The sequence below is a fragment of the Rhodococcus sp. JS3073 genome, from assembly GCF_026810085.1.
GTDB lineage: Bacteria > Actinomycetota > Actinomycetes > Mycobacteriales > Mycobacteriaceae > Rhodococcus_F > Rhodococcus_F wratislaviensis.
Genome location: NZ_CP113951.1, coordinates 343331 through 458673, shown reverse-complemented (window position 1 = coordinate 458673; position 115343 = coordinate 343331). Strand labels below are relative to the sequence as shown.

At 64.9% G+C, this 115343-nt stretch carries 104 protein-coding genes and 4 pseudogenes (2 of these 108 running past the window's edge); 41 read left to right on the top strand and 67 right to left on the bottom strand.

Going from position 1 to position 115343, the window contains the following annotated elements:
• The 4 genes in view from OYT95_RS02165 to OYT95_RS02150 are tightly spaced (at most 55 nt apart) and all read left to right on the top strand, a layout consistent with a single transcriptional unit that may run on beyond the window.
• Positions 1-635: the 3' portion of an aldehyde dehydrogenase family protein gene (locus OYT95_RS02165; protein WP_268790778.1), read on the top strand. 850 nt of this gene lie to the left of the window's left edge; the window shows 635 of its 1485 coding nt (coding positions 851-1485); the start codon falls outside the window, past its left edge; the stop codon is at positions 633-635.
• Positions 632-1117, top strand: a complete 486-nt coding sequence (locus tag OYT95_RS02160; protein ID WP_268790777.1) for a nuclear transport factor 2 family protein — start codon at positions 632-634, stop codon at positions 1115-1117. Before OYT95_RS02165 ends, OYT95_RS02160 begins: the two co-directional genes overlap by 4 nt.
• Before the next feature lie 55 nt (positions 1118-1172).
• Positions 1173-1649 (top strand): nuclear transport factor 2 family protein, encoded by a 477-nt coding sequence (locus tag OYT95_RS02155; protein ID WP_268790776.1) that lies wholly within the window; start codon positions 1173-1175, stop codon positions 1647-1649.
• A gap of 41 nt (positions 1650-1690) precedes the next feature.
• Positions 1691-2131: a nuclear transport factor 2 family protein gene (locus tag OYT95_RS02150; protein ID WP_160118528.1), complete on the top strand. Its 441-nt coding sequence runs from the start codon at positions 1691-1693 to the stop codon at positions 2129-2131.
• Between the two features lie 1170 nt (positions 2132-3301).
• On the opposite strand, the gene OYT95_RS02145 is transcribed toward OYT95_RS02150, so the two are convergent.
• The 5 genes from OYT95_RS02145 to OYT95_RS02125 all read right to left on the bottom strand — a co-directional run bounded on the left by OYT95_RS02145 (position 3302) and on the right by OYT95_RS02125 (position 9052).
• A complete protein-coding gene (locus tag OYT95_RS02145) occupies positions 3302-4147 on the bottom strand; it encodes an SDR family NAD(P)-dependent oxidoreductase (protein ID WP_268790775.1) in 846 nt (281 codons plus the stop codon).
• 911 nt (positions 4148-5058) lie between these two features.
• Positions 5059-5895: a mycofactocin-coupled SDR family oxidoreductase gene (locus tag OYT95_RS02140; RefSeq protein WP_268790774.1), complete on the bottom strand. Its 837-nt coding sequence runs from the start codon at positions 5893-5895 to the stop codon at positions 5059-5061.
• Between the two features lie 290 nt (positions 5896-6185).
• Positions 6186-7244 (bottom strand): 3,4-dihydroxy-2-butanone-4-phosphate synthase, encoded by a 1059-nt coding sequence (locus OYT95_RS02135; protein WP_268790773.1) that lies wholly within the window; start codon positions 7242-7244, stop codon positions 6186-6188.
• 92 nt (positions 7245-7336) lie between these two features.
• Positions 7337-8506 carry an LLM class flavin-dependent oxidoreductase gene (locus OYT95_RS02130; RefSeq protein WP_112300664.1) on the bottom strand — a complete coding sequence of 390 codons (1170 nt, stop codon included), beginning with the start codon at positions 8504-8506 and terminating at the stop codon, positions 7337-7339.
• Between the two features lie 72 nt (positions 8507-8578).
• Positions 8579-9052, bottom strand: a complete 474-nt coding sequence (locus OYT95_RS02125; RefSeq protein ID WP_112300663.1) for a nuclear transport factor 2 family protein — start codon at positions 9050-9052, stop codon at positions 8579-8581.
• A gap of 171 nt (positions 9053-9223) precedes the next feature.
• Here OYT95_RS02125 and OYT95_RS02120 point away from each other — a divergent pair, with 171 nt between their 5' ends.
• The 3 genes from OYT95_RS02120 (at position 9224) to OYT95_RS02110 (ending at position 10553) form a co-directional block, all read left to right on the top strand.
• Positions 9224-9769: a flavin reductase family protein gene (locus tag OYT95_RS02120; RefSeq protein WP_268790772.1), complete on the top strand. Its 546-nt coding sequence runs from the start codon at positions 9224-9226 to the stop codon at positions 9767-9769.
• Positions 9770-9781: 12 nt separating this feature from the next.
• Positions 9782-10069 carry a hypothetical protein gene (locus OYT95_RS02115; RefSeq protein ID WP_268790771.1) on the top strand — a complete coding sequence of 96 codons (288 nt, stop codon included), beginning with the start codon at positions 9782-9784 and terminating at the stop codon, positions 10067-10069.
• 319 nt (positions 10070-10388) lie between these two features.
• Positions 10389-10553 (top strand): hypothetical protein, encoded by a 165-nt coding sequence (locus OYT95_RS02110; RefSeq protein ID WP_158461226.1) that lies wholly within the window; start codon positions 10389-10391, stop codon positions 10551-10553.
• Between the two features lie 208 nt (positions 10554-10761).
• Here the strand turns inward: OYT95_RS02110 and OYT95_RS02105 are convergent, their stop codons facing one another.
• From OYT95_RS02105 to OYT95_RS02070, 8 genes are all read right to left on the bottom strand, one after another.
• Entirely contained in the window at positions 10762-11052 is a 291-nt protein-coding gene (locus OYT95_RS02105; protein ID WP_268790770.1) for an MFS transporter, read from the bottom strand.
• Positions 10943-11218, bottom strand: coding sequence for a hypothetical protein (locus OYT95_RS02100; protein WP_268792347.1), 276 nt, complete (start codon positions 11216-11218; stop codon positions 10943-10945). The genes OYT95_RS02105 and OYT95_RS02100 overlap by 110 nt, the downstream gene beginning before the upstream one ends.
• A gap of 217 nt (positions 11219-11435) precedes the next feature.
• Positions 11436-12671 carry a fatty acid desaturase family protein gene (locus OYT95_RS02095; protein WP_112300660.1) on the bottom strand — a complete coding sequence of 412 codons (1236 nt, stop codon included), beginning with the start codon at positions 12669-12671 and terminating at the stop codon, positions 11436-11438.
• A 267-nt stretch (positions 12672-12938) separates the two neighbouring features.
• The gene (mhpA, locus tag OYT95_RS02090; RefSeq protein WP_268790769.1) at positions 12939-14489 is read right to left on the bottom strand and encodes a bifunctional 3-(3-hydroxy-phenyl)propionate/3-hydroxycinnamic acid hydroxylase MhpA; all 1551 of its coding nucleotides are present in this window, start codon (positions 14487-14489) and stop codon (positions 12939-12941) included.
• On the bottom strand, positions 14486-14842 hold the full coding sequence (locus tag OYT95_RS02085; protein WP_268790768.1) for a DoxX family protein: 357 nt from the start codon (positions 14840-14842) through the stop codon (positions 14486-14488). Before OYT95_RS02085 ends, mhpA begins: the two co-directional genes overlap by 4 nt.
• Positions 14839-16728 carry an acyl-CoA synthetase gene (locus tag OYT95_RS02080; protein WP_268790767.1) on the bottom strand — a complete coding sequence of 630 codons (1890 nt, stop codon included), beginning with the start codon at positions 16726-16728 and terminating at the stop codon, positions 14839-14841. Before OYT95_RS02080 ends, OYT95_RS02085 begins: the two co-directional genes overlap by 4 nt.
• A complete protein-coding gene (locus tag OYT95_RS02075; RefSeq protein WP_112300657.1) occupies positions 16725-17663 on the bottom strand; it encodes a fumarylacetoacetate hydrolase family protein in 939 nt (312 codons plus the stop codon). Before OYT95_RS02075 ends, OYT95_RS02080 begins: the two co-directional genes overlap by 4 nt.
• Positions 17660-18793 carry a VOC family protein gene (locus OYT95_RS02070; RefSeq protein WP_268790765.1) on the bottom strand — a complete coding sequence of 378 codons (1134 nt, stop codon included), beginning with the start codon at positions 18791-18793 and terminating at the stop codon, positions 17660-17662. Before OYT95_RS02070 ends, OYT95_RS02075 begins: the two co-directional genes overlap by 4 nt.
• 140 nt (positions 18794-18933) lie before the next feature.
• Between OYT95_RS02070 and OYT95_RS02065 the strand changes: the two are divergent.
• The 6 genes and pseudogenes from OYT95_RS02065 to OYT95_RS02040 all read left to right on the top strand — a co-directional run.
• Positions 18934-19260, top strand: a pseudogene (locus tag OYT95_RS02065) (TetR/AcrR family transcriptional regulator); the annotation flags it as partial.
• A 62-nt stretch (positions 19261-19322) separates the two neighbouring features.
• The gene (locus OYT95_RS02060) at positions 19323-19907 is read left to right on the top strand and encodes a hypothetical protein (RefSeq protein ID WP_268792331.1); all 585 of its coding nucleotides are present in this window, start codon (positions 19323-19325) and stop codon (positions 19905-19907) included.
• A 123-nt stretch (positions 19908-20030) separates the two neighbouring features.
• The gene (locus OYT95_RS02055) at positions 20031-20693 is read left to right on the top strand and encodes a TetR/AcrR family transcriptional regulator (RefSeq protein WP_268790764.1); all 663 of its coding nucleotides are present in this window, start codon (positions 20031-20033) and stop codon (positions 20691-20693) included.
• Between the two features lie 85 nt (positions 20694-20778).
• Positions 20779-21231, top strand: coding sequence for a hypothetical protein (locus OYT95_RS02050; protein ID WP_268790763.1), 453 nt, complete (start codon positions 20779-20781; stop codon positions 21229-21231).
• 496 nt (positions 21232-21727) lie between these two features.
• Positions 21728-21913, top strand: coding sequence for a hypothetical protein (locus OYT95_RS02045; protein WP_268790762.1), 186 nt, complete (start codon positions 21728-21730; stop codon positions 21911-21913).
• A 312-nt stretch (positions 21914-22225) separates the two neighbouring features.
• Positions 22226-22693, top strand: coding sequence for a hypothetical protein (locus OYT95_RS02040; protein WP_037227829.1), 468 nt, complete (start codon positions 22226-22228; stop codon positions 22691-22693).
• Between the two features lie 112 nt (positions 22694-22805).
• On the opposite strand, the gene OYT95_RS02035 is transcribed toward OYT95_RS02040, so the two are convergent.
• Positions 22806-23273, bottom strand: coding sequence for a hypothetical protein (locus tag OYT95_RS02035; protein ID WP_268790761.1), 468 nt, complete (start codon positions 23271-23273; stop codon positions 22806-22808).
• Between the two features lie 310 nt (positions 23274-23583).
• Positions 23584-23898, bottom strand: a complete 315-nt coding sequence (locus OYT95_RS02030) for a hypothetical protein (RefSeq protein ID WP_268790760.1) — start codon at positions 23896-23898, stop codon at positions 23584-23586.
• A 1382-nt stretch (positions 23899-25280) separates the two neighbouring features.
• On the opposite strand from OYT95_RS02030, the gene OYT95_RS02025 reads away from it, so the two are divergent.
• From OYT95_RS02025 to OYT95_RS01990, 8 genes are all read left to right on the top strand, one after another.
• Positions 25281-26825, top strand: coding sequence for a flavin-containing monooxygenase (locus tag OYT95_RS02025; RefSeq protein ID WP_268792330.1), 1545 nt, complete (start codon positions 25281-25283; stop codon positions 26823-26825).
• A complete protein-coding gene (locus OYT95_RS02020; RefSeq protein WP_268790759.1) occupies positions 26822-27739 on the top strand; it encodes a metal-dependent hydrolase in 918 nt (305 codons plus the stop codon). Before OYT95_RS02025 ends, OYT95_RS02020 begins: the two co-directional genes overlap by 4 nt.
• 11 nt (positions 27740-27750) lie before the next feature.
• Entirely contained in the window at positions 27751-28854 is a 1104-nt protein-coding gene (locus OYT95_RS02015; RefSeq protein WP_268790758.1) for a PDR/VanB family oxidoreductase, read from the top strand.
• Positions 28851-29363, top strand: coding sequence for an SRPBCC family protein (locus OYT95_RS02010; protein WP_128638818.1), 513 nt, complete (start codon positions 28851-28853; stop codon positions 29361-29363). The genes OYT95_RS02015 and OYT95_RS02010 overlap by 4 nt, the downstream gene beginning before the upstream one ends.
• The gene (locus OYT95_RS02005) at positions 29360-30844 is read left to right on the top strand and encodes an aldehyde dehydrogenase family protein (RefSeq protein ID WP_268790757.1); all 1485 of its coding nucleotides are present in this window, start codon (positions 29360-29362) and stop codon (positions 30842-30844) included. The genes OYT95_RS02010 and OYT95_RS02005 overlap by 4 nt, the downstream gene beginning before the upstream one ends.
• Positions 30844-31815: an SDR family oxidoreductase gene (locus OYT95_RS02000; protein ID WP_268790756.1), complete on the top strand. Its 972-nt coding sequence runs from the start codon at positions 30844-30846 to the stop codon at positions 31813-31815. The genes OYT95_RS02005 and OYT95_RS02000 overlap by 1 nt, the downstream gene beginning before the upstream one ends.
• Entirely contained in the window at positions 31812-33650 is a 1839-nt protein-coding gene (fadD11, locus tag OYT95_RS01995) for a fatty acid--CoA ligase FadD11 (RefSeq protein ID WP_268790755.1), read from the top strand. The genes OYT95_RS02000 and fadD11 overlap by 4 nt, the downstream gene beginning before the upstream one ends.
• Positions 33651-33741: 91 nt before the next feature.
• The gene (locus OYT95_RS01990; RefSeq protein WP_268792329.1) at positions 33742-34869 is read left to right on the top strand and encodes an acyl-CoA dehydrogenase family protein; all 1128 of its coding nucleotides are present in this window, start codon (positions 33742-33744) and stop codon (positions 34867-34869) included.
• Between the two features lie 452 nt (positions 34870-35321).
• On the opposite strand, the gene OYT95_RS01985 is transcribed toward OYT95_RS01990, so the two are convergent.
• The 5 genes from OYT95_RS01985 to OYT95_RS01965 form a co-directional block, all read right to left on the bottom strand.
• Entirely contained in the window at positions 35322-36419 is a 1098-nt protein-coding gene (locus tag OYT95_RS01985; RefSeq protein ID WP_268790754.1) for a C45 family autoproteolytic acyltransferase/hydolase, read from the bottom strand.
• Positions 36420-36588: 169 nt separating this feature from the next.
• Positions 36589-36876 (bottom strand): 3-hydroxyacyl-CoA dehydrogenase NAD-binding domain-containing protein, encoded by a 288-nt coding sequence (locus OYT95_RS01980; RefSeq protein WP_268790753.1) that lies wholly within the window; start codon positions 36874-36876, stop codon positions 36589-36591.
• Positions 36873-37673 (bottom strand): crotonase/enoyl-CoA hydratase family protein, encoded by an 801-nt coding sequence (locus OYT95_RS01975; protein ID WP_268790752.1) that lies wholly within the window; start codon positions 37671-37673, stop codon positions 36873-36875. Before OYT95_RS01975 ends, OYT95_RS01980 begins: the two co-directional genes overlap by 4 nt.
• Positions 37670-39856 carry an acetate--CoA ligase family protein gene (locus tag OYT95_RS01970; protein WP_268790751.1) on the bottom strand — a complete coding sequence of 729 codons (2187 nt, stop codon included), beginning with the start codon at positions 39854-39856 and terminating at the stop codon, positions 37670-37672. Before OYT95_RS01970 ends, OYT95_RS01975 begins: the two co-directional genes overlap by 4 nt.
• A gap of 2 nt (positions 39857-39858) precedes the next feature.
• Positions 39859-40632, bottom strand: coding sequence for an enoyl-CoA hydratase/isomerase family protein (locus OYT95_RS01965; protein WP_268790750.1), 774 nt, complete (start codon positions 40630-40632; stop codon positions 39859-39861).
• Positions 40633-41199: 567 nt separating this feature from the next.
• Here OYT95_RS01965 and OYT95_RS01960 point away from each other — a divergent pair.
• A complete protein-coding gene (locus OYT95_RS01960) occupies positions 41200-42561 on the top strand; it encodes an amino acid permease (RefSeq protein ID WP_442972579.1) in 1362 nt (453 codons plus the stop codon).
• A 203-nt stretch (positions 42562-42764) separates the two neighbouring features.
• On the opposite strand, the gene OYT95_RS01955 is transcribed toward OYT95_RS01960, so the two are convergent.
• Entirely contained in the window at positions 42765-43673 is a 909-nt protein-coding gene (locus tag OYT95_RS01955) for a MurR/RpiR family transcriptional regulator (protein ID WP_128638808.1), read from the bottom strand.
• A gap of 375 nt (positions 43674-44048) precedes the next feature.
• A complete protein-coding gene (locus tag OYT95_RS01950) occupies positions 44049-44594 on the bottom strand; it encodes a dihydrofolate reductase family protein (protein ID WP_268790748.1) in 546 nt (181 codons plus the stop codon).
• 914 nt (positions 44595-45508) lie between these two features.
• Between OYT95_RS01950 and OYT95_RS01935 the strand changes: the two genes are divergently transcribed.
• The gene (locus OYT95_RS01935; protein WP_268790746.1) at positions 45509-47575 is read left to right on the top strand and encodes an FUSC family protein; all 2067 of its coding nucleotides are present in this window, start codon (positions 45509-45511) and stop codon (positions 47573-47575) included.
• A gap of 215 nt (positions 47576-47790) precedes the next feature.
• Positions 47791-47994, top strand: a complete 204-nt coding sequence (locus tag OYT95_RS01930) for a cold-shock protein (protein ID WP_037227806.1) — start codon at positions 47791-47793, stop codon at positions 47992-47994.
• A 394-nt stretch (positions 47995-48388) separates the two neighbouring features.
• On the opposite strand, the gene OYT95_RS01925 is transcribed toward OYT95_RS01930, so the two are convergent.
• From OYT95_RS01925 to OYT95_RS01840, 18 genes are all read right to left on the bottom strand, one after another.
• Complete coding sequence (locus tag OYT95_RS01925) at positions 48389-49552, bottom strand: hypothetical protein (RefSeq protein ID WP_268790745.1); 1164 nt, start codon at positions 49550-49552, stop codon at positions 48389-48391.
• Positions 49546-50178 carry a hypothetical protein gene (locus OYT95_RS01920; protein ID WP_268790744.1) on the bottom strand — a complete coding sequence of 211 codons (633 nt, stop codon included), beginning with the start codon at positions 50176-50178 and terminating at the stop codon, positions 49546-49548. The genes OYT95_RS01925 and OYT95_RS01920 overlap by 7 nt, the downstream gene beginning before the upstream one ends.
• 912 nt (positions 50179-51090) lie before the next feature.
• Positions 51091-52236, bottom strand: coding sequence for an MFS transporter (locus OYT95_RS01915; RefSeq protein WP_268790743.1), 1146 nt, complete (start codon positions 52234-52236; stop codon positions 51091-51093).
• 113 nt (positions 52237-52349) lie between these two features.
• On the bottom strand, positions 52350-54437 hold the full coding sequence (locus tag OYT95_RS01910; RefSeq protein ID WP_268790742.1) for an acetate--CoA ligase family protein: 2088 nt from the start codon (positions 54435-54437) through the stop codon (positions 52350-52352).
• Positions 54434-55246, bottom strand: a complete 813-nt coding sequence (locus OYT95_RS01905) for an enoyl-CoA hydratase/isomerase family protein (protein ID WP_268790741.1) — start codon at positions 55244-55246, stop codon at positions 54434-54436. The genes OYT95_RS01910 and OYT95_RS01905 overlap by 4 nt, the downstream gene beginning before the upstream one ends.
• Before the next feature lie 21 nt (positions 55247-55267).
• Positions 55268-56881, bottom strand: coding sequence for a monocarboxylate uptake permease MctP (mctP, locus tag OYT95_RS01900; protein ID WP_268790740.1), 1614 nt, complete (start codon positions 56879-56881; stop codon positions 55268-55270).
• A complete protein-coding gene (locus OYT95_RS01895) occupies positions 56878-57147 on the bottom strand; it encodes a DUF3311 domain-containing protein (protein ID WP_015890864.1) in 270 nt (89 codons plus the stop codon). Before OYT95_RS01895 ends, mctP begins: the two co-directional genes overlap by 4 nt.
• Positions 57148-57311: 164 nt before the next feature.
• Positions 57312-57551 (bottom strand): hypothetical protein, encoded by a 240-nt coding sequence (locus OYT95_RS01890; RefSeq protein WP_128970005.1) that lies wholly within the window; start codon positions 57549-57551, stop codon positions 57312-57314.
• Between the two features lie 43 nt (positions 57552-57594).
• Positions 57595-58701, bottom strand: coding sequence for an enoyl-CoA hydratase/isomerase family protein (locus tag OYT95_RS01885; RefSeq protein WP_200887700.1), 1107 nt, complete (start codon positions 58699-58701; stop codon positions 57595-57597).
• Positions 58694-60238, bottom strand: a complete 1545-nt coding sequence (locus tag OYT95_RS01880; protein WP_268790739.1) for a CoA-acylating methylmalonate-semialdehyde dehydrogenase — start codon at positions 60236-60238, stop codon at positions 58694-58696. Before OYT95_RS01880 ends, OYT95_RS01885 begins: the two co-directional genes overlap by 8 nt.
• Positions 60239-60263: 25 nt before the next feature.
• Positions 60264-61424: an iron-containing alcohol dehydrogenase gene (locus OYT95_RS01875; protein ID WP_268790738.1), complete on the bottom strand. Its 1161-nt coding sequence runs from the start codon at positions 61422-61424 to the stop codon at positions 60264-60266.
• A 17-nt stretch (positions 61425-61441) separates the two neighbouring features.
• Positions 61442-62263: an enoyl-CoA hydratase gene (locus OYT95_RS01870; protein ID WP_268790737.1), complete on the bottom strand. Its 822-nt coding sequence runs from the start codon at positions 62261-62263 to the stop codon at positions 61442-61444.
• A gap of 43 nt (positions 62264-62306) precedes the next feature.
• The gene (locus OYT95_RS01865) at positions 62307-63290 is read right to left on the bottom strand and encodes an NADPH:quinone oxidoreductase family protein (RefSeq protein ID WP_268790736.1); all 984 of its coding nucleotides are present in this window, start codon (positions 63288-63290) and stop codon (positions 62307-62309) included.
• Positions 63291-63334: 44 nt separating this feature from the next.
• Entirely contained in the window at positions 63335-64621 is a 1287-nt protein-coding gene (ccrA, locus tag OYT95_RS01860; protein WP_268790735.1) for a crotonyl-CoA carboxylase/reductase, read from the bottom strand.
• Between the two features lie 155 nt (positions 64622-64776).
• Positions 64777-65604, bottom strand: coding sequence for an enoyl-CoA hydratase/isomerase family protein (locus OYT95_RS01855; protein WP_268790734.1), 828 nt, complete (start codon positions 65602-65604; stop codon positions 64777-64779).
• Positions 65601-67193 (bottom strand): AMP-binding protein, encoded by a 1593-nt coding sequence (locus OYT95_RS01850; protein WP_268790733.1) that lies wholly within the window; start codon positions 67191-67193, stop codon positions 65601-65603. The genes OYT95_RS01855 and OYT95_RS01850 overlap by 4 nt, the downstream gene beginning before the upstream one ends.
• A 2-nt stretch (positions 67194-67195) precedes the next feature.
• Positions 67196-67768 (bottom strand): OsmC family protein, encoded by a 573-nt coding sequence (locus tag OYT95_RS01845; protein ID WP_268790732.1) that lies wholly within the window; start codon positions 67766-67768, stop codon positions 67196-67198.
• Between the two features lie 55 nt (positions 67769-67823).
• A complete protein-coding gene (locus OYT95_RS01840; RefSeq protein ID WP_200887811.1) occupies positions 67824-69152 on the bottom strand; it encodes an MFS transporter in 1329 nt (442 codons plus the stop codon).
• A gap of 401 nt (positions 69153-69553) precedes the next feature.
• Between OYT95_RS01840 and OYT95_RS01835 the strand changes: the two genes are divergently transcribed.
• Positions 69554-69841 carry an ArsR/SmtB family transcription factor gene (locus OYT95_RS01835; protein ID WP_128642125.1) on the top strand — a complete coding sequence of 96 codons (288 nt, stop codon included), beginning with the start codon at positions 69554-69556 and terminating at the stop codon, positions 69839-69841.
• A gap of 52 nt (positions 69842-69893) precedes the next feature.
• Positions 69894-70286 carry an OsmC family protein gene (locus tag OYT95_RS01830; RefSeq protein ID WP_268790731.1) on the top strand — a complete coding sequence of 131 codons (393 nt, stop codon included), beginning with the start codon at positions 69894-69896 and terminating at the stop codon, positions 70284-70286.
• A gap of 17 nt (positions 70287-70303) precedes the next feature.
• On the opposite strand, the gene OYT95_RS01825 is transcribed toward OYT95_RS01830, so the two are convergent.
• From OYT95_RS01825 to OYT95_RS01815, 3 genes are all read right to left on the bottom strand, one after another.
• Positions 70304-71197, bottom strand: a complete 894-nt coding sequence (locus tag OYT95_RS01825; protein WP_128638787.1) for a LysR family transcriptional regulator — start codon at positions 71195-71197, stop codon at positions 70304-70306.
• A gap of 1262 nt (positions 71198-72459) precedes the next feature.
• Positions 72460-73605: a citrate synthase 2 gene (locus OYT95_RS01820; RefSeq protein WP_268790730.1), complete on the bottom strand. Its 1146-nt coding sequence runs from the start codon at positions 73603-73605 to the stop codon at positions 72460-72462.
• A gap of 973 nt (positions 73606-74578) precedes the next feature.
• Positions 74579-74947, bottom strand: coding sequence for a histone-like nucleoid-structuring protein Lsr2 (locus OYT95_RS01815; RefSeq protein ID WP_268792328.1), 369 nt, complete (start codon positions 74945-74947; stop codon positions 74579-74581).
• 685 nt (positions 74948-75632) lie between these two features.
• On the opposite strand from OYT95_RS01815, the gene OYT95_RS01810 reads away from it, so the two are divergent.
• Positions 75633-75758: a hypothetical protein gene (locus tag OYT95_RS01810; protein WP_257237409.1), complete on the top strand. Its 126-nt coding sequence runs from the start codon at positions 75633-75635 to the stop codon at positions 75756-75758.
• Positions 75759-75898: 140 nt separating this feature from the next.
• Here the strand turns inward: OYT95_RS01810 and OYT95_RS01805 are convergent, their stop codons facing one another.
• The 4 genes from OYT95_RS01805 to OYT95_RS01790 form a co-directional block, all read right to left on the bottom strand.
• Positions 75899-76021, bottom strand: coding sequence for a hypothetical protein (locus OYT95_RS01805; protein WP_268790729.1), 123 nt, complete (start codon positions 76019-76021; stop codon positions 75899-75901).
• A gap of 88 nt (positions 76022-76109) precedes the next feature.
• On the bottom strand, positions 76110-77531 hold the full coding sequence (locus OYT95_RS01800) for a WS/DGAT/MGAT family O-acyltransferase (RefSeq protein WP_268790728.1): 1422 nt from the start codon (positions 77529-77531) through the stop codon (positions 76110-76112).
• A 550-nt stretch (positions 77532-78081) separates the two neighbouring features.
• Positions 78082-78711: a hypothetical protein gene (locus OYT95_RS01795; RefSeq protein WP_268790727.1), complete on the bottom strand. Its 630-nt coding sequence runs from the start codon at positions 78709-78711 to the stop codon at positions 78082-78084.
• Between the two features lie 588 nt (positions 78712-79299).
• Positions 79300-80157: an amidohydrolase family protein gene (locus OYT95_RS01790; RefSeq protein ID WP_268790726.1), complete on the bottom strand. Its 858-nt coding sequence runs from the start codon at positions 80155-80157 to the stop codon at positions 79300-79302.
• A 765-nt stretch (positions 80158-80922) separates the two neighbouring features.
• Between OYT95_RS01790 and OYT95_RS01785 the strand changes: the two genes are divergently transcribed.
• A complete protein-coding gene (locus OYT95_RS01785; protein ID WP_128638783.1) occupies positions 80923-81810 on the top strand; it encodes an AurF N-oxygenase family protein in 888 nt (295 codons plus the stop codon).
• Between the two features lie 16 nt (positions 81811-81826).
• Positions 81827-83230 (top strand): FAD-dependent oxidoreductase, encoded by a 1404-nt coding sequence (locus OYT95_RS01780; RefSeq protein WP_268790725.1) that lies wholly within the window; start codon positions 81827-81829, stop codon positions 83228-83230.
• 121 nt (positions 83231-83351) lie between these two features.
• On the opposite strand, the gene OYT95_RS01775 is transcribed toward OYT95_RS01780, so the two are convergent.
• The 3 genes from OYT95_RS01775 to OYT95_RS01765 all read right to left on the bottom strand — a co-directional run bounded on the left by OYT95_RS01775 (position 83352) and on the right by OYT95_RS01765 (position 85253).
• Complete coding sequence (locus tag OYT95_RS01775; protein WP_037227792.1) at positions 83352-83984, bottom strand: DUF2267 domain-containing protein; 633 nt, start codon at positions 83982-83984, stop codon at positions 83352-83354.
• 155 nt (positions 83985-84139) lie between these two features.
• A complete protein-coding gene (locus OYT95_RS01770) occupies positions 84140-84373 on the bottom strand; it encodes a hypothetical protein (RefSeq protein WP_268790724.1) in 234 nt (77 codons plus the stop codon).
• A 499-nt stretch (positions 84374-84872) separates the two neighbouring features.
• The gene (locus OYT95_RS01765; RefSeq protein ID WP_235214446.1) at positions 84873-85253 is read right to left on the bottom strand and encodes a hypothetical protein; all 381 of its coding nucleotides are present in this window, start codon (positions 85251-85253) and stop codon (positions 84873-84875) included.
• Between the two features lie 319 nt (positions 85254-85572).
• Here OYT95_RS01765 and OYT95_RS01760 point away from each other — a divergent pair, with 319 nt between their 5' ends.
• The gene (locus OYT95_RS01760) at positions 85573-87066 is read left to right on the top strand and encodes an MDR family MFS transporter (protein ID WP_037227789.1); all 1494 of its coding nucleotides are present in this window, start codon (positions 85573-85575) and stop codon (positions 87064-87066) included.
• A 530-nt stretch (positions 87067-87596) separates the two neighbouring features.
• Positions 87597-88298, top strand: a complete 702-nt coding sequence (locus tag OYT95_RS01755) for an MspA family porin (RefSeq protein ID WP_268790723.1) — start codon at positions 87597-87599, stop codon at positions 88296-88298.
• 1513 nt (positions 88299-89811) lie between these two features.
• On the opposite strand, the pseudogene OYT95_RS01750 reads toward OYT95_RS01755, so the two are convergent.
• Positions 89812-90087 (bottom strand): annotated as a pseudogene (locus OYT95_RS01750) (helix-turn-helix domain-containing protein); the annotation flags it as partial.
• Between the two features lie 2 nt (positions 90088-90089).
• Between OYT95_RS01750 and OYT95_RS01745 the strand changes: the two are divergent.
• Positions 90090-90434 (top strand): annotated as a pseudogene (locus tag OYT95_RS01745) (PHA/PHB synthase family protein); the annotation flags it as partial.
• Positions 90434-90909, top strand: a pseudogene (locus tag OYT95_RS01740) (alpha/beta fold hydrolase); the annotation flags it as partial. The pseudogenes OYT95_RS01745 and OYT95_RS01740, both read left to right, overlap by 1 nt.
• Before the next feature lie 76 nt (positions 90910-90985).
• Here the strand turns inward: OYT95_RS01740 and OYT95_RS01735 are convergent.
• The 6 genes from OYT95_RS01735 to OYT95_RS01710 all read right to left on the bottom strand — a co-directional run bounded on the left by OYT95_RS01735 (position 90986) and on the right by OYT95_RS01710 (position 97738).
• A complete protein-coding gene (locus OYT95_RS01735) occupies positions 90986-91630 on the bottom strand; it encodes an LUD domain-containing protein (RefSeq protein ID WP_128638779.1) in 645 nt (214 codons plus the stop codon).
• Positions 91631-91794: 164 nt separating this feature from the next.
• The gene (locus OYT95_RS01730) at positions 91795-93042 is read right to left on the bottom strand and encodes an NAD(P)/FAD-dependent oxidoreductase (RefSeq protein ID WP_268790722.1); all 1248 of its coding nucleotides are present in this window, start codon (positions 93040-93042) and stop codon (positions 91795-91797) included.
• 35 nt (positions 93043-93077) lie between these two features.
• On the bottom strand, positions 93078-94508 hold the full coding sequence (locus OYT95_RS01725) for an aromatic amino acid lyase (RefSeq protein WP_128638777.1): 1431 nt from the start codon (positions 94506-94508) through the stop codon (positions 93078-93080).
• A gap of 70 nt (positions 94509-94578) precedes the next feature.
• A complete protein-coding gene (locus tag OYT95_RS01720; protein ID WP_268790721.1) occupies positions 94579-95964 on the bottom strand; it encodes an MFS transporter in 1386 nt (461 codons plus the stop codon).
• A gap of 302 nt (positions 95965-96266) precedes the next feature.
• On the bottom strand, positions 96267-97445 hold the full coding sequence (locus tag OYT95_RS01715) for a PucR family transcriptional regulator (protein ID WP_268790720.1): 1179 nt from the start codon (positions 97443-97445) through the stop codon (positions 96267-96269).
• Between the two features lie 143 nt (positions 97446-97588).
• The gene (locus OYT95_RS01710; protein ID WP_009473232.1) at positions 97589-97738 is read right to left on the bottom strand and encodes a hypothetical protein; all 150 of its coding nucleotides are present in this window, start codon (positions 97736-97738) and stop codon (positions 97589-97591) included.
• A gap of 339 nt (positions 97739-98077) precedes the next feature.
• On the opposite strand from OYT95_RS01710, the gene OYT95_RS01705 reads away from it, so the two are divergent.
• Positions 98078-98962: a class I SAM-dependent methyltransferase gene (locus OYT95_RS01705; RefSeq protein WP_268790719.1), complete on the top strand. Its 885-nt coding sequence runs from the start codon at positions 98078-98080 to the stop codon at positions 98960-98962.
• Between the two features lie 275 nt (positions 98963-99237).
• Here OYT95_RS01705 and OYT95_RS01700 read toward each other — a convergent pair whose 3' ends face one another.
• From OYT95_RS01700 to OYT95_RS01690, 3 genes are read right to left on the bottom strand one after another with little or no spacing between them, the layout of a single operon-like run.
• Positions 99238-99861: a cytochrome b gene (locus OYT95_RS01700; protein ID WP_268790718.1), complete on the bottom strand. Its 624-nt coding sequence runs from the start codon at positions 99859-99861 to the stop codon at positions 99238-99240.
• On the bottom strand, positions 99851-100948 hold the full coding sequence (locus tag OYT95_RS01695) for a catalase family peroxidase (RefSeq protein WP_268790717.1): 1098 nt from the start codon (positions 100946-100948) through the stop codon (positions 99851-99853). The genes OYT95_RS01700 and OYT95_RS01695 overlap by 11 nt, the downstream gene beginning before the upstream one ends.
• Positions 100941-101432: a COG4315 family predicted lipoprotein gene (locus OYT95_RS01690; RefSeq protein ID WP_268790716.1), complete on the bottom strand. Its 492-nt coding sequence runs from the start codon at positions 101430-101432 to the stop codon at positions 100941-100943. The genes OYT95_RS01695 and OYT95_RS01690 overlap by 8 nt, the downstream gene beginning before the upstream one ends.
• 207 nt (positions 101433-101639) lie before the next feature.
• Here OYT95_RS01690 and OYT95_RS01685 point away from each other — a divergent pair, with 207 nt between their 5' ends.
• Both OYT95_RS01685 and OYT95_RS01680 read left to right on the top strand, forming a co-directional pair.
• Positions 101640-102197 carry a sigma-70 family RNA polymerase sigma factor gene (locus OYT95_RS01685; protein WP_174233900.1) on the top strand — a complete coding sequence of 186 codons (558 nt, stop codon included), beginning with the start codon at positions 101640-101642 and terminating at the stop codon, positions 102195-102197.
• Positions 102184-102852 (top strand): anti-sigma factor family protein, encoded by a 669-nt coding sequence (locus OYT95_RS01680; protein WP_112302295.1) that lies wholly within the window; start codon positions 102184-102186, stop codon positions 102850-102852. The genes OYT95_RS01685 and OYT95_RS01680 overlap by 14 nt, the downstream gene beginning before the upstream one ends.
• A gap of 19 nt (positions 102853-102871) precedes the next feature.
• Here the strand turns inward: OYT95_RS01680 and OYT95_RS01675 are convergent, their stop codons facing one another.
• The 3 genes from OYT95_RS01675 to OYT95_RS01665 are packed head-to-tail and all read right to left on the bottom strand — an operon-like array spanning position 102872 to position 106840.
• Positions 102872-104083, bottom strand: coding sequence for an amidohydrolase family protein (locus tag OYT95_RS01675; RefSeq protein ID WP_268790715.1), 1212 nt, complete (start codon positions 104081-104083; stop codon positions 102872-102874).
• Complete coding sequence (locus OYT95_RS01670) at positions 104080-105579, bottom strand: APC family permease (RefSeq protein WP_128638771.1); 1500 nt, start codon at positions 105577-105579, stop codon at positions 104080-104082. Before OYT95_RS01670 ends, OYT95_RS01675 begins: the two co-directional genes overlap by 4 nt.
• Positions 105569-106840 (bottom strand): amidohydrolase family protein, encoded by a 1272-nt coding sequence (locus OYT95_RS01665; protein WP_128638770.1) that lies wholly within the window; start codon positions 106838-106840, stop codon positions 105569-105571. The genes OYT95_RS01670 and OYT95_RS01665 overlap by 11 nt, the downstream gene beginning before the upstream one ends.
• A gap of 194 nt (positions 106841-107034) precedes the next feature.
• Between OYT95_RS01665 and OYT95_RS01660 the strand changes: the two genes are divergently transcribed.
• Positions 107035-107730 carry a GntR family transcriptional regulator gene (locus OYT95_RS01660; protein ID WP_037227759.1) on the top strand — a complete coding sequence of 232 codons (696 nt, stop codon included), beginning with the start codon at positions 107035-107037 and terminating at the stop codon, positions 107728-107730.
• Between the two features lie 224 nt (positions 107731-107954).
• Here the strand turns inward: OYT95_RS01660 and OYT95_RS01655 are convergent, their stop codons facing one another.
• Positions 107955-108218 (bottom strand): WhiB family transcriptional regulator, encoded by a 264-nt coding sequence (locus OYT95_RS01655; protein ID WP_304363923.1) that lies wholly within the window; start codon positions 108216-108218, stop codon positions 107955-107957.
• Positions 108219-108448: 230 nt separating this feature from the next.
• Here OYT95_RS01655 and OYT95_RS01650 point away from each other — a divergent pair, with 230 nt between their 5' ends.
• Positions 108449-109885 (top strand): PLP-dependent cysteine synthase family protein, encoded by a 1437-nt coding sequence (locus OYT95_RS01650; RefSeq protein ID WP_128638768.1) that lies wholly within the window; start codon positions 108449-108451, stop codon positions 109883-109885.
• Here the strand turns inward: OYT95_RS01650 and OYT95_RS01645 are convergent.
• Complete coding sequence (locus tag OYT95_RS01645; protein ID WP_128638767.1) at positions 109876-110385, bottom strand: GNAT family N-acetyltransferase; 510 nt, start codon at positions 110383-110385, stop codon at positions 109876-109878. The genes OYT95_RS01650 and OYT95_RS01645 overlap by 10 nt on opposite strands.
• Before the next feature lie 483 nt (positions 110386-110868).
• On the opposite strand from OYT95_RS01645, the gene OYT95_RS01640 reads away from it, so the two are divergent.
• Positions 110869-111933, top strand: a complete 1065-nt coding sequence (locus OYT95_RS01640) for an LLM class flavin-dependent oxidoreductase (RefSeq protein WP_268790714.1) — start codon at positions 110869-110871, stop codon at positions 111931-111933.
• 162 nt (positions 111934-112095) lie between these two features.
• Here the strand turns inward: OYT95_RS01640 and OYT95_RS01635 are convergent, their stop codons facing one another.
• Positions 112096-113127: an aldo/keto reductase gene (locus tag OYT95_RS01635; protein ID WP_128638765.1), complete on the bottom strand. Its 1032-nt coding sequence runs from the start codon at positions 113125-113127 to the stop codon at positions 112096-112098.
• A 312-nt stretch (positions 113128-113439) separates the two neighbouring features.
• Between OYT95_RS01635 and OYT95_RS01630 the strand changes: the two genes are divergently transcribed.
• Positions 113440-114234, top strand: a complete 795-nt coding sequence (locus OYT95_RS01630) for a class I SAM-dependent methyltransferase (RefSeq protein ID WP_037227963.1) — start codon at positions 113440-113442, stop codon at positions 114232-114234.
• Positions 114235-114306: 72 nt separating this feature from the next.
• Here the strand turns inward: OYT95_RS01630 and OYT95_RS01625 are convergent, their stop codons facing one another.
• Entirely contained in the window at positions 114307-114678 is a 372-nt protein-coding gene (locus OYT95_RS01625; RefSeq protein ID WP_037227960.1) for a thioesterase family protein, read from the bottom strand.
• Positions 114679-114950: 272 nt separating this feature from the next.
• On the opposite strand from OYT95_RS01625, the gene OYT95_RS01620 reads away from it, so the two are divergent.
• Positions 114951-115343, top strand: the beginning of a protein-coding gene (locus OYT95_RS01620) for a bifunctional allantoicase/(S)-ureidoglycine aminohydrolase (protein ID WP_128638764.1). Its footprint extends 423 nt past the window's final position; the window shows 393 of its 816 coding nt (coding positions 1-393); it begins with the start codon at positions 114951-114953; the stop codon falls past the right edge of the window.

Here is a 115343-nt window from a genome sequence, read left to right as displayed (position 1 = left end):
CTGCCCAGGCGGCCGTCTGGGGGGCATCCGGCCAGGTCTGTACTGCCGGATCGCGAGTATTGGTACATAGCTCGATCCAGGACGAGTTCACCGCGGCGGTTCTCGCAGGCACGCAGGGGATGAAGGTCGGTTCTGGCTTCGACCCAGCGACGCAACTCGGTCCCCTGGTCTCCGCCGAGCAACTCGACAGGGTGAGCTCATACGTCGACATCGGCAAGAACGAAGGTGCCACCCTTGCCAGCGGAGGGTCTCGCCTCGACATGCCCGGATACTTCCATGAGCCAACCGTTTTCACCGGAGTAACCAACGAGATGCGCATCGCGCAGGAGGAGATCTTCGGCCCAGTGATGGCGGTGTTGTCCTTCGATGACGAGGCAGAGGCGATCAGGATCGCCAACGACACGAACTACGGTCTCGCCGCGGGAGTGTGGACCAGCGACCTCGATACCTCCCAGCGGGTGTCGGCGGCGCTCAACGCGGGCACGGTGTGGATCAACAGCTATCAGATGGTCTACCCCGGCGTGTCCTTTGGCGGCGTCAAGCTCTCCGGGCACGGACGCAATCTCGGCGAAGCCTCGATCGGCGAGCTAACCCAGGTCAAGAGCGTGTGGACGAAAGTCGGTGAGACACGATGACCACCATAGGGAAACGGACCGTCGGTGACGACCGGATCGCGATCGAAGAAGTCTTGTACCGCTACGCGTCGAGTGTCGATTCGGCGCAGATGCATCAGCTGCACGATGTCCTGCATCCTGATCTTCAGGCACAGTACGGCAATGGGGAGCCCGTCGAAGGCGCGGACGCCGTCATCACTTGGATGACCGACTTTACGAAGACATGTGAATGGCAGCACCACATGCTGAACGTCTATCACATCGACATCGAGGGCGATAAGGCGACGGCGCTCGTTTACCACAATTCCTTCGAGAAGTTCGCCGGCGACGACGATGTCTGCTTCTTGGTCGCTCGCTACCACAACGAGCTGGTGTGCCACGAGGGCACCTGGAAGATTGCCAAGCTTGTATTCGAAATAGTTTGGGGTGAAAAGCGCCCGGCCAATAATGCATACATTGCCGCCGTCGGTGGCCGTGGTCCGAAGATCCCCGGCTGGCCGTGAAGATTCGGCGAGCGCACTTCCTCCCTTCACGAGATACCTTTTGGGGGTAGAGTTCATGACAATCGAAGAACTGCTCGACATCGAATCCATCAAACATCTCCGAACTCTGGGATCGGCCTACCTCGACGGGGGCCGTTTGGATGAGCTGGTGGAGCTGTATCACCCCGACGCGGTCTGTGATTTCGGTCCATACGGGAGTTGGACGGACCGGACTGAGTTCAAACAGAATTTCGCCGCGGCCGAAAGGCCCTTCTACGCCAGTGGGTACTTCTCCAACCTGCACGTCGTAGTCAATCACGTCGTCGAGCTCACCGGGACGGACACTGCGACGGGGCTTGTCTATCTTCTCGACTTCGTCACCGGTGATCAGATCCGCGAAGGGGGTAGCCCACTCTACTGGCTTGGCGTCTACGAGGAGTCCTACAGCCGCACCGATGACGGTTGGAAGATCTTGCGCCAGAGTCTCAACTTCTTTTGGCCCGAGCGCATGCTTGGTGAGGGCTTCCTGGCCCGTCAAGCCGCCGCCGAGTGATTTGTCGCCCGGAAACTCACAGACCTATCGAGGAGAAGTGCATGACCATTCCCACCGTCAGCCCGCAGCAAACCGCGGACATCGAAGAAATTCGTATGCTCTCTGCGCGTTACGCACGGGGGCTCGACCAGTTCAACATGGAGGCGCTGATGGAGCCATATGCCGATGACGCCGTGTTCGACGCCGGACCGATGGGACTAAAGAGCTACTCGGGTCGCGCGGCGATCCAGGAGTTCTTCGCCCATAACCAGGAAGTCATGGCGGACCAGATGCACCTGTTCAGCAACTTCGTCATCGAGTTCAGTGGTTCCGACGAGGCTTACGGGAGCAACTACCTCCTCCAGGACGGACACAACAAAGATGGTGCGACCGTTCGGTGCTTTTGCCTCAACGACGATACTTACAGGCGCACTGCGGACGGTTGGCGTATCGCCTCGCGACGCATTAGTCCACTGATGCCACCACAGCTCGATTCGTACTGAACACACTGAGGTTCATAGAAACACTCGACGTTCTACCGGGTAGAGGCTCCGGACAGACCGATCGTGTCATGAGGTTGGTCGGCGGGGGGTCGAGGCGGACGCGTGTCCACCGAAATTAGGTACGGCGTAGGTGCGAAGTTCCGAGCTGTGAGTGCCTTGTGCCTGATCCTGCCGCTGGAACAAGCGGCCGAGGGCGCTACAAGGCAATGCATGAGTGCCGCGCCATCAAGGTCATGCTGACGCTCTGAACGAAGCTCAGGAAGCGAGCCTATCTTCTCGAACTCCAGCACACGATGGGAATGGTGACTCGCTTCGAGGCAGGGGTTGTTGGTCGGGAGACGTGGTGCCAACGAGGTGCCGGGAAGAGGTGGTAACGCCGGTTATGTTGTGGCGCAGTCAAGCGCCGCCGCCTCCGATGGGTAGCTGGCAGGGGCGCTACACCGTCAGCCTGCACGTAGTGGCGTGCGCCGCATCGATGCTGGCGGCAGGGGCAGGTGGGTCCGAGTGACCCGTTCCCGGTGTCGCGCTCTCGGTTCCGACAGCGTGGGTGTGCCACTGTGTTCACGCCGTCTGCTTGTTATCAACTGGGGTGCTCGATCGCTCCCACCGAGACCGCGCTCCCACCGAGACCGCGCTCCCACCGAGACCGCGCTCACGGTGGGAGCGTGACTCCGCAGAGACGGGTAATCGGAACCAATTCCTCGAGATTGTGTCTCTTGGGCGCGCTGGATCTGGGCTGCGGCATGAGGACGAGACGTCCCGATCGGGAACCGCGAACGCCATTGCCGCTTGCTCAGGTGAGCAATCCACGTGCGCGCAGGCCCGACCGGAGCCGATTCGCGATGCTTTCGCGATCACGTCTATTGGTGCACGCTACTCCCTTTCGGCCGCAATCGCTGGGGCGGGACCGTGCCTGACCGTCACGTGGATCGGGGAGCCCCCAACTCTCCGATCCGCGAGGGCGAACCTGACATTTCGCGAAACATGCGTGTTTCGGGGTGACGTCACCACGCCCATTCGGAAATTCTCAACAGAGAAGTCGCCAAACCCGCCGACGACGATGTGAACCCCATTGCTCGGTGGGGCGCTTTCACCGATCAGGTCAGAGTGCGGGGTGTCCGGATGTCCTGTCGCCTCGCGTTTTCGGCGGGTGTCGCAAGGCGCTGATCCTCACGTGGTTCCGGCGACGAGGCCGGATGCACGACCCTCGGTGACCATCGGGGAGTGCTCGGTGAAGCCCCCGTCGACTCTGATGACCTGCCCTGTGATGTATCGCGCGGCATCGGAGTGCAGGAACGCGACGACCCGGGCGATGTCCTCGGGCTGACCGACGTGAGGGGTGTCGCAGTGGCGCGTGTACTGGGTAATCAGCTCGTCCCCGAGTTGGAGACCGGGGGAGCTCAGTATGAGTCCGGGCGCCACGGCGTTGCACCGGATTCCCTGTTTGCCATGCTGTGCGGAGACAGCGCGCACGAGCTGGTTGACGCCCGCCTTTGCGACGCTATAGGTGGTCAAGTTGAGCTCGCCCATTTCGCCGGATATCGACGACGTGCAGGTGATGCTGCCGCCGCCGGTGTTCACCATTGCCGGGATCGCGTGCTTGCAGCCGAGCATCGGGCCCAGGAGCAGTGTTGCGATCTGGGCACGGAAGGTGTCCACCACGAATTCCGTGATGGGGGGGTCGCCGGGCTCCCATGGGATCCTCAGGTCGGCGGCGTTGTTGTGCAGAATGTCGAGGCGTCCGAACTCGTCCACCGCGGTCGTAACCATCCGCTGGACCTGTTCCTCGACGCGGACGTCGGTCTCGACGGCGATCGCGTCGCCACCGTCGGCCCTGATCTGCTTCGCCCGTTGCTCCGCAACCTCGCCGTGGATGTCCGCGAGTACGACCTTGGCGCCGAGTTGCGCAAGCAGACACGCAGTCGATGCGCCTTGGCCGACGCGGTAAGGATCGTCGTCGCCATGGAAGGACGCTGCGCCGGTGACAATAGCGACCTTGCCGGTGAGATCGATCATGCCGGCTGTCCCTCGACAGGTGCGGGCCTAGGACTGGGACGATCCGACGGCATCGCCGCGATGGACGCGAGGGTTAGATCCTTCCAAGGGGCCATTATCGGCTCGATTCGGATATTCGGCTTGCTGGTCATTCTCGCTCCTTTTCCTCATGCGCCACGGGAGGCGGCTGCCTCGCGAAGTAGGGTTCCGTTTGCGACTGCTGCGTAAACTGAACTCAGTTAAGTGAACTCTATTTCTGTCGGATGTGCAACCGAAATCAATTGAAAGGGAATGACTTCGGCGTCACTACGTGAGTGGCAGGGACAGCGCTGTGCCTGCCCCGGGGCATCGGTCGGCGATGATCGTGTCGTGAACACCGAGCAAGGCGTGGCCTCCGGCAGTGGCGGTCGCCGAGTGCTGGGATTCAGGCGGAGTTGGTGCCGACAACGCACCCAGGGCAGGTGGAGCAGGTCCGTCGATCCGGTCCGAGTGCACGATATCGATGAAGGCGGGTGTGCGGTGGGGCATGCCGGAGTCGAGGGAATGGGTGCGGTGGGGTTGGTGAAGCACGGGTGATGGCGCCGTACCGGTGGCGGTCGGGAGGAAATCTCGGGTTTCGCAGGCTGCCGCCGCTACCGTCCGAATGGGGATAGTGGCACCTCCGAGATGCCCGGCGTTGTGGGACAGTCCGGAACGGAGGTAATCCGAATTAGTCAGCCGTGCCGAATATCTCAAGGACACGCCCCGTCGGTCACCGCGCACCGAGGGTGGATCTGGGGTTCGCGCCGATGTGTTGCTCATTCCGGTCACGCCCACGATCTGTTCAGCATGTTCGGCCGGGTGGTCGCCGCGACCGCACCTCCAATCCCGCCCGTCCTTCCTGTGAATCCGCACCCTGATGGACGCCGCGAACGATATCGGTGATGGACTGGTTATGCCGCACCGTTGGCGTTTTGGCCTGCCGCAACTGAGAGGGTCTCTCCGGTCATGTGTTTCGCACCGTCGGAGACCAGAAACATCAGTGCATCCGTGATTGCCTGAGGGGGAATCCATGGAACTCCCTGGGGCTGATACCGGCGGAATTCCTCGGCGACATCGTCGATTGTCGGGGAGTCGAGGTCGGGTCGGAATAGCCCGTACATGACGCTGTTGTGGATGATCGGTGTGTCGACGCAGCAGGGACAGATGACGTTCACGGTGGTCCCGGTGGTGGCCACCTCGAGGGCGACGGTCTTTGCCAGCCCGATGACCGCCCACTTGGAGGCCGAGTAGTGACTGAAGTGCGGGTACCCGCCTTTGCCCGCCATCGACGACGTGATGATCACCCGTCCCCAGGTCTGATTCAGCAGATGCGGAAGTCCCGCGTGCAGCACGTTGAAGACGCCGTTGAGGTTGATGTCGATGACCACGTCCCAGTCGGCAGGATCCATGTGGCGAAATTCGCTGATCGCCATGACGCCGTGATTGATCGCAAGAATATCTAGCGATCCAAACGTGTCGACGATCCGTTCGACTGCATCGCTGATTGCCTCCCGGTCGCGCACGTCTGCCTTGAGTGCAAGAGCTTTTCCGGCAGCCTCGTTGATGAGCCGCATGGTTTCGTCCATCTCCGCCTGCGAGGAAAGCGGGTACGAGACATTCTTGATGTCTTCGCAGACGTCGAGGATGGCGACTGAAGCGCCGGCTTTGGCAAGGGCGAGGGCGTGCGAACGGCCCTGTCCTCGCGCTCCACCTGTTACGAGGGCAGTTTTCCCTGTTAGATCGGCCATTTCCGTTCCTCTTTCTCGTGGGTAGGTTGGGGACGATTCGGCGGCAGAGATCAGGGCGTGCGGCGAGCTATGACCGCGACTTACTGCGCCTGATCTGAGCTATGGACACTGCGGCCAAGAGCACGGCACCGTTGAACAGGCTGCTCGTCCAGATCGGCACGCCGAGCAGTTGAAGCCCCTTGGCTCCGGTTGCCAGCAGAGCGATTGCTATCAGCGTCCCAGCCACATTCGCTCGGCAGGGATGAACCTGGGTCGATCCCAGGAAGATCGCGGCAAATGCGGGAAGTAGGTTATCCTCTTGCGTCGGAACTGCAGACGCCGTGAATGGTCCTTCCGTTGCCGGTGATCTGAGGCTTGTCGAGGTCGAAGTGTGCTACCACTGATAGGCAACCGAGACGGCGGAGGATGGTGCGGATCACGCTGTGCGGCTGATGAAGCCTGTCGATCACACGGCAATATTCATCCCCCGGCGTCTGGGGAAGTCCGATCAGAATGCGCGGCTCGGCCCGTGAAGATCCTGCGTCAATCACCACTCGATCTGCTGGAATCAGGTGCAAGGGAACGTCCTCTCGACCGGACAGCTCACCAATTACCACATAGAGGTAGTTGTGACCCAGGTCGGTGAATGACTCGAGATGCGTTCTTCCGCTCGGAGTATCCACTGACACGTGGAGGCCGGGCAATGGTGTCTTCCCGGAGACGAGGTCACGGAGCCCGACGATAGGAAGTTGGTGGGTGCGGGCGAACTCATGCAGGTCGTCACCTGAGGCGACGTCTGTTGGGTGGGTAGTGCCGACGATTGTGGTGAGCACCGCGGCGGGTGGGAACCCGGCTGCCGCTACCAGATGGACTGCCGCTTCGGGATGCCCGAATTCCGACATTGGCAGGGCCGCGTCCGTGCGTAGGGGCACCACATGGCCTGGACGGCTGAATGAAGCGGGTGACGCATCCGAGGACGCCAAAAGCCGGATCGTGCGTGCCCGGTCCGCGGCAGAGATGCCGGTGGTGATACCCGTGGCCGCGTCGACCGTGATGCACTGTTCGGCGCCTGGAGCGGCACCCTGTTGAGCCGGAAGCAATAGGGCGTCGCAACGATCCGACGGTAGGGCGACTTGCAGGAATCCTGATGAGTGACGGATAGCGAAAGCGGCATCAGTCGTGCTGATCCGAACTGCAGGAATGACGATCTCACCGCTGGTCGGCGAGTCGACCCCATCGGTGAGGATGATGGCCTCCCCGCGGGACAGCTGATTGATCGCGGCCATCACTCGTTCTTCCGCGCGGATCTCAGCGAGCGTCGGTGCGAGGCTGATGCTCTGCGCGAGCGGATTCTCGTCGGTGATAGTCATGGTGAGATCGTCTTCCTGGTGGTCAGGCCGGGAACTGCCCTGTCTCTCGGGCTGCTGTACACGGCTGTGTCACAGCTCGAGAGAATGAAGTGTTAGTTGACCGCTACCGGCTGGTGCTGTGCCGCGTACTTCTCGGTGGCAGCGTTGATGGCCGCCATGGTCTCGGCCTTCCACTCGTTACCCCGCACCCACGCGTTGTGCTCGCGGATCGGCTTCAGCTGGCCCCGGAACTCGGGAATTACGTGCTCGGCCCAGAGCTTGACGGCATTTCGTTGGCGCTCGTAGTCGGTGAAATCGGTGAGGGTCATGATAAAGCTTCCGAAGCCGCCCGTCTGGTCGGCAAGTTGCCGGATCTTCTCGATTGCAGTGTCGGGGGTTCCGATCAGCACCGACCCAGACTCGATGGCCTCGTCGATCATTCCCTCGACGTCTGGCTTCTCGGAGGCCGGCAGCGGCGAGATATGCGCCAGATAGTTCCAGATCTCCTCGAACCCGTGGGTGCAGTCCTGGCGCGCCTGCTCTTCCGTCTCGGCGATGTGGGTGATCGCCGAGAGCCGCCAGTTCCGACGAGACACCGTCCGCCCGGCCTTCGCCGCCTCGTCCTCGGCGATCTTCCAATGACCGCGAAGGGCGCCGAATGCGGCAGGGCTTGTGGCAGCAAGATTGATCATCCCCACGCCCAGCCTTCCGGCAGTGACAGGCCCGGACGGTGAGGTGACAGCTGCGACAACTACATCCAGCTCTGGCACACTATAGGGGCGTACCTGCAGTTTGGCCTCGCGCAGATCGAACCAATCCGTCTTCTCGGTCACCGTCTCACCCCGGAGCAACCGAACGATGACCTCCGCGGCCTCGAGCATCATGTCGCGCTGCTTCGTCGGGTCGATACCCAGCATGTAAGCGTCGGAAAGCAGCTGTCCGGGACCGAAGCCCATGATCGCGCGACCGCGAGATAGGTGATCGAGGGTGACCAGGCGTTCCGCAAGGAGGAAGGGATTGTGGTAGGGCAGCGAGTTGACGGCCGTCCCCAGCTTGATGGTCTTGGTTCGTTGCGCAGCCGCTGCCAGCAGCATTTCGGGCGCGCCGATCGGTTCGTGACCACCGGAGTGGTGCTCGCCGAGCCACGCCTCCTGGAACCCGAGGCTGTCGGCGAGCTCGATGATCTGCAGGTCCCGCTCATAGAGAACGGTGGGGCTCACTCCGATCTTGTGGAAGGGGGCCATGAAGACACCGAACGCGGTCGGGTAATTGGATTCGGACATGCAACACCTCGGTTTCTCGGTCTAGCGTGACTTTTGTCGTAGCCCAACGAGCACATATGGTGCTGATGGGCGTTAGGCGCCTGCGGCATGGGCCGATCTGGCGCTTTCGATGGTCGCTGGCTCCACCCGGCCGCCGAGAGCGACAACCAGGGGAATCGGGTCGAAGAACTCGCAGAAATGGGTGATCTTCCCATCCCGGATGGTGAAACGCGTGACGTACTCGTTCCTCAGCTCGACCGGAATGACCATCTTCATGTCGCTCTTGTACTCGGCGATGACCTCCCCGGGATCGGAGTGATACGTCTCGAGCCTGAAGTCGTACAGCCCCTCGGTCTCGATGAGGGAGGGAATGGTCTCCAGGAAGGCCATCACTTCCTCGATACCCTCCATTCGACGATTGAATCCCGGTGGTGCGTAACGCATTTCGAAGACTATGTGCTCCGAGAGGAGCTCGCGTTTGACAGCGAAGTCCCAGGTGTTGATTGCGTCGAGATACCTGCGGGCGATGTCGATATTCGACGCTCGCAACTCCTCGTCAGTAGGCACGCGCTCTCCTTTGATAAACTGAACTCACTTCATGCGAAGATTAGGCTGTGACCCACGTCTCGTCAATAGGTCTCTGCGCTGGAAGTCGAGCACCCGAAACGCTTCTGGTGCGCGGGCGTCTGCGATAGAATGAAATGAACCCAGTTCAGTTCGTTCAGAGTGGCGGTGTCAATGTCAGAAATTCAGGCTGCAGGGTTCGATGACAGATTCTGCGGCGGCGACGATCTGTCGCCGCATGTACTTCGTGGCGCGTACGGCCGGTTTCCATCAGGCGTTGCGGCAGTGTGCGCGGTGATCGACGGCGAGCCGGCCGGTATCGCGGCCAGTTCGTTCGTGTCAGTGTCGCTCGAACCAGCACTGGTATCCGTGTGCGTCGCCCTCACGTCAACCACATGGCCGCTGCTCCGTCGAGCCCAATCTCTGGGTGTCAGTGTGCTGGCCGACGCGCACGCGTCGACCGCACGGGCACTCGCGTCGCGAGTGCCCGATAGATTCGCAGGAATAGATTGGGTTCGCGACAGTTCTGGGGCGGTCTTCATTGCCGGCGCAGCCCTTTGGCTGAACTGTTCAATCTACGAGCAGGTTCGGGCGGGTGATCACGAAATCGCAGTGCTCACCGTCAACCGCATCAAGATGCACAGTTCCGTATCACCCATCGTGTTCCACGACAGCCAGTTCCATCGGATGGCGCGCTCCGGTCCTAACCTGTCGAGCTAGGGAAGGAAGACAATGTACATCGAGGTCACTTCTGATGGTTTTTGGACTCGTCACCTATTGGATCTCAAGGCGTTTCACGTACGCATTCGCTGCGATCGCGAGAAAGCCCACCAGTCGCTGGTGCGCGCAAAAATCGGTTACATCGACAACGACGTGGTCTTCATTAGATCAGCTTGGCTCCGCAACCAAGGACCACGCACCCGTGAGTGGCGTGAGGACTTCGGAGCCATGCTGTCTTACGCAGGGGACCGCGGTTGGTATGACGGGGAATTCATTGAAGGACACATAGAGCCCAACTAATAGACTGGATCTTGCTTCGAGCGCTCGGTACCACGCCCGCCGCCTGGCCGGCATAGATTAGTCGACTCCAACGCGCACGCTGGGCTCGTCCACCGCGATGCCGACCTCAACCGTCGCACCCCGGGAGGCGCGGGAGGCGAAGCGCAACCACTTCACATATGCCGGCCGGTGACTGGTCGCCCAGGACGCGGCCACGGGTCGGTGATGTCGAGGAAAGCGATGTCGGGCATCGTCAGCATGAGGACCGCTTCGACGAGTTCACGAGCGAATTGTCGTCGAACGCCGGCACGACCGCAGCCGGGGCCGCCACGAAGCTTCCGTGGACCCGACACCGACGGCGATTCTCGAGTCTCGACTCGTTCAACAGATGATCGCGATCTGCGAGGCCTTCGCACACCTCGACGTCTCGGTGGACCGCGGGCGCGCCAAGCGCGCCACTGCCTACGGTGGCGATTACTTCTCGCTGGCTGACGGCCACGATTGAGTTGTTCGACTGAGCGGCACGAGATTCGCCCCGATCGTCTTTGACACCACCCTTGATGGCTGGGCCCCCTGCTGGGCGCAATTCGTCGATTCCGGTACGGACTTCGCGACCGCTACCCACGTGAAGGGCATCGACCCGGTAGTCCAGTTCCCGATTGCGCGTTATGGCGCGAGTGGAACTTTCACCAGCCGAGGTGGGGCGAACAACCTCATGTGGGGGAATCTGTCTGGCTCGAGGACAGGCCCAACCGCTCGTGCGCGATCACGGGTAGGAGCGCCCACAGGCAACTCGAGGGCCCACCGAAGACCGAGAGGCGGTACAACAGCCTCCGGGTCCATGCGGAATTCCGGACGAACCGCGTCGACACCTCCAGCGCGGGCAGCATCCGTTCAGATGAGCGCGGCATCGCCGTGCCAGCGCGGCGTCGCGACCACAGCGGTATGACCAGCACGGCGAAGACGACTCCCAGCGCCGGAAAATGGGTCTGGGACGTCGTCACGGTCAACTGTGCACCACCGATGATCGGGCGGATCGCGCGGGCGCCGCTCGACGACGCTGAGGACCTTCTCGCGCATGTCCTCCAGTTCCAGGTAGTAGGCCACGTCGTCGAGGAATCGTTCGATGATCAACGCCGGCGTTCCCGTCTTGCGGCTCAGGAGCTGCAACGCACAACGCACGAGTGGCAGCTCGAGGGCATCTCCGAAGCCGATCTCCTGTTCTACATCGCGCGGGGTGAGCGCGACCCCGGGATCGGTGTAGCTGAGTTCCTCGACGGGGTCGTAGCCGATGGAATCCGGCGTCGAGCAGCGCCGCGACCTTCGTTCGGACCAGTTTGGCGTCCTCTGATGTCGGAGACCGTATCGACGGGGAAATGGTTGCTGGTCAGCGCATTCCGAGGATTCGACGGACGGGACCGCGTTTGCGCTTCTTCTCGATCGTCGTGGCGAGTCCGATACGGCGACCGGTGAGTGGATCGGTCGCGGGGGCACCGCCGAACCCGGCTTCGGACGCGGTTTCGGGTGCTGCGTCGCGGGTGTCGGTGAGGTACTTGTCGGGGAGTGAGAGCTTCGCGATGGTGCGCCACGACTTCCAGTACTGCACCGCGAGTGGGCCGGTCGTGTACGGCAGGTCGTACTTGTCGCACAGCTGCTTCACGCGGATCGAGATCTCGTGGTAGCGGTTGGAGGGCAGGTCCGGGAAGAGGTGGTGCTCGATCTGATAGCTCAGGTTGCCGGTCATGAAGTCCATGACGGGGCCGCCGGAGATGTTCGCGGAGCCGAGCATCTGCCGCAGGTACCACTGGGCGTGCGTCTCGTTGTCGACGTCGGTCTTGGTGAACTTCTCGGCGCCGTCCGGGAAGTGCCCGCAGAAGATTACGGCGTTGGTCCACAGGTTGCGGACGAGGTTGGCGGTCGCGTTCGCCTTTACCGTGGACTTCCATGCCTTGCCGGTCAGCGCCGGGTACACGGCATAGTCCTTGAGGGTCTGCCTGCCGAGCTTGGCGAGCACTTCCTTGCCGCGCATCTTGGTGAGTTCACGGTCGTCCCGGCCCCGGGTCACTTTGCCCAGCTCGAGCAATTGGATGGCGAGGCCGTACTGGAACAGCGCCGCGAGAATCGCGTTGTAGGCGAGGTTGCCGAGGTAGAAAGGCTTCCAGCGCTGGTCACGGGTGACGCGGAGCAGGCCGAAGCCCACATCGTCGTCCATGCCGAGGACGTTGGTGTATTTGTGGTGCGCGTAGTTGTGGGTGAGCTTCCAGTGCGCCGACGGATCGGCGTTGTCCCATTCCCAGTTCACGGAGTGCACCTCGGGATCGTTCATCCAGTCCCATTGCCCGTGCATCACGTTGTGCCCGAGCTCCATGTTCTCGATGATCTTCGACAACGAGAGCATCCCGGTGCCCAGCACCCACAGCGAGCGCCTGCGGGAGCCGAAGAGCACGGCGCGGCCGCCGAGTTCCAGGCCGCGTTGCAGCCGGATGGTGTTGCGGAGGTACCGGGCGTCGCGTGCACCACGCGATTCCTCGATGTCCCGCCGGATCGCATCCAGGTCGCGGCCGATGGCCTCGACGTCGGCATCCGTGAGGTGCGCGTATTCCTTGATGTCCGATATCGCCATGCGCCTACGGTACCGTAAGTTACGGAACCGTAGGTTACGGGCCAGTATTTTATGATGATAATCACTTTGACTGGTACGCACCGTTTTTCGCTGTCGAAAGGCGGACAGGGCGAGCAATTACCGCGCTCTGGGGCCGCGGCGACGACCGACCGCACCGTCCAGCAGGACAGTGCGGACGGTGTATCGCCGCGGGCCCGGTCGAACGCGAGGGTCACATCTCGGGCCGGTACGTCAGAGCATCGTCATGCGTGCGCAGTGGAGACTCCGTTAGGGGTGGGTCACTGGATGAGGACGTTGGCGCATGGTCGGTGTGAAGCGGGGGAGGATTGTGCAGAGGGCGGGCAGGTCGTTGCCGCTACGAAGGACGATGCCGTCGGGCCGGATGATGGCGGCGCGGGCGCGGCCGCGGCGTAGCCAGTGGTGTAGATCGGTGCCGGGTCGAGCTAGCAGGACTGTGCCGCCGCGTTGTTCGATGTCGGTGCGTTGTGTCGGGGTCGGGGGGATGGAGGTGACGACCGCGAATCGGCCGGCTACGACCTCGGCGAATCGGCGACCTTGGTCGAGGTCCGGATTAGGGATCAGGCGGCCCGCTCGGCTTCTGCGTAGTCGAGGTCGTTCTATCAGAGTGGAGCGGTGGAGGGCCGGGGTTTCGCCGTCCATGATCTTGTCGCTCAGGCCCGGCATACGGTGCAGCAGTGGTACGACGATGCGACGGATGAGGTTGCCGAGTTCGCCTCCTTCGGTCATGGCCATTCCGACGAGCTTGGCGCGCCGGATCAGTGCGTGCGCGTGGGGTTTGCGTTCGATCTCGTAGGTGTCGAGTGCGCTGTCGGGCAGATCCCCGGTGAGGACGCCGGCAAGTTTCCAGGCGAGGTTCATCGCGTCGCGGATCCCTGCCCCCATCCCTTGTCCGATGAACGGTGGTGTGAGATGGGCGGCGTCGCCGAGTAGGAACACGCGCCGGTCGCGCCATCGGTCCGCGATTTGGGCTTTGAAGGTGTACTCGGCCACGCGGACGAGCTTCAGGTCGTCGACCGGTGTGTTCCGCGTCCACGGCGAGATGAGGGGTTGCAGTCGAGCAATGTCGCGATAGTCGTCGGCGGTCTCGCCGGGTTTGAGCCGGAACTCCCAGCGGTAGCGAGTGTGTCCGATCCGCATGTATGTTGCCGCGCGCACGGGGTCGCACACCTGGTGGGCGCCCTCCCACGCGCTGAGGTCGGTGGTGGTCGCGACGTCGACAACCAGCCAGCGTTGGTCGAACTTCAGGTCCCGCATCGTTGCCTGAATTTGGTTTCTGACCAGGCTGTTGGCGCCGTCGCAGCCGAGGACGTACCTGGCCCGCACCGATTCCTGCATACCGGTGTTTCGGTCGGTGAAGTCGACGCGAACGCTGCCGGTCGTGTCGTCGGCCAGTCCGGTGACCTCGACGTTGCCGCGGAGGGAGGCCTTCGGGTGCCGTGTCAGGTTGGCGCGCAGGATCTCCTCGAACTGCGGCTGGTCGAACATGTTGGCCTCGGGGTAGCCGTGGACGCCCGGACCGGGGTCTCGGTGGAACTCGGTGAGAACGCGCATGTTCCGGTCGACAAGCCGCAACCCGAGGCAGGGCCGGGAGATCACCGCGAATTCCTCGGCGATCCCGAGGTGCGCCACGATCCGGTGGATCTCACCGTCGAGATGGACCGCCCGTGGCTGCGCGTAGACGCCCTCCCAGCGCTCGAGTAGCAGGCACTCGATACCGTACTTAGCCAGCAGCGTGGCGGCGGTCAGTCCGGTGGGTCCGGCACCGACGATGACGACTGGGACGACCCGTTCATTCATCGGATCGATCCGAACAGGACTACGAGGTAGGCCCCGATGGCTACGCCGACGACGATGGCAGGCGCCATCTCACGCAGTCCGTCACCGTTGCGTAGGTGTGTGACGACGGCACCCACCATCAGGAGTAGCAGCCCGATGGCGGCTGCGGCGCCGAGCGCCGGCACGAGTCCTCCGATCAGGAGACCGACGGCACCGGCGACCTCGAGCGCACCGATGCCCCGATACGTGCTGACGGGCATACCGGCGTGGGCTGCTCGTTCCCGCATCGGCGTGGTTGCCGCTATTTTGCCGACGCCGAGCAGGAGGTAGAAGACTGCGAGGCAGAGTGCCAGAACTAGTGATGCGATGGTCATGTGCGCACCGTGACCTTCCAATTGATCGCATATCGGTCCAGGATCGCCTTGACCGTCGGTTCGCCGGCAGGTCCGTCGATCTCGACGGTGGCAAGGATCGAACCGTCCTCGACGGACGCCTGGATGCTGTGGATGCCTGCGACGGTGGCGAGGGCATGCTCGAGCTCGGCCCGTGTCGCGTCGGCGCGCAGAGCGAGCTTGTAGAGCTTGCCTACCGCGGTGACGGGCAACGCGGGGAGGATGGTGACCGCCTTGGGTGCCGCGGCCCGTTCGGGGACGCGCTCGCTAGCCCAGGCTTGCAGCTCGCGCGCGGTGATGTCGGCGTCTGCGACAACGGTGACGTAGGCAACGGGCACTTCGCCGGCGTGGGCATCGGGGCGTCCCACCGCGCTGACCGCGGTGACCTGCGGATGGTCCAGCAGGGCGTCTTCGACGACCGCTGGATCGATGTTGTGCCCGCCCCGGATGATGACGTCCTTCGCGCGTCCGACCAGGTAGATGAAGCCGTCGCGGTCGATGCGCGCCAGGTCGCCGGTATCGAGCCAGCCGTCGACGAGTTTGCCCATGCCGTCGAGAACGGGTCCGTGTTCGTCGTGGCCGGCGACATAGCCGGCGAACACCGTCGGACCGCTGATCGCCAGCACTCCGGTCGCTCCGGTGGGCAGGTCGTCCCAGGCGCCGTCGTCACGGACGCGTACCACTTTGACCTGCTGATAGGGCATCCGTACCCCGACCGAGCCAGGTCGTGGCGCGTCGGTGAAGCTGCGTGCACTCGCGCAGGTTGCCTCCGTCAGTCCGTAACCTTCGAGAAGGGGCACCCCCGTGGGGTCCTGGAACTTCTCGATGAGCGCGGTCGGTAGAGGCGACGCCCCCACCATGGCGAATCGCAGACTACTGATGTCGGCGTCGACCGGGCGCTGCGCGAGGGCCGCGTACACGGTGGGCACCGCGCTCATCGACGCGATGCGGTAGTGCGCGACGATCTTCCAGAATTCGCTGGACAGTATCGGGTCGCGATAGCCGAGCGGGCCGGCCCACACCACGCCCTGGCCCTTGAACAGCGGCGCCAGCAGCGTGACCATCAAGGCGTTGACATGAAACAGCGGCAGGGCGGCGAGAACGACGGAGTCCGAGTCCCACGACGAGTTCGCGGCCAGCATCCAGGCATCGGCGACCTCGTTGTCGTGGGTGTGGGCGGCCAGCTTCGGAACACCGGTGGTACCACCGGTGTGAAACAGTGCGGCCACGTCGAACCCGCGGGGTGGATCACCGATGAAGTCGGAGGAATCGATGTCGGCCGACATCGCACTGAGGTAGCCGATCCGCACTCCGTCGACCTCGGGCAGGTCTGCGGGCGCGCCGGCGGCGCCGGTGGGCCGCAAGACCAGCACGGCGTCCACTTTCCCGCTCACGGCAATCTGGTGCGCGGCCTCCCATGTCTCGGGCGCGAGTTCGGGTCCGGCCGCGACGAGTACCCGGGCACCTGAGCGGCGCAACAATTCAGCGATGTGCTGCGGCGACTGCGCGGCGTTGATGGGAGCGGCGATGCCGGCAAGCTGTGCGGCGAGGGTAGCGGGGATCAAGTCGGCGCAGTTCGGCGCCATCAGGGCGACGGCGTCGTGGCGCCGCACGCCCAGATGATGGAGCAGGTTCGCGTAACGGTGAACATCGTCGAGTAGTTCGGAGAAACTGCGCTGCAATGGCTGCCGCCACCGTGCACCGTCCGGGAGGATGGTGAGCGCGACGCGATCCGGCCACATGCGGGCCGCTCGGGTGAGTAACGCATAGGTGGATTCCGGAAGCCCCCGATCGCGCAGCGGCACGGCCTCGATCGTCGTCAGATCGGTGGGAACCGCGTAACGCGGCCACAGCAGGTCGGTGGTCATCGCGCGTACCTCACCACCGTGCGCTGGCGCCCCAAGTCGATGGTCCCGTCGTCGGTGGCGACAGTGGCTTCGATGAGGTCGCCGTCCTGCAGGTAGTTCGAATTCTTGGCCTGGCCCGCGAAGAAGAGCTTCCATTTGACTGCGGGCGGTAGCAGGGAGGAGAGGATTGCGATCGGCTTCGGTGGGGCGCTCAGTGCCGTCCCGACCGGCGTTCCGGTCAGCAGCAAGTCCCCGGCATCGAGGCGTTGAAACCGGGTCAGCGCCTGCAGAGTCTCGGTCGGCTGGTAGATCATGTCGGCAACGGTCATGTTCTGGCGCGGTTCACCGTTGACCCAGAGCCGCAGGCGCAGGTCGGTGAACCGCTTCAGCTCGTCGCCGTCGAGCAGTACGAGGGCGGGGCCGACCGGGGTGAATGTCGGGTATGACTTGGCCTCGTAGAACTGCGTTTTGGGAAGCTGGATGTCGCGCGCGGAGATGTCGTTGGTGACAACCAGGCCGGCAACGTGATCGGCGAGAGTGTCTGCGGTGATCGCTGTCCCGACCGGGATGTCGCGGGCGAGGACGAGCCCGATCTCCACCTCGTAGTCCAGTAGTTGGACGTGGGCAGGACGGATCACGTCGTCGTTGGGGCCGCTGATCGAACCGGATGCCTTTCGAAAGAAGGTCAACGGAATGGTGGCGGGGTTCATCCCGGCGTCCTCGACGTGCGAGGCGAAGTTCGTCATCTGTGCGACCACCCGGCAGGGGGCGGTGACCGGGGAGAGCAACGAGAGAGTCTCGACGTTCACGGTGCCCTTGTTGAACGCGGCTGCCTCGACGGCCGGTCGGTCGGCCAGCAGTTGGGCGGTGGTGGTGGCCGCGGTGTCTACCCGTGCGGCACCCGTGGGTGTGACGACCCACCAGGCATCGGCGGTGCGGAGGACGGAGATGGTCATGAGCTGGCAACTTTCAGAAGGCCGCGGAGGCGGTGGAGGTCGAATTCGTTGTCGGCGCGCAGCGCGTGGACGATGGCGCGCAATTCCTGGAGTGATTCCCGACCGGGGTTCAATCCGAGGAAGTCTTTGGTGGCGGGCGGCCCCCACTGGGACAGTCCGGACGCGGTCATCGGTGCCCAGCCTGCTTCGAGCGTGCTGTCGAAAAGATCGCCGTCGCTGAAGTGCTCGACCATGAATCCGTCAGGGTCGCGCCAGTAGTCGAAGATTTGGCTGCCCTGGATGTGCCGGCCGATGCCCCAGGACCGGCGGTAGCCCCGGTCGAGCAGGTATTCGCCTCCTGCAGCGAGGCAGTCGAGGTCGGCGACCTGATATGCCGAATGCACATAGCGGTTGGCCGGGCCGAGGACCATCGCGAGCGTGTGATGGTCGGTGGGCGTGGCGCCACGGTCGCAGCGGATGAAGCTCATGATCGGGCCCCGGGCCCGTTGACCGGGGTAGTAGAGGAAGTCGCTGACGATCAGTCCGAGGTGCTCGAGGTACCAGTTGAGTGTTTCGAGGTACGTCGTCGTCTGGAGCACGACGTGACCGAGCCGTTGCACGGTGGCCGGCGCGCGGGGCGGCCGCTGAGGGGCGTTCACCCGCCCGCGGTCGTGGCCGAAATTCAGTGGGAGCGGGGTCTGGTCGGACAGCGCCGGCAACTCGAACGTGTCGGACACGACGCGGACTCCCAATGCGCTGGGATCCAGAAGATCGACCGTGATCCCGCCCAGACTCTCGGGGAGGGGCACGACCGCACCGCCGACCGCGTCCGCCAGTCGCAGCACGTCGGTCGAGTCGGCAGCCCTGAAGGCGGGACCGACGAACCGCGACCGCGGGCCTCGGCGGATGAGCACGCACGGCGAGCCGGGGTCTGTACCACGCAACTGCAGTTCGTGTGCGGTGCGGAGCGCCGTCGTGAAACCGAAGGCATGGGCGAACGCCTCCGCCCGCTCGAGGTCGGGCTTCTCGAACTCCAGCCACGCGAGGTCATGCACCTTGATGATCGGCTCGGCGGCCCGCCCCCGGTGTTCGCCCGCCAGGGCGCCCGGCTCACTGTGCAGACCGGTATGCGGGTCATGGTGGACACTCATTGACCACTCCCTTCAGGTAATGACGATATCGTCACTTACGACCATATCGTCAGTCAAGAGCAGTTGAGGAATTCGTCAATATTGATGACGAGCGGTAGGGTAGGGCCAGCTCAGACGAGTAGGAGATGGGCACGCACGCCATGACCGAGCAGATCACCGATGTACCGAACAGCCTGAGCTGGCGTAAGGCCCGTACCCGAGCCGCGCTCGTACGCGCAGCCCAGTCATCCATGGCGGCAGGGAAACCGACCGCCCCGATACTCGAGATCACCCAGGCTGCAGATGTCGGAATGGGGTCGTTCTACAACCACTTTCAGACCACGGAGGAGCTCTCCCTCGCGGCCGTGGAGGAGGCCCTCGCCCGCCACGGCGCGACGCTCGACGAACTGCCCATCGGCAGGGAGCACGCCGCCGAGGTCTTCGCGCAGAGTTTGCATCTGACCGGACGCCCGTATCGTAGGAGCCCCGGGCCCAGCAACGCTGTTCACCCACGGGCTGACACGTCGTCGGCGGGATGCTGATGGCTGAAATGGGTTTGGTGCAGCGGTTGCTCGGGCAAGACGGATTCGAACCGATTCGCTTGGTGGCCGAAGTGAGCGGGGCCGACGAGGCGAATCGGGAAGAAATTCCCGTGGAGCAGGTCGTAGCGCTCCTGCGGGAGCGTGTGTACGGCGCGATGACGTGTTTGGCGACGCTTGCCGTCCTCGTCCGCTACACGGCTCCCGACACGAGCCCATGGTCTCGGGTCCTGGATGTCGCGGTGGCCACCGGCGGGCTCTGGGCCGCGAGCCTGCTGGCCGACTGGGTAGCGCACCTCGGCGCGCACCACAGTGCTCCGCGCGGACGGGCAGTGCTGCGGATGCTGCAGGCCTCCGGCCAGATTGTAGAGGCCGCGGTCTTGCCCCTGCTTGTATTGATCGCAGCTGCCGTCGGACTATTGAGTCTATCCAACGCGATGTGGATCGCGATGTGGATCCTCGTCGTCGAACTTGGGGTAATTGCTCTGTTGGCCGTACGGATGGCCCAATTACGTTGGTGGCAAAAGCTGTTCACCATCACAGGTTTGGTCGGAGTGGGCGTACTCGTGGTCTGCATCAAGATCCTCGCGCATTAGGTTGGACCGTGTGTGGCGACTGCTTGCGGACTGGAGTCGCCGCCAAGGTTGAGGAATTCGTCAATATTGATGACACGCGGGTACTGTAGGGCAAGGTCGGACGGATCAGGAGAAGGGCACGGCATGACAGAGCAGATCACCGATGCGCCGAACCGCCTGGAACGGCGCAAGGCGCGTACCCGCGCCGCACTCGTACGCGCAGCCCAGTCCTTCATGGCGGCAGGGAAACTGACCGCCCCGATACTCGAGATCACCCAGGCCGCAGATGTCGGAATGGGGTCGTTCTACAACCACTTTCAGACCAAGGAGGAGCTCTTCCACGCGGCCGTGGAGGAGGCCCTCGACCGCCACGGCGCGGTACTCGACGAACTGACCGCAGATCTGGACGACCCTGCCCTGATCTTTGCGCAGAGCTTCCGTCTGACCGGACGCCTGCATCGCAGAAATCCCGAACTGAGCCAAGTTCTGCTCCGCGACGGGCCGAGTCTGGTCAGCTCGGACAAAGGCCTGGCGCCGAGAGCTCGCCGAGACATCGAGGCAGCCGCCCGTGCGGGCCGGTTCAACGTGCGCGATCCCGAACTGGCCCTGACGATCACAGCGGGGGCCGCGCTCTGTCTGGGTCAACTGCTGCACGACCACCCCGAACGTGACGACGCGGAGGACACCGACCAAGTCACCGAGGACCTGTTGCGCATGTTCGGTCTCTCGGCCGACGAGGCCCACGAAATCTGCCGACGCCCCTTACCCGACGCCGACGATCAAACCCACGGCGCAACCGCTACATAGTGTCCGAATGTGCGGACCGGACACGACACTGACCGAGATGAGCGCCGGCGCCGGTCGCTCGGGGTGATAGCTGCAGAGATGAAGGATGCAGTATTACCTCACCACCACAGAAAGCGGGCACGCGAACGGCGATCATGTGCTGGCGCCGCAGGAGTACGAGCAGTTCCTTGAGCACCAGCGCGATTTCACCGTGCGTCGTTCGTTTGTCCAAACGGCTCGGAAAACGAAGGCCCCCATCTTCCGCGAAGCCGTTGTGCAGGTGTCCGAATGGCTCGCCACCTACCCTCCGGTGCACGACACCGACGGACTAACCCGGGGGCTTGTGTACGGCGGCAAGTGGTTCTACAACCTCGGTTCGGCCACTGTGCACGGTTACAAGTGGATGCATGAATCACCGAGTGTGCGGTGGCGCTGTTCGAGGCGCACGCTCTTGACCCGGCAGACCTGCGCAACGAGAAGTGCACTATCCGAGGCATCTGTCCGCCGCCGCTTCCACCTGGGCGGCCCTGTCTCGATAGGTCCGCGGTCCGCTAGCTGAGCTGACGTAATCGGGGAGGTTGTCGGCGAGTTGCTCGAACAGGGTCGGCACTCCGCGGCGAAGCCAGGTCAGCTGGCCGCGGTCGAGATGACCGCCGTCGAGAAGATGGGAGAGACGATGCTGCTGCGCGGGGACGCCGAGCTGACGGAGTTTGGCCGAGGAACTGGTACCGCTGGATCGGATGTGCGCACCGCGTCGATGTGCTGTTCTTCAGTGACGTCCATGACAGAAATTGTGGTCCCGTCGACGGTGCTCGGGAAGGGTTTCACCAAGCACCACAAATCTTTCGTACCGCGGTAGGGGAGCGGTGGCGGGTTGACGTCGGTCGCCGGGCTGGCAACGATGCTCGGTGGATTGCAGCGGCGCAGTCACCCCTCACGCACCGCGGCACCATCATTTGGAGTGCCGCCGCACCGAGCAGGAGAGCACCGGATGACACCGACCGAGCACGACCTCGACCCCCGATATCGCCCAGGCGCGGGTGTTCCGTGACCTGATGGACGCCGAGATCGCGGCGCTCACGGCCCAGATCGAGAGCACCCGAGGGCACGCAGGCCACACCCAAGACGGGGAGCTGGGTGCAGGTCTGCGCGGCCAACTCGCCGAGGCGCATCAGCTGGTGGCCGGGCTGATCGCCCGGTACCCGGATCTGCGAGGCACCGAGCGACCGTCCAGGGACTGATCAGCGTCCTGGATCAGCGGCGGCGGTGCATCGGTGGGCGGTCGCGGTCGATGACGGATGCCTGATCTTCGCCGACTCCGAGGACCTCACCATCGATCCCAGCACCGGCCGCCATGCGGAACCGGAGTTGGCGCCAAGCCGGTCACATCCCCGGGGGAGTGATAGGGGGACGGACAACGCAAGCCACCCACGGCTGCGTTCACCGGGCGGGTCCCTCGACCTGTTCAGGCGGAGGGTCGGTGGGGTACTCCCGGTCGGACAGGATCGGCGTCGTCGTCGATCTCGGGCACTGATGGAGCGGGGCGACAGGTGATGGATCTGGTGAGTGGGACGGCACGGGCGGTGACCGGAGTGGGTGCGGCTGCGACGGCTGGCCTCGGCGCGGTCGGTGGAGCCGCGGTCGGCGGCCTGGTCGGCAGTTTGAAGGGTGCGGCAGTCGGGGCCCAGGAGGGTGCCCGGCGTGGAAGTCATTCGACGCCGGCGGCTGTGTTGACCTTGGGTGTGGTCGCGTTGACCGGTGTGGTGCGGTGGCCGATCGTGGCCGCGGTCGGGGGGACGGCGCTGGTCCTCGAGCAACTCGAACTCGGCACGAGGCCGGACGAGCCGGGGATCGGTGAGCAGTCGACCGGTGCCGGAGCGAAGGCCGCGGCCGCGTCGGCGGTCCCGGCCGCACCCGCGGCCGAAGCGAACACTCCCACTCCTGCCGGGAAGGCGGTGCGGGGGCGCCGGACGCCGGCGAAGACACCGCCCTCAAAGGCAGCCCCTTCGTCGACACCGTGACGGTGGGCCCGACGCGGACGTAGCGGGCTCGCGTTCGTTTCCACGGACTTTTCGGACACGGTGGCGCCGTCGAGCACCGTGGTTGCGGTGCTCGACGGCGCGATTGTGGGGTTTAGGTGTTGTTCGCTGTTCGGGGGGTGGGGTTTCGGGCTTCGATGGCCGCGACGGTCTTGTCGAACGCCTTTCCCAGGACGCGGGTGCCGAAGACGCCGAGCACGGCCCCGAGCGCTCGTCCTTTGAGGTTCTTGCCGTCGCGGACCACGACGGCGTCGACGTCGGTCGTTCCGTCGGGCCGCGGGGTGAGGGTGTAGGTGTGGCCGGAGTTGCCGCCCCACAGGTTGGAGTCGGTGGTCGTCATGACGACGCGGTGGGGGTCGGTCCAGTCGTAGTGCAGGCGTTCCCAGGCCCCGCCCGATCCCTCGGTGACGTCGGCGTGGGTGGTGCCGAGTTCGTGCACGTGGAGGTAGTCGTCGGCGCTGTTGCCGAACAGTGCCTGCCGGCCGGGCCCGAAGTCGGTGAGTGCGTCGAGAAACTGTTCGGGTGTCGCGGTGGTGGTCTGGTGCAGGTGGATCGTGGACATGGTCTTCTCCAGGGTGGGTGGGTGGTGAACGGTGAGGGGGTGACCGGTGGGTGGTGTCGGGGACGGTTAGAGGGGCGGCTCCGTCCCGGCCTGTTCGGCGACCATGTAGGCGGCGTACCAGTCGGGCCAGTTCGGATCCGCTGCGCCGGTGCGCTTCTCGTGTTCGCCGTGAGCGATTGCCGCGCGAATCAGCGCACTGGTCAGGTCGGTGGTGCTACTGAATGTTGTTGCCGTGGTGGTGACGTTCTGGGGGGGAGCGGGTGTCGGTGGTGCTCATGGTTGCCTTCTCGCGGGGTCTCGCCGGGCTGCTCTACAGGTGGGTGTTGCTGTTCCAGCCGGCCAGGATCTGGTCGAGGACGATGGTTTCGGCGCGCCGGTCTTGCCGCTGGTCACGCTGGCGGTCGTGCTGGCGTTGCTGCATGTCGTTGTCGCGGTCGAGCGGATTGTCGTGGGTGACGGCGGCGGCGACGGGCTGCGCGGGGTTCGACGGTGCGGTGGTGGCGTTGGCGGCGCCGACCGGGATGAGGCCGAGTGCGGCGGTCGCGGCGGCGACGGCGGCGAGTCGCTTCCAGGAGGAGGTGCTGGTGGCGGGGTGGGTGATCGGGTGGAGCTGTGTGGTGCTCATGGTGGGTGTTCCTCATTCGAGTGCCGCGGGCCCAGCGTCTGCGGCTACTCGAACGGTGTGTGTGGAGGCCGGAAGCGTTACACCAACCAACCCCGGAGCTAGTGTGATGTGCGTCACTTACCGGAGGGGCTGTTGCGGCGGATCGGTGTCGATGGGTCGAGGCGGCATGACATCACCGGCTGTGCGGTATCACGTCGGTGCGGTGATGTGCGGGCGATGGGGCGAACGTCGCTATCGCCCGCGAGTTGGCCGGCTGTGTTGGTCGCTGGCGGTGATGGACTGTTGAGGTAAGTAAAATGAAATGGATTTAGTGAGGAGGGGGGGAGGAGTGTGGAATGAGGGGAGGGTGGTTGAGTAAAGAGTATATAAGTGTGATGTAAGAATTATGGGGTGAGTTGAAGTAGAGGTAGATAGGGGAGTTAGTGAATGAAGTTTTAAATTAATGAGGGGTGAATGAAAGGGGTGTGATGTGGGAAGTATGTATGAGGGGTAGGGGGGGTAGCGAGGTATGTTGATTGGGGGAATAGGGAAGGGAGAGAGGTAGTAGAGGGGTAGGAGGGTGTGAATGTGGGGAATGGGTATGGGTTAGGATAAGGGGGGGGGGGGTGAAGAGGGGGGAGGGGGGTATGGATAAGAGAGAGTGATAATTAGTTTGGAGAGTGGTGTAGGGTTGGAGTGGAGAGAAGGGTAATGGAGATGGGTATGGTAGGGAGGTTGGAGAAGGGGTGTGAGAGTGAGTGGTGTAGGTAAGGGAGGAGGGGGAGGGGGAAGAGATGGAAGGGATGTGGAAGAGTGAGGGAGGAAGGGTTGGAGGATAGGGAGAGAGAAGAGAGGAGTAGAGGAAGAGAGGAGTAGAGTAGTATTATGGTGAGGAAAGAGGAGGTCGTGACAGGAGCGCGTGCGGTTTGAGTCCTAGAAGGCGCGTTGATCGAGCGAAGATGTCGCTCCGAACGGAGAATAGTGAGCAGCGGCGGTGGTATATCAGAATCGCGTCGTAGGACGACACGTGCAAAGACCGGCAGGAGGAGTTGATCCCTGCAGAGCGATGCTCTGGTAGAAGACCGCGAGAGGGCGGCTGGACGGCAGGTGGCCCGCATGAAAAATGAGCGAGCGGCGCGCGACGCGAAGGATGGGTGCAGGCCCTGCAGCGATGATGTCGCGCGTGCGGCTCGTCGGTCTTCGGGCTCCTGTCCGCGCCATCGGCGGGGGGCGCTGCGGCCGGTCTCGATTTCGGTCATGTCTTCATCCTCTCACTGCGGCGAGATGTGAGTCGGACGCGTGTGTGGCAGCCCGTTGTATGTTGACATCGACTGCTGTTGACAGCGAGTGATGTCAGTTCTAACGTTCTCGACATGCGCGGCATCAACGAGGAGGGCGTCCGAATGGTCAGGTCTGCAATACCGGTGGAACTTCCGGTCGATAGCGTCGGTCGCGCACCCGAAAGGGTCGAGGTACTCATCGTCGGCGCGGGATTCGGTGGGCTGGGAACTGCGATCAGGCTGAAACAGGACGGCATCGAGGACTTTGTCGTGCTCGACCGCGCGGACGACATCGGTGGAACGTGGCGGGTCAATACCTACCCGGGAGCGCAATGCGACATCCCCTCGATCCTCTACTCATTCTCGTTTGCTCCCAACCCGAACTGGACCAGGCTTTACCCGCTGCAGCGCGAGATCCACGACTATCTACGCGCCTGCGCTGAGAGGTTCGGCATCGTCTCGCACCTGCGGATGGGTCATGACGTGCAGGACGCAACCTGGGACGACGACTCGCAGGTCTGGCACGTGACCACCAGTCATGGAAACTGGGAGGCGCGGGTTCTGGTCGGGGCGATGGGCCCGTTCAGCGAACCTGCGGTTCCGAACCTTCCCGGACTGGCGGATTTCCAAGGTGCCGTCTTTCACTCGGCCGCCTGGGACCACGAGCACGATCTCGCAGGGGAAAAGGTCGCAGTGATCGGAACCGGCGCTTCTTCGGTGCAGATCATCCCCCGAATCCAGCCGATCGTCGGTTCGCTGACGGTGTTCCAGCGCACCCCGACGTGGATACTTCCGCACCCCGACCAGCCGATGACCGGATGGCCCCAGAGGTTGTTCGCGCGGGTACCTATTGCCCAGCGGCTGGCACGGACCGGCCTCGATCTCGTCCAAGAGGCGATGGTTCCGGGGTTCGTGTACAGGCCGGCGCTGCTGACGGGGCTGGCGGCGCTCGGCCGCGCCCACCTGCGCCGCCAGGTCCGCAACCCCGAACTGCGGACAAAGCTCACGCCCACCTATGCGTTCGGCTGCAAACGGCCAACGTTTTCCAACTCTTTCTATCCAGCGCTCGCGCGGCCGAACGTGGAAGTAGTCACCGACGGAATTCGTGAAGTGCGATCGAATGGGATCGTCACCGACGACGGCGTTCTGCACGAGGTCGACACGATCGTGATGGGAACGGGCTTCAGGTTGACCGACAATCCCGCGTTCGACGTGGTGCGAGGTCGAGACGGTCGCACGTTGGCGGAGGCGTGGAACGGCAACGCCCGAGCCTATCTCGGCACCACTATCAGTGGATTCCCCAACTTCTTCATGTTGCTCGGCCCCAATTCCGTGGTCTACACCTCGCAGGTTGTGACCATCGAAGCTCAGGTTGCGTACATCCTCAGTTGCCTGAGGGAAATGAACTCGCAGGGGGCGACGAGTATCGACGTCCGCCCCGGGGTCCAGCAGGCGTTCGTCGACGAGGTCGACAAGAGGCTACAGACCTCGGTCTGGAACACCGGCGGGTGCAACAGCTATTACCTCAGCGGAGAGGGACGCAACTTCACCTTCTATCCGGGATTCAACCGCCGCTTCCGCGCGCGGACGCGGCGGGTGGACCTCAACCAATACATCGTCAGCAGGGCCGGAGCCTCGGCGAAGTCGACAGTGAGGACAGCAGGATGATTCCGTTTCCCCGAATCGGCCGAAACCCTGTGGTCGATCCTGTAGGTGCGCGACGGTACACGGACGAAGCGCACGCGATCAATGCTCGTGACGTCGAGTTCTCTTGGGATGGAGTGCCGTTGCACTATGTTCCCGACGAGCCGATGGCCACGCATGTCATCAACTTCATGCACCTGGTACTTCCGGAAGGCGAGCGCGCGATGTCCGCGACGTTGGCCGAGGCACTGCCACTGATCGAGGACGAAAGGCTCCACGAGGAAGTGGTCGGGTTCGTCGGTCAGGAGGCGACCCACGCCGTTTCGCACAAGGGGGCCCGTGAACACCTCGCGGAACTGGGCATGGACATCGAACCGATGGCGAAGAAGATGGACTGGCTCGTAGACCGGATTCTGGGAGACCGAGGGTTGTCCGGCCGTGCGAAACGGGCGTGGCTGTGTGAGCGGCTGGGCTTGTTTGCCGCCATGGAGCACTACACCGCCGTGGTGGGAGAGTGGTTGCTGACGGACCCCGCGCTGGAGAAGGCGGGCATGCATCCGGTCATGCTCGACATGGTCCGGTGGCACGGCGCCGAGGAGGTCGAGCACCGCAACGTCGCCTTCGACGCCTACATGTACGTCGACGGCAGCTATGCCCGGCGGGTACGAACGGCACTGATCGCCAGCCTCACGCTCATCCTGCTGTTCCTGACATCGATGAACTATCTCTTCCGCACCGACCCGTCGACGGTCAAGGGTCGCTTCTGGCCCCTGCAATTGATCCGTGCAACCAGGCGGGGGCTGGTGCCCAACATCAAATTCCTGATCACGGAGATCCCGCCGTATCTCCGTCCCAGCTTCCATCCCTCGCAGATCGGTGACATGGATGTGGCGATGCGCTACCTCGCACGGTCGCCTGCCGCCAACCGCTCCCACTGAGAAGGCCACTCATGACAATGACGACGTCGGATAGTTCCGCAGGCTCGGACTCCGATACGCCCGACTTCGAACCGTCCAGGGTTCTCCGGCTGGCCGCGCGGGCGACGGTCGCGTACCGGCACGTGTTCGCCGCCAGTCGTGCAGCTCCATGGCTGTCCAGGCCAAAGCCGGTGCGCAACTGGGGGTTCGATATGAATCTGATTGTTGCGGAAGTACGGACCGAGGCGGCTGATGTTGTGAGCGTGAAAGTGGCGTCGCCGGACGGAGGCGATCTTCCGTCCTGGATCCCAGGCGCTCACCTCGACCTGATCCTGCCGTCGGGAAAACAGCGGCAGTACTCTCTGTGTGGCGACCCCGATGATCTCTCGTCCTACCGCATTGCGGTGCGCCGGATCGACACCGGCCTGGGTGGTTCGCGGGAGGTTCACGACTCCCTGCGAACCGGGACCCCGATCACTGTGCGCGGGCCACGCAACGCCTTCCCGCTGGTGGCGGCGGCATCGTATCTGTTCGTCGCGGGCGGAATCGGAATCACTCCGATCCTGCCGATGGTGAAGAGATGCCACGACAGAGAGCTGCCCTGGCGGCTGGTCTATCTCGGACGCTCCCGAGCGACCATGCCATTCCTCGACGAACTCGCCCGGTACTCGCGTGGCCAGGTCGAGATCCGGCCAGACGACGAATTCGGGCCCCCCGGCATCGCCGGAATCGTCGCCACCGCTTCGCCTGGTGCGGCCGTCTACATGTGTGGCCCGACACCACTGATGACGACCGCACGTCTGGTGATGCGCGAGATCGACCCGACCGGATCGTTGCACACCGAACGCTTCTCACCACTGCCTGTGGTCGACGGCCGCGAGTTCGAGATACGCCTCGCCCGCCGAGGGACAACCGTGTCAGTCGGGCCGGACGAGACGGCGCTGGCCGCGATCCGCCGGGAGGTCCCCGGCGTCGCCTACTCATGCCGGCAAGGCTTTTGCGGCACCTGTCGCGTGCGCGTCCTGGCCGGCGAGGTAGATCACCGCGACAGGATCCTGACGCACAACGAGCGGGAGAATTCGATGCTGATCTGTCTGTCCCGCTCGGCCGGTGGATCGCTGGTGATCGACCTGTGACGCGCTGGTACCCACTCGCCGCCACCGACGACGAGTTCCTCCAGACCGCCCGATTCCGGCTCGTGCACGTCGTGTATTCGTCGACGGACACCGACCACGTGTGGAGTGTGTTGACCGCCCACGACGCACTGGTGTCGTGGGCGCGACTCATCACGGCAAGCGAGTGGACATCGCCACGCCCCTTCGGCGTCGGTACCACCAGAACCGTGACGATCGGACAGGGGGCCGCAGCTCTGAGGGAATGCTTCTACCGCTGGGACGAGGGCAGGAGGATGACCTTCACCGCCGAGTCCGCCAGCAGACCGGGATTCCGCCGGTTCGCCGAGGACATCACCCTGGAACCGACGCCGGACGGAACCCGGCTCACCTGGACCTTTGCCATAGACACCACGCCCGGGTTCGCCCCATTCCTCGTACTGTCCCTGCCAATCCTCCGTCGGGTGACACGTGGATGGGCGAACGCGCTCGCCGACAAGGCGCTCGACGAACCGAAGGGCACTACCCGATGAGCACCACCTCGGCTGCGGCCGACATGTTCGATGTGATCAGTCCGGCGACCGGACGGGTGGTCGGCACCCACCCACGCGGGTCGGCCGACGACATCGACGACGCAGTTCGCCGCGCGCACGAGGTCGCCGGGTGGTGGGGGGCACTGGGATTCGATGCACGGGCCCGGCGACTCGATGCGTGGCGGGGCATCATCGCCCGTCGCGCACCGGAACTCGCTGAGCTCACCCATATCGAAATGGGTAAGCCGCGCGCGGACGCAATGCTCGAGATTGCGATGGCCTTGGAACACCTCGCGTGGTCGGCGAAGAACGCCGCCCGCGTACTGGGTCGGCGCACGGTCCGCTCCAGCCTCCTCACCGCCAACCAGTCGGCCAGCGTCGAATATCTTCCCCTCGGAGTCCTGGGGGTGATCGGACCGTGGAACTACCCCATCTTCACTCCGCTCGGTTCTCTCTCCTTCGCGCTCGCAGCCGGGAACACCGTGGTCTACAAGCCCAGCGAGTACACCCCGGGCGTCGGTGTGTGGTTGGCCCAGACATTGTCCGAGGTCGTGCCGGAACACCCGGTTCTGCAGGTGGTCACAAGTGACGGCTCAACAGGAGCTGCACTGTGCCGATCGGCCGTGAACAAGATCGGGTTCACCGGTTCCACCGCCACGGGAAAGAAGGTGATGACCGCGTGCGCGGAGACACTCACCCCGGTCCTGATGGAGTGCGGCGGAAAGGACGCCTTGATCGTGGACGCTGACGGCGACCTCGAAGCGGCTGCCGATGCGGCCGTGTGGGGTGGGCTCTCCAACGCCGGTCAGACCTGCCTCGGGGTGGAGCGGGTGTACGTGCACGAAGAAGTATTCGACGCGTTCGTCGATCGGGTGGTCACTCGTGCACGCACGATCCGGGCCGGGTCCGGTGGGAACGCCCAGATCGGCCCGATCACCATGCCCACGCAAATCGACGTCATCCGCCGCCACATCGACGACGCGATCGGAAAGGGCGGCCGCGCCGTACTCGGAGGGCCGGACGCCATCGAGGGCAACCTCGTGCAGCCGACCATTCTGGTGGACGTGCCGGAGGACAGTGTTGCGGTCACCGAGGAGACATTCGGGCCGACACTGACCGTAACCAGGGTGCGGGATATGGACGACGCGGTCGAACGGGCCAATGCGAGCCGATACGGGTTGGGGCTCAGCGTCTTTTCCCGCCGACGCGGCGACGAGATCGCGACAAGAATCCGCACCGGCGCAGTGTCGGTCAATTCGTACGTCATGTACGCCGCCGTCCCGAGCCTGCCGCTGGGTGGTGTCGGTGATTCCGGATTCGGCCGGGTCCACGGCGCTGACGGGTTGAGGGAGTTCTCCTTTCCCCGTGCGATGACGAGGCAGCGATTCCCGTCGATTCTGCCGCTCAACACGTCTCGGCGCACACCACGGATCGACGCCCTGGTCCGCGTTCTCGTCAGACTGCTCCATGGAAGGCATTGATGATGGCCACGTACAGAACCCGATCGACTGTCGCTCGCACCCTGAGAGACCTGGGACTCCCACTTCCCGGTCGAGGCGCCGAGTACAACGTTGCGGGCAAGGTGGTCCTGATTACCGGCGGAGGCGACGGTATCGGACTGGCATCGGCGCGAGCGCTGCATGCCCGCGGCGCGGCCGTCGCGCTGATCGATGTCAATCAATCCGCGCTGACGGCAGCCGAATTCGCGCTCGGCCGACGGCGGGTTCTCACCCTGGTCGCCGATGTCCGCGACCGTCTCGGCATGGTTGCGGCCGTGCACGGGGTGATCGAGCGGTATGGGCGGATCGATGTGGTGATCGCGAACGCCGGAGTGACCCCGCCCCCCTCCACCCTCCGCCAGATCGATCCGGCGGGCTTCGACCGCGTGATCGACATCAACCTCACCGGTGTCTTCAACACCGTCCATCCTGCGATCGACGAGGTGATTACGCGACGCGGTCACATCGTGGTGGTGTCGTCCGCGGCGGCCTTCGCACCCGGTCTCGGTGGTGCGTCCTACATGATCAGCAAGGCCGCCGTCGAACAACTCGGCCGGGCACTCCGTCTCGAACTCGCCGGCTACGGCGCCTCCGCCGGTGTGGCGTACTTCGGGATGGTCGACACCCAACTGGCTCGGGCGACGCTCGACGACGACGAGATCGGCAGACGGCTCGATGCGCGTCTTCCTCGTTCGCTGCGTCGCCGTATCAGTCCGGAGGAGGCCGCGACTGTGATCGCCGATGCTGTTGCTCGTCGCGCCGGTCGCACCCTCGCTCCAGCGGCATGGCAACCGTGGGCACTGGGGCGCGGACTGGTGAACGTGCTCGCCGACGGCTACCTGGCGGCCGACGCCGAATGCCATCAACTGATCCGGGAACTCGAAGAACGCTCCATCACAACACATCCGAGTGGATCTGCAGCTGCAAGTTCTGAACCGAGGAGTACGCCATGACCATCGAGGAAGCGCCCCACACGCTGTGCGCAGCATTTCAACGCACCGCCGCCGTCGACCCGGACGCAATCGCGCTGCGAACGGTCGGCGATTCACAAACGCTGACCTGGCGGCAATACTCGAGCCAGGTCCGCGAGGTGGCGGCCGGATTCGCCGCACTCGGGGTCCGCCGCGGGGACACCGTCGCCTTGATGATGGCCAATCGTGTGGACTTCTATCCCATCGATGTCGGAGCGCAGCATGTTGGGGCGACGTCGTTCTCGATCTACAACACGCTTCCCCCATCTGCCATCGCATACGTTCTCGGCAACGCCAAAGCCAAGGTCGTGGTGTGCGAGGCCCAGTATGTGGGGCGAATCAGGGAATCCGGCGCACTGCTGGAGCAGATCGTCGTCATCGATGCGGGAATGGCGCCGGCCGGGACGCTCACCTTGGACCAGATGAAGGCTCTCGGCTCACCGGACTTCGACTTCGACGCAGCGTGGCGCTCTGTGCGGCCTGACGATGTTGCAACCCTGATCTACACCTCGGGCACTACCGGCAACCCGAAAGGGGTGGAGTCGACTCATGCTGCATTGTTGTTCGAGGCCAGCGCGGTGTGCTGGATCCTCCCGATCGAGTTCGGAGATCGCATCACCTCCTTCATGCCGTCGGCACACATCGCCGATCGGATGACGGCACTGTACTTCCACATGGTGTTCGGAACGCAAGTCACCGTGGTCGCGGACGTGCGGCAGATCGCTGCCGCACTGCCCGACTGCCGGCCGACCATCTGGGGCGCGGTGCCGCGTGTCTGGGAGAAGCTGAAAATCGCGGTCGAACGGGCGGTGTCGAACGAACCGGACGACGCACGACGGAACGCCTTGGAGTGGGGCCTCGATGTCGGCGCACGCCGGATCGAGATGCTCCGGGCAGGTCTCGCCGTACCGGAAGAACTGGAACACGACTTCGTCAAGGCAGAATCCACGGTGTTGGCGCCTATGCGCGCCGAACTCGGATTCGACAAGCTCAGATGGGCCGTATCGGGGGCGGCACCGATACCCGCCGACACGTTGGCGTTCTTCGCAGGACTCGGGCTGCAGATCTCCGAGATCTGGGGGATGTCGGAACTGACCTGCATCGCCAGCGCGGCCCCGGCCGATCCCGCCAAACTCGGAACGGTCGGCAAGATCGTGCCCGGCATGGACATGCGGGTCGCGAACGACGGTGAGCTTTTCGTTCGTGGGCCCCTCGTCATGAAGGGTTACCGGGGAGAGCCTGCCAAGACCGCCGACGCCGTCGACGCCGACGGATGGCTGGCCACCGGTGACGTGGTGTCCGTCGACCCGGACGGGTACCTCACCGTCATCGACCGGAAGAAGGAACTGATCATCAACTCCTCGGGGAAGAATATGTCCCCCGCTACGATCGAGAACGCGATCAAAGCCGCCTCCTCGCTCATCGGCGGCGTGGCCACCATCGGAGATGCGCGCCCCTACAACACCGCCCTCATCTCACTCGACCCCGAGGCCGCAGCGAGTTTCGCTGCAACGAAGGAGATCCGGGTCGATTCCGCGTCACTCGCGACGGACCGCGACATGATCGCGACGATCGCCGCCGCGATCGCGACGGCCAACGCAGACCTGTCTCGCGTGGAGCAGATCAAACGCTTCCTGATCCTCCCAACCTTCTGGGAGCCGGGCGGCGACGAACTCACCTTGACGATGAAGCTGCGCCGCAAACCGATCGCCGAGAAGTATGCATCCGAGATCGGGCTGCTCTACCGCGACCCCCTCGCCCAGGGTGTGTATGAGCCCACCGCCGACCGGACGTGGGAGGTTCCGGTGGGGAGCTGAGACCGCTAACCCATCGTGACCAATTCGCAACAACTTTGGAGACGAACCCTTGACTGCTCACACTGTCACCACGGAAAGCGCATCCCCATGGATGGACGACGAACTCGGCGCAGTTGCCGAACTCGCACGTAACTTCTTCGCCAAGGAGGTCACCCCCCATCAACGCCGGTTCGCCGAACAGGGCTTTCCGGACAAAGAGGTCTACGGCACTCTGGGCGAGTTGGGCTTGTCGGGAATGTCGATTCCCACGGAATTCGGCGGAGGGGGAGGAACTTTCGCCCACGATGCCGTGCTGTTTCACGAACAGGTGATGGCGGGTGACCACTCACTCCAGCTCGGCGTGCACTCGGGAATCGTTCCGCACTACCTGAACGCATACGGAAGTCACGAGCAGAAATCGCGATGGCTTCCCAAACTCACAAGCGGTGAATGGGTCGGTGCCATCGCCATGACCGAGCCAGGAACCGGCTCAGATCTGCAAAACATCACTACCAAGGCCGTGCGCGACGGGGGCGACTATGTCATCACCGGCGCCAAGACTTTCATCTCCAACGGTCGCAACTGTGACCTCGTCATCATCGCCGCCAAGACCGATCCCACGCTCGGCGGGAAGGGAGTGTCTCTCGTTGTCGCCGAGGTGACCGACGACACTCCCGGATTCTCGCGCGGACAGATCTTCGACAAGCTGGGCCAGAAGGGACAGGACACCACTGAACTGTTCTTCGACCGTCTCCGCGTCCCGGTGGACAACCTCCTCGGAGAACGCGAGGGTGCCGGATTCGTCCAGCTGATGCAGCAACTACCACAGGAAAGACTGATCTGCGGCGTCGCCGCCGTCGCCGCGATCGAACGCGCAGTAGCTCTCACAATCGAGTACACCAAATCGCGGACAATGTTCGGGAAGACACTGTTCGACCTCCAGAACACACGCTTCGAACTTGCCGAATGCGCAACCCTCGCGCGGGTATCACGCACCTTCCTCGACGACTGCATCGACAAGCACCTGCGCGGCGAACTCGATGTCACCACCGCCGCAATGGCGAAGTACTGGTTGACCGACCAACAGTGCGCCGTGATCGACCGCTGTCTACAACTGTTCGGAGGGTACGGCTACATCCTCGAATATCCCATCGCCCAGATGTACGCCGACGCCCGTATCCAGCGCATCTACGCCGGATCCAACGAGGTCATGAAGGAACTGATCTCCAGAGCGCTTTAGCCATATTGGTAGCCGAATCATGGCTCAGCACTGCGTGACTACTCGAATGGCGCATCGTCTCGCAGCGACCGTGTGAGACGGCCTCCTGCTGCCAATCGTTGCTGCAGGCAACGCAGGCACCTTTCGCGGCGCACTCCTTACCGCGGCTATCCCAGATCTGGTGGCCGAGGCAGCGGAGCAGCGGCGTGCTGAATCTGTTGGTCGAGCAGGGAACTTGTCGCTTCGTCTTTCGCCCGCCCTACCCCCGTCGTGAAGGCAGGATTGAGAAGTCCCACCGCAGTCCTCCGTTCGGTGACGGGTTACCGCGGATACCCCACTTGGCCCACCGCCCGTCCCCGGCAGTCGGCGACCAGGATGCCCCGGCCCTGCGACCCAATTTCTGCGTAGCGATCCGCCGGTTGTCCCGACGAGCCGTAATCGATCGCTCTGGACACTCGAGAAGTGATTGGTGCTCAGTGCGGTTCGGCTGTGAGTTCGGTCAAAGTGAGCGTCGCGGTCGTTCCGTGGTGGTTGCGGATGAGGATGGTCCGGTCGGTCAGGTTGGTGACGGTGGTGCACAGCGTGGTGAGGGGGTCTGTGCCGGCGGCGGTGCGGTGCACTCCGGTCGGGACGGGTGATCCTGTCAGCACCTGGGTGAACCAGTCGACGTCGGGTTCGAGGACGGGAACAAGGCTGTCGAGGACTTGGCCGCGGGCGAGGCTTTCCTCGCGTTGGCCGAGGTTCGCTGTCGCGGTGCCTGCGGCTGCCTGGTCGGGCGGGTTCGGCATGAAGCGGATGTGGTTGGTGTGCCACTCGAATACGTTATCGGGCGGGAGTTCTCGGACCGCGACCTGTCCGGCAGCGGCTTCCACCACGGCGACCCGGCCGCTTCTGGTGTCGCCGAGGGTGTAGGCGAAGCCGCCGGCGCTGGGGTTGCTGCGGAGGTAGTCGATGGCGTCGGTGAGGGTGGTGCACTGTTGCAGGCCGCGGGCGACGAAGTGTCGGCCTGGTGCGGCGATAGGGGTGGTGACCTGGATGTGGTTGATGCCCCACACCAGTCCGGCACCGTTGACGGTCAGGGTGTTGGCGGGCAGAAATCCCGGGTACCACTGCACGGTGACCGGGAGGTCGCCCTCGATGCGCAGGGTGAGCAGCATGAAGTGGCCGTCGAGGGCGGGGGCGCCGTCCTCGTTGTGGGCGACGAAGGACTGCGTTCCGCGCCAGGCGAGGTCGGTGCATCCGGTGCCGTCGTCGATGCCGATGTCGCCGCGGAGATTGGCCAACAACAGATCCTCGTAGGGCACGGTCGCGCCGGTCGCGAGCGCGCGCAGCTCCTCGGTGTATCGCGGATAGGCGTGAGTGGTGGCCGCTACCACGTCGGCCAGGATGCGGCGGCCGCGATCGCTGCGGGTGAAGGATTGCAGGCCTTCACGTTCGGGCATCTTGCTCTGCACGGCGGTGATGGACTCTCGCGCGTGCTCACCGAGGAGTGTGAAGGCGGCGTTGCGCTCACCGGTTACCACCAGCCAGCGCAGGCCGGTGATCGTGGTCTCGTCGATGTGGGCGTTCATGGTGGGTCTCCTCGGCGGAAAATGGTAGCGGTCTCGGTGGCGGCCGGGATGGTGCCGGTGATCGGTGGGCAACGACGGTGCCTGGCCCGGGGCGGCAGGCCAGGCATCTGGTCCGTGCGTCTCGAGCCGGTCCGATCGGGGTGGATCGAGACTGCTCGTGTCAAATCGGTCAGGGTCGGGGGACGTGCAGAAGTAGGGTCTTGGCCATCGGAATCGAGGACGTGTTGGTCGCCAGTAGTGCATCAGGGCGAGCGATCTCGTCGACAGGGGCGAACAGGTCGAGCTCGAGCTCCTCGATCTCCGGGACGGCCTCGATGATGACCGATTGCTCACCCAACACCGACAGTTCGGGTGCGGCGCTGATCCGAGAGAACGCGGCGCGGGCGGCGGCCTCGGCGATGCCCGCGCCCATGATGCCGCCATCGATGATCCCGACGCCGGGCTGAACGGCGCTCATCGGCCGCTGAACTGCGGGGTGCGCCGCTCGAGCATGGCCCCGACCGCCTCGAGGTGGTCTTCGGTGTGGTGGGCGATGGACTGCATCGCCGCGGACAACTCGAGGATGCTCTCGAGGCTCTGGTGCTGGGCTTCACGCAGCAGCCGCTTGGTCATCCGCAGCACGTGCGGCGGATTGGCCGCCACCCGTGCGGCCAGCTGGTGCGCGGCCGGGAGGAGCTGGTCGGGTTCGACGACCTGTGACACCAATCCCCAGTTCAGGGCGGTTGCGGCGTCGATCGCCTCCCCGGTGAACGCCATCTCGCTGGCCCGGGCCATTCCGACGGCTCGTGGCAGCAGCCACGCCCCTCCGTCGCCGGGAATGATCCCGACCTTGACGAAGCTTTCCGCGAACTTTGCTGTGCTGGAGGCGATCCGCAGGTCACACATCGCCGCCAGGTCGCAGCCGGCGCCGATGGCCGGGCCGTTGACTGCGGCGATGGTGGGAACCTCGCAGTGATGCAGCGCCCGGGGGATGCGCTGGATGCCGTGCCGGTAGCCCTGGCGCAGTTCGGCGGGTGTCCCACCGAACATGCCCGCTTTGTCGAGCATGTGCTTGACGTTGCCGCCGGAGGAGAACGCGGACCCGGCGCCGGTGAGGATGGCTACCCGCACGCTCGGGTCACGGTTGACCGCGGTGACGGCGTCCTCGAGCGCGGCGATGGTGCCGGCGTCGGAGATGGGGTTGCGGGCTTCTGGGTTGTTGAGGGTCCAGACGATGGTGTCGCCGGCGCGGTCGATCAACAGGGGGTCTCTCATGTGTGGTCTCCAGGGTGGTTCTCGGACAGGATGATTCGCACGTCCACGGGCACGATGCCGGTGTCCGATGCGATCACGGGGTTGAGGTCGAGTTCGCTGATCTCGGGGTGGGCGGCGACGATGTCGCCGACCCGGACGAGGAAGCGGGCCAGCGCTTCCCGGTCGACGATCGGGAGGTGCCGGTAGCCGTCGAGCATGCGGGAGGCGATGGTCTCGTCGATCATCTCGTGGGCCTCGAGGTCGGTGAACGGGGCGGCGCGGAAGGTGACGTCCTCGAGGGCTTCGACCATGACGCCACCGGAACCGAAGGCCACCACCGGCCCGAAGATCGGGTCGCGGGTGGCACCGACGAGCAATTCGACACCGGTGTCGGCCATCGGGGTGACCACGATGCCGTCGATCACCGCGCCGGGCACGTTGCCGGTGACCGAATCGATGATCGCCTGGGCGCTGTCCGCGGCGGTGGCGGCGACCACGTTCAATCGGACTCCGCCGACATCGGACTTGTGGATGACCTGCGGGGACACAATCTTCAGTGCACACGGACGCGCGTGTCCGGTCACTGCGGTGACGACGTCGTCGACGGTACGGGCGAGTGTCCAACCACCGATCTCGACGCCGGCGTCCTCGATGAGAGCGCGGGCGGTGGGCTCGTCGAGGATGCCCGCTCCGCTGGCCGCCCGCGGGGCAGGTTCCGGCAGGGCGAGTGCGGAGCGCTCGGCTGCGGTGGACAGCCGGTGCCCGCGCCGGTCGAGAGCGGCAACGACGCGGACGGCGTGGTCGATGGAATTGATCACCGCGACCCCACCGGCGCGCAGACGGTCGTGGTTGGCGACGGCGTCACCGGCGTAGCAACTCTGGACCAGGAGCGGCACACCATGGGAGGCGGTCAGCGCGAGCAGCGAGTCCGCGGTGGCGTCCTCCGCCTCGCGCAGGCTCGCGTCGAAGCGCAGGTGATAGCCGCCGAAGAGACCGACGATGAGCACCAGGCCGACCGCCGGGTCGCTCATCAACGCGTCGACGGCGGCGGCGAAGACCGTGGGATCGGCGTCGGTGGCTCCGGCCACGTCGACGGGGTTGACCACCGACGCCGGTCCACCGAGCAGCTCCCGCAGGATCTGCTGGGTCTGATCGCCGATCTGCGCGAGTTCGATTCCGCGCGCGGTCAGCGCATCGGCGGCGAGTGTGGCGTGCCCGCCGCCGTCGGAAAGAATGGCGACCTTACGGCCGGGAGCAATGGGCGCTGTCGTCGCCATGGCACCGGCCACGATGGCGAGTTCGTCGGAGCGGTCGACCAATTCGACACCGGCCTGGCGGAGCACCGCGGTGGCGACGGCATCGGATCCGGCGATAGACCCGGTATGCGAGAGCGCGGTGCGTTGCCCGATCTCCGAGCGGCCGCCTCGCAGCACCACCACTGGCTTGTCCTGCACTGCGCTCGCGGCGGCCTGTAGGAATGACCGGCCGTCCGCGAAGCCCTCCGAATGGATGGCGACGGCACCGGTGCCCTCGTGACGGGACAGTTCGGTGACGCATTCGTCGTAGCGGACATCCGCCTGGTTGCCGAGTCCGACATAGGCATGGAAACCCGGTCCCTTCAGCGCGCGGTTGTCGTTGACCAGGGACAGCAGCATGTTGCCGCTCTGGGTGATCACGCTGATCGGCCCCACGGGTACGTCCTGTAGCCCAACTAGATTGGCGCCGGTGGACACGTTGAGCATCCCGGAGGTGTTCGGGCCGATCACCCGAATACCCGTTTCGGCGATGGCCTCGGCGAGGGCCGCATCGAGGTCGGCGCCCTCATCCCCGGTTTCCTTGAACCCATTGGCCAGCACGACCGCCCCGGCGATGCCGACGGCGGCACACCGGCGCAGTGCGTCCGGGATTGCCGCGCCGGGTAGCGCGATCAGGGCGACGTCGATTCCATTCGGCAGCGCATCGATCGAGGGGACGACCTCGAGCCCGAGGATCGCGGTGGCCTTCGGGTTGACCGGGTACACCGGGTGCTGAAACCCGGACTGCTGCAGGGCCCGCACGGCCTGGAAGCCCCGCTTGGTCGGGCTCGTCGAGGCGCCGACGATCGCGATCGAGCGGGGGTCGAAGAGCCGTTCGAGCGCCGTGCGGGTCACCGGGGACGGGGGAGTGGCGACCGCGACGGCGGAGGGCTGTGCCATGGTGGGCATCTCTACTTTCCCTGGAAGATCGGGGTGCGGCGTTCGGCGAAGGCGGCCACACCTTCGGCCCAGTCCTGCGTGCCCATCAGCGCGAGCAGTTCCTGCGGTTCGGTGTCGAGCACCACCTCGAGCGGGTCGTTGCGGCGCAGCGCCGCCTTCATCCGAGCCAGGGACAGTGGCGCTTTCGCAGCCAGGGTGCTGGCGAGGGCGTGCGCTGCCTCGAACACCGTGTCGGCGGGAACCGCGGAGTGCGCGAGCCCCCACTCGAGGGCCTGGCTGCCGGTGAAGCGTTCGCCGAGGATCAGCATGTCGGTGGCCCGGCGCAATCCGACCAGGCGGGGCAGGCGGTTGGTGACGCCGCCGCCGACGAAGGTGCCGATGCTGACTTCGGGGAAGCCCATTTGGGCGTCCTCGGCGATGATGAGGAAGTCGGCGCTGACCGCCATTTCTGCGCCGGCGCCGAGTGCGTAGCCGTTGACCGCGGCAACGACCGGAATGTCCATCCGCTGGATCTGTTCGCATACCCGCTGGGCGAGGTCGAGGTAGTGCGCCTGCTCCTCGCGGCTGCGGGTACCGGAGTTGTGGGCCTTGAGGTCGGCGCCGACGCAGAAAGCGCGGCCCGTGCCGGTGAGGACGACCGCGCGCACGTCCGGGTCCGTGTCCGAGGCGGCCAATTCGTCGATCAGCGTCTGGTACAGCTCCTCGCTCACCGCGTTGAGGCGGTGGGGTCGGTTCAGGGCCAGGGTCGCGGTCGAACCCGATCGGGTTGCCAGGACGGTCGTCATCGTCTCACGTCTCCTTCTTGTCGATCATCTTGTAAAGCTCTGTCCGACTGACGGTTTGACTGCAGGGTTCACGTCTGCTTCCGGGAGCCGTCAGCAGTCCCACTCGGTGCTCGCGCTCGGACGCTGTTCGTCCCGACGCGAGGAGCGGGGCCTCATGTGATCCATACAACAGCATCGCAATCCAGAATGCAAGCAAACTTGCACAAAATCAATTCAATGCAAACCGACTCGCACGGTGTCTGTGGCGCGTGTGCCGATATGTCCCGCCGGGTTCGCCGAGGGGCGGGGTCGAGATGTCCTCGCCGCCGCCCCGGCTTGCGTCCTTTCGTCCGTCACTCCGCGCGGGGTGTCATTTGTGCAGGTCCACCCGCTTTCACGATTGTCATGTGAAGTTTGCACAATGAAGAATGTATGCAAATGCACTTGCATGACGCGGCTGGGGCGTGTTTCATGGCTCCTGGCAGTTACCTGGGTCACACCCCGAGTTCTATGGAAGAAGGCGTCGTGCCAACATCGCTCTCCAGCTCAGAGAATCTGAAGCACTCCATCAATACCCGCCAACTGACGATGATCGGCATCGGCGGTGTCATCGGTGCCGGCCTGTTCGTCGGCAGCGGCAAGGCGATCTCCTCGGCCGGACCCGGCATCGTCCTGGTCTACCTGTTCACCGGTCTGGTCATCATTCTGGTGATGCGGATGCTCGCCGAACTGGCGACCGCGAGTCCGGAGACGGGATCGTTCTCAACCTACGCATCCCGTGAATTAGGTTCGTGGGCAGGATTTTCCGTCGGATGGCTCTACGCATATCATTGGTGTGTGACGGTCGCGTTCGAGGCGATCGCCGGTGCCGCGATCGCGAACCAGCTGATACCTGTGGTGCCCACCTGGCTCTACGCGCTGATCTTCATGACAGTGCTCACCGGGGTGAACCTCGCTGCCGTGACATCGTTTGCGCGATTCGAGTTCTGGTTCGCGATGATCAAGGTCACCGCGATCGTGTTGTTCATCGGCGTCGGCATCGCCGCGATCTTCGGCCTGCTCCCGCACTTCGACTCGCCCGGAACCTCGAATCTGCTCGGCCACGGCGGACTGTTTCCCAACGGCGTCACTCCTCTACTGATCGCCGTCCTGACGGTCTTCTTCTCCTACTTCGGCACCGAGCTGGTCACCATCGCAGCCGGCGAGGCCAAGGACCCGGTCGCAGGGGTCCGCAAGAGCATGCGCAGCGTCGCCTGGCGCATTCTGCTCTTCTACGTCGGCTCCATCCTGGTGGTCGTCACGCTGCTGCCGTGGGACACCGCCGAAGTCACCAAGAGTCCCTATACCGCCGTGCTCAACCTGCTCGGCCTGCCCGGCGCACAGACCATCATGAATCTGGTCGTACTCACCGCCGTGCTGTCGTGCCTGAACTCCGGCATCTACTCCTCGTCCCGAATGCTGTTCTCCCTCTCACGCCGCGGCGAAGCCCCCGGTGCACTCGGGAGCACCGGCAAGTCCGGGGTACCCGTCAAGGCCGTCCTCGCCGCATCGAGTGCCGGGTTCCTGGCGGTGATCGCGAACTACTTCCTGCCCACCGGTGCAGTGTTCACCTTCCTGCTCAGCTCCTCCGGGGCCGTCGCCGTGGTGGTCTACCTGTGCATCTGCGGAACACAGATCGCCGGACGTCGCAAGAAGACCGCCGAGGAGAAGGCGGCGCTGCCAGTCAAGATGTGGGGCTTTCCGTACCTGTCCTACCTCGTCGGCCTCATCCTGCTCGCCATCGTCGGCGGCATGGTCTTCACACCTGCCACCCGTACCCCCCTCGCGCTGACCATGATCGTCACCACCCTCGCGGTGGCGGCCGGACTCGTCCACCAGCGTCGCAAGACGGCCTCCGCAGCCGAGCAGGCCGGCGACGTCGACGCAACCCTGTCGAAGTCCCCGCAGTAGCAACAGTTCTTCGCCGCACAAGTGGGGTGCACCCGAAGTCGGGGTGCACCCCACCACTGCATCGAACCGTGTGAGCCGCGGTGCCTCCGCAGACGATCAGCCCACGAGTACACGGCAACAGCGAGCTGTACGAATCTCCGCACGGCACGAAGTGGTCCGCTTCCCGCCGCGAATTCCCCGCGATGCATGCGGGGCCATCTCCGTCAGATGTCGGATCGTTCGGTGGCGTAGACGCGAAAGCTGCTGAGGAGTTTCTCCTCCTCGAGGAGGGTTTCGCGGACCTGGTGTCCGAGCAGGTGGGCGACTCCGCCGGACATCGCCTGGGCAAGGGAAGTGAAGGCTGTCATGGACCTGAGCACCGACGCGCTCGAAGCATCGATGTAGAAGGTGTCGTGTGCCGGGCCGGCGAGGGGTGAGCTGGCGTTGTCGGTGAACGCGATGACGTGCGCACCGCTCTGCCGCGCCCACTCCGCCGCACGGATGGTGTCGGCGCTGTAGCGGTGGATCGACATCGCCACGAAGCTGTCGCCCTCCCGGATGCGACGCAGATCATCGGTCAACGAACCGACACTCGCTGTGACCGTCTCAACGTCCTCGCGCAGCATCCGCAACAGATACCCGAGCAGGTATGCCGGTGCGTGGCATTTGCGCAGTCCCATGACGTGTACCCGAGGTGCCTGCGCCAGGTGCTCGACCGCGGACTTCCACGTCGCCTCCTCGATCCGCGCAAAGGTGCGGGCGATGTTGGCCTGATCGAGCGCCACCGTCTGCTCGAGCAGGCCGGCTCCCTCGGAGGCGACATGCTCGAGATTGTCGAACCGGCGCAACAGCTGCGCCTGCTCCTGAAGTCGCTCACGGCACAGTCTGGTCAGTCCGGGATAGCCCTTCAGGCCGAGGCCGGTCGCGAACCGCACCACGGTCGCCTCGTTGACACCGACAGCGGCCGCGAGCTCCGAGATGGTCATGAACGCCACCGCCTCCGGGTCGGACATCACCCGCTCGGCGATCTTGCGATGCGAGGGAGACAGCGACCCCGAACGTGCACGGATTTCGACGAGAAGCTCGTCGAAGGACTGGGGCCCCGTGGTGGTGTTTTCAGCCTTCGTGCCCATGCGGCCTCCTCGTCCGTGACGATCCATATGTCGAGTCCAAGCCAACCCGATCGCAGGATGGTGAATTGCTTCCGAAAGAGCATCTGCAAGCATAGTTGCACTACGTGACCCGTCCACCGTCATCCGAGGTCTCGAAGGCGGGTATCCGGCAATGCAGTGAGACGGTAATCCCCGCGACGCGGCAACGACGCCCAATAGGGCCCGCAACGATGCCGCCCCGTCGTCGCCCACCGCGGACCGCGATGTGGCGACGGCCCCGCAGACCACCGCGGCCACTGGCAGACTCCCGGAGCAACGGTCGACAACAGTCGCACTTCGATCACAGCGGCAACCACATTCCCGAATATGAACAGCAGGTGGTCCTGGGTGGTGTCCTCAGTTGGTGTAGCGCAGTAGACAGACGCCGTTCTGGAAGCCTCGTGCCTCCACCAGATGCAGCCTCGGCATCTCGTATCCGTCGGGGAACAGCCGTCGTCCCCGACCCTGGACGGCGGGGTACACGAACAGCCGGTACTCGTCGACCAGGCCAGAGACGATCAGGGCGTGGGTCAGCGTGATACTGCCGGTGACCACGATGTCGCGGCCCTCCTGTCCCTTCAGGGCCCGCACCTGGGCGATCCAGTCGCCCGTGAGCAGGGTCGAGTTCCGCCACTGCGGGTCGGTCATGGTCGAGGAGACGACGTACTTCTGAATTTGGTTCAGCTCGTCGGTGATGCCCGTCTGGTCGTCGGTCTGTCGGGGCCAGTAGCCGCGGAAGTCCTCGAACGTCTGCCGACCCAGCAGCATCGCGTCCGCGCGCTCGGACTGCCGGCGGGTCGCCTCCAGTAGCTGCGGATCCTGGTCCGTGGGGTCGAACCAGTCGCCGAGCATCTCGATGGAGCCGTCGAGGGTGATGTTCTGGGTGATCGCGAGTTTCCTCATATCAGATACTGACCACGCCACGGTCGTAAAATCATCGCCGGCAGGCACAGCCCCATCTGTGGCGCTGCGATCGAACACTGGATCGACGGGCAGTCGGTGAGAGTAGTCGGCAAGATCACGGACTGGGCGGGGCATTCACCTGAACAGGTTCACACCATGCGGGACGGATTGGCGGACCTCGAGCGCCGGGGACTTGCCGTGCTGTACGACTAGTCCCGAACGCGCCGAAGAAATCGTGGGATCCCGTCACGTAGCTGGCCAAGCGGGGCGCATCCATCGGCGGACTCGACGGTGGCCCCGGATGGTTGCACCTACCTCTGTCTCGGGGGCCGAGTCCCCAGATGTATCGAAGTTCTCAGACGCAGGCCCGGCAGATCCGCTGTTCATTGACGGCGAGGCGGCTGTGGTGATGGACCAGGACGCGACTGGTGCAGGTGAATTCGCCCAATCTGGACAGTACGGTGAACTTCGAGTCAACACCGCCGACAACCGGCTGCACTCCTCGGCGTGGTTCTCATGGCGATCGCCCTCGTGATCGGCATCATGAACGGACGCAGTGGTTTGAGCTCGGAACCTACGCTGCGCTACTGGCGTTGGTCATCGGCCTGAAGGGCTGGCTCGCGTGGAGGAGGCGACATGGCGCAGTGTAGGACGGTTCATTACTCGTCCAAGCGTCGTTCGCTGGCCGGTTTTGCTCCTCCTCGAAGGCGCGGTTGATCTCGAAGACATCGGTAGCGACGTCGTCCGAGACTGACGGCGATAGGCAGGACGCGAATACGTCCCGAATCAACTTACGGTGCAGAGGATTAACGATCGACGAGAAGAGTTTCGGGATTGGGAGATAACGCAGAGCACCACGCTGCGTCGAGGTGTCAATGACGCACGCGCGGGTTCCGAAGGCGCACAATCGGTGAATGGCTTTTCTGTTCATGCAGGAGACAGCCCGTTTTCTCGCGGTCTCCGATCCCGGCCGGCTGCGGCTTCGTGCCGCTACCGCCACGACGATCACCGTCGTGCTCGCGATGGTGGTGTTGTTACCGGGTTCCAACGCGATCGGCCAGCCACTCACCGTAGCGCTGCTCGGGACGGTCGTCGCGATGCAGTCCTCGGCGGCGGTCAAGGACAGGGATCAGCACAGCAGGGTGGTCACGACACTGCTGCTCGTGTTCCCTGCAATCGCAGCGGTGTCGATGTCCGCGGTGCTGTCCCAGTTCGGGAAGGTCGCCGATGTGGGCTTCATCGCGGTGCTCTTCGCGGCCGTCTGGGTGCGGCGCTACGGCCCGCGAGGTACGGCTCTCGGGATGGTCGCGTTCATCTGCTACTTCTTCGCGCTCTTCCTTCGGGCCCAGCTTGGGCAGATTCCCATCCTCACCGTGTCCATCGCCGTCGGCGTCGGTATCTCGCTCCTCGTCCGTACGGTGATCCTGCCGGACCGGCCCGGGCTCGAACTCAAACGGTTGGTTCGGGCGCTGCGGGCCGCGTCGATCGACGTGCTGGAGGTGGCGTCGAACAGGGGTGATCGGAACCTCGATCTACTCCGCAAGAAACTCGACCGGCTCGGAAGCACCGCGCTGATGATCGACGACTGGCTCGACCGCAACGATGCAGCTCAGCTCCTGAGCGTCACGAACGATGATCTGTCCGTTCGTATCTTCGACGCGCAAATCGCTACCGAACAACTCGTCAGCGCGCTGTGGGCGCTCGACCCGAACAAGTTGTGGCCGAATTCGCTGGGGCAGGCGACCACTGCACTGGGATCGTGCCTGCAGAACAATCCGTCGGACGACCAACTCCGCGCTGCCCGACGCCTCGCCGCCGCGGCTGCAGACAAATCCGATCCATCGACTCCAGCGGGTATCGCGACCGCCGTCGCGATGCGGGCAGTGCAGGCACACATCGCGATCCATCACATCACCAGCAATGCCCTGCGAACAGAATCCGAACCGAGGAAGAAGCCGGACGAGGGCGAAGAAACGGATACCGGATGGAATCCGAGCACCAAAGCCGCGATCCAGGTAGCCGTCGCGACCAGCGCTGCAACGATTCTCGGTGAGCTCATCTCGCCCGACCGCTGGTATTGGGCGGTCCTGACGGCCTTCCTCGTCTTCACCGGAGCGTCTACCCGCGGTGAGATTCTCTCTCGCGCAGGGCACCGCGTCGTCGGCACCATCGCGGGAGTTCTTGCAGGAGTGGTGCTGTCCGCGTTGGTCGGAAACAACCAGCCGTTGCAGCTGCTCCTGCTCGTCGTCTGCGTATTCTTCGCGTTCTACCTCGTCACGGTTGCCTACGCATTGCTCTCCTTCTTCGTCACCGTCATGCTTGCGATGCTGTACGGACTACTCGGCACATTCAGCATCGAGGTACTTGAACTGCGCATCTACGAAACGGCGGCAGGCGGAATCGTCGGAATAGCGGCGGCGTATTTCATCTTCTCCACCGGAACGAGATCGACGCTGATCTCGAAGATCGACGACTACCTCGATCAGATGACTGCCATCATCGACACCGGTATCGGAGCCGTCGTCCAACCAGGCCACGAGACTGACCTCGTCGCCGACATCCGGAAGCTGGACAACACGCTGAAGGAACTTGTCACGGCGGGCAAACCCTTGGAAATGGGACCGACGACGCGGACTCGTCGGGGAGCGAAACGGTTGTTGCGGATCATGACGGTCAGCAATCGGTCGTCTCATGCACTCGCCCGAGCAGGAGTGAGCGCCTCTCGCGGCGAACCGGACAGCGGACCGTCGCAGGAGACCGCGAAGGCATTGGGCCAAGCAGCGGACGTCACCAAGGCAACCATCGCCGACGTCAAACGCGCACTCGCCGGCGAGCACGTAGAGCCTCCGGAGAAACTCACCGAAACCTCGGCACCCGACGTCATGCTGCAGTCGACCACCACGCCCGGGCCGGTTCGCAGTGCCGTCCGCTCGCTCAGCACCCTCAACCGCACGATGGGGGAGGCATTGACGCGTGTCTGATGGGGTCGTACATACTGCTGAGCGAAGCACAAAGCACGCCAGGCGCATGACACCATCACTCCCACCACAAGGTCACCGATAGTGCATCGATGACCGGCAATAGGTCGACGCGGACACAGTGCGCGTCTTCGCGACTACATCGAGGATGGCAGGATCAAGTCATCGAGATCGGAACCTCGATGTGAGGTCCGGATCGAGATCTAGGGAGTATCGGCATGGCTCAGGGCATTGTGAAGTGGTTCAACGGTGAGAAGGGCTTCGGTTTCATCGCACCCGACGACGGAACTCCGGACGTTTTCGTGCATTACTCGGAAATCTCGGGCAGCGGTTTCAAGTCGCTCGACGAGAACCAGCGTGTGGAGTTCGAGGTCGGCCAGGGCCAGAAGGGCCCGCAGGCCACGAACGTACGCACTGTCTGACCAGTGCAACTTGGGGACCGCATCCGGTGGGTGCGGTCCCCATTTCTTATCGCCGGATCGGTCCCCGCGCGGGTAGAGCCTTAACAAGGGGGATCCGCGACCCGCCCCTGCGTGGGCAGACTGACGGTATGGGCCAGGATCACCAGGGGCGACGCATCGGTGGAGAGTTGAGCCATCGGTGCTTCTGCCACGCCGATGAGAGATGAACAGGGCAGTGTCCCGCCCGACGGTTCGTTCGTCGGCGGCCACGGTGTCGTCAGTACGGACTATTGGCGCCGTGTCCGCATCGGTCAGTGGATTGGTTGCGGCTCGGCCCGCGATGCTACGTATGAGAGGACGTCGTCGAGGATTCCACGAGCCTGTTTGCATTGGCCGGGCAATTATGCGGTTTCGCTTACGCCAAGTCGATGGCACGCTCCTTGGGCGATTGGTTGTGGAAATCCTGGAACTCGGCTGGGAGCTCAGCAACGAGCCGGTCGATCAATGATGCGATCGCGCTGGTGTCGTCGGAGGCATTGCTAGGGGGATGCTCGAGTGCCTTCATCACGCCGACAGGACTCTGAGAGAAGAGTCTTAGCAGGTCGGGTAAGACTGCCGGCAGAGGATCGTTACCGCGCAGTCGCAGTGTGTCCATCTCGATTCGCAACAGCTGCCGCGACTTCTTGACAACCATCTGCTGTTGGCGCAGCGCGTCGGTCAATACTTGATCGTTCAGCTCGCGTAGGTCGTTGCGCAGGCGGTGCATATCGGTCATCGCTGCTTGCCCGCACAGACCGTTGGCTGCCCCAAGCAGGCCAAATTCCCGCTGAATGGTTGGGGGGTGTGTGAGTTCGATTTCCCACTGCCGTTCGTCAACCAGTTCTGCCAGCAACATAAGTCTGCTGTTGCGTAGTGCCTCCGCCGCGAAGGCGTAGACCGCGCCTGCCAGGCCTTTGACGGTTTCGGACCGTGTGGGTATTGACCGGACCTGCAGGGTCAGTGCCATTCTGTCTGTCTCGAGCTCTTGGTCTTGTTGCTGGTGCAGCGGGGTGATGTTGTCCGGAACGGATCCGGCTTCGATGGGAGAGTGGCCAAGTGCAGCATGGGCGAGTTCGTGGCATAGCAGAAACCGGTATGTGTAGAGAGCAAGGCTGAGCGCTGATTTGTCCTGGGATCGACTTATCGTGAACGCGGGCCGGTGCGGCATCTCGGTGGGTGTCGAGAGCCAGTCCAGGGTCGTCGCGAGCGAGGAGCGCCCGGCGTGCCAGTTCGAGGCTGGAGTACCGCCCTGGTTGCAGGTTAGAAAGTAGGATGACGCCGCACGAAGATACTGGCAGAGAAAGGGATACAGCCCTCCACCCATGAGTATTGTCCGATGGCCGAACAGTATCTCGGTTCGCGCGTCTAGATCCGCCGCTGACGAGGTTCTCTCGATTCGGAGGTTAGGGGAGCGGAGTCTCGATTCTACATCCGTCGACGAAAAATCAACCTGCTCAACGATATCAGCGACCATTGTGTCCAGGTCGGGGTCCGGGATCTGATCGAGGTAGGGGCGATCAACACGAGACACCGTCAGCACTCACTCACCGCGTTGATGGAGAGAATGTCCTTGTTCGCGATGCGGGTGGCTTCGGCGGATGACAGCTCAATATCGATATATCCATCAGCCGAGGCAACAAGCTTCCCGCAAACGTGAGGGCTACCAGTTCTTTCCACGTCGATGATCGCTTGAGCCGGACGAGGCCCGTACCACGTCACGCTGATGGCGGCGATAATGCAGACGAGTGAAGTCAGCGTCGTCCACCTCGCCCACCGCAGGTCGGAAACCGCTTGGCATGCGAGCTCATACCTGTATCCGGGCAGGCCGCCGGTCGATAACAGCTCTCCCCGAGACACCGCACGCGGTGTGCCATATGCCGCTCGGAGCGACGCGAGAGCCCCTATGACGGCGACACAGACTCCCATCAGCAGCAGGACGCCGGTTGCCACCGCGTAGCGAAATTCGAGACCGCTGATGGCGGCTTCGCCCTTCACCGCGGAGAACACGGTTACGAGACCCAGCAGTGCGGCGAGACCAGTCCGCCAGTTCTCCGCAATTTTGCGTGTATCCGCGAGCTGCGTGCCGAGCAAGGCTTGCCAGTCGCCGTCTTCCGCTAGGGATGCTGGGGTGGGAAAGCCTTCGGGCTCGCCTAGTCGTACAGGCATGTCAGGGCCACTGGACTCGGACGCGGAATCTGGCACCACAGCCGACCTTCTCAGGTGGGCGATTGGTGTGGGCGGCCGTACAGGAACAGGTGAGGTCGAAGGTGTGGTCACCTTCCGAGAGATCACCTCGCCTCTTCAAGTCGGCGAGGTGACGTCGCCTCTTTCTGGCGTTCATCCTGCCAGCCCCGAGGATCCCGACGAGTACTTTGCGGTCGCTGATCGCGTGATCGCAGCGCGGACAGGTACCGCCAAAATCGATGGCAAACGGCTGGTCCTCGGATGGGTAGAGTCGAGCCTGAACGGTTTCTTTCGCCGCTCTGGTGTCGTCCTCCCGGACTTCTTCGGAGTATGGACGCATCGCACACGACCTCCGTGGTGTCCCGCGGGAACAGGGTCGAGACCCGTTGGTTTCTTGGTTCGATCTTCCACCCGCATTAGACATATGTCACCGCTGGTTCGCTCGTCTAACCACCCGACTGCTTCGGCAACGTCACGTTCTTCGTCGTTTCGTGGAGCTGGCGCGGACTGGGTGGGGCGGCGTCCGCCATCCCCTGCGTGATGTCCACGCCGGATCGCAGCGCACCGCGTGAGTGGTCGGAGGAATAGCGTCCGGGAGCCCGGGGACCGAGAGCTTGGCGCGGAAGCGCGGAGTTGATCGCCTTGTTTAGTTTCGCTGCTCGAGTCCGAGCCGAGTATTGCTATCGAGCAACTGAATTGGAGTGAGCAGCGGCAGAGGATGTGGGTGGATGCTCCGACGTCTGCTTGGTCTAGCAGGTGCGTACACGAGATTTCCCGCGCTCGGGCGATAAGTGTCAGCAGGTGTAGTCGCATCGGATCGGCGAGGATGCGCGCGATGCGGGCGACCTTATCGGGGCAAGGGGGCTCGGAGTTCACTGGTCGTTCCCTGTCTGCTCAGTGGATCGGCGGCGTGGTGATGTCGCGGTCCGCACGAATCAGGAGAGCCATCGCGGCTACCCCGATCACAGGGCCCAGCGCAAGGGCCAGCAGAGCTGCAGACCAGGACAGGTGCTCGACCAGGACCGGAACCAGCCACAGGGTGAGAGTGGTCGTGAGGTAGCCGAGTGCGAGTTGGATGGACACCGCGCCGCCGACGTAGACCGGATCGGCGTGTTCGGTCACCAGCGCCGAGAATTGCGCCGAGTCGGCGATGACCCAGAATCCCCAGAACACACAGAGCGCGAGCACGATCGGCAGCGGCGCCGTGTCGAGGACACTGAGGCCGATTGCCGCGGTTCCCGAGCAGATCAGGCAGATCAGTGCCGATTGTGCCCGACCGTACCGGTCGCTGAGGCGGCCTCCGACGAAGCACCCGATTGCGCCGGCACCGATGCAGGCGAATGAGAGCGCGGACGCGGTCGCGTCGGGGTGGGGGCGGGTGGCTATGGCAGGAAGGGTGGCGAGGAATGCTCCGACCCAAGCCCACATGGCGTAGAGCTCCCACATGTGGCCCATGTAGCCGATGTTTGCGAGAGCGACGTGTTTGTTCCGGAGGCTGGTGATGGCAGCGGTGATGCTGAACGGCTGCCGGGGAAACGGGTACGGGCCGGAGGTGCGCAGTAGCAGGATCAGGCCGCCACCCGCCGCAGTCATGATGGTGGTGGCGGTGATGACGTGCTGCCACTGCACGTCTCCGAACGAGTTGAACAGATGCGGCAGTGCCGACCCGAGTGTGAGCGCACCGATCATGACTCCGAGTGCGGTGCCGCGCCCGGTTCGGAACCAGGTGGATACTTCTTTCAATGCCGGCGGATATACCGCGGCGAGGAAGATGCCGGTGAGTAGCCGCAGAGGTATGGCGGCGGCGAGGCCATCGGCGAAGAGTAGGCCGAGGTTGGCGAGGGCGGCGCCGACGGCGCCGCCGAAGATCAGGATGCGGCCGGGTACGGCGTCGGCCAGGCCGGTGGCGGCGGCGGTGACCGCGCCGATGACGAAGCCGAACTGGACGGCGATGGTCAGCAATGACGATCCTGCGGTGGACAAGTTCCAGACCGCCACGAGTTGTGGGACCACGAACGACGCCGAGAACCACACGCTCATCGACAGGAATGTGCTGATGGCGATCAGTGTGAGCGCGGTTGCGGGGCGTTGCGCTGGCGCAGCGGCCGATGTGTGCTCGGGCGCTGGTTGGAGCTCGGCGTCGTATGGGCTCACTACAGCTCGCTTCCGGGGTTCTTGCTGCGGTGGGTCAGCCACCGGACACCACCGAGAGCGTCGATCGCCCGGTCCACGGAATCGAACAGGGCGACACCGGCGGCGGCCGCCACGGGCCGGAGCTGTCGAACCAACTCGTCCTGGTTCTCGTCGAATCCGCTCCGCAGCACCAGCGCGAGCGGGATACCACCACGGTCGGCGTTGACGAGGTCCTCGGTCAGCGACCGGACCAGCTTGTTTCCGGGCTCGACGGCCTGCATGTCGAACACGGTGCCGAGGTCGAGAAACGCACAGATCGCGTCGATCGAGTCGTCGGCTGCCACAGTGGAGACGATGGACCCGGTGAAGCTGCCGGTCTCGTCGAACAGGGACCAGATCGGGATGTCGATCGGATTCGACAGGCTGGTTCCCGGGGCCTCGAACGATGCGAGGCGTTCGCGGGTGGATTCGGCGAACGGTGCCATCTGCAGATTCCGTCGGTCGGCACGGTCGGAGCCGACCACGGCGACACCGCCGCCGCTGCCGATCAGGGCAAGATTGTCCCCGTCGAGCGCGGGAACGAATTGCAGGGCCGTGAGGACGTCGAGCAGTTGGTCGAGGTCGTCGACGAGAAGCACTCCTGCTTGGCGGGCGGCATCTTCGAGGAGCTGGGGATCGCTGGCGAGGGCACCGGTGTGCGATGCCGCGGCGGCTCCGCCGGCCGCGGTGCGGCCCCCCTTGAAGAGGACGACGGGCTTGGTCATCGTCCGGGCGAGCCGGAAGAATTCACCTGCCCACCGATCGTCCTCGAGGTAGAACGCGGCAGCGTGCGTCCGCGGATCGGCTTGGCAGAAGGCGAGCAGTTCGGCGGGGCTCACGTCGTCGCAATTGCCGACCGAGCTGACGAAACTGAACGGCAGTCCGAGCTCGGTCCCGCGCCGCAGGATGTCACCGGCATAGGTGCCGGATTGCGACACTACCGCCAGGTGCCCCTCAGTCGTGCTGGAGGCGTCGGTGCCGATCATGGTCATCCGCTCGTACGGCGTGTAATGGCCGATGCAGTTGGGCCCGAGTACCCGTAAGTCGTTCGTGCTCAGGATGTCGTCGAACCGCGGGGTGTCGGCGGTGAGGATGTGCGCGGTGCGGGTGCCGCGTTCGGCGAGCGCACGCAACGTGTCGGGTACCGCTGCGGCCGGTAGCGCGAGGACCGCGCGATCGATGTTCTCGGGAAGCGCATCGATATCCGGCACGGTCGACACACCGTAGATGCTGGTGTTCTTGCCGCTGATCGGCAGGATCTGGCCGGTGTAGCCGAAGTCGACGAGGCTGCGCACCGCTCGGAATCCCATTTTCCGTTCGTCGGCGGAGGCACCGACGATGGCCACCGATCGCGGGTAGATGGCGGGCCGCAAGGCCTCGTAACTGGCAGCTGGATCGGGGACCGGACGAACATGGCATTCGGTGACATCGAGTGCGGTTGCTCGGGCGTCGACGGCGACGATGCGATCGGAGGTGACGACGACCGGGTTGAAGTCGACCTCGGTGATGTCCTCGTTGAGCAGCAGGCCGGACGACCCGCCGACGGCGACGAGCATCTCGACGACTTCGTCGAGGCGCTGCGGGAACCGCTTCTCGATGACCCGTCCGAGTCGGGTGCTCGACACCATCCGCCGGGCCTCGACGGCATCGATCGGGGCCAGGGCGAACACCACATCGTCGAGCGTTTCGATGTCGACACCACCGTGGCCGAACATCACCACCGGGCCGAAGCCGGGTGCGTCGAGACCGCCGACCACGGCTTCGAGACCGGAGTCCACCATGGCCTCGACGGTGACGCCGCGGACCGTGGCACCCATGGCACGCTGCTTCTCGAGGAGTTCGTCGGTGCGGCGGTGGGTGTCTTCCGGAGCCACCCCGAGGAGGACTCCACCGGCTTTGCTTTTGTGGACGACGTTGTCGGCGACCAGTTTCACGGCGACGGGACGGCCGATTGCTACTGCGATCTGGCCGGCTTCGACTCCGTTGGTGGCGAAGGTGACCGCGTTGGCAGCGACGCCGTAGCGGATTGCGAGGTCGCGGACGGCGTCTTCGCGGAGTCGTTGGGTCATCGGTCCGCTCCCACCTTGTCGAGTCTGTCCTGCAGGTCGGCGGGTGCATCCGGGTACTGCGGTGGCCGCTTCTGTAGGAAGGACTGCACACCTTCGTCTCCGTCGGGCAGGTTGCGGACCACCGAGGCGAGCAGCGGTTCGAGTGCGGTGCCGGCGTCGAGCCCGTCGTGCAGGGTCACCCGGAGGCCGGTCTTGATCGCCCGCACCACGGCGGGTGAGACCTCCGCGATCTGATGTGCGAGCGCGAGTGCGCGGTCGAGTGTGTCGGCCGGGTCGCATACTTCGCTGACGAATCCGGATTCGCGGGCGGCGTCGGCGGCGACCGGTGCGGCGGTGGCCAGCATCTTGAACGCGACCGGGTAGCTCACGATGTCCAGCAGGCGACTCAACTGCCCGCCGACGGGAACCAGGCCGATGCGGGCGCCAACAGCGCAGAATTTCGCATTGTGGCCGGCGATCCGGATGTCGCAATTGAGTGCCAGAATGAAGCCGGCGGCATAGGCTGCGCCGTTCACGGCCGCGATGACCGGGGTGCCGAGCTCGGCGGGCAGTGTGAAGGCGGCATTGGCCTCAGGGTCACCTGCTGTCTCCGGGTTGTGCAGGACTTCCTGCAGATCGTGTCCGGACGAGAAGGTGTTGGCGTCACCGGTGAGCACTATGGCCCGGACGGACGTGGTCTGATCGGCCTCGAGCAGTAACTTCCGCAGTTGTGGGGCCATATCGCCGCTGAATGCGTTGCGCTTGGCGGGGTTTGCGACGGTGAGAATCCGGACTGGACCGTCGTCGGTCCGGTTGATGGTGGCAGTCATGGAAATCGGCACTCCTGAAGGTCAGTGGGCGGCGGGGGCGTTAGCGACGGCACCGGCGTTCGTGCCGGGTGCGGTCGATTCGGGTGATACCGGTGCGGTGGTGCTGATCTGCCGGGTGCGGCGCAGTGTCGAGGTGATACCGCTCCAGACGAGCGTCACGACGAGGTTCAGGATCAGCGCGGAGATGGCGATGTACATCGGCGAGGACAGAAAGAACGGGGCCGCCGTCGAGCCGCCGAAGTGACTGGCCTTGGGTGATGAGACGTTGTAGGCGGCGATCGTGCCGTAGGCGATACCGACCGCCCACCCTGCCAGCAGTGCCCGCTTGTCGGCGAAGCGTTCGGTGAACAGGCCGAGCAGCACCGTGGGGATGGTCTGCAGAATCCAGATACCGCCGAGCAACTGGAAATTGAGGGCGAACTGGCTGTCGAGGGTCAGGACGAACACCAGCGCCCCGAGCTTGACCAGCACGGACACCACCTTGGAGATCTCGGTTTCCCGGCGGCTGGTGGTCTCGGAGCGCGAGAAGTGGCGGATGATGTTCCGGCTGACCAGGTTCCCGGCGCCGATCGCCATGATCGCCGCAGGCACCAGGGCGCTCATCGCGATCGCGGCGTAGGCGACCCCGACGAACCACGAGGGGAACATCTCTTGCAGCAACTGCGGCACGGCGAACTGCGGATTGCCGTTGAGGGGTTTGATTCCGGCTGCCAGGGCCATCATGCCCAGCAACGCCACGAAGCCCAGAAGCACGGTGTAGATCGGAAGGACGGACATATTCCGGCGCACCGTGCGGGCGCCGCGGGCGGCGAAGACACCGGTGATGGCATGCGGGTACAGGAAGAACGCCATCCCGGATCCGAGCGCGAGGGTCATGTAGACGCTGGCGTTGACGCTGATCGCCGCCGCTTCCGGGTCGGGGGAGTTGGTGCGCTCGGCGATCGCGGCGCCGGCGTCGGCGAAGATCTGTCCGAAGCCGCCGAGTTTGATCGGGATGACGATGACGGCGACGATGACCACGATGTAGGTCAGCCCGTCTTTGAGGAACGCGATCAGTGCCGGTGCGCGGATACCCGAGGAGTAGGTGTAGGCCGCGAGAACACCGAATGCGATGAACAGCGGCAGGTCGCGGACGATCCAGCTGGCGTTCGGGCCGGCCTGGATACCCATGGAGGCGAAGACGACCTCGAGGCCGACGAGCTGCAGCGCGAGGTAGGGCAGGGTGGCAAGCAGTCCGGTGAGGGTGATCGCCAGGCCGAGGGCTGGTGATTTGAAGCGGTCGTTGACGAAGTCGGTCAGCGTCACATAACCCTTCTCGTGGGCCAGCCGAACCAGGCGGGGCAGGAATAGGAATCCCAGCGAGTAGAGGACTACCGCGTTGGGTATCGCGTAGAAGCCGAAGGCGCCGATACTGAAGATCGCCGCGGGTACAGCGATCAAGGTGTAGGCGGAGTACAGGTCGCCACCCAGCAGGAACCAGGTGATGAATCCGCCGAAGCCGCGGCCGCCGAGGGCCCACTCATCGAGTTGATGCTCGTTCTTTGCGCGGCGCCATCGACTGGCCACAAAGCCCATTCCGGTCACCAACACGAACAGGACCATGAACACACCGAAGGTGACACCGTTGAAGTTCATTGTGTGTCACCGGTTTCGGTCTCGTTGCGGAAGGCGATGAAGTAGGTGGCGCCGCATCCGCAGGCGGCGGCGACCGCCATCGTCATCTGGAACCAGTAGAAGAACGGCAAACCGCCGAGGGTGGGCTCGGTGCGCTGGTACAGCGGAACGGACAGGGCGAGTACGACCGGCGTGATCACGAGGACCGCGCAGATGACGCGTTTGGTCCACGACAATGTGGGTCGAGGGTTGTCCGGAGGGGTGCTGGGCGGAGGCGCAGGAATCATTTTGATACTCCTAAATCTATCGAAGTATTGGATGTGAGAATCAGATCACACCGGCGGTCGCTGGGTCAACGCCCAAGTTCTCGACACCGAAGATGCCCAACAAATGATCGAAAATATGTTGGGACAACCACATTCGGTGTCGCGGTTCGCGCGAAGTTGGAGAGTCATGATCGCGGAATGTCGTCGTCGACGTAGCAGGACAACGGGCGCGCCCACACACAGCACAACACCCCACCGGCGAGCAGGGGAGCGCCGCACATCAAGGCCACCGTGCGCAGAGTGAGGTCGAGGGCTGGCCAGTGTCCCGCGGTGGGATCCTCCACTCGGACGAGGACAAGCGTCAGAACGCCGGCCAGGACAAGACCCACACCAGCGGTAACCACGTGGATCACTCTGGGGGACATCGCCACATCCCCCAGAGCAAGCATCCCGCGGCGTCCCAGCAGGCTACGGCAGCCGGTGCCATACGCTCGACCCACCGGCGTCGAACCCGCCGAACAGCGAGTTTCCCCAAACGGGGGATCGATCCTTGTCGACCAAACCCGCGCGGACGCCTTCGACGAAGTCGGACGTACGGGCGAGATGGGTGGCGACATCCAGCTCCATCTTCAAACAGCGCAGCAGGTTCCGTTGTTTGCCCGCCGTCAACACCGCGAACGTCACCTCCAAGCTCTGCGGGGACGCCGAATCGAGTACCGCGAGAATTTCCCGTGACCATGAGCTGTGATGATCACGCAGGCGGGAGTAGATCTCGGACACGCTCGGTGCGCCAAAGCACCAATCGATCTCGCATCGGTGTTCAGCCAACCGGCTGGTGGTAGTCGGGGCTGCGGGAGGCAGTGAGCGCAGCACCTCATCGATCGGCGTTTGCGGGTTTTTCTCCAGCGCCGACACCACGAGGGCCACGTCGGCAACCCGATGCGTGGCCAGCCCGGTGTGCATGGCATCACCAGCATCGAGACGGTAGCCCGTCAACCCGAGGTACATCCCGAGCGCACCCGGAAGGCGGGACAGGAAATAGCTACCGCCGACATCCGGGAAGAACCCAATCGCGGTTTCGGGCATCGCCAGCACCGCCTTGTCACTGACGACACGGAACGCACCATGCACGGACAATCCCATTCCGCCGCCCATGCAGATCCCGTCGATCAGTGAGACCAAGGGGGTTGTGAGTTCCGCGATCCGGGCGTTGAGGCGGTACTCGGAGGCAAAGAAGTCGTCACTGTCGCCGTATGCACCGGCGACAGTGTTCTGACGGATCTGGCGGATGTCCCCACCGGCGCAAAACGCCTTCGCACTCGAACTCTCCAGTACCACAGCGGTGCCCGGATCCTTCTCCCATTCGTCGAGAGCACGGTGGAGTTGGTCGATCATCGATGTGGTCAGCGCGTTCAATGCCTTCGGGCGATTGAGCACGATCCGGCCGATCGGCCCCTGGCGGAGATACCTGATCTCGTCACTGCCACCGAGAGCGATGGTGCGCGGTTCGGCCACAACAGCCGGGCGATCATGGGTAAGGGTGTATCCGCACCGCCCGAATCGGACCTCACTCATGGGTGGGCATGGAGAAGTCGGTGCGGGTCTGGGTGTCGTTGGGCCAGCGGGTGGTGGCGGTCTTGTTGCGGGTGTAGAACCGCACGCCTTCGGGTCCGTGGATGTGGTGGTCACCGAACAGGGAGCGTTTCCAGCCGCCGAAGGAGTGGAAGGCCATCGGCACGGGGATCGGGACGTTGATGCCGACCATGCCGGCCTTGACCTGGGCGAGGTAGGTGCGGGCGGTGTTGCCGTCGGCGGTGAAGATGGCGGTGCCGTTACCGAATTCATGATCGTTGACCAACTGGAGGGCCTTCTCGAACGATTCGGCGCGCACGATGGACAGGACCGGTCCGAAGATCTCCTCGAGGTAGATCCGCATTGTCGGGGTGACGTGGTCGAAGAGGGTGCCGCCGAGGAAGAACCCGTCGCCGGCGTTGGCGGGGATCCGCTCGCGTCCGTCGACGACGAGTTCGGCGCCCTCCTCGACGCAGAGGTCGATGTAAGAGGCGACCTTGTCGCGGTGCGCACCGGTCACCAACGGGCCCATCTCCACCTCGGCGGCGGTACCGGGGCCGACCTTCAGGTCGGCAAGAGCGGCGATCAACCGCTCACGCAGGGCGTTCGCGGTCTCCTCCCCGACCGGCACGGCGACCGAGATGGCCATGCAGCGTTCCCCTGCCGAGCCGTAGGCGGCACCCATCAGCGCGGACACGGCCTGGTCGAGATCGGCGTCGGGCATGATCACCATGTGGTTCTTCGCCCCGCCGAGGGCCTGGACCCGCTTGCCCTGCGCGGCAGCGGTGCTGTGGATGTACTCCGCGATCGGGGTGGACCCGACGAAGCTGATCGCCTCCACCTGATCGTGGGTCAGCAACGCGTCGACCGCGACCTTGTCGCCGTGCACGACGTTGAACACCCCGTCCGGCAGGCCGGCCTCGGTCAGCAACTTCGCGAGTTCGACGCTGAGGGTGGGGTCCTTCTCGGACGGCTTCATCACGAACGTGTTCCCACAGGCGAGGGCGACGGGGAACATCCACATCGGGACCATGGCGGGGAAGTTGAACGGCGAGATGCCCGCGACGACGCCGAGGGGCTGGCGGAAGGTGACTCCGTCGACGGCGCGGCCGACGTTCTCGGAGAACTCACCCTTGAGTTGCTGCGGGATGCCGCAAGCGAATTCGACGACCTCGAGGCCGCGGGTGACCTCACCCTTGGCGTCGGAGAGGACCTTGCCGTGCTCTGCGGTGATGATCGCCGCCAGCCGATCCGAGTGCTGTTCGATGAGGTCGCGGAACCGGAACATCACGCGGGCCCGGATGTGCGCGGGGGTGGCCGACCAGGTCGGAAAGGCATCGGCGGCGGCAGTGACCGCGGTGTGAACGTCCGCGGGTGTGGCCATCGCGACCTTGCCGGTCACCTGCCCGGTGGCGGGGTTGTAGACGTCGGCGCGGGTGGCGGCGCCGCGGGCATCGACACGACCGGCGATGTAGTGGTCGATGTCGACCGGCGGAGAGCCAGTGGTGTCGGTCGCCGGGGTGGGAAGGGTGGCAGTCATGTGAAGGTTTCTCCTGGAGGGGTTTTCAGCCGTAGATCTGGGCGTAGAGGTCGCGGATCTCCGCATCGGTCGGGACCAGCGGGTTGTTGTTCGGTGACCCGGAGGCCAGGGCCTGCGCGGCCATCAGCGGGATCAGCTCGTTCCACCGGTCCTTTTCGATCCCGTACGCCTTGGGGGTGGGCACAGCCACGTCGCGGCACAGCTCGCGCAGTGCGTCGACGAGGTTGTTCGCGGCGGTCGTGTCGTCCTCGCCGACGGCGGCGACCCCGAGGGCGCGGGCGCAGTCGGCGTACCGCGACTGCGCGGCACCGACCGAGAATGCCGTCACCGCGGGGAACAGCATGGCGTTCGACAAGCCGTGGGCGACGTGGAAGTGGGCGCCGATCGGGCGGCTCATCCCGTGCACGAGGGCAACGGAGGAGTTGGAGAACGCGATGCCGGCCTGGGTGGCGGCGAGCATCATCTGCTCACGGGCTTCGGCGTCACCGCCGTCGGTGTAGGCGCGGCGCAGGACGCGGCCGATGGTGCCGATCGCGGTCAGGGCGAGACTGTCCGAGAACGGGTTCGCCTTCTTGCTGACGTACGCCTCGATCGCGTGGGTCAGCGCATCGACGCCGGTGTCGGCGGTCAGCCGCGGCGGCATCGACACGGTCAACTCGTAGTCGATGACCGCGGCGACCGGCAGAAACGCCAGGCCCGGGCAGAGCATCTTCTCGTCGCTGACGCTGTCGGTGATGACCGTGAACTGGGTGGCCTCGGACCCGCTTCCGGCGGTGGTGGGGACCGCGATGACCGGCAGGGCCGGTCCCACATTGTTGCGGGGAGCCTTGTAGTCGCGCATCTGCCCGCCCTGGCGGCCGAGCATCCCGAGGGCCTTGGCGGTGTCCATCGGACTGCCGCCGCCGAACCCGATCACCGAATCGCAGTCGTGCTCGGCGATCGCGGCGACGCCCGCGTCGAGGGAAACGGTGGTCGGATCCGGGACTGTGCCGTCGAACAGCCGCGGCGACAGACCGGCGGCCTCGAGGTTCTTGATCATCTGTTCCGCCGCGCCGGTGCCGACGAGGAAGGTATCGGTGACCACCAACGGGCGGGTCAGCCCGAGGCCCTTGACCACCTCGCCGATCTCGGCGACGGCGCCGCCGCCGATCCGCATGATCCGCGGAAGTGCAATTGGTGAAACCATGTGCAGATCTCGCTTTCTCAGCGGTTGGTGAACGACGGCTTGCGCTTGTCGAGGAAGGCGGCCATGCCTTCGGTCTGGCCCTCGGTGGCGAAGGCGGCGTGGAACAGGCGCCGCTCGAACCGCAGGCCCTCCGCCAGGGGGGTCTCGAATGCGGAGTTCACGGCCTCCTTGGCCATCAGGACCGAGGGACGGGAGAATCCGGCGATTTTCTGCGCGATGGCGATTGCCTCGTCGATGAGGTCGTCGGCGGGGACGATGCGGGCGACGAGGCCGATCTTCTCTGCTTCTTCGGCGTCGATGGTGCGGCCGGTCAACACCATGTCCATGGCCTTGGACTTGCCGACGGCGCGGGTCAGGCGTTGGGTGCCGCCGGCGCCGGGCAGGATGCCGATGGTGATCTCGGGCTGGCCAAATTTGGCGGTGTCCGCGGCGATGATCAGGTCGCAACTCATCGCGAGTTCGGCGCCGCCGCCGAGGGCGTAGCCGGCGACCGCGGCGATGATGGGTTTGCGAGTGGTGGAGGCGCGTTCCCAGCTGGCCGTGATGAAGTCTTCGAGGTAGACGTCGGTGAAGGACTTGGGCTGCATCTCCTTGATGTCGGCGCCGGCGGCGAAGGCCTTGGCGCTGCCGGTCAGGACGACGGCGCCGATGCTGTCGTCGGCTTCGGTGGCATCGAGGGCGGCGGTCAGCTCCTCGGTGAGGGCGTTGCACAGGGCGTTGAGGGCCTTCGGACGGTCGAGCGTGATCAGCGCAACCGGGCCCCGGCGTTCGACGCGGAGATGTTCGTAATCTCCCCCCTGGTTCTTGAACGAGGTGGCCTTCTCTGCAATGGCGGTCATGTCTTCCGCACTCCTGTTCCTAGTGTGTCGGTGATGGACGACGTCAGACGGTGATGACCGTCTTTCCCTGGGTACGTCCGTGGGCGAGTTCCTCGAGGGCATCGGGCGCATTGTCGAGACCGATACGGGCGGTGATCAGCGGGTCGATCAGGCCGGCAGCGGCCATCTCGAAGATCGCTGCCTGGGCGATGTGCACGAGATCCGGGCGATGTGTGCGGTACAACGACCAGTGCAGGCCGGCGATGGAGTAGTTCTTCACGAAGGCGTGGTTGAGGTGTGGCCTGGGGATGTAGCCGCTGGCGAATCCGATGACCACGATGCGTCCTTCGAAGGCAATGTATTTCGTTGCCTGCTCGTATGCCTGCCCGCCGACCGAGTCGAAGACGATGTCGGCGCCGCCCGGTGCGGCGGCCTTCACCTGATCGATCACGTCCCCACTGGAGCGGTCGACGACTATGTCCGCTCCGAGACCGGTGACGGTGGCGGCTTTGCCGGCATCGGACACGATCGCGATCACGGTCGCGCCCGCCGCCCGGGCGACTTGCACGGCCGCTGAGCCGACGCCTCCGGCGGCGGCGGTGATCACGACGGTGTCGCCGGCCTTGATCGCGGCTCGGCGGTGCAGCCCGAGCCACGCCGTCAGGTAGGTCAGATGCAATGTGGCTGCGGTGGTGTCATCGATGTTGCGGGGAACGACATAGGCCTCGTCCGCGTTCATCAGGGCGACCTCGGCGAAGCCCCCGTGCGGAAGAATCGGCGCTCCGACGATCCGCGAGGCGAGCAACCGCGGATCGACTCCTCCGCCGATGTCGTCGACCCACCCGCATACTTCGAGGCCCGGAGTGAACGGCGGGGCCGGCTTCTGCTGATACTCGCCCCGGCACAGCAGAACGTCGGCGAAGTTGCACGAGGTGGCGGCCACGCGAAGCCGGACCTGCCCGTGCCCGGGGGTCGGTTCGGTTGTGTCTTCCAGCCGCAGGACGGAGGCGGGTTCTCCGTACTCGCGGACTCTCCATGCTCGGGACATGTTGTGCACCTTTGCTTGTGGTTCTGCTATGCCGTTGCGGGTGGTCAGGGCCGTCGACCCTCGTCCGGGGTGGTGGCGCCGATGAGGTGGACGGTGTTGCCGAAGACCTCTTCGCCGCGGCCCATCTGGGCGTGGGAGAGCGGAATGTCGGCCATGGGGAGGACTCGGCCGACGACCGGGTCGATCTTCCCGTCGACGACGAGCTGGTTGTAGGCGATGGCCTGTTCGTCGTTGGTGCCGTGCGAGCCCTGCAGTCGCTTCTGGCGGGTCCAGTGGTACCGCAGGTCGACCATGGCGTCGAATCCGGTGGTGCCGGCGCAGATGGCGACCATGCCGCCGGGCTGGCAGACGAAGATGCTGGTGGGGATGGTGGAGGCACCGGGGTGCTCGAACACGATCGCCGGGTCTTCTCGGCTGCCGGCGATCTCCCAGAGCTTCTTGCCGAACGCGCGGGCGCCGGCGGTCCACTTCTTCTGGCCTTCGGTGTCGTCGACGAGCGGCGGGACGCCCCAGTGATCGAACTCGCGCCGGTTGATGTAGCCGATGGCTCCGTATTTCATCGCGTAGGCGCCACGGTCGTCGTCGGAGACCACGGCCACGGCCCGGCCGCCCGCCTCGCGCACGAGCTGGCAAGCCTGGGTTCCCAGACCACCGGATCCGCCCCACACCAGCACTAGATCGCCCTCGGTGACGGTGTTGCCCTTCCAGCCGTGCAGCATCCGGTACGCGGTCGTGCCCACCAGGGTGGGTGCGGCGGCTTCGGCCCAACTCAGATGCGCAGCCTTGGGTAGAACCTGATGCGCCTGCACTCGGGCGAACTGGCCGAACGAGCCGTAGTTGGTGTCGTAGCCCCAGATCTTCGCGCTCGGGGCGATCATCTGGTCGCGGCCGGAGGTTATCCACGGGTCGTTCTGGTCCCAGACGCCCGGATGGATGACGACCTCGTCGCCGATGCTGATGCCGCTGACCCCGTCCCCGACGGCGTAGACGATGCCGGAGGCGTCCGAGCCGCCGATGTGGAAGTCCTCGGTCTCGCCCCGGCGCTGCCGAGTGGCCACCTGATCGACGGGGTAGCCGCGGGCCGCCCAGACGTTGTTGTAGTTGACCCCGGCCGCCATCACCGCGATGAGCACCTCACCGGTACCCAGCGCCGGGGTGTCGACGACCTCGTGGACGAACGCGGTGGCGGGGTCGCCGTACCGCTCCGGACGCACGACCTGTGCGTGCATAGTCTTGGGAACCACACCGAGTGGGGGAAGCGTGCCCGGCTCCACCGCGTCGGTGGTCGGGTGGGCAACGGACTGGCGCTCCATCAGTTCGGTCACGATCATCTCCTAAGATCTATATTCGTATAAACATCAAACTATTCGGTCGGGTGCTATCTCCAAACCCGCGGACCCCTTCGACCGAGAGGCGGGTCGGCGGAGATCAAGCTTCGGACACCGGTTGCGGGAGAGCAGTTCTCGCGCAACCGGCGCCGGAGTTGTCACTGCTCGACGGCGCCGTACCGTTCGTCCCGCCAGGCTAGTGCGGCCCCGAGTCCCTTGGACGCGACGAGCTCGGTGAACTCGGCGCGCTCGGGGGTCTCGGCCGAGTTCAGCACCGCGGCGATATCGAGATTCGACTCGACCGCACTGGTCAGCCCCATCGCGTCGTACGCGCGGGTGATGGCACGCTTGGTGTACCGAAGGATCGACAGGGGAGTGAGCGCAATCTTGCGAGCGAGGACGTCGACGGTTACTTCGAGGTCGGTCTTGGCGACCACACGGTTGACCATCCCGAGCGTTGCGGCTCGTTCAGCGTCGATGATGTCTCCGGTGTAGAGCAGTTCGTTGGTGGCCTTCTGCCCCAGCAGGAACGGCATCAGCAGCGTCACTGGCCCGGAGCCGAACCGGATCTCCGGCTCACCGAACTGGGCGTCGTCGGTGGCGATAATCAGATCGCAGGCCATCGCCAGTTCGCAGCCACCGGCCAGGCACCATCCGGAGACGGCGGCGATGACCGGTTTCTTCAGCCGCCACACCTGCATCGACAGCCCGATGTTGTTGGTCAGGCCGGCATGCCACTGCTCGGCGGTCGAGACACCCATCTCCACTTCCTGGGCGATGTCGTAGCCGACACTGAACGCCTTCTCGCCACCCTGCAGGACCACGACCTTGATCGCCGGGTCCGCTTCGGCGACGGTTAGGGCCTGCGCCAGTTCCTGCATCAGTTCGACCGACAGTGCGTTGAGTTTCTTCGGCCGGTTGATGGTCAGCCAGGCCACCTCTCCGCGGTGCTCGGTGCGGACGAGATCGTCGGTGGATGTGGTCATGCTATTGCCTCGCTTCGTAATTCGATTTCGGAGGTCGACTGCGTCCGCAGACGTGCCTTGTCGACCTTGCCCACGGCGGTCCGGGGCATTGCGTCGACGACGATGAACTGGTCTGGAATCCACCATCGGGGGAATCGCTCACCGACGTGCGCGCGAAGCGCGGCGTCGATGTCCTCGGTGGCGTTGTCGGCGACCACGATGTAGGCGAGCGGCCGCTCGATCCATCGCGGATGTGCCGTCGCCACGACGGCGGCCGATGACACTGCCGGATGGGTGCACAAGTACTGCTCGAGTTCGGCGGTGGCGATCCACTCGCCTCCGGACTTGATCAGGTCTTTCTCCCGGTCATGCAGCCGCAATCGGCCTTGCTGGTCGATCGAGGCGATGTCGCCGGTGTCGAACCAGTTCGTGCTGCCGTCCCCTACTCCCACGATGAACGGCCCCCGTACCTGCAGCTTGCCCATGGTCGGCTCGGAGCCGTCCTGTGCGAACCCGCCAGTGTCGACACGTAGCTCCACAAGGGGAATGGGGACTCCGGCCGAGGTCGCGGGTTCGAGGCGTTCGTAGGTGCTGCACGCCATGGTCTCGGTCATGCCCCAAGCCGTGCTGACGGTGGCACCGAGAACGGTCGCCACCGCGTCCACGACGGGCTGCGGGACGGCACTGCCACCACTGAAGACCTCCCGCAGACGGTTCGGCCGCGGCGCGTGCCCGGCGGCGACGGCCGCGCATACGTCGTGCCAGACCGTTGGGACGGCGGCAGCGGCGGTGACGGACTCCTCGCTGAGGATTGTGGCCACGCGGTCCGCAGCGAGGTCACCGCCGCAGAGGACCAGCGACGCTCCGGTTAGCGCGCAGGTCAAGGGCAGCCCCCATCCGTTCACGTGGAAGAACGGTGCCAGTGGAAGGACCCGGTCGGTGCTGTGCAGCCCCGAGGCGGCGGTGGTGGCCTGGCTGAGGGTGTGCAGCATGGCTGCGCGGTGGCTGACCGCGTAACTCTTTGGCCGCCCGGTCGTTCCGCTGGTATGGAACAGGTACGCGGTGGTGTTCTCATCCTCCACCGCAGCCTGCGCCGACAGCGTCGAGCCTGCCTCGATCAGGTCGCGGTAGCGGACGACCGTGTCCGCGTGCTCGGTCCAGTCGCGCTCGCCGACGACGATCAGGGGTACCCCGGCCTCGTGCAATACGGCTAGGACTGACCGGACGTTCCGACCCAGGACCGGGTGGTCCACCATCTCCCCGTCGACCACCACGGCGGCCGGTCGGGGAGACATGGCCTGGTCGATGAGGAGCTCAACGTTCAGGCGTGCGTTGAGGCTGTTGACGGCGACGCCGAGAAGGGGCACGCCGAGCAGGACCTCGAAGTGCTCGAGAGTGTTGAACGCGAGTACCGCGACCGTCTGCCCTGGCCCCATGCCCAGCTCTGCGTGCGCACCGGCGGCCAAGCGCTGCGCTCGCGCCGCCACCTCGGGGAAGGACCAACGTGTGGCCGCCGCCCCGCTGGCTTCTCCTGCGATGCTCACGACTTCCGACTGCGGATGAATGTTGCTCATTCGCCACAGCAGGTGGTCGACGGTCAGGGGAAACATGGCTACTTCACCAGGGTGGTGACGACCTGCACCGGGTTGGCGAGGGTGTCCCGAATCGGCGAACGCTTCTGCACGGCGTCGGTCAGTTCCTGCAGCTGCTCGGTCGAGGCGTTCGGGGACTCGGCGTGCACGCTAATCCTGATCTCCTGGGCGCCGGGGCGGACGCTGTCGTCGAGGTTGAGGAAGCCCTGGAGATCGAAATCGGTCTGCATCTCCAGTCGCAGCGAGGACAGTTCGATGCCCCGCACGGCCGCGTTGGTGGCGTAGGTGACCGCGTAGCAGCCGGCGAGCGCCTGGAGCACGTACTCGGCGGGGCTGGCGGCCTTGTCCGTGCCCAGCAAAGCCGCCGGCTCGTCGGACTCGAGGACGTACGAGGCCTCGCGGCTGCTGACCAGCTCACCGTTCTGGTGCAGTTCGCCCGTGGTCGAACGCTGATGGCAGCCGTCGAGCCATTCGGATCCGAGTGAGAACGTCACCTGGGCGAGTGCGGGGGTTTCGCGGACCGCGTCGATCGTGGCGTGAAGGGCCTGCTCGTCGACACCGTTGATGGTGGTGGCTGAGGAGGTGCTGGTCATGAGGTGCTGCCTTTCGTTTCGTGTGAGCGTGCGCGGGCGTCGAAGGATGCCTTCGCTACGCGTTTGAGGGAGCGGGGGAGTCGTGGTTATCGACCGCAGCAGTTCTTTTCGGTGAACTGTGGGGATCGAGATCGATGTCCTTCTTGTTGGTCTCCGGTGCGAGGTAGGCGCAGACCGCGGTTATGACGCTGAGGACGGTGAAGTACCCGACCACCAGCCACGGGCTTCCGTTTCCGACTGCGAGCAGTGACGTGGCGATCAAAGGTGAGAAGCCGCCAGCGAACACCGAGCCGATTTGATAGCCGACTGATGCGCCGCTGTATCGCACTCCGGTGGAGAACATTTCGGAGAAGAAAGCCGCTTGCGGGCCGTACATCGCGTCGTGGAAGAAGTTCAATCCGATCACCATGGCGAGAGTGATCAGGACCGGGTTCCCGGTGTCGGCCAGGAGGAAGAACGGGCCGATGAACAGCGCGCTGGTAACGGCGCCGAATAGATATAGGGGGCGTCGGCCGAATCTGTCGGATAGTGCTGCCCAGATCGGTACGGAAACGAGGCCTATCGCTGACGCGATCAGGACGGAGTTCAAGCCGACGCTGGTCGCTGTGCCCAAACTCCGGGCGATGTAGGCGATGCCGAACACCGTGTAGAGGTAGTAGATCGCGTTCTGCGACAGCCGCATTCCGGTCGTGAGGTACACCGCCCGTCGTTCGTGTCGGAACAGTTCGACCACGGGCCTTTCGGCGACGGTGTCGTTCTTCTTCATCTCGGCGAACTTTTCTGGTTCCGACAATCCGATGCGGATCAGTAGGCCGACGAAGACCAGCAGGCCGCTGATGAGGAAGGGGATGCGCCAGCCCCAGGCGAGGAAGGTTTCCTCGTCGAGAACGGTGCGAGCGATGCTGAACGCTCCGACGGCGAGCAGCATGCCGGCCGAGACGCCGATCTGGGTGAAGCTCCCGTAGAAGCCTCGGCGGTTCGCGGGTGCGGACTCCACGGACATCAGTGCTGCGCCGCCCCATTCGCCGCCGACGCCGAATCCCTGTGCGAGACGGAGAACGAGGAGCAGGATCGGCGCCCAGATGCCGATCGAGGAGTGGGTGGGAAGGACGCCGATGAGAGTGGTGCTCGCTCCCATGATGAGCAGCGACGCCACAAGCATCGCCTTACGTCCCACCCGGTCACCGATGTGGCCGGCGACGACCCCACCGATGGGGCGGGCGAGGAAGCCCACCGCGTAAGTACCGAACGCCGCGATGAGTCCGATCGCTGGGCTGACGTCCGGGAAGAAGAGGGGGCTGAATACCAGGGCTGCGGCGGTGCCGTACAGAAAGAAGTCGTACCACTCGATCGTGGTGCCGACGAAACTGCCGAGCGCAACCATTCTCGGAGAGTTGGGTTTTCGGTTACCCGACGGCGCATTCGATGAGCTCATAGCCGGGGTCTCCTCTCGGGAGGTGGGTCGCCGCTGAGGTTGCGGTGACGTGTCGACGGGTGTGGCGGGTGTACGGGTCCGGGCCGGCGCCGGCCGCGCCCGTAGTGGATTTGGGCTCGAGAGGGACAGTCGAATCGTGGTTGTGACGTCCGATCCGTCATCTCTCTGGTGTGTCTCAAGTCTCAACTGGGGGCATCCGGGTGGCAATAACCAAAGCGTCGCGAGGCTCTGCAAATTTGCACAACGGCAGGTGGGCGCGGGTATCCGCGGTTCGGCGCCGTCAAATCAGGTGTCACGATATAGTTGGATTGTTGGCCATCAGTAGAAATATCGAAGGATTAGGAGTGCTCATGCTCCACGGCGCCGCCCCCACGCTCGACGAGTTGGTGGACGTCCTCAAAGCGCTGGCGGACCCTGTGCGGTTGGATCTGCTCAGGCGCATCGCGGCTGTCGACGAGATGGCCTGTACCGACCTGGTCGAGGAATCCCACGTGTCTGCCTCCACCGTCTCGTATCACGTCAAAACGCTGAGGACCGTCGGCCTGGTGCAGGTACGTAAGGAGGGGCGCAACTTCCACTACACATATCGGCCGGAGACTGCCCGGTCGCTGACGGCTGCGCTGAACAGTATGGGATGAGCTTGTGGTGTACAGATCAACCGTAAGCGGTCGTGGTACAGGTGTGTATCACGTGGCGCACGGTGCGGATCCGGCGCGCCCGCTACGGTTCGACGGCGATCCCGCGTTCGGTGGCAAGGACCGGGCGCTTGGCCCCTTCGAACACCTTCTCGGAGCGCTCGGTGCCTGCTGCCAAATTACTGCCGATATCGTCGCGCAGTCACGGCGAGTGACGCTGGGGCAGGTCCGGACGACAATCGAGACGAGCTTCGACAACTCGGTGCTGGTGCGCGGCATTCCGGGAACTTCCCAGTTCAACACCCTCGACGTCGACGTTGCCGTGGAATCGTCACTCAGCAGTGAAGAGCTCGGCGACCTTGGGCGTGAGGTGGAACGCCGCTGCCCGATTTTCCAGCTCTTCGTCGCGAGCGGCGTTCGGGTCAGCAGCTCGTGGACCCGGCTGTGAGGCGAAGGCGATAGCGGCTACCGAGCCAGGTGCAGTCCGCTGGCGTTCGCGACCAGCTTCTCGATGTGCTCGGACATGACGCGAACTCGAGCCAGACGCACCAGGTCGCGTGGAATGGAAATCCAGTAGCTGCGTTCAATCTTCGCCGTGATTTTCGTGAGTCGTTGTAGGCGCTGATTTCCATCAGCGATGAATGAAGGAAGCAATGCTATTCCCAGGTCCGCTTCTGCAGCCTGGATGAATCCGGCGATGTTGTTGGTCTGAATCTGGGCCTGCGCGTTCGGCAGCAACTCGTACAGCAGATTGAACGTGCTGAGGTCGAGCGCTGTATCTACGTACCAGATCAAGACGTGGTTGTAGAGATCTTCTAACGTCTCTACGGGCGGGTGTGAGGCTAGGTAGTCATGCGACGCATAGAATCCCAGCGAGTAGTTGGCGAGTCGCTGAACTGTCACGGCGCGAGCTTGCGGACGCTCAATCGTGATAGCGAGATCGAACTCCCGGGGGGTGAGTGACGCGTGTCTGTTCGCCGTGACAACTTCGACTATGAGGCCAGGATGCTGGCGTTGAATCTCTCCGAGACCGGGCAGTAGCAAATACGCCCCGAATCCGTCGGGAGCAATAATGCGCACATGGCCGGTCAGGGACGGCCCCCGTGACAAACAGTCTTCCTGCGCCGCAAGCACAGCCGCTTCCACCATCTCGGCATGGACTAGCAGTTGGGCCCCGGCATCCGTTAGTGTCCAGCCCTCGGACGTCCGATCGAACAAGCGATTCTCCACCGCCCGCTCAAGACGAGTGATGTGTCGGCTGACCGTCGTGTGATTGATCTGCAGGTGCTTGGCAGCCTCGGTGAGCCTGCCTCGACGTGCGACTTCGAGAAAGAGCTTGAGATCATCAGCCGAGAACATACGTTCACTGTAATCAATTGCGGTGCCTCAACTAGGCCCAACTACCTAACGACTGCCTATGCGACGCGAGGAACTGATCGAGGAATCTCGAAGAGTCGGGAGAGCCGGTCCACATCCGGGCATGGCAAGTACTCCGTTTCCCTCGAAGCTGGTACTCGAAATTCGACCGAGAGATGGCTCGGCGTGGCCTGGTCCAGACAGTCGGTGATGGCGACGCTGCTCGACCGACTGACCGATCGCGCGCTTGCGTCGCCCGATCGGCCACGAGCACCAAATTCAGAACCAATCGGTCGTTACCTGCCGTGCCGCCCGGTGTCCGGGACGGCCTCTAATGAGTTCGTCCAGTGGTCGCGCAGACCACACCACGGAACCAATCTATCTAGAATGGCCATTTGATAGTTCGTTCCGTCGCTGGTCGCAGGAAACACCCTCGTCCCGAAAGCCCCCGGACACCCCTGATCCACAGTGCTTCCCGGGTTGGCTGGCATAGGAGGTATTCGCCGCTGGCGTCGTGAATACCGTCTGCGGCGGGCGCGATGCCGGTGCCGACACGGTGAACCACGGGATCCCGGAGACGGTGCCCATCACCGGCCCCCACCCGGAGGCACAAAGGTTATGCCTGCTGCTCCAGCAACGCTCAAGGACGTCAACCTGGAGTTGGGTTCCCAGGCCTGTCCGTTGTCCTCGCCGATGTCGACTCTTCCAGGACAGCTCTTCCAGGAGAGCTCAGGAGAATCGATTCATTTCAAGCAAGTTCGTCAACACCGACCAGAACCGCACCGCCGTCACTCGGGTGCTGGCGAACGAGGCAATTCATGCGTAGTTCGCCGCCGCATTGGCGGCCGCGGCGGATGCACCCGGCCGTGGGGGGAGGACGTGGACCCAGGGCGATGAACGGCGCAGCCACCTCGGACGAGTAGAGAAATCCATGGCTCGCCTTTCGGCCCAGTCGCGCGCCCGCAGGGCTGAGCGCCAGCTGGTCGCGCATCGAGAATCCATGATCTGCGACTTGGTAGGGGCTCTTCCAGTCGAGAGCTATGCCATTCGCGAATCCTGGACGTTAAATGTGTAACCTCGAACGCTACGTGACACGATTGAACGAACTCGGCATCAACACAGCGGCCTTACGTGGTCAGAGGATGCCCGCGTAACAGACCCGAAGACTTTGGTGACGACGAGTCGTGCGGGGAGTCTGATGAATGCCGAACCAGACTCCGACGCAAACCTCTTCGCTCTTCGGTTACTCGTGCGTGGGGAGACGGTCAGCTGGTGTGGGCGATCTGGTCCCAGCCCTCGACGGACTCGGGGGTGCGGGGTGCGGGTCCGGTGTAGATGGCGGCGGGGCGGACGAGTTTGCCGAGGCGTTTCTGTTCGAGGATGTGGGCGCACCAGCCGGCGGTGCGGCCGCAGGTGAACATCGCGGGCATCATGTGCGCGGGGACCTCGGCGAAGTCGAGGATGACCGCGGCCCAGAATTCGACGTTGGTTTCGATGGCCCGGTCCGGGCGGCGTTCGCGCAGTTCGGCGAGGGCGGCCTGTTCGAGGGCGGCGGCCGCCTCGTAGCGGGGGGCGTTCAGGCGTTGGGCGGTGGCGCGCAGCACCCGGGCGCGGGGGTCTTCGGCGCGGTAGACGCGGTGCCCGAAGCCCATCAGCTTTTCCTTGCGGTCGAGGATGCCCTTGACCAGGGTGCGGGCGTCGCCGGACTTTTCGGTGTCCTCGATCATCGGCAGGACGCGGGCGGGGGCCCCGCCGTGCAGCGGGCCGGACACGGCGCCGATGGCCCCGGACAGGGAGGCGGCGACGTCGGCGCCGGTGGAGGCGATGACGCGGGCGGTGAAGGTGGAGGCGTTCATGCCGTGTTCGGCGGCGGAGACCCAGTAGGCGTCGATGGCGGCGACGTGGGCGGGGTCGGGGTCGCCCTTCCAGCGGACCATGAACCGTTCGGTGACGGTTTTCGCTTCGTCGATTCGTCTCTGCGGGACGGCGGGTTGGTAGATGCCGCGGGCGGACTGGGCGACGTAGGACAGGGCCATGACGGAGGCGCGGGCGAGTTGTTCGCGGGCGGTGTCGTCGTCGATGTCGAGGAGGGGCTGGTATCCCCAGATGGGGGCGAGCATGGCGAGGCCGGCCTGGACGTCGACGCGGACGTCGCCGGTGTGCACGGGCAGGGGGAACGGTTCGGCCGGGGGCAGTCCGGGGCCGAAGCGGCCGTCGACGAGCAGGGCCCACACGTTGCCGAAGGTGACGTGCCCCTCGACGAGTTCTTCGATGTCGACGCCGCGGTAGCGCAGGGCGCCGCCGTCCTTGTCGGGTTCGGCGATGTCGCTGGTGAACGCGACCACACCTTCCAGTCCGCTGACGAAATCGGCCGGTACGCCCGTGTGGTCGGTGATCTCTGCAGTGGTCATTGCTGTTGTTCCTCGAATGTTGTGATGTCGGGGTCGTTTGGCGGGCGTTCAGGAGCGAGGAGCGGCGGCGCCTGTTCGCTGCCACGTCATTCGGCTCGACCACGCGGTGCCGTCGGATCTGTCTGCGACCGGGTTGCCGAACACTCCCGATCCCATGCACACCCTTTCCTAGCCGTCGGGTACGGCGACCGCCGTCCCGGGATTTCGTCCACTCAATGAACGGTTCGTCCGGATGGTCTTTGCACCACTAAAAGGGTTGGCGTTATGCATTTCAAGGATTGGCAACACACTGCTCGCGCTTTGGACGCCAGGAGTAGAAGCGTTCACTGAGTGGACGTTTCCGTATTCATTCACGGTGCAGGGGTGCCAGGCTGTCATTGTGGCGCCCGGATGCGCTATGCGTGATCAGAATGGAGGCTCCTGTTTGGCTAGTGAAAGACACTTGTACATAGAGACTTCAGCTCTGCCGGTCACGGTATGCAGCGGGAGCATCTACACGGTGGACGACCTGCTGGCGACTCGGGCGCGCGAGCAGCATGCCTGGTGAGCACCCGGTGAACTGACATGCACCTTCAGCGGATGGCAGCTCGGGTAATCCGTCGCCGGGCTACGCCGGGCTGTTGCGCACGATAAAGGGTGCATGCGAAGTGGTTAGGGGAAGTGGCCCGCGAGTTCCGCGAATCAGCATCGCTGGTATCTGTCAATGGCACTGTTCAGGATCGATCGAATTCCGAGGAGAGGTCGTGACCGAGACCGAGATCGGGGGTGGTTTGCTTGATGGACAAAACGTTCCTTGGAAGGGTGAGGATTGGTAGCGATTGCTCCAAGACCCGGCATACGCGTCGAATCACAGGGTCTTGGAGTAGCATTTAGCACAGGACTCTCGCCGACACCTCACCTGCAAATGCTTCTCGCCCCTCAGGCTCCCATTCGACCGTGGAACCAAATAGCAACGGCACTCTCCTGGCGGTCGTCAGTGAGTAGCGTTGTACGCTTCCGTGATCTCGGTGGGAATGCGCCCGCGGACACCGACTTCATAGCCCTGTTCCTGAGCCCATTCCCGCACTGCCCTCACATGGTCACGGTCGCGCCGCACAGGCTTCCGCTTGACCTCACCGCCCGACGTGAGTGCGCCCGCGGATCGATTCTTGCGGCCACCTACCTTCGTGGCATGATCGATGTAGTGATCGAGTTTCTTGTGGAACTCCTTCGCGTTCCTCGCCGACAAGTCGATCTCGTAGTCGATTCCATTCACGGAGAAGACGATCGTCTCGCCCTTTCCCTCCGCAATGGGAGTTCCGTCGATATCGTCGACGTGTTCGACAACAATTTGGCGCGCCATTCCAGCTCCTTTGTCCCTTTTACGCACCCACTCTACGTCCATTACGCAATGCTCGCCTCAGCCAAAATGCAGTACTCCACTGTATGCACCGAAAATGGAAAATCGGACGGAAGTTCTAAGCGAAACGGGACATTATCCACCGAGCGGGTCAGCTCTCGAATGCATGGCGGGTGTTGGAAGTAGCCGGGGCCTTGGGGCGACGCGAAGAAGTCCGCGGCGAGGGGGACGGGGGACTTAGTGGAGGCGTTCGCGGATCCGGCCGGTGCGGGCAGTCCGATGTTTCGGGACGGATGGCTACGGGCACGCCGGGAGTATGACGACCGAACACGGAACTACGCATGTCTCCGCATCCGGGTCTGCGGGGGATTGTCCGCTTCCGCCGCTGAGGTCCGGTGGCCGGTTGCACATCGTCGAAGGTCGGCCCTGGCGGCGGGCGCTCGAGTGCGTTGCGGTCGGCGGCCGGGAGGGCAGAAGGCCGTGGCACGGGGCGCCGGACCCCCATGATCGGGATTTGCTGCTGGTTGTGCTCTCGACAGATCCCCGCATGGTGTTGTGTGTCGAGGTGGTGGCCGGAGGTGCGACCCACCCCGGCGGCAACATCGTGGTACGCCCCTCCGAGACGGTTCTGTTCCGTCACGGCATTCTATTCGATGCAGTGAAAAAGCGTTCAGGACTTCATGTTCGGATGTACGAGAGCTACCGCGGGGCGGATGCGCATGCGATCCTGGACGCCCTCGACAAGGAGTACCACCTCGATACACCGTGGTTCACCCCCGCACGGTGGCTCGAGGGCCACGGGGTCGACTTCTAGCCGGGTGACCAGTCGGGGAGGGGCGGCGGTACGAGCTGCCGCCGATCCGCAGCACCGGCCGGGCAGCGCCGGGCGCGTGCCCGCTGTCCTTCGCCCCGACATGGTCTCGCAGCGTATTCGGGCCACGACCTCGAGGTGTGTCAGCCGTGGGCGTGGAACGGCGCGCCCCGTCCGCGGCTCCGTGGGGTGCGGCGGCGGAGGAGGACGTGGAGGCCGGTGGTGCCGCCGAGCATCATCATGAGCAGAGCCTTGTGGATGTTCACGGGTTTCCTTCCTATCGAGTGCCGATGGTGTGGCGGGTCGGCGGAGAGGGCCGCAATCCGGGGTCTTGATCCCGGCCCCGGGGTGGTGTTACAGGCCGACAACCTGTTCGAGGGCGTGGAGTTCGCCGTCGAGGTGGTCGAGCATCGGGTGCAGGTTCGGGACGGTGCGCCGGCAGCCGGTCAGCCCGAAGACGAGTTGGTCGTCGCTACTGGTGCAGGTGATATTCAGGGCTTGTCCGGTGACCGGGATCGACAGGGGGTACAGGGAGTCGAGGCGGGCGCCGTTCCAGTACAGCGGGGTGTCGGGTCCGGCGACGTTGGAGATCACCAGGTTGAAGGGCGGCCGCTGAGGTCCCCGCCGGCCGAGGAGCATTTCGATGCCGAGGGGGGCGGCACCGAGGGCGCTCATCGCCAGCACTTGGGCGGGGCTCATCGCGCCGAGGGCGTGTTTGCCTTCGCGCATGCAGGTGCGCACGGTGTCGAGGCGGTGAGCGGGGTCGGGCAGGTGGGTGGCGAGGTTGCACATCAGCACCCCGATCCGGTTCCCGCTTGCGGATTCCGCATCGATGCCGCAGCTGGTGGGGCGCAGGGAGACCGGGACCATCGCGATCAGCGGCTCGGCGGGCAGCGCGCCGAGATCGTGAAGGTAGCCGCGCAGAGCTCCGGCGGACATCGCCAGGATGATGTCGTTGACTGTGGCGTCGGCGTGTTTGGCGAGCAGCCGTATCCGTTCGAGCGGCCAGGTGCGAGCGGCGAAGTGCCGGGCACCCCCGATCGAGACGTTGAACATCGTGTGCGGCGCCCGCGTCGACAGCGGTCCGCCCTCGGCGCGTAGGGCGCGGTCCACGGTGCCGGCCAGCGCCGGTGCCAGGCCGGCGACTTCCCCGGCCGCGCCGCGGACTCCGCGCAGGACTCGGCCCGACATACCCCGCAGATTCGTTGGCGACGATGACACTGGCGCCGGACCGGCCACGTCGGTCGCCGTCAGGGGTGCGGTGGGTTGCCAGGGGGCGGGCATGCCCCTTCGGGAAGGGTCCGCACTCATGCTGCGGCGCAACAGGTTCATCGCGGACGCGCCGTCGGCGAGGGCGTGGTGAATCTTGGTGTACACGGCGTAGCGGCCATCGGCGAGGCCTTCGATCAGGTGCATCTCCCACAGCGGGCGGCTGCGATCGAGTGGCGTGCCGTGCAGTCGCGACACCAATGTCATCAGTTCCGGCATGCCACCCGGGCGGGGGAGGGCGTTGCGGTGCACGTGATAGTCGACGTCGACGTCGGTCACGGTCTCCCAACCCCACTGCCCGAGGGTGGTCACCGATCGGCGGGGGCGTCGGCGCAGCAGCGGTGCCACCTCGTCGGAGTCCAGCGCCACCTCGAACAAGGGCCCCATCTCGTCCGTGTCGGTGCCATCCGGTGGGGTGAAGGTCGCCAGGCCGCCGACGTGCATGGGATGCTCCCGCGACTCGCCGAGGAGGAACAGCGAATCGGTCGGTGACATCGGCAGCAGCATGTGAGGTGTCCTTTCCGTTCGTCCGGATCGGTACCTGCACTGCCACTGCGGGTGCTTCCGGGCGTGGGGTTCAGCTCTAGGTAATCGGGTCGTAAGATAACGGTTAGGTGTGGTTCATGTCACAAACCGGCATCCCTGTTCAGTTGTACAGGACGCGCGGACGACCGCGCGAGGCCGAAAGTCCCGGATAGGACAAGTCGGGCAATTCGCCGGTCCGCCGGACGGGGATCGAGGGCGGGGCCGGCGCCACGTTTCGTAGTCGGCGATCAGGCTGTCCGAGCCGGGCGCAGGGTGATCTTTCTCGAGCCGGGAACAGTTGGCCCCAAGCTTCCGCCAACGTCGACCCCGCCGGGGGATTGCGGCCCCCTGTGGATGATCCGTGGGCAAGGTCCATCCCGGCCGCCGCTGCCCTCGAATTCACTTCATCATGTTGTTGGGATTGATCCACAGACAGCTTGTCGTCGCCACTGTCTGTCTCGAATGACGGCCACCCGCTTGCGGCAGTCGCCGAAAGCGGGTGGCAGATTATCCTTCTGGGCGGTTCGACAACTCACGCCATCTCGGGGACGTGTAGATGCGCGATGGCCAGCTCGAACTCGCAAGTATCGAGAACCTCGGCGTTCGCCTCGCGAACTCCTTCGTCCCGGATGCTGTCGATGCGTTCTCTGCTGCGTTCCATCGCCTCGGCGCTGTCGAATGTCAGCGACGACACCCCGCGACCCGCGGCGTGGTCGAGCATCAGGCTGGCGCTGCAGAAGCCGTCGAGTTCCTCCATCTTGGGCAGTGCGGCCATCTTCCACACGTCGACGGCGCGGTCCATGTGGGCCGGCTCGGTCTTGATCCAGGTGACCCGGCAACAGGCCCCGCGATCCGAATGGTGGTCGCGATGCATGACAGCGATGTCCCACCGCGAGACCTCCGTGGTGCCGTGGAAGACCTCGGCTGCGTCGTCACGCAGCTTCAGGACCGGTCCCTCGCTGGCGCGCAGAGATTCCTCGTCTCGCCATGAACTGGTCGCGATGCACCGGCCCGAGCCGCGATCGACCAGCAGGGACATTCCGAGGCAGCCCTCGGTGTCCGCCAGCGCGGGCATTACAGTGTCGCGTACATGCTTGATCCCGGCGTCGATGTACGACGGATGCGCATGAATTGTTGTTGAGCGTGCGAACACGATCGGCACCCTTCTCCTCAGGGCGGCGCCGACGCGGCGTCGCCGGTCATTTCCCCGTGTTTCACACTGCTCCCCCTATCCGCCGGAGGCAATGGGCGGTGGCTGTCGCCGGGTTGGATCTGCAGCTGCGCTTTTCGATCACCGACATGAGATCGTGATCGAGGCGTCGATAGGTGCGCAGCCACACCTGACCCCTTGCTGTGGCACGTTCGCGCACAACCTGCGAACGGGTGGTGATCGTTGCAGATCGTTCTGGGGGCGCAGAGCTTCTCGAGTTGCGTTTCTCGCAGGGTTCTCAATCCGGCTGGCAGTGCCCCGGATGCGACGACGCACCCAGTGCTGGGGAGCGTGTCACCAAGTCCGGCTGCCGGACCTGTCCGTGCAGTCCGGAGGTGTGGTTATTCGAAAGTCGTCTCGAGGGGGAGTGTTGAAATGCTGTCTACCGCCAAGTACGGGCGCAGTCCGATCTCCACATCGTTGTCGGTCGATGACGGGCAGAAGCTGGATGGCCGCCCACTGGGAGCGACCACCCAGCTGTTTCACGCGTGGAGCGCCGGCTACGGACGGTCGCTGCGCGGGCTGGTATTGCTCAGAGTTTCAGTAAGGCCAGTGCGTTGGTGCGTGCGATCTTGATGTGGTCGTTGTTGTTGATTTCGAGTCGGTCGAACCAATCGGCCGCTTCGCGCATGTCCTCGAACGGGTCGTCGGCGGCGAACAGCAGGCGGTCGGCGCCGACTTCCTGGATGGTTTCAGTAGCGCCGGGGTGCGGAAGTTTCCGCTGGTGGTGAGGTAGAAGTTGTTGCGGAGGTAGTGGCCGAACGAGTGCTGGCTGTCGATGCCGCGCGGTGTCACCGCGATGCGGTGGTCGGTTCGCCAGATGTTGAACGGCAGCAGTTCTCCGAGGTGGCCGAGGAGGATGTTCAGGTTGGGGTGCCGATCGAACAGTCCGCTGCCCATCAGGCGGAGTGCGTGGGCTCCGGTTTCGACGGAGAACGCCCATGCGGAACTGTAGAGCCAGGGGTGGCCGTGGTATTGCGGGGTGGTGGATTCGAGGGGGTCACGCGGGTGCAGGTAGACGGGGACGTCGAGTTCGGCGACGGTGGACCAGAATTCGGCGTATCGGGGGTCGTCGAGGTAGACGACGGTGTTTTCGTCGCCGAATTGGGAGAATCCGTTGACGAGGGCGCCGACGAGGCCGAGTTCGGTGACGGCGCGGCGTATTTCGGTGGTGGCTGCGGCGGGGTCCTGCATGGGTAGTGCGGCGAATGAGGCGAATCGGTCCGGGCGGTGGGCGACGTGTTTGGCGGCGTAGTCGTTGAGTTGTTGTGCCCAGTCGACGGCCTGGGCGGCGTCGTGCAGGGACTGGATGCCGGGGGACAGGAGGGAGAGGACGGCCGGGTCGATGTCGCACTCGTCCATCAGGTGCAGGCGGGTGTCGTGGATGTCGAGCAGCATGTCCCGGTAGGCCAGGCGTCGGCGCGGAAGTGGGCGGCGGACTGTTCGACGATGTTGGGGTCGGTGGCCCGAAGTGTTCTTCGAGGGTGATCTTGTGGACCATGTGAACTCCTGGTGACATGCGGAAATGACGGCCGAGAACGGCGGTTCGGGGTGAGGCGTGGACGGATTCGGGCAGCCGCGCGCCTTGGCGCTGCAACTTGTGGCGGACGTGGCGTAGTGACCTCACCGGTCAGGGCTTGCTGGGCGGCGGCGATTCCGGAGGCTTGTCCGGTGGCGAACGCGGTTCCCATCACTCGGAGGGAGGCCGCCCATTAAGCGGGCGCGACCCGCGGTGGCTCGGTCGCTCCGAACTCCCGGCCCATGGCCATCGTGCCGACCAGGATCTGGACGTCGAGCACGATTGCGATTGAGGCGAGCACGTGGCCGGCGTCGACTCGTTCACGAGCTGCAGCGCACGTCGATCCGTGTCGATATCGGCCACGGTTTCCCGGAACAACTGCATGTTACTTGAATTCTCATGAAAAACGCCGAGGCGTTCAAGATCAATTCAATGGATGCTGCAACTCGATCGCCGAATCGGTGGCGAGGTACGCTGCATGTTCTGCGATTGCTGCCGTAACCGACTAACGTGCCGGGCGGAACACAGTCGAGACGGAGCGCAAGGGTGAGTTTGTGCACCCCGGATAAACACATTAGATCTCCGATCGATTCGCGATTCGCGATTCGCGATTCGATTGGAATAGGAAATAGGAGTAAGGAAGGATGACGACTTCCGGAAGGGATGCGATATTCGAGACTCTCTTGGAATCGGCCAAGCGCCTCTCATTCGATCCGCGGGACCCGCTAGTTTGCCAACCTGATTCAGAAGGCGACGAATTTCACGGGATGACACCCGAGTGGTCGCCTCTCTTCGGCACCGCTACGTGGGACTCCATGGCAGAGTCGGAACGCGTCCGCCTCACCAGAAGCGAGGTCGCGCAGTTCTTGGGCGTCGGAATCTGGCTGGAGGTGGGATTGCAGGTGGCATTGCTGCGGGCCAGTCATAGTGCGGACCCCGCCCGCTCGGACGTCAAGTTCCTGTTCAACGAATGCGCCGACGAGAACCTGCATTCGTTGATGTTCGTCAACGTCATCGACAGCATCGGATCGCACTTCTATCGACGCGACCGCTCACTGGACTTTTTCGGATGGCTGTTCAGGACCATCGCGTGGGACGAGGTGGCGTACGGAATCGTACTGGCCGGAGAAGAGATCTTCGACGTCATGCAACGTGACTGGATGGCGAGCGAAGACGTCGCTGCGCCCATCCGCAGGGCATGCTATATCCATGTTATCGAGGAATCCCGGCACATGGCGTACGCGCGTCAGAAAATCCGCACCCGGCTGATCAAGATTTCGCGCGTCCGACGGTTTATCAGCACCCTGGTCATCGCGATTGGAACGCATCTCGTCGCGAAGAGCCTGATCAATCGTCGAATGTACGAGGACCTCGGCCTGGATTGGAAAGTCGTGGGGCCGGAAATCGCCGCAAATGAACACCACCGGATAATGTTCCGCAGGGCCGCAGAACCGTTTATCGAATTCCTGAGCAGAGAAGGGCTGCTGAATTTCGGCGCGCGATGGATCTACCGAAAATCGAATCTTCTCTGAGCAAGCAGGAGTCGTTATGACCCACGTTGTCCTGGGGCATTGCTGTAAGGATGCTTCGTGCGTGCGGGTGTGCCCGCAGAATTGCATTCATCCCGCTCCCGGCGAAGCGGGTTTCGAGTCGGCCGAGACGCTGTTCATCGACCCGCGCTCGTGTATCGATTGCACCGCCTGTGTCGAGGCCTGCCCGGCGTCTGCCATCAAACCCGAGTGGACGTTGACCGTCACCGAACGGCCCTACGCGGCCCGCAACGCAGAGTTCTTCGAGCAAGCTCCCGCCAAGTCCCGGCCCCGGTCGCGACGGATTCGCTTCGAGCAACCGCTGGGGAGGCCGAGCGACAGGCTGAGGATCGCCGTCGTTGGATCCGGGCCGGCGGCGATGTACACCATTCGCGAACTCCTTCGGCGATCGACCTCGGTACGCATCACCGTCTTCGAACAGCACGGCGAGATCGGGGGCCTACTGCACCGGGGCGTCTCCCGGGACCACGTCGGCGTTCGCGATATGATCCGGCTCTTCGACGTGCCCTTCAACGACGATCGCGTCACGATCGTGCACAACACAGAAGTCGGGGTGGATGTCTCGGTCGAAGACCTCCGAAACAGATTCGACGCCATAGTGCTCGCGTGTGGCGCTTCACAGCCCCGGAGACTCGGGCCCACGACTGTGGATCGCGGCGAGGGTATCTATGAGGCCATCGACATTCTGGTGGCCGAGAACTGTGGGGCGTACGGCTTTCGCCCGCGTGGGCCGCTGGGACCGAGATCCCTCGTGATCGGGGCGGGAAACGTCGCCTTCGATGTCATCCGATGGATGGCCAAGACACGCGACCGAGGTGCCGCGGCCCAAGCGGTGACGGAGGTGGTGGTGTTGTCGCGATCGACCCCGGATCGCGCCTCCTTCACGCCGTCGGCGTTCTATGAGCTTCTGGACCTCGAGAACGCCGACGTGCTGATCGACCGCTACGGCCGTCCGCCGGGCGCCGGTGCAGACGCCCCGCTGCTACGTGACATTTCCGCCCTGCCCGCTGCCGATATCTGGGCGGCAGACGGCCCGACCGCCACCGACGAGGGCAGGCTGCGCGTTGTTTTGTCCTTCGGACAGGAGGTGACCGATCTCGGGAAGACAGTGGCCGGCGGTGTCGCCGTCACCACGACGACCGGTCGCACCTTCCTCGCGGACTCCGCGATATGCGCCACCGGATTCACGACGAAGCAGATAGATGGCATCCCCGTGGACGAGCGGGGGGTCGTGCCCAACCGCCGAGGACGAGTGATCTCGCTCGAGACGGGCGAATCGCTCGACGGACTGTATGTGGTCGGCTGGGCGAAACGAGGCGCCTCCGGCGGCGTCGGCGACAACCGTAGCTGCGCCACGGGAACCGTGACGGAACTCGCCGCAGACCTGCACTCGCGGGTGTGACGCCCGGTTGGGCCGGGTAGCCCACACGGCACGAATAGGTCCACGGGTCACGCTCGGGTCCTGCTCACGGGGCTCGGCAGCGCGGCGTCCGGTTCTCGGGGTCAGCCGGAAACAGGCCGGGCTATCGCTTGGCCGTGCCCGCCACCATCAGGATTCGGTGCGCTTCCTGAGCTGCCTTTGCCGCCCGGCTACGTGGCGGTTCCTCTGTCGGGAGTTCTTCGAGGCCGTGGGCCAGTGCCGAAACCGCGTCGGTCAGCGCCTGCACCCTGTCCTCCATGGCGTTCAGTCGGCGATGCTCGGCGGAGGCTCGCGGCGCGGCGGCAGGGGTGGGGGTTTCGCTCGCGAGTTCGCCGCGGAGCCCGCTCGGCATCTGTGCGAACACATGGTCGAGTTGCCCGGGCGAGAACAGCGCACTCAGCCCGGCGGAGATTGCACTGGCGGTGGCGGGGACGTCGGCTGGGCTGATGCCGCCTTCGTATGCGAACAGGGTGGTGAACCCGGTGGTGTCGTAACGGATGGGCACCTTGCTCGGTACCCAGCCCTCGAAATAGACTCCGCGCAGGAACTCGGGCAGCTGGGCGGCGAGATGCACTGCGCTGTCCACGGTGAGCCGGTCGCGAACCAGATGTAGCCATGCCCGCAGCACCCGGTAGGTGTAGTTGCGGTCTTCGGTCCCGAGCCGCTCGGCGACAACCTTCAGCCACTCATGTGCGGTGTGCTGGGCGTGCGCGAGAGGGTCGTTGTGGTGTGTCATGAGGTCCTCCTACAATGTCGTGCCTGTCTCCATGATCGTCCGCCCCGATGGCCGCCAACAGGGGCGACTGACCTTCAATGCGGGGCAGATCCGGCTTCGATCGCGTCGGGTGACGGTGAGCAGCCGTTGGACTCCCGAATAGCCGGTGTTCGCTGTTATTCCTTGATCACGCCGAGCAGGACCAGCCGGGCGACCTTGTGGCGCAGCCCAGCGCTGACGGCGGCGTCCACCACGGCATCGATGTCCTTGGGCCCTATGGGTGCGGTCGGGGAAGGTGTGCGCGGGACGTTATTCGACTCTGCCCGTGGGATAGGCGTCGGGACGTTGAGGTCGAGCGTGGAGCCGGGCAACTGTGCGGGGCTGTAGTTGTGTGGCCGCTCTACCGGCACTGTGGGCCTCCACGGCGGGGGCACATGTTCGTGGCCCCGAAGACGTAGCTGTCTTTGTCGGTCACACGCTCCCACTCGAAATCGACGGGCTCGCCGAGGATCGTCTCGCGGAAGCCGCTGCTGAGCAGAAACGGATTTGCCGGATCTGGCCTTGGGGCGCTTGTCGGACCACAGGTGGCTGCGGGGGCCCACGGCTCGGATACTTCGCGAGGGTTGCTTTGTGGGATCTTGACAAGAAGTCGCGGTGACTGGCATTCGGCCGTTTGTGCAACACCAATCGGTGGGACACCATTGAATCCGTGATTGTCGTTCTGACTGAACGTGTTTGACACACTCTTGAATGAGAATCCTGTCGACGTGGTGATGCCCTACGGCCCCGACTGGCCTACGCTGTTCACCACATTGCGATCCCTGATCGATCCCACTAGTTGCCGTACCACCACCTGTACGTGGTCGTAATCGGCAGCAAGCCCTATCGCGATACCGTCGATCTGCGTGACTATCTCAGATGTCGGATCGTCTTGTTCCTGAGCTGTCGGTTGTTCTTAGGTTCCCGCGCCGACTTCTGGTCTTCGATCTGCCGGATCAACTCATGCTTCGCTGCGCCGAGAGCCTGAACCAGGTGCGGATCGGTGGCGGCTGCCACTAATGGCGGAAGGCCGGGGAGCGTCGTGCGTAACGTGACTCGCTGTTCCTTGCCGCCCCGGTCTTTCACCGAGATTTCCACATCCACATCGCTGGGGTCCCAACGCCCCAGGTGCGGCGCGAGCGCCGACAACACTTCCAGCACGTGCGACCGGTCCTGCTCTTTGAAGCCCGCGCCCATGTGGAGCGTGTGCTCGTCGAGGACGTCTCGTCGCTTGTTATCGGATGTACTCACCGTGGCCTCATCTCTGGAGTCTCACCTCGACGGTAGCCCCTTTCCGCGGATAGTCGTTCGAGGTCGTGCTGAGTCCGACGTGCGACCGGAGCAACCCGCAAATCCGGTTTCGCGTGTGCCCGCTCGGAGTCGTGATCAGGGCGCTGAGGAACCCACCGGTCTCACCTGCCGCTGAGCTGGGTGGCCGGTGCCCCGCGTCGCCCGAATTGAGCACGGAAAACAATTGGCGGCAGAACCCCGGTGGTAGGTAGATTCGGTGGCTGCCCTGCCCCGTCATTCGCCGGGATGTCCGCAGTTCCCACCATCCGAAAGGTTCACCGTGACCGAACCCGCTGGCCTCGTGAACGACGAGGAAAGAGCCGACGATCGAATCGAACGCCGACACCTGCAGGTGATCGGTGTCCTGTTGGTTGCCAGCTTTGTGGTGATCCTCAACGAGACGGTGATGAGCATCGCCATCCCGGTCCTCCAGGTCGAATTGGGCGTTCATCCCAGCGTGGGGCAGTGGCTGACGACAGCGTTCATGCTCACGATGGCGGTGATCATCCCGCTCACCGGCTATCTCATCCAGCGCATCCCGACGCGCACTCTGTTCGTGCTCGCCATGTCGCTGTTCACTGCGGGAACGCTGATCGCTTTCGCGGCACCAGGCTTCGGTGTGCTGCTGTTCGCCCGAGTCGTGCAGGCATCCGGGACAGCCCTGATGCTGCCGCTGCTGATGACGACGATCATGACGCTGGTGCCGCCCGCCCGTCGCGGTGCGATGATGGGCAACATCTCCATTGTGATCGCGGTTGCGCCTGCTCTCGGCCCCACCCTGTCCGGTTTCATCCTCGACCACTTCGGGTGGCGTTGGATCTTCGGATTCGTTGCCCCCATCGCGCTGGTCACGTTGGTCCTCGGCGCACGATTCGTTGTTTCGGTGTCCGAGACGACGAAGGCCGGCGTTGACATTCTATCGATCCCCCTGGCGGTACTCGGGTTCGGTGGCCTGGTGTACGGCCTGGTGAGCATCGGTGAATCGGCCCAGGACTCCGCGACGATCCCGGTGGTGGTGCCGTTCCTCATCGGTGCGGTGGCGTTGTCCGGGTTCCTCGGCCGACAGTTCCGGCTGCAACGCGAGGACCGCGCCCTGCTGGACCTGCGCGTGTTCGGATACCGCCAGTTCAGCATCTCTGTGGTCGCGATGCTGGTCGGCATGGCAACGATGATGGGCACCTTCATCATCGTTCCCTACTTCGCGCAGTCGGTGATTTACCTCGATCCGTTCGAGACCGGTCTCATCACGCTGCCCGGCGGCCTTCTGATGGGTCTGGCGGGACCGATCGTGGGCCGCGTCTACGACCGGCGCGGTCCTCTCGTGCTGGTCATCCCCGGCTCGATCCTCGTCAGCGCCGGAGTGTGGATGCTGACGACGGTGAACACGTCCACCTCATTGTGGTGGCTCCTGTTGTCGAATATGGCGCTGTGCCTCGGCCTGTCGGCGACCTTTACGCCGTTGATGACATCGGGATTGGGATCGGTGGCCGCTCACCTGTATGCGCACGGCTCCGCAGTGGTGGGCACGTTCCAGCAGGTGGCCGGTGCTGCCGGTACGGCACTGTTCGTCACCGTGATGACGGTTGTCGCCTCACGATCCGGTCACCCTCACGATTCACCGGAGGCCATTGCCGAGGGAGTGCGAATGGTCTTTCTTGTTGCCGGGATCCTCTCATTCGTGCTGATCGCGGCATGCGCCTTCGTGCGCAAACCGGCGAATCCGGTAGACCACGCACACACTGCATCCGTGGATGCGCCCGCTCAGGGGATTTGAACGGAGGCGCGTGTCATCCACGCTGACCTTTCGGGGCCACGGCGGTGGTCGACATCTTCCCGGTGGAGCGGCGGTCCTCAGCCGGCTACCGGTCGAGACCAGGTGCGTACCGCAGGGTCTCGACATACGGGACCCCGCCGGGCTGCTGGTGTCAGTTCGGCACTGACGTCAGCGAGGCGGGGTCGAGGTGTCGCATCGTGATGGGTCGACATCGGTTGCCGCGACACTTTCTCAGCGTAGGGGTCGCCCACAATCGTCGGAGAGAAAGTGACCGGGAAGTCTGGGTGAACGTTCTCGGGGGCCTCGGTGGCGAACTCCCGGTCCACGCTGGTCTGACCTGCTCCGCACGCCCCGCCACTGTCGACCGCTCTCGCCCGCCAGATCGTGCCACGAACTGCCAGGTCAGCGGGGGCGGACCACACGAAACGCTTGTGAACTTCTGAACAACACGAGGACGTCGGGGGGCCCGAATGGTTAGGCTCTGCATGCTTTTTCGTATCGGTTGCAGTACGTACTGAATGGGGATCGGCATGACGAACATCAGCACAGCTCGACCCGGACGCAAATCCTTCACCCGCATGGCGGCGGTAGCGGGCATTGCCGTGCTCGCCGTGGTCATGGGTAATGGCACCGCCTCGGCCGGTGTCGACAACTCCAGTTCCGTCATCGACGGGGACGGCAATCGCATCGAGGTCTTGCAGGGCGACACGCAGTATCAGGTCGTTCCGCCGCTCGACGGCGTACCGACCAGCGTCGAGTTCTTCCACAACGGATACGCCGGTGTGAACATCAGCGGTCCCGATGCGGCGGAGTTCGAGGGGACGCAGCTCACCGTCGGATATCAGATCGGCTACCCGGTTGCGCTGGCAGGTGCGACCATCGTCCTCAATTCGCCCGGCCTCGGGTTCGCGATCGGGTCGGACACCGGAATCGACCTGGGGCTCGTCCCCGACTTCACGCTGGATCTGAGCGCGGGGACCAACGCGGAGTTGGCGGGTGACATCATCCCGTCGCAAGAGCTGGACATCGACCTGGAGCCGGGCGGTATCACCACGGTCCCGCTGCTCGAGGGCCAGGAGTTCGACGGACCCGAGGCGCTGGTGCGGATGCAGGGCGTTCACGGGTCCATTTCCGGCGCGATCGGACCGGTCACCATCCGGCCGTACGCGATGGCCGTGACGGCCAACGGTGACACCGTCATGACCTACGGTGTGCCGCAGAAGCTCAACTGAGCAAGAACCCGAACAGGTTTCGGTTGGGGTGCCGCCGGGTCGTTACCAGGATCGCGACCCGCGGCGCCCCGTTCCACCGGAGCAGCCGACAACATCGTCGACCTCCCGGCCGGATTCTCATCCTTCACATGTTTGACGAGCAGATCGAGGACCTTGGGAACGCGGGCAGTCCACCACGCCACACCGAAAGGCAGTGCGTTCTCCGTCAGCTGAGTAGGGCCCTACCGTGTGTGGTGATACATAATGGTGACCCGGCGACTCGCCGGCCGTTTCGGAAGTCGTATCTCGCGGGGGAGTACGTTCTGCTATGCGACCCGGCGGACCGGGGGTCTCGCGGATCGCCGAGCTCGCGACCATTTTCGACAAGGATTGACGGAGAGCTGCAGGGCTGGTTCACCGCATGCGAACAGATCGCGTGCGGAGGCGAACCACAAGGTCGGTAGGCTCATGGTGTCGGCAGATGCATTCAACACGGATCGGATTGGCCGACGCTGCCCCGACCGGACTGCGGTCATTGCCCTTGTCGCACCCCATGGTCGACCCCGGCCACGGGGTGAACCGCAACCGAGGTCTTGCCGTCACGTCCAGAACAAGGCGCGCCAGCCATTAGCGACGTCGCCCGTCCACCCGTATGCCTCCAGATTGAGGCGGCATCGCTTCGTTACTTTATCGCCGGCGGGCACCAGGATGTCGACTATCGACATCCGGTTACCGCCTATACGACTGATGTTCACTTTGCGGCAGATCGCTGACCGGCGTGCGGAGTTCGGCAAGCGACGGCGGTGCGTGCCGGTCGGCCTCCGATGTTCGGGGAGTCCTCGCCTCGCTTCGTGGCCGAGCAACGTGCGAGTCCTTCGGCATCAGATCGGGGTTCCGAGGCGATCGTGCCGCCACCGGCGGCGACGAGTTTGCCCGCCAGCGCCGAATACCGGAACTGGATACCGCACCGGACGGAACTCGGCTGATGCGTACGTCGCCCGAGAAGGGGAGAGGCGGCGCCGCAAACGATACCGGACAGTCTGCTGCGTCTGGTGAGTGCCGCACTCGAACCGCCCTTTGGCTGCATTTCGCTGTTCGGGAGATGTGTGTCGACGTTTCATCCACGCCTTGGCTACGGTTAGTGGAAAGATTGCGGTAAGGGTGCTTCTACAACTCGCTGAGACCCTTGGAGGAAGCATGCGCATATCTCAAACGGCGGCCAGTGCGGTCGGCGTCATGCGGCTTGCGTTCGATGCGGGCGTCGCCCTGGTCTCCATCGTTGTTGCAGTGCCGGTCGCATTGGCAATAGGCCGAGGGAGGGTGTTAGTGCGCGGGGCCCGTGGCGACATCGCGGCGACGAGTGTCCCGGCAGAAGAGCACGTTCATGACCTGGGAACGATCGTGGAAGTGCGGTAACCGGCAAGGCACTGGTGGACAGGGCGACCTGATCGAGATCGACATCGCGATGTCGACGTGACCGACGTTCGGATCTGGCTAGCGGGGATGCTGCCGCGGAGGAAGCCGACGGCACCATTTATATTGTGCCCGAGTCTTGTTCGCTCGGTGCGAGCACTGCGGCACCGAACCAGTGGCAGGTCAGCAAGGCGATCTCGACATCCAGGCGGTCCCCGGTGAGGGGGTGGCCGCGGCGTTCGAACGCGCGCTGGACCCGGTACTTCACCGAGTTGAAGTGCAGGTGGAGTTCCTCGGCGGCGGACTTGTAGCTGGAACCGTGTCCAAGGAAGGTGCGCAGCGTCTCGCGGAGCCGCGCATCGTTCTCGGTGTCCGCTGCGAGAGGTCCGAGTGTCTCGTGCCGTGTTGGACCAGAGCCGAGCCGGCTTCCCCGCCGCCGCCCTCGACCGGACCACCGCCCAGGCCGCTGTCCGAGTCTCCGCGGCCCGCGGGTACCTCGACGGCCGCTCACTGGCCGAGGTGTTCGCCTGGCTACGCCCGACCGACCTGATCTGGCGGTACTGAGTCAACAACTACATCCAGTGCTCTTCTGGAACGCCGACACCACCCGGATGGCCGCCACACTCCACAAGGACATGGTGCAGATGGGACTGAGCAACGCGCTGACCACCCCGGGCGCAGTGCGCATGCTCGGCACCCCCGTCGACCTGACCAAAATCACCGTGGACACCTACGTGATCGTCGCCTTCCAGAATCCGCGCCGGTGCCGGCGACTGGTCCTCGTAGCCACCGCAACCGGGGTCCTCATGATGCCCGCCCGGCCGACGGTCCTGACGAAGATGCTCACCCCCGCCGGTTCGTCGACCGCGACTATCTGGCCTCGATCGCCGCGACCATCTACGGCGGCAGCACGGATTTCGGCAACGCCGACATCACCCAGATCATCGGGCATCAATTGGCCGCCGGATCCCGCCGCGGCTACCTGTACCAACTCCTCGCCGGGTCCGTGTGGGCGTGCCTGTTCGCCCTCCCGGCGATCCGCCAGCCCACCCTCATCGTCGCCGGCACCGATGACCCGATCATTCCGATCATCAACGCCCACATCATGGCCCGGCTGCTGCCGCACGCCACCCTCCACGCACACCCCGGCGGCCACGTCGACCTGCTCACCAACGCGTCCACACTCAGCCCGATCATCGAGGACTTCCTCGCGACCTAATGCGTTCGGCCGCTCGCGGCGCAGGGGGCTGCGCATCGACGGTTGGTTGGCCGGCCGTCGCCGGGGTCGAATGCGCTCAGAATCCGATGGCTTCGCGGATGAGAACGACGGTTCCGCGGCCGGGGACCAGTTCGCGTCCGTTGATCAGGATTTTCGAGATCGTGCTGCGGACGCCGTAGGCATGCTGGGCGCGGACATCTTCTTTGGGATAGGAATAGGTCTCGATGCGGTGCAGTGCTGTGGCCAGATCGGGCACCACCTTTTGGGCTCCGACCACCCATACGGCCTGTGTGGCGCCGGATGCGTAGGGGGCGAGTTGGCTGCCGCTCGCCGATGCGGTCACGAGCTTTCCGTCTTCGGTGACGGCGTGGACGCTCCCGATCACCACTTCGGGTGCCGAGCGGGTGACGCGTACGTCGTCATGTCGTGCGCTCAGGTCCCAGTCGGACTGCTCGGCGCGCAGGCTGCGGAACGTGCCGGAGGAGTTGATGGTTTCCGCCAGGCCGGAGAGTCGGAGCGTCTCGCTGGTCGAGGTGAAGATTGTCTTGTCGGTCGGGAGCAGGTCGGTGACGAGGGTGTGCGCCTCTTCGACGGTGTCGACGATGTGCGCGGTGAACCCATTGCGGCGCAGACTTTCCGCGGCCCTCTCCACCTGATCGGGGGCGGCGGGGGTGGCGAACGACTCGTCCACTGCGAGTTCGACGATCGGATTGTCGGTCATGATGTGAAACCTTTCAATTGGCGACTGTCTGCGGATCGGCAGGCAGGCGGCAGCGAAGAGCGGGGTTCGTGCCCCTCTGCATCCGGCGCGCGTAGTCACACAATTCTCCCGCTATTGATCTCGCCGGGTTTCTGATTGCCGAACGACAGCGTCCGCGTCCGTCGTCAGATGCGTCCTGCGAACTGGAAGGGAAGCATCGATTCCGGGATGTGACGGGTGGTGACCATTTCGGCGATCCCCTCAGCTGTGGCAGGTGCCAGGGTGACACCCAACATGCCGTGGCCGGCGGCAATGTAGAGACCGCGGTGACCGGGCGCTGGGCCGATGAACGGCAGGCTGTCCGGTGTCGCGGGCCGTAGTCCGGCTCTGCCGGAGCGAATGTCGACATCTGCGTCCGGGGACCATCCTGCCAAGTAGGGATGCACCTGGTTCAGGAGGAGTCGGATCCGTCGCTCGGGGACGCGTTCGTCGCGGGCAGGTAGTTCGAAGGCGCCGGCGATGCGTACCGCGTCGTGGTAGGGGCTCAGTCCCAGCTTGGGCTCCATCAGGTACAGCGCATGGCGTGGGGAGCTACCGGCACCCCGGACGTCGATCGAGTACCCCTTGGCTCCGATGATCGGCAACCGGAAACCGAGGGGCGTGAGAAGCGCGTTCGTCGCGGCACCGAGCGTTACGACCACGGCGTCGACGTCCAATGAGTGGTCCGGCATTCGTATCGACCACCTCGCACCTATGGGAGTGACGGCCTGCACGGCTGTGTCCTGGAGTACGGTGACGCCCATTTCACTGACCCGCTTGTGCAGACCTTGGAGCAGGGATTCCGGGTGGACGTGCCGGTCGATCGAGGTGTGGGCGGCAACCTGTACCCCGGGTCCCACGGCAGTGTCGCGTCGACGTGCTTCGTCACCGGACAGATATTCGACGCTGCCAGGGAAGCCCATCGGGAGCAGGTGGTCGAACAGCTGGGTGAACCATTCCAGGCCGTCGGCGGATTGTGCCAGTGCGAGCAACCCGGCCGAGTGCATCTCGAAATCGACACCGTCATCGCGCATCTCGTCGAACAGATCGAGTGTGTGGGTGTTCAGTTGCAGCAGTGCCCGGACTCCGCTCTCGTATGCCGAGGGTCGGGACGCGCGGGCGAACTTCCACAGCCAACGGATCCAGTCGGTGTCCAGCCGCGGCCGGATGGACAAGGCGCCATTGGGGTCGAAGGCGTGTTTGAGTCCGAGTCCGACGACACCGGGTGAGGCGAGGGGTGTCGACAGGGACGGGGTGATCCAACCGGCATTGACGCCGGAAGCCGACTGGCCGATCGAACCGCGTTCGATGACCGTGACGTCTTCGCCGCGACGGCGAAGGCTCCACGCTGTACTCATCCCCACAACCCCGCCGCCGATCACTGCAACAGTCACCTCGGTCTCCTCTCTGTTGATTCGGTGAAAGAGATTCAGGTGGTGGCCAACTCGGAAACGGGTGCCGCCGCGTCGTCTCGGGGTCGGCTGAACAAGTCGACGACCGACTCGAGTTGTGCGCCGAAGTCGACAGGTGCGCTTCCGACGGGGAATCGCCGAAGGATCTGCCGGCTGAGCGCCGCGAGCCGTCGTGGCACCGACTGTCCCGTGCGGGCGAGTGTGTGGCTGGCCACGACGCCGAGGACGGCGAGATTGTTGTCGAGTGCTGCACCGGCATCGTGCGCTTTTCGCCACGCAAGCAGGTCGGGTGTTCCCGTGTCGGTCTGACCTGCTCCGCCCAGGCCGATCAGTGACGTCGTTGCGGCGGCGCGCGCCTCTTCCGCCCATCCTGCCGACGTCATGTAGAGCAGGCTGACCTGGGATTCGGGTTCGGTGGCGACGAGCCCTCGGGGATCTTCGACGATTCGATTGACCTGGGCCGTAACCAACTGGCACACATCGGCCCACGTGCGAGCGAGGGAATCGAGACTCGGAGCGACGAGGGGGTTGTGGTAGCCGCCGTTCGACAGGACCGCGCCGAGGGGCGGATGGATTGCCGGGCCGACGAAGATCGGGTTGTTCGATGACGCCGAGAGCGCGATCTCGGCGCATTCTTCGGCGGCGGCCTGCGCCCGCCGCGCCCATCCGATGACGCGTGGCCCACTGCGGAAGGACACCGGCGCTTGATAGGGGAGTTCGGACGAGTGGTCGTCGGTCTCGATGAGTCGGCGGATGTTGTGTATGGCTTCGGCCTGGTGTTCGTCGCGCCAGGCGGCCTCGAGTTCGGGGGCGTAGTGAGCTGCCGGGGCATGGATCGCCACCGCGCCCAGCGCCATCATCTGCTCCATGACGGTGATCCGATGCCGTCCGGCCAGTGCGGCGTCACCCAGGGCCGCCGCCGCCACTGGGGAACCATTGATGAGTGCCATCCCCTCGCCGATCTCGAGGGTCCCGTCGAAGTGGGTCCGGAGCAGGTGTCCCAGGGGAATGATGTCGCCTGGCTCGCCGTTTCCGCGGGCTGGAACCGGTGGAAGATCGGTTTCGAGCAGGTCGAGAAGCCGGTGCACTGTTTCCACGCGCAGGCACGCCGTCCCGTTCAGCACGTCTGCGAGCCGGGCTAGGACGGCGGCGCGGAGGAGGCGTTCAGGCAGCCGCGGGCCGACGGTGGCGGGTGTCGACGGCAGTCGGGTGGCGAACTCTGCGCGGCCGTCGTCGCCGAGAACGGATTTCGCGCCGACATGGTGTTTGGTAGTGATTCCGTAGAGATGACGATCCGCGTTCTGTTCGACGAAGTCGACGAATTCTTGTCGACGGGCCCGGATGACACTCAGTGCGCGATCACTGATGCTGCACTGTTCGCCCATCCAGGCCACCCGAGCGATGTTGTCGAGGGTGAGGTCGTCGCTGCTGTCGATGAGAACAGTCATGAAGGTTCCTCCGAGTGAGAGTTGGGCTGATGGCGCCGGTCGGTCGGCTGACTGACGGCGTCTGTTCGGGTTACGCCTGAGACACGAACGACGAGTTGCTGTCAGGACTGCCGCTGTCGGATTTCTGCGGCGCTTCCTCGGTGTCGGCTGCGGCCTGCGCGAGGGTCAGGCCCGCGGTTTCCGGTGCCCAGGCGATGCTGATGAGAAAACCGACACCAGCCACCACACCGGTGATCAGCGTGACCCCGTGTGCTCCGAACCTATCGATTCCTACCGGCAGCAGAAGCGTCCCGATCGCTGCCCCGATCCGGCTGAAGGACACGCAGATTCCGGTCGCGGATGCGCGGATGCTGGTCGGGAACAGTTCGCTGGGATAGACGGTGTCGAGTGCGGCCATCGCCGACGAGATGAGTGCGAACAGTGCGAAGAGGGCGATGACATAGCCCGCGGGGGCGCTCTGCCAGAGGCCGATTGCCAGTGTCGATGCGGTCAGAAGTGTGAAGGAGATCAGGGTGTAGGGGCGTCGACCGATCTTGCCGATCGTGACGATGCCGACGACGCCGCCGATCAGAAGGAAGAGGTTGACACTGGTGGTCTGCCAGAAGCCGGATTCGATGTCGAGTGATTCGAGGATGGTGGGGAGGAAGGTGAAGACGGCGAAATAGGGAACGACCTGGCAAAACCAGAACAGGCACGCGAATGCCAGACGCTTGCGGTGCTGTGCGGCGAACACGTCGCGCAGTGAACCAGACGATTCCGCCGCCTCCTCCTCGGCGAGGTCGGCGAGGGTTGCGGTCGGGGAGACATGCTTCCGCAGAATCGCGAGGCCTTCCTCTGCTCGTCCGTTCTGAGCGAGCCAGCGCGGTGACTCGGGTGTATTCCGGCGGAGGATGAGCAGAATGAGCGCGGGGACCGCGCTGGTCGCCAGGATCCAGCGCCAGGCGTCGGCGCCCCCGACCTCGGCGAGTGCCGTTCCGACGACAATCGCGAGGACGTACCCGACTGTCCACATCGCCGGCCCCACTGCGAGCAGAGTGGCCCGGTGTTTCCGCGGTGAGAATTCGGCCACGAGGGTCGTGGCGATCGTGTAGTCGGCTCCGACCGCAATCCCCAGCAGAACCCGGAGAACGAGCAACATGACGGCGTCGGTGACCGCGATTTGAGCGAGGGAGAGGACGACGAACAATGCGAGGTCGATGACGAACATCCGCCGGCGGCCGATCTTGTCGGTGACCCAGCCGAACAACAGGCTCCCCAGGAACACGCCGATCAGTGCGGAGGCGCCGATCAAGCCGCTCATCAATGAACCGATCGGATGAGACTGTGCGAAGAGGGGGAGTGCGGGAACAATGGCGCCGAGGATGTACCCGTCGCAGAGATGTCCGCCATTTCCGTAGAGCGTCGTTTTCAGATGAAACCGCGAGAGTTTCGCGTCATCGAGAGCGTGTGTGGCCACGGGGGCTCCTTCAGGAAAGAGGATGGGTAATCATCAGTCGCGACGGTCGAGCTCGCCGATTCCGGCCCGTGCACCCGCCGGAATCCTCGTTCGAGTGTTCGAGGAAACCGGCACGTCGACGTGGTCGGCGAGGGTCTGTCGGTGCGTCCATCTGCACCGATGCGACGTTCTCGACTGTGATTCCGAACACTACGGCCGACGTGCGGGAGCGTCTTCCGTCTGTGTTCGAGTAACGGCGACGTGTGTTCCTGAAATTGTCGAAAGCTCCAGGTGGTCCGTGGAAACTGACTGTTGAACACGCATCAGGTGTTGCGGATCAGCATCGCCAATCTGAGGGCGAGCTGGAGTCCGGCTCTGCGTTCGCCCTGTGCCCAATCCTCTCCGAGAAGCTGTTGCGCACGGTCGAGCCTGTAGTAGAGGGTGGTGCGGTGCACCGCCAGTTGGGCGGCAGCGCGGCGTGTGTCACCGCCGCAATCGAAGTAGGCGTCCAAACTCTCGCGAATCAGCGTGTTGTCCGCATCGAACAGACGGGATGCGCCGGGGAACAGAATCTCCAGGGTTTCCGTCGTCCACGGCAGTCCGTAGAACACGAGGTCGGCTCCGAGCTCGTTCCAGCCCAACTGCTCGACGTTCCGCGCGTGTGCAACGGTTGCCGCATAGCTGGATTCCGTTCCGGATCGTCGCAGCCCATCGAGATCGGAGGCAGCGCCCCCGGTGCCGGTTCCGTGCAACTTCCATCCACGCCGCCGGGCCGCCTGTGCCAGAGCGTGGCGGAACGGGCGAAGGCGGTCGGCGTGTACCTCGGCACTGACAATCAGGTGGAGTGTGTCGTCGCCGTGCCCCAGGAGGGAACGGCCCACCGGTCGGGCGTACGCGACTTCCTGGGCGGCGCCCCGCATCGCACGGACGTCCAGCGGCTCGCCGCCGGCATCGATCGGTGCCAACTTCATGGTGAGCACACATGCGGGTTCGGTAAATCGGAGGAGCGGTTCACCGCTGAGAAGGTCGGCCGGCGGTGAAGACTCGTGCGGTGGGGCGAGCAGTGCGCGCACGAGTTGAGACTCGCGGTCCAGCACGGTGGCCGTCGACTGAAACTGCTGGTGGAGCAGGTCTGCGATCGCGGAGGCGGTCCCGGCCGCTGCTGTGATGTCGGAATCTGTGAGCGGCGGGCTGTCGATCAGCCACAGATATCCCTGGAGTTCCCCGTGTGCCCGCATCGGAATGCACACCCGAGGCAACGTCTGCAACGCCGGATTCGCGGGGAACCGAACCGGCCCGGTTGCGTGCGCGATATCGAGCGAGAATGCGTACTCGAATACTTCCGGGGACGAGTGTCGCTGGAGGATCGACCGGACGCGGACATCGTCGAGATCACCGTGCTGCTCGGTCAAAGCGAGCGGCTTGAGACCGCAGTCGTCGATTTCGATCGAGCGGTTCAACTGATCCGCGAGACTGTCCGCGTACTGCTGGACGTCGTTCATCCGTAAACCTGCCGGTCGTCATCCCGAGTTGCGGGGCCCCGATGTCTCTGCTTGTGCTGCAACGTTTTCGAGTGCGACGCGCGGCGGGGGATCGGATGGACAGGTCACTCGGTGTTCATCCGATCCCCTCGTCGGGGAATTCGTCAGTTCGTGACCGCGGGGCGGGTGGGCCTGCGGTCGTCGGCGAACATGGCCTCGATCCTCGACTTGATCTCCGCGGTGCTCATGGTGCCGCTGCGCCGGGGCGTCTGCCGTCCGGTGGGAGTCGTCGGGGCAATCGAGGTTGTCGCCATGTGTCCTGCTTTCGTCGGTTACCGATATGTGTGCCTCACGGTCACGGTTGTGATCTGATTCACATCGTGGCCGACTATGTTGTACACCACATGTTCGGTCCCGTGCCACTCGGCCTGGTCACCTCGGCAGTGGCTGGGAATGTGACCGAGCGGGTGCGAGGTCGGCGAATCGGCTCCGGCTGATTGCGGCGGCCCGAGCGTAGAATTGCGCGGGTTCGGTCGATCACGCTGGGCCCGGATTTCGGTGAGGCCTTACCGAACTTCTCTGGCCTCGTCGCCGCTCTGCGCTGCTCGGTCGTCGGCTCCGAATTGCGACGAGATCGGGAGGGTATTTCAGCGATGCGAACCGATGGAGACAGTTGGGACATCGTCAGTAGCGTGGGCCTGACCGCGTTGGGAGTGGCGACATTTCGGGCGTTGGAGACAGTGCGCCCCGACGCGCTGATTCAGGACGACTACGCGCGGTGGTTCGTCGAAGCGGCGGGTGAACCGCATTTCACCGGGCTGTTGGCCGACCCGTCGACACTCGGGGACATGCCGGTCTCCGGATTCATGGGTTCTCGGACCAAATTCTTCGACGAGTTCTTCTCGTCAGCCACGAGTTCAGGGGTTTCACAGGCGGTGATCCTCGCGGCCGGGTTGGACGCACGGGCGTATCGCCTCGACTGGCCGACCGGCACGACGGTCTTCGAGGTCGACCAACCGCAGGTGCTGGAATTCAAGGAGGGGGTCCTCGCTGATCATGGCGCCAGGGCGAAGGCTGATCGTCGCCCGGTGGCCGTCGATCTGCGAGACGACTGGCCTGTCGCCCTCCAAGCTGCCGGATTCGACCCCGGTAAGGCGACCGCCTGGTCGGTGGAGGGGCTGCTGGCGTACCTCCCGGGCGTGGCGCACGACGCGCTGTTCGAGCGGATCGACCACCTGTCCGGTCCCGGCAGCCACCTTGCCGTGGACAACTTCGCGGCGGGAACCGATATGCAACGCTTCGAGGCCATCAGAGCGAAGTATTTCGCGAATAATCCGTTCGGCGACATCGACATCTCCGAGCTGTTCTACGGTGACGAGCGGGCCGATCCGGTGCAGTGGTTGACCGGGCACGGCTGGTCGGTGCGGCGGTCCACTTCGCTCGAGCTGGCGGCTGCCTACGGGCGGCCGGTTCCGGAGCTCCCCGAAGAACTTGTCGATCTGTCGAAACGATCGACGTACCTGACCGCGGTCAAGTAGCCCACGCTCTCGCTCGCAGCGATGAACCACAGAGGCGAGCCATTGCGGTGGACCGCCATCCGCGCGTACATTGGTAGTTGCGGATCGAGAGAGTAATCGGCAACGGTGAAACACTCGAGAAGCAGAGATCCGGCCGAGAATGTGAGAGCATTCCCGGCCGAACCCCTGTCTGGGGCATGTTCCCGCTCACCGACCTGGCCGAACTGGTGCTCCATCACGCGGCCGGCACGAGTCGCATGCCGGTCTCGGCATCGGTGCTGCGAGCATCACCATCCTCAATCCTGCTCTGCAACAATATCATCGACGATCCGCGCAGGTGCCGGCCGGGACGAGGTAGGCGAAGACTTTCGGCGAGTACGCCACGGTGCCATCCGGTCGAGGAGCCTGTCGTTCAGGACCAGCACATGGAAGAGGACGGCGGACATGTGTGCGGTGAAGGTGAAGAACAGCAGGTAGGCGAATGCGGTGTGAGCTTGTCTCAACAACGCGTAGACGCTGGGATCGGGTGCAATCAGCGTGGGCAAGTGCAGATGCTGGTAGAGGATGATCGGGTAGCCGCCGGCCGAGAGCATGGCCCACCCGGTGAGTGGCTGGATCACAAGTAGCGCGTAGAGCAGGTACTCCGACGCGGTTGCGACCCGGCGCTCGGCCGGTCTCATGGTGGAGGGTGGTGCGGGCGCGCGGCGCACCAGCCGATTGCCGATGCGGACGATCACCAGGGCGAGGATCGCGGCGCCCAACGGGACGTGCACCGAGCGCAGCAGATGGTAGTGGTCGAGGGTCGTCACCATGACGGCGCCGACGAGCAGTTGTGCGATCACCATGACCGCCATCGCCCAATGCAGCAACCGGACGGTCGGCGCGAACCGGAGCGGGCGGTCGGTCGGGTCAGCGGTCATCGCGCACCCCATCCACATCGACGAGGGCCGGTGTTTTGGGCTCCCCGGACCGTCGGGTGAACGATTCGGTGTAGACCGCGGACCGGGCGCTGAGCAGGGGATCGTCCGAGGGCGCAATGCCCGTGGGGAGGATGAGCGGGTCGAAGTTGAGGTCCCGCGCGTTGTGCGGCGCTTCGGTCCGGACCGCGTCGATGATCACGGTGCCGACGTCGAGGACCTGCCGGGTCGGCGGCCACGGCCGGGTGGCGTCGTCGGTCCTATCGCCGGGTTGACCGATCGTGAGCAACATCCGCCACCGCAACGGTCGACGCGAGACTGTCGCGGTGAGTGTGTCGAAGAGGTAATCGCGCCCCGGCAGGCCGGGGGAGCGGGCCGGTTCCTCAGGGACCAGTGTCCATCGCACCGGAACCGTGACTCCGGTGTCGTTGGTGCAAAGGAAGGCGTTGAGACCGTAGTAGGTGCTGTTGTCGAACCCGGAGGTCGGTGGATGCTGTCGGATGAGGTTCATCGCCGCCGCGGTCTCGGGGCGGCGGGAAAGAAACGCCGCCATGCGATCCGGATCGGGCTTGCCGGTGGCCGGGTCCGCTTTCGATGCGAGTAACCGCTCGTAGAAGCCGTCTAACGTCCGGTCGGGGAACACCGGGGTGTTGATCATCGCGGTGCGCCACTGCTCGCCATCGGGGAGGTCGAACGCCAACCCCAGCCCGCGGACCGTGGCGTCGGCGTCCGGAGTGGACGGATTCCCACCCGAGAGTGAGAACCGGCCGGTCACCGGGATCCGGCCGATCCGGAAAACACTGGCCGTGGAGACCGCGGACCCGGCGCCGGTGGCGGTGAAATATCCGGTCGCGCTGACTCCTTTGGCGTGATTGCGCCGGAACCCGTCGTGGTGCCCGGCGACCTCCTCGAATCGGTCGGTCAGCCGTGCCGGGGTCAATGCGTCGGCGTCCAGTGTCCCCGCCGCGCAGAGGAACCCGCCGACGTCCGCTGCTGCGATCGCGCCGACCGCGGCCAGGCCGAGCAGCGCACTGCGCCGACTGACCGCCGGGCGTGGCGCCCTGACCGGGGGTGCGGTGGCGTCATCCATGGGCGGAGTCGACCGTCACCACGTGCCAGGTTCCTTTGACGCCGTCGCCGCCCGTCTGCCCGGGGGCGGTGTCCTTCGCGAACCGGTAGAGCGGGTGGCCGTCGTAGGTGATTTGCTCGGTTCCGTCCGGCCGCGTCGTGGCACCCGTGCGGGCGGCGAGGGTGGCGTCGGGCCGGGGTGCTCCGAGTGAGGGCGGCCAGATCTCGGCGCAGGGGCCGGTGCACCGGATGGAGCCGGGTGTGTCCTCATCGAATCGGTAGAGCGTGAAACCGTCTCCGTCGGTGAGCACCGCGCCGAGTGCGGTGTCCCGGGTGCCGAGCTCCACCTGCCCGGCGGCCGCCGGGGTTGCCGGTTCGGGGTTCGCCGCGGCGGACGCAGACGGCGGCACCTCGGGCGGGGCGTCGTCGGTGGCGGTGCCGCACGCCGAGATCAGCGCGATCGCGGTGCCGGCGCCGGCCGCCGCAAGAATCGACTTCTTCAGCATCTTCGTAGATCTCCATTCGTTCGTTCCCGTGTGCCTGTCGTTCGGTGCTGGGGAGTACGGATGGTCGGCGGTCCGCGTTCACCTGCCGGGGCCGCCTCCGCGCACCCGAGTGGCAGAATTCGAAGTGAACGCCGCGCCGCCCGCGCCCGTACTCCTCGGTGGGTGTCGGGCGAGCCGACGCCGTATCCGGTGTTCGGGAGGTGAGTGGTGCGGCTTCGTATCGTGCGCACACGCGGGGACCAGTCCGAGGGAAGTTTGGATGACGAGACGGTGTTGCGGGCCGCCTACGACGACCACGGCAGGGAACTGTTCGCCCTCGCCTACCGCTCCCTCGGAGACCGGGGTCGCGCGGAGGAGGCGGTGCAGGAGACGTTCCTGCGTGCGTGGCGGGGCGCGGACCGGTACGACCCACGGCGCTCTACGCTCCGGACCTGGCTGTATGCGATCTGCCGCAACGTGGTGATCGACGCGATCCGGGCTCGTGCCGCCCGACCGGAGCTGGCCGACGCTGCACCACCCGAGCTGCCCGCACCCGAGCGTCCCCTCGAGCAACTGCTGGTGGGGCTCGAGATGGAGGAGGCGCTGCGGCGGCTGTCCGATCAGCACCGCTTCGTCCTGGTCGAGATTCACCTGCGTGACCGGCCCGCCACCGAGGTGGCCGCACACCTCGGCATTCCCGTGGGCACCGTCCGCAGTCGCGTGTACTACGCGCTGAAGGCTCTCCGACTCGTACTCGAAGAAATGGGGTGGCATGGTGACCACTGACCGCTGCCAGCAGATGCGCACCATGCTGGGGATGTACGCGCTCGGTCGCCTCGACGACAGCGAGACGATCACACTTCGCGCCCACCTGGACGGTTGCCCGGAGTGCCGCACCGAGTTGCGTCTGCTGACTCCGGTGGCGGCTGCCCTGTCGGCGGCGGACCCGGACCGGCTCACCGAACCTGCGCCCCGGCCGTCGTCGACGCTGCCCGACGCGATCTTCGGGGCGGTCGACCGCGAACGCGGACGGAAGCGGTACCACCGGATCGCAGTCGCCGCCGCGGCCGTCGTGATCGCCGTCGGCCTGGTGACCGGCGGGTTCTTCCTGCGCGGGGGCACCTCGACGGCCCCGCCCGGGCAGCCGGTGGCATTCACGGTGCTCGCCGCAGGTGTGGATGCCTCCGCGCGGGTGGAGAACCGGGCGTGGGGAACCGGAATCAGCCTCGACGTCGCCGGACTCCCACAGGGCCGCACGTACAACGTCTGGCTCCAACGCTCCGACGGAAGTCGCATGAATGCCGGCAGTTTCATCGCCGGCGGCGACAAGACGATGTCGATGCAGTTGGCGGTGGGGCTACCGATGTCGGATGCGACGATGCTCGGGGTGAGCGCCCCGGGCGACGACCGGACCCTGCTGCAAGCGCCCCTGCGGTCCTGACCGACGCCCTCGGGACGACTCAGAGGAGTATGCCGTCGCGAGCGACGACCCGTCCGGCCCGCACCACCGTGTCCCGACGGGGGACGTCGACGACGATCTGCGGCACGCATTCTCCGTCCAGCAACATGAAGTCGGCGGGTGAACCCGGTTGCAGGTCGGCCCGCGGTAGCCCCATGACGGCAGCACCGCCGTCGGCGGCGAGTTCGTAGCACGCCTCGAGATCCTCGTCGAGGCGTGCGTCGAGTGCCCAGCCGAGCAGCCACGCGCGGTGGAGCATGTCCGCGTCACCGAATGGGCTCCAGTTGTCGCGAACGCCATCCGACCCGAGCCCGACCCGCACACCGTGCTGCGCCAGAAGACGGAACGGTAATACCGTCGCCGTGGACAGCGCGGCCGTCGTCAGCGCGATATCCGCCATCGCCAGCAGATTCGCCGTCGAATCCAGGGTGTGGCCGGACAATTCGGCTACGGCGAAGGCGTGGCTGACCGTGACCCGGCCCTGTAGACCGGCCGCTCTGGTTCGCTCGGCGATGTCGGTGAGAGTCGCGGTACCCGTCTCGCCGGTGTCGTGGAGGTGGATGTCGATCGGCAAACCGTGTCTTTCGGCGATCCCGAAGACCGTGTCGAGTTGGCGGGCGCCTCCTCCGGTTCCACCGGGGGTGTGGTCGAAGCCTGCCGGGTCGATCCCTCCGATCACGTCGATCAGCCCGCTGTCGGCGGCCATCTCGAGCAGTGCCGCGGTGCCCGGCGTCCGTTCGACACCGTGCTGTGGGAACGCGACGATCTGGACGTCCATCGCGTGGCGCAGGGCATCTCGGGCGGTGGCCACCGCTTCCACCCCGGCGAGCCCGTACGCCGGCGCCACGTCCACGTGCGCCCGCATCGCTCGTGTCCCGAGGGTGACGGCGTGCGCCATCAGCCGGAGCGCTCGGTCCGCGACGGGTGTGGGTTGGGCGTGGTGGAGTTCGACGTCGCCGGCGACGAGGTCCTCGATCGCGTGCGCAGTGCGCCTGCTGTACCACGGCTCGCCCCATGCGGTTTTGTCCGGATGGATATGGGCGTCGACCAGGGTCGGCACGGCGGCCTTCCCGTGGCCGTCGACGTAGTCGACGGCGACCCCGTCGGGAATGTTTTGTGCCAGTGCGCCATTCACGGCGATCAAGTCGGTCACCGCGCCGCCGAAGGGGCGGACGTCGCGGAAGACGGTGACGGTGGTGTTTTCGGCGGTCATCGTGTTTCTCGGTCCCGTTCCACGTCGACGCTGGTGAGTGAGGCGTAGCGTGCCGGATCGCAGCGGCGGATGTGCAGGGCGACATAGAGGCCCGCCGCCGCGACGATCGGCAACGGTGCGAGCAGGAGAACGTTGACGAGCCCGGAGCGTCCCGTCAGCAGGTCGAAGTGCACGATCGCGAGCACGGTGAGAACAGTGAGTCCGGCGCAGGAGATCAGCGGCGCCCACATCACTCTCGCCGCCGAGAGGCCCCGCCGGTCGCGGCGGAAGAAGGCGTACACCGCGAGCGCGGCGAACGCCTGCATCGCCATGATGCCGAGGACACCGATGCTGTTGGTCCACAAGAACACCACCGAGTACGGATCCACCGCGCACGCGGCGCCCGCGAGGATGATCACCGCGCTGAACACGGTCTGCGCGATCACGGCGCCGCTCGGTGAGCCGTGGCGGGCGGACACCTTCCCGAGGAACCGCGGCAGCAGTCCTTCCCGGCCGAGGGCGAAGAGGTAGCGGGCGGCGGCATTGTGGAAGGCCAGGGCGGCGGCGAACGCGCTGACGATGATGAGTGCGTGCATCGTGTCGGCCAGCCACGCGCCGACGTACAGTTCACCCGCCTCGAAGGTGAGATCGGGCCCTGCGGCGGAACCGGCCATCGCGACCGCGGTGTCGGTGCCGAAGGCGCCCATGATCAGCCACACCCCGCCGGCGTAGAACAGTGCAAGGAATCCGACGGCAATGTACGTGGCCCGCGGCACCGTCCGCTTCGGATCACGTGCCTCTTCCGCGTAGATTGCGGTCGCCTCGAAACCGGTGAACGCGCCGATCACCAGAACGAACATCCCGGCTACCCCTCCGGTCGCGAGCGTGGCCGGATCGAAGGACTTCACATCCAGTGCGGCCAACCCGCGTTCGCCGAGGATTCCCGCATTCATCACGAGCAGCGACGCCACTTCCAGTATCAAGGCGACGCCGAGAACCTTGGCGCTGAGTGTGACCTTCAGCCAGCCGAGCACGCCGACGGCGACAACACAGACGCCCGACAACGCCCACCACGGGACGTCGGCGCCCGTCGCACTGCGGATCGTCCCGGAAGCGAAGTAACCGAAGGCGGCGGCGACCCCCGGTGTGATGAGGTTGTAGGACATCACGGCGATGTACGCGATCCCGACGCCGAGGCTCCGGCCGAGTCCCCGCGCGACGTAGGCGTAGAAGGCGCCGGCGTTACGCACATAGAGACTCATCGCGGTGAAGCCGGCCGCGAACAACGTGAGCAACGCACCCGCGATCAGGTAGGCGAGTGGGGCACCGGCACCTCCGATCCCGATCGCGAACGGCGCGACGCCCGCTAGGACGGTCAGCGGGGCAGCGGCGGCGACCACGAAGAAGACGAGGTCGAACGTACCAATTCGACCGGCGGCGAGCCTGCCGTCGGTGGCGCCGGCGATAATTCTCTGCGCGGGGGCCTTGGCTCCGGACGCGTTTCGGTCAGTGATCACGGGAATCCTCGAAGGTCGGTGGCTGAATGCGGATAGTGGTGAGGGGGGTCGGGCCGACGATCCGGCCCCCATGGAGGACGAGAAGTCGCTCGGGATGGGAGGCAACGGCTTCGGGGACACTGCCCGCGGCGACGGCCACCAGGTCGGCGCGTTTGCCGGGAGCCAGCCCGTAGTCCGTCAGGCCGAGGGCGGCTGCGGCCTCGTCGGTGGCGAGGGCGGCGGCATACCGGAGGTCGTCGTCGGTCATCAGCTCGCCCTGCAGGCCGATGATGGTTGCGCGTTCGAGCATGTCGGCGGTGCCGTACGGCCACCAGGTGTCGCGGATGTTGTCGGACCCGGCGAAGACCCGGACTCCGTGTTCACGCAGGCGGAGCACCGGGGGCATCGACCGGCTCGGGCCGTTGGTCATGATCGCGACTCCGGCTCGGGCGAGCGCCTCGGCCACCCGGTCCAGCTCGTGGTCGTCGAGTTGCCCGAGCGCATAGGCGTGGCTGACGGTGACCTTTCCGACCAGACCCAATGCTTTTGTTCGCGTGGCAATTTCGTGCAGCTGGTGGGCGCCTGCCTCACCGCCGTCGTGTAGGTGGATGTCCACACCGGCGCCGTGCCGTTCCGCGAGCCCGAAGACGACGTTCAGCTGACCGTCGACATCGCCGTCGAATCCGGCGGGGTCGAGTCCTCCGATGACGTCGGCGCCGTCGGCGAGTGCGGCATCGAGGAGGTCGGCCACCCCCGGGGCGGTGACGACCCCACTCTGTGGAAAGGCGACGAGTTGGATACCGAGTCGCGTGTGGAACTGTTCGCGCACCTCGAGGAGCGCGTGCAGGCCTGTGAGTTGCACGTCCGGGTCGATGTCGACGTGGGAGCGTACGTGCCCGGTGCCGAGCGACACCATGCGCCGGGCGAGGGCCGCGGCGCGTTCGGTGGCCGGCGCCTGCGTGTCGCGGCGCGATAGTCGCTCGGTGGTGATCTGCTCGCGCAGCGTCCGTGAGGTTCGGTGAGGCTGCCACGCCGAGCCGAGCAGGGTTTTGTCCAGATGGCAGTGTCCGTCGACGAGCGCGGGCAGGAGCAGGGCGCCGCCGAGGTGATAGGCGCCGGGCCGGTGGTGACCGGACCGGTGATCGTCGACAGATTCGATCCGATCGCCGCGGAGTACGACGTCGGCGCGGCGCCCGCAGGGAAGCGTGACGTCTTCCAGAGCCGTGGGTGTCGCAGTGCCGGGGGCGGTGGGATCGGGCGCGGTGCCGACCGATTGGTGCATCAGTTTCTCTCCGGGGGTAGGTATAGAGGTATCAACATGCAGGTCAGAGATGGTTCGGATTGAGCGTCCGGGACTAAGTTTGGTCTACGGTATACCAAATGACCCGGGTGCGGAAGAGATCGCAAAAGCCTGCAATGATGCGAGGGAGAGTCTGCGACCGAGCAGCCCCCGTCCCTCGAACCTGGAGTCGCGCAATGACCACCCGCCGCACCGCGCAGCGCTCCGCCTCGATCGGCGGCACCCATCAGTCACTGCGAGATCGCGCCTACATCGAATTGCGCGAGCGAATCATCGAAGGCCGATATCCGGCCGGATTCCGGCTGGTCGAGCGGGAACTGTCCGAGGAGTTCGGTTTGTCACGGATCCCACTGCGCGAGGCGCTGCAGCGATTGGAATCCGAGGGATTCGTGACGGTGGCACCACGACGCGGCGCGGTGGTCGCGAAATTCGACGCGGCGGCGGCCGAGAATCTGTTCGATGTGCGCGAAAGCCTCGAGGGGCTGGCGGCGCGGCTGGCAGCTCTGCACGCCACCGCCGGCGAACTTGAGGCCCTCCGTGCAATCGTGGCCCGTTCCCGCGCCGCCGCCGAGACCGGGAAGACCCGCCAGGTCGTCGCGCTCAACGCGGACTTCCATCGGACGATCGTCGAGGCATCCCACAACCCCCTGCTGCAAGATCTGATGGCGCCACTCGATGCGCGACTGCGACGTCTGTTCCACCTCACCTCGACCCGCGACGACGGCGACACCATGTGCGGCGAGCACGAGCAGCTCTACCAGGCGCTCCGAGCTCGAGACGCGGACGGAGCGGAAGAACTGGCCCGCCGACACGTCGTGGGTACCCGGGTCGAGGCCCTCCGCTCCCTGGCCGCCGAGACCGGGACGACCTGAGGATTGCTCCCCGGTCGCGGGAAGTACCGGCAGGGCATCCTCGATGTCACCGGTGTCCGATCCGGATCACGGACGGCCCGCAGGGGAAGTTCGACGGACTGTTCCGGTGCCGCGATCGAACGGACGGAGACCCCGCCAACTCGTCTCGAGAAGACGTCGTTGACGGGGCCATCCACCACGTCGGTGTTCTCGCCCCTCTGAGAACGCCGAACGCGGGTATTCGCTCACCGGCCGAGACGTGCCAGCCGTTCGCCCGGTGTCGTCGCACCCCAGACGCCGTGCTGTTGGCCGGTGTGGAGGGCATACTCGAGACATTCCTCCACCACCGCGCAGCCGCGGCAGAACTCCTTGGCGAGATCTTCCCGCTCGGAGCGAGCGTTCCTGCGTTCGGCGTCCGCCGGGAAGAAGATCTCCGCGTCCTCTTCATGGCAACGCGCAGACAATCGCCACTGCCACAACTCGGTGTCGTGAGGCTGCAGTGTCGTCACCGGTGTCGACATCTTTTCGACTACCCCCTTCGCTCTCGGTCGCCCCGAATTACAGCCCATTCGCCAGCACACGAGAAGAATTCGAATCTCCAGGATTTCGGGTGAACTCGATGCGCTGTTGGGTGGCGAGCCACTGAAGATCTGATCGGCGTGACGCGAATCCTGTTGCTCGACGACCGCTCTTGCGATGCTGACCGAGTGACACCAGGGCGGCCTCGAAAGGCAGACGCATGACCATCCTCGATCCCCCCGCAGTCGATACTGAGAGCCTCGGAGTCTTCGACTCGATCACCGACGCCATCGGCAACACACCCCTCGTCCGGTTGAACCGGGTAACCGGAAGCATCTCCGCGACGGTGTATGCCAAGCTCGAGTTCCTCAACCCCGGCGGAAGTGTGAAGGATCGCGCCGCCCTGGCCATGATCCACGCGGCTGAAGAATCCGGGGAACTCCTGCCCGGAGGCACCGTCGTGGAAGGCACGTCGGGCAATACCGGAGTCGGGCTGACGTTGGTCGCCGCCGCTCGGGGATACCGTTCCGTAGTCGTGGTACCCGACAAGACGAGCGTCGAGAAGATCGCGTTGCTGCGGGCACACGGGGCGCAGGTGCATGTGACACCGGGCGGCCGGCCCAGCCATCATCCCGAGTTCGTACGCAACGTGGCCACTCGACTCGCGGCGGAGATTCCCGGCGGCTGGCTCGCCGGCCAGTACGACAACCCGGCCAATCCCGACGCGCACCGCACCACGACCGGACCGGAGATCTGGCGTCAGACCCAGGGCCGAGTCACTCATTTCGTTGCCGGTGTCGGAACCGGTGGGACCATCACGGGGACGGGGGAGTTCCTGACGAAGATCTCCGGCGGGGCCGTGCAGATCATCGGTGCGGATCCCGAGACCTCCGTATACGGCGGGGGAGACGGACGGGCCTGGTACATCGAATCCGTGGGGCATTTCCTGCACCCGCAGACCGTGCAGGACGAGTGGCCGGATTCCTATCACCCGGACGTCGTCGATCGACTCGAGCGGATCCCGGACATCGAGGCGCTCACGGTGCTGCACCGCCTCGCCCGGGAGGAAGGCCTCCTCGTCGGAGGTTCCGCCGGTACAGCGGTCGCCGCCGCCCTGCGGGTCGCGCGGACCCTCGGTCCGGACGACGTCGTGGTCGTGATCGTCCCGGACTCGGGCCGGGCCTACCTGTCGAAGTACTTCGACAACGAGTGGCTGGGACGGCTGGGCTTCCCGCTCTACCACGCAGCGACCGGACCCGTTGTGGGTGACGCACTGGGCGGCCGGGGGAGCGCACCCCGGGCAGTGCCGTCCACCGCAACCGTCGCGGAGGCGCGTGACGTGCTCGCCGACACCCCGGTGCTACCCGTCGCGCTGGCGCGCCCGGTCACCGGTCCGGTCGTGGTCGCGGAGATCCTGGGGTCCGTCGGTGCCGCGGCGCTGTCAGACGGTCCGGACGACGACCCGGTCGGCGTGCACGTCGATCAGCCGTTGCCCGTCGTGGGAGTCACCGAAGAGCTGACGGTCGCCGTGCGACGAATCCGGGGGCACCGGGGGCCGGTCGTCGTGTCCGAGAACGGGCGAGCCGTGGCGTTGGTCGACGCCGACGTCGTCCGCACCTCGTCTGTTACGTGGAGTGCGGCGATCCGTCACCCCTGATCGAATACCTTCTCGAAGCAATTCGAGAAGGGCAAGATCTCGTACGGGGAGAAGATCGGAATCCGCGAGTAGCCACTCTTCTCGTACAACCTGACCGCGTCGGGTTGCCGGTCGCCGGTCTGGAGAATCAGGCGGGGGCGCCCCGCCTTCCTGGCGGCATCCTCGACTGCGCTCAACAACGCTGTCGACACGCCGGTTCCGCGATGCTCCACTGTGACGAACATCCGTTTCAACTCCAGGTCGTCGCCGTTCCACCGGAGTGCGGCGTGACCGACCGCTTCTCGTTTGCCGGTCGTCACCTCGGCGGTGTACACCACCACTGTGACGAAAACGGATGTCGGGTCAACCGCATTGGTGGCGGCCCGGTCTGCAGTCGATACTCGGTCGGAGTATCGCGGCCCCACTTCGTCGGCCATGGCCGCTCGCAATGCCTCCGCGTCGGGATCGAACCAAGACACCTCGCTGACGTGAAGTGTCGAGAGTGCTAGTTCAGAGGGCATTCACATTCTCCGTCGATGAAAACGCAATTTCGATTGATGATTCACCGTCTTCATCCATGCTTCGAGGGTTGAAATCATCTTGACGCCAATGGTGTCCGGGGAAGGGGCATCGATGAAGGTGCAAGGTGCACTGGGTATTTCCGATCGGGAGGAATTTATGTCCCGTTGCGTCGAACTGTGGCACGTCAGGTCCTGTTTCTCTCCATGGAGGACGGAACGCGGGGACGTGCAACGGTGGCAACCGGGGTTAGTCTCGCGATGTCCGGATGCTGGTCACGTCGTCCGGTCGGGTGCATCCCTCGGGCGAAAGTAGGGAAGTGACGCAATGGCTTCGTGACGAAGGTCGCCAGTGGCGAGGCCTGGGCATGTGACCCGCGCACCGCTGACAGCGGGGACCGAGCGGTGGCGACGCGGCGCAGCTCCGTGCGCGGCCGCTGCTCTTCGTCCTGGTCATCACCACCATCGAACAGGAATCACCACCCCATGAGTCTCGAATTCCTCTGGTACATCCCGAATCAGGTCACCCCGGGACACCGCGGCGACGCCGTCACGGTTGACCACAACAGCCTGGACACCCTCACGGCGCAGGCGAAGGCCCTCGAGGAACACGGCTGGAAAGGGGCATTGATCGGCACCGGTTGGGGTAGGCCCGACACACTCACCGTCGCCGCCGCCCTTGCGGCCAGGACGGCGACATTCGAGCCGCTCATCGCGATCCGACCCGGCTACTGGCGACCGGCTCACTTCGCCTCCGCTGTCGCTACTCTCGACCACCTGACCGGTGGCCGGGTCCGGATCAACATCGTGTCGGGAAAGGACAACCTCGGAGCGTACGGCGAACACGAGAGCGACCAGGCTCACCGTTACGCCCGCACCAAGGAGTTCCTCCAGCTCGTCCGCAAGCTGTGGACGGAGGAGAACGTCACCTTCCGGGGTGAGCATTTCCAGGTCACCGATTCCACGGTGCTGCCCCGGATCTCGCCACACGGAGGCCGGCTCCACCCGAAGCTCTACTTCGGTGGCGCGTCCGAAGCCGCCGAGCATGTTGCGGCGACCGAGGCCGATGTACAGCTCTTCTGGGGAGAGCCTCTCGTGGGTGTGCAGGAGCGCATCGAACGGTTGCGGTCACTGAGTGAGGAACTCGGCCGAGAGCATGCGCCGCTCGAGTTCGGCCTGCGGATCACCACTTTCGTCCGGGACACGACCGAGCAGGCATGGGCCGAGGCAGAGGCGAAGGTAGCGGAGATGGCGAAGAACCAGGGTGCGCCGCCGCAGAACCCGCATCGCCCGACAGCCGTGGGACAGCAGCGACTCCTCGACCTGGCTACCCGTGGCGACGTACTCGACGACAACCTGTACACCGCACCCGGAAAGGTCGGTGGCGGCGGCGCCGGCACCACCTGGCTCGTCGGCTCCCCGGAGGACGTCGCGAAGTCGCTGCGCAAGTACCAGGATCTGGGCATCACCCACTTCGTGCTCTCCGACACCCCGTATCTGCCGGAGATCGAGCGTCAGGGCAATCAGCTCCTGCCGTTGCTGCGCGAATGAGCCGGGGGAGCGCTACTTGTGCTTCCCGCAACAGCTTTGAACAAACGGTGACAGTCACCCGCCCGCGCTGCCGGCGCGAGCGGGTGACTGGTTGTCATCGGCTGGTGGCTCTGTCACACAACGAATCCCGGCGGACGAAGCACGCCGGAATATTCTCGGCGGTCAGAGTCCGAGTCCGGTCCCGTGCACACCGTGTTCCTCGATGAGCGCGAGTTCTTCGTCGGTGAGCGCCGGAAAGTTCAGGGCCGCGATGTTGTGGTCGAGTTGCTCGGTCGAACTCGCTCCGATCAGCGCCGAGGTGACCTCCGGCCGCCGCAGTACCCACTGCAGCGCGAGTTGTGCGAGGGATTGGCCGCGTGCCTCGGCGATCTTGTTGAGCTCGGCGGTGCGCTGCCGGTAGGTCTCGTCGATTAAATCCGGCGTCAGGAACGTGCTGTTCTGTGCTCGTGCGCGCTCGGGAATCGTTTCGAGGTACTTGTCGGTCAGCAGACCCTGCGCCAGGGGTGAATACACGATCAGCCCGAATCCGTCCTGGCGGGCGGTGTCCAGCAATCCGTTTTGTTCGAGGCGACGGTCGTAGATCGAGTAGCGCGCCTGGTGAATGAGCAGCGGAACGCCGGCCTGGCGCAGTAGTTCGGCGGCTTCGTGGCTGCGATCGGGCAGGTAGTTGGAGATGCCGACGTAGAGCGCTTTGCCCTGCTCCACCGCGCTGACCAGCGAACCGACGGACTCTTCCAGCGGCGTGCTGAGGTCGGGGCTGTGATGGTAGAAGATGTCGACGTAGTCGGTGCCGAGGTCGCGCAGACTGTGGTCGAGCGAGGCGAGGATCGATTTGCGCGAGCCGCCCCTGAGATACGGGCTCGGACCGATCGGGTTGCCTGCCTTGGTCGACAGGATGAGCTCGTCCCGGTAAGGCGCGAGGTCTTTGGCGAGCACGGCGCCGAAGTTCTTCTGGGCTGCGCGATGCGGTGGACCGTAGCGGTCGGCGTTGTCGAAGTGGGTAATGCCCAGGTCGAACGCGTGGAGGATGATTTCCCGCTGCGTCGCATAAGCGTAGTCGCTACCGAACTTCTGCCACAGGCCGAACGAGAAGGCAGGCAGATCGAGACCGGAGTTTCCGGTGCGGTGGTACGGGACCTTCTCGTAGCGGTCCTCGGCAGCGGTGTAGGGGAGATCGAAGGGGCTAGCGGTCATGGGTGTCGTCTCTTCCGTTCTGGTCGGTGGCCGTGGCGCGGGCAGACGCGGCTCTCTTTGCGGCGCTCACCACTATCGAGGTGCAGCTACACGCCGACGTGGATCCATGCGAACACTGTCACCGAACGGTGACGGAATGGGAATCGTTCGGATCGCGCAGATTCAGTGGAAGGTCTCGAGCGGATCGACGAACCGTCCACCCCGGCAGCCTCCGTGCCGTCGACAGGTGTGCGGCGGGATCCGGTGCAGGGGTCGACCGGGCACGGCCGGTTACGGATTGGGGGGCGCAAGACGCGGCATTATCTTGGTGTGGTGGGCGATGACGCTTGGGCCGGTTTGGCTGACCAATTTGCCGATGAGGCGTATGCCTCGGTGAAGGGACGCGTGCGCACCTATGTGCTGCACCAGCAGCTGCTGGAGCATTTGCCGGCGCCTCCAGCGTCTGTGCTCGACGTCGGCGGCGGCGCAGGTCATCAATCGTTCCCGCTGGCCCACGCCGGTTACGACGTGACGCTGCTCGACCCGTCGTCGGCGATGCTGGACAAAGCTCGACAGCGACTCCAGCAGTTGCCTGATGAGGCGCAGCGACGGGTGACGCTCGTGGAGGCCGACGGTGAGAACGCCGACGAGGCGGTGAACGGTCAACGCTTCGCCGCCGTCTTGTGTCATGGCGTGCTCGGATACCTGGAGCGGCCGGAGCCATTGCTCGAACAGCTGTGCCGGTGTACTGCTGCCGGCGGCGTCGTCTCGATCATGGCGGGCAACGCTAAGGCGATGGCAGTGCGCCCGGCCTTGGAACTACGATGGGACGACGCTCTGGCATCGTTCGACACCAGGGGAGAGGTCGGGGTGCTGGGAGTGCCTACTCGAGCCGACACGGTGGAGGAACTCAGCGAGCTCCTGCGGAGCTGCGGCGTGGAACCCCTACGCTGGTACGGGGTGTGGCTGTTTGTCGATTGGCTCGATTTCAGTGGAGCCGAGTTGGACTCCAGCGATTCGAAGCAGGTGGCGGCGGCGGCCGCAGTCGAACTCGAGGCCAGCCGACGAGACCCCTACCGCCAACTCAGCCGCGTCTTTCATCTCGTGGGACGAAAGGGTCCGAGCTGACCGGACACAGCATGGCCAGATCGTCACCATAGTGAATCGACGGTCTTCAGCGCTGCGCGATTCGTTGTTCGATCAGCGGTTGTCGTCCCCGGGGGACGACGCATCGAGGAACCGGTCGCGGTCGACGATCGCCCGGTCGATCTCACCCGACGCGACAACCTTCCCCGAGCTGTCGATCGCTCGCACGGTGAAGGTGAGCCGATGGCCGACAGCGGCGGCTGGGGGCTCGGCAGCGATCTCGACGCCGGCGCCGACCGGCGTGGGGCCGAGGTGCTCGATTCGGACAGCGGTCCCGACCGTCGTCTGGCCCGCCCCGATGAACGGTGCGGCGCAGGCGATGGTGGCCGCCTCCATCCACGCAATCAGCCGTGGGGTCGCCAGTACCGGAACGTCACCACTGCCCAATGCGGTCGCGGTATCGGACTCACCTACCTCGTAGCGCACCGCTCTACGGTACGCCAGACGCGGGCCGGCCATCTGGTCGACAATGCCGGATCGAGGTGCTTCGGGTTCGCCGGCTTGCTGGGTGGGATCGGCACTCTCGACGGGATCAATCTCCGAGGCGAAGTTCCAGTAATCGAGCAGGGGACGCCCGGGGCGGTCCTGTCACCCACATGTGATCAGCTATGTACCCATAGGACACTGGACCACAGGCGGAAAATCGACACCACGCCGGCATGCCGCCGCCCCTATCCCGACAACCCGATAAGGACAGCATGAACTACTTCGTTCCGCGAGGCGGCCTGCCGCCGCAAACCGACCTGACCACCGACCGCGCGGTCTTCACGGAGTCCTACGCGGTCCTGCCGCGTCGCACGATGAGCGATATCACCGCCAGTCTGCTGCCACACTGGAACGGAACCAGGGCGTGGGTGCTGGCGCGGCCGTTGTCCGGATTCGCGGAGACCTTCTCGCAGTACATCGTCGAGGTCTCGTCTGGTGGCGGTAGTGACCGTCCCGATGCTGATCCGGGCGCCGAGGCGGTGGTGTTCGTTGTCGACGGTGCGCTGACTCTCACACTCGACGGGGTCGAGCATGCGCTGGATGCGGGCGGCTACGCATTTCTCGCTCCCGGCGCCCGGTGGACCCTGCACAACCACAGTCCGGCC

Bases quoted from the DNA above. Each gene is read 5' to 3' on its own strand.
- OYT95_RS02160 (WP_268790777.1), top strand. From the start codon at position 632: ATGACCACCATAGGGAAACGGACCGTCGGTGACGACCGGATCGCGATC.
- OYT95_RS02155 (WP_268790776.1), top strand. From the start codon at position 1,173: ATGACAATCGAAGAACTGCTCGACATCGAATCCATCAAACATCTCCGA.
- OYT95_RS02150 (WP_160118528.1), top strand. From the start codon at position 1,691: ATGACCATTCCCACCGTCAGCCCGCAGCAAACCGCGGACATCGAAGAA.
- OYT95_RS02145 (WP_268790775.1), bottom strand. From the start codon at position 4,147: ATGATCGATCTCACCGGCAAGGTCGCTATTGTCACCGGCGCAGCGTCC.
- OYT95_RS02140 (WP_268790774.1), bottom strand. From the start codon at position 5,895: ATGGCCGATCTAACAGGGAAAACTGCCCTCGTAACAGGTGGAGCGCGA.
- OYT95_RS02135 (WP_268790773.1), bottom strand. From the start codon at position 7,244: ATGACTATCACCGACGAGAATCCGCTCGCGCAGAGCATCAGCCTCGCA.
- OYT95_RS02130 (WP_112300664.1), bottom strand. From the start codon at position 8,506: ATGTCCGAATCCAATTACCCGACCGCGTTCGGTGTCTTCATGGCCCCC.
- OYT95_RS02120 (WP_268790772.1), top strand. From the start codon at position 9,224: ATGTCAGAAATTCAGGCTGCAGGGTTCGATGACAGATTCTGCGGCGGC.
- OYT95_RS02115 (WP_268790771.1), top strand. From the start codon at position 9,782: ATGTACATCGAGGTCACTTCTGATGGTTTTTGGACTCGTCACCTATTG.
- OYT95_RS02095 (WP_112300660.1), bottom strand. From the start codon at position 12,671: ATGGCGATATCGGACATCAAGGAATACGCGCACCTCACGGATGCCGAC.
- mhpA (WP_268790769.1), bottom strand. From the start codon at position 14,489: ATGAATGAACGGGTCGTCCCAGTCGTCATCGTCGGTGCCGGACCCACC.
- OYT95_RS02085 (WP_268790768.1), bottom strand. From the start codon at position 14,842: ATGACCATCGCATCACTAGTTCTGGCACTCTGCCTCGCAGTCTTCTAC.
- OYT95_RS02080 (WP_268790767.1), bottom strand. From the start codon at position 16,728: ATGACCACCGACCTGCTGTGGCCGCGTTACGCGGTTCCCACCGATCTG.
- OYT95_RS02075 (WP_112300657.1), bottom strand. From the start codon at position 17,663: ATGACCATCTCCGTCCTCCGCACCGCCGATGCCTGGTGGGTCGTCACA.
- OYT95_RS02070 (WP_268790765.1), bottom strand. From the start codon at position 18,793: ATGAGTGTCCACCATGACCCGCATACCGGTCTGCACAGTGAGCCGGGC.
- OYT95_RS02060 (WP_268792331.1), top strand. From the start codon at position 19,323: ATGGGTTTGGTGCAGCGGTTGCTCGGGCAAGACGGATTCGAACCGATT.
- OYT95_RS02055 (WP_268790764.1), top strand. From the start codon at position 20,031: ATGACAGAGCAGATCACCGATGCGCCGAACCGCCTGGAACGGCGCAAG.
- OYT95_RS02050 (WP_268790763.1), top strand. From the start codon at position 20,779: ATGCAGTATTACCTCACCACCACAGAAAGCGGGCACGCGAACGGCGAT.
- OYT95_RS02045 (WP_268790762.1), top strand. From the start codon at position 21,728: ATGGACGCCGAGATCGCGGCGCTCACGGCCCAGATCGAGAGCACCCGA.
- OYT95_RS02040 (WP_037227829.1), top strand. From the start codon at position 22,226: ATGGATCTGGTGAGTGGGACGGCACGGGCGGTGACCGGAGTGGGTGCG.
- OYT95_RS02035 (WP_268790761.1), bottom strand. From the start codon at position 23,273: ATGTCCACGATCCACCTGCACCAGACCACCACCGCGACACCCGAACAG.
- OYT95_RS02030 (WP_268790760.1), bottom strand. From the start codon at position 23,898: ATGAGCACCACACAGCTCCACCCGATCACCCACCCCGCCACCAGCACC.
- OYT95_RS02025 (WP_268792330.1), top strand. From the start codon at position 25,281: ATGGTCAGGTCTGCAATACCGGTGGAACTTCCGGTCGATAGCGTCGGT.
- OYT95_RS02020 (WP_268790759.1), top strand. From the start codon at position 26,822: ATGATTCCGTTTCCCCGAATCGGCCGAAACCCTGTGGTCGATCCTGTA.
- OYT95_RS02015 (WP_268790758.1), top strand. From the start codon at position 27,751: ATGACAATGACGACGTCGGATAGTTCCGCAGGCTCGGACTCCGATACG.
- OYT95_RS02005 (WP_268790757.1), top strand. From the start codon at position 29,360: ATGAGCACCACCTCGGCTGCGGCCGACATGTTCGATGTGATCAGTCCG.
- OYT95_RS02000 (WP_268790756.1), top strand. From the start codon at position 30,844: ATGATGGCCACGTACAGAACCCGATCGACTGTCGCTCGCACCCTGAGA.
- fadD11 (WP_268790755.1), top strand. From the start codon at position 31,812: ATGACCATCGAGGAAGCGCCCCACACGCTGTGCGCAGCATTTCAACGC.
- OYT95_RS01990 (WP_268792329.1), top strand. From the start codon at position 33,742: ATGGACGACGAACTCGGCGCAGTTGCCGAACTCGCACGTAACTTCTTC.
- OYT95_RS01985 (WP_268790754.1), bottom strand. From the start codon at position 36,419: ATGAACGCCCACATCGACGAGACCACGATCACCGGCCTGCGCTGGCTG.
- OYT95_RS01980 (WP_268790753.1), bottom strand. From the start codon at position 36,876: ATGAGCGCCGTTCAGCCCGGCGTCGGGATCATCGATGGCGGCATCATG.
- OYT95_RS01975 (WP_268790752.1), bottom strand. From the start codon at position 37,673: ATGAGAGACCCCCTGTTGATCGACCGCGCCGGCGACACCATCGTCTGG.
- OYT95_RS01970 (WP_268790751.1), bottom strand. From the start codon at position 39,856: ATGCCCACCATGGCACAGCCCTCCGCCGTCGCGGTCGCCACTCCCCCG.
- OYT95_RS01965 (WP_268790750.1), bottom strand. From the start codon at position 40,632: ATGACGACCGTCCTGGCAACCCGATCGGGTTCGACCGCGACCCTGGCC.
- OYT95_RS01960 (WP_442972579.1), top strand. From the start codon at position 41,200: ATGATCGGCATCGGCGGTGTCATCGGTGCCGGCCTGTTCGTCGGCAGC.
- OYT95_RS01955 (WP_128638808.1), bottom strand. From the start codon at position 43,673: ATGGGCACGAAGGCTGAAAACACCACCACGGGGCCCCAGTCCTTCGAC.
- OYT95_RS01950 (WP_268790748.1), bottom strand. From the start codon at position 44,594: ATGAGGAAACTCGCGATCACCCAGAACATCACCCTCGACGGCTCCATC.
- OYT95_RS01935 (WP_268790746.1), top strand. From the start codon at position 45,509: ATGGCTTTTCTGTTCATGCAGGAGACAGCCCGTTTTCTCGCGGTCTCC.
- OYT95_RS01930 (WP_037227806.1), top strand. From the start codon at position 47,791: ATGGCTCAGGGCATTGTGAAGTGGTTCAACGGTGAGAAGGGCTTCGGT.
- OYT95_RS01920 (WP_268790744.1), bottom strand. From the start codon at position 50,178: ATGCCTGTACGACTAGGCGAGCCCGAAGGCTTTCCCACCCCAGCATCC.
- OYT95_RS01915 (WP_268790743.1), bottom strand. From the start codon at position 52,236: ATGAGCGTGTGGTTCTCGGCGTCGTTCGTGGTCCCACAACTCGTGGCG.
- OYT95_RS01910 (WP_268790742.1), bottom strand. From the start codon at position 54,437: ATGACCCAACGACTCCGCGAAGACGCCGTCCGCGACCTCGCAATCCGC.
- OYT95_RS01905 (WP_268790741.1), bottom strand. From the start codon at position 55,246: ATGACTGCCACCATCAACCGGACCGACGACGGTCCAGTCCGGATTCTC.
- mctP (WP_268790740.1), bottom strand. From the start codon at position 56,881: ATGAACTTCAACGGTGTCACCTTCGGTGTGTTCATGGTCCTGTTCGTG.
- OYT95_RS01895 (WP_015890864.1), bottom strand. From the start codon at position 57,147: ATGATTCCTGCGCCTCCGCCCAGCACCCCTCCGGACAACCCTCGACCC.
- OYT95_RS01890 (WP_128970005.1), bottom strand. From the start codon at position 57,551: ATGTCCCCCAGAGTGATCCACGTGGTTACCGCTGGTGTGGGTCTTGTC.
- OYT95_RS01885 (WP_200887700.1), bottom strand. From the start codon at position 58,701: ATGAGTGAGGTCCGATTCGGGCGGTGCGGATACACCCTTACCCATGAT.
- OYT95_RS01880 (WP_268790739.1), bottom strand. From the start codon at position 60,238: ATGACTGCCACCCTTCCCACCCCGGCGACCGACACCACTGGCTCTCCG.
- OYT95_RS01875 (WP_268790738.1), bottom strand. From the start codon at position 61,424: ATGGTTTCACCAATTGCACTTCCGCGGATCATGCGGATCGGCGGCGGC.
- OYT95_RS01870 (WP_268790737.1), bottom strand. From the start codon at position 62,263: ATGACCGCCATTGCAGAGAAGGCCACCTCGTTCAAGAACCAGGGGGGA.
- OYT95_RS01865 (WP_268790736.1), bottom strand. From the start codon at position 63,290: ATGTCCCGAGCATGGAGAGTCCGCGAGTACGGAGAACCCGCCTCCGTC.
- ccrA (WP_268790735.1), bottom strand. From the start codon at position 64,621: ATGATCGTGACCGAACTGATGGAGCGCCAGTCCGTTGCCCACCCGACC.
- OYT95_RS01855 (WP_268790734.1), bottom strand. From the start codon at position 65,604: ATGACCACATCCACCGACGATCTCGTCCGCACCGAGCACCGCGGAGAG.
- OYT95_RS01850 (WP_268790733.1), bottom strand. From the start codon at position 67,193: ATGTTTCCCCTGACCGTCGACCACCTGCTGTGGCGAATGAGCAACATT.
- OYT95_RS01845 (WP_268790732.1), bottom strand. From the start codon at position 67,768: ATGACCAGCACCTCCTCAGCCACCACCATCAACGGTGTCGACGAGCAG.
- OYT95_RS01840 (WP_200887811.1), bottom strand. From the start codon at position 69,152: ATGGTTGCGCTCGGCAGTTTCGTCGGCACCACGATCGAGTGGTACGAC.
- OYT95_RS01835 (WP_128642125.1), top strand. From the start codon at position 69,554: ATGCTCCACGGCGCCGCCCCCACGCTCGACGAGTTGGTGGACGTCCTC.
- OYT95_RS01825 (WP_128638787.1), bottom strand. From the start codon at position 71,197: ATGTTCTCGGCTGATGATCTCAAGCTCTTTCTCGAAGTCGCACGTCGA.
- OYT95_RS01820 (WP_268790730.1), bottom strand. From the start codon at position 73,605: ATGACCACTGCAGAGATCACCGACCACACGGGCGTACCGGCCGATTTC.
- OYT95_RS01815 (WP_268792328.1), bottom strand. From the start codon at position 74,947: ATGGCGCGCCAAATTGTTGTCGAACACGTCGACGATATCGACGGAACT.
- OYT95_RS01810 (WP_257237409.1), top strand. From the start codon at position 75,633: ATGTACGAGAGCTACCGCGGGGCGGATGCGCATGCGATCCTGGACGCC.
- OYT95_RS01800 (WP_268790728.1), bottom strand. From the start codon at position 77,531: ATGCTGCTGCCGATGTCACCGACCGATTCGCTGTTCCTCCTCGGCGAG.
- OYT95_RS01790 (WP_268790726.1), bottom strand. From the start codon at position 80,157: ATGCTGCTCGACATCCACGACACCCGCCTGCACCTGATGGACGAGTGC.
- OYT95_RS01785 (WP_128638783.1), top strand. From the start codon at position 80,923: ATGACGACTTCCGGAAGGGATGCGATATTCGAGACTCTCTTGGAATCG.
- OYT95_RS01780 (WP_268790725.1), top strand. From the start codon at position 81,827: ATGACCCACGTTGTCCTGGGGCATTGCTGTAAGGATGCTTCGTGCGTG.
- OYT95_RS01775 (WP_037227792.1), bottom strand. From the start codon at position 83,984: ATGACACACCACAACGACCCTCTCGCGCACGCCCAGCACACCGCACAT.
- OYT95_RS01755 (WP_268790723.1), top strand. From the start codon at position 87,597: ATGACGAACATCAGCACAGCTCGACCCGGACGCAAATCCTTCACCCGC.
- OYT95_RS01735 (WP_128638779.1), bottom strand. From the start codon at position 91,630: ATGACCGACAATCCGATCGTCGAACTCGCAGTGGACGAGTCGTTCGCC.
- OYT95_RS01725 (WP_128638777.1), bottom strand. From the start codon at position 94,508: ATGACTGTTCTCATCGACAGCAGCGACGACCTCACCCTCGACAACATC.
- OYT95_RS01715 (WP_268790720.1), bottom strand. From the start codon at position 97,445: ATGAACGACGTCCAGCAGTACGCGGACAGTCTCGCGGATCAGTTGAAC.
- OYT95_RS01710 (WP_009473232.1), bottom strand. From the start codon at position 97,738: ATGGCGACAACCTCGATTGCCCCGACGACTCCCACCGGACGGCAGACG.
- OYT95_RS01705 (WP_268790719.1), top strand. From the start codon at position 98,078: ATGCGAACCGATGGAGACAGTTGGGACATCGTCAGTAGCGTGGGCCTG.
- OYT95_RS01700 (WP_268790718.1), bottom strand. From the start codon at position 99,861: ATGACCGCTGACCCGACCGACCGCCCGCTCCGGTTCGCGCCGACCGTC.
- OYT95_RS01695 (WP_268790717.1), bottom strand. From the start codon at position 100,948: ATGGATGACGCCACCGCACCCCCGGTCAGGGCGCCACGCCCGGCGGTC.
- OYT95_RS01690 (WP_268790716.1), bottom strand. From the start codon at position 101,432: ATGCTGAAGAAGTCGATTCTTGCGGCGGCCGGCGCCGGCACCGCGATC.
- OYT95_RS01680 (WP_112302295.1), top strand. From the start codon at position 102,184: ATGGTGACCACTGACCGCTGCCAGCAGATGCGCACCATGCTGGGGATG.
- OYT95_RS01675 (WP_268790715.1), bottom strand. From the start codon at position 104,083: ATGACCGCCGAAAACACCACCGTCACCGTCTTCCGCGACGTCCGCCCC.
- OYT95_RS01665 (WP_128638770.1), bottom strand. From the start codon at position 106,840: ATGCACCAATCGGTCGGCACCGCGCCCGATCCCACCGCCCCCGGCACT.
- OYT95_RS01660 (WP_037227759.1), top strand. From the start codon at position 107,035: ATGACCACCCGCCGCACCGCGCAGCGCTCCGCCTCGATCGGCGGCACC.
- OYT95_RS01650 (WP_128638768.1), top strand. From the start codon at position 108,449: ATGACCATCCTCGATCCCCCCGCAGTCGATACTGAGAGCCTCGGAGTC.
- OYT95_RS01645 (WP_128638767.1), bottom strand. From the start codon at position 110,385: ATGCCCTCTGAACTAGCACTCTCGACACTTCACGTCAGCGAGGTGTCT.
- OYT95_RS01640 (WP_268790714.1), top strand. From the start codon at position 110,869: ATGAGTCTCGAATTCCTCTGGTACATCCCGAATCAGGTCACCCCGGGA.
- OYT95_RS01635 (WP_128638765.1), bottom strand. From the start codon at position 113,127: ATGACCGCTAGCCCCTTCGATCTCCCCTACACCGCTGCCGAGGACCGC.